At 71.0% G+C, this 100,210-nt stretch carries 86 protein-coding genes, 5 tRNA genes and 3 pseudogenes (1 of these 94 cut by a window edge); 30 read left to right on the top strand and 64 right to left on the bottom strand.

Features of this window, described 5'->3' with window-relative positions:
* The 4 genes from ACFYZ8_RS09935 to proS form a co-directional block, all read right to left on the bottom strand.
* Positions 1 to 204, bottom strand: the 5' portion of a protein-coding gene (locus ACFYZ8_RS09935) for an RNA-binding protein (protein ID WP_003973401.1). Its footprint begins 36 nt before the window's first position; only the first 204 of its 240 coding nucleotides appear in the window; it begins with the start codon at positions 202 to 204; its stop codon lies beyond the left edge, outside the window.
* 2 nt (positions 205 to 206) lie between these two features.
* On the bottom strand, positions 207 to 626 hold the full coding sequence (rpsP, locus tag ACFYZ8_RS09940; RefSeq protein ID WP_037708517.1) for a 30S ribosomal protein S16: 420 nt from the start codon (positions 624 to 626) through the stop codon (positions 207 to 209).
* A gap of 251 nt (positions 627 to 877) precedes the next feature.
* Entirely contained in the window at positions 878 to 1,477 is a 600-nt protein-coding gene (locus tag ACFYZ8_RS09945) for a hypothetical protein (RefSeq protein WP_355741128.1), read from the bottom strand.
* 261 nt (positions 1,478 to 1,738) lie between these two features.
* Positions 1,739 to 3,154 (bottom strand): proline--tRNA ligase, encoded by a 1,416-nt coding sequence (gene proS, locus ACFYZ8_RS09950; protein WP_359031020.1) that lies wholly within the window; start codon positions 3,152 to 3,154, stop codon positions 1,739 to 1,741.
* 200 nt (positions 3,155 to 3,354) lie between these two features.
* On the opposite strand from proS, the gene ACFYZ8_RS09955 reads away from it, so the two are divergent.
* Positions 3,355 to 4,212: an SAM-dependent methyltransferase gene (locus ACFYZ8_RS09955; RefSeq protein ID WP_388534073.1), complete on the top strand. Its 858-nt coding sequence runs from the start codon at positions 3,355 to 3,357 to the stop codon at positions 4,210 to 4,212.
* Between the two features lie 43 nt (positions 4,213 to 4,255).
* Here the strand turns inward: ACFYZ8_RS09955 and ffh are convergent, their stop codons facing one another.
* From ffh to ACFYZ8_RS09985, 6 genes are all read right to left on the bottom strand, one after another.
* The gene (gene ffh / locus ACFYZ8_RS09960; protein ID WP_359031018.1) at positions 4,256 to 5,803 is read right to left on the bottom strand and encodes a signal recognition particle protein; all 1,548 of its coding nucleotides are present in this window, start codon (positions 5,801 to 5,803) and stop codon (positions 4,256 to 4,258) included.
* Positions 5,804 to 5,887: 84 nt separating this feature from the next.
* Positions 5,888 to 8,335 (bottom strand): [protein-PII] uridylyltransferase, encoded by a 2,448-nt coding sequence (locus ACFYZ8_RS09965; protein ID WP_388534075.1) that lies wholly within the window; start codon positions 8,333 to 8,335, stop codon positions 5,888 to 5,890.
* A gap of 26 nt (positions 8,336 to 8,361) precedes the next feature.
* Positions 8,362 to 8,700: a P-II family nitrogen regulator gene (locus ACFYZ8_RS09970; RefSeq protein ID WP_003997576.1), complete on the bottom strand. Its 339-nt coding sequence runs from the start codon at positions 8,698 to 8,700 to the stop codon at positions 8,362 to 8,364.
* The gene (locus ACFYZ8_RS09975; protein ID WP_359031016.1) at positions 8,697 to 10,037 is read right to left on the bottom strand and encodes an ammonium transporter; all 1,341 of its coding nucleotides are present in this window, start codon (positions 10,035 to 10,037) and stop codon (positions 8,697 to 8,699) included. Before ACFYZ8_RS09975 ends, ACFYZ8_RS09970 begins: the two co-directional genes overlap by 4 nt.
* A 305-nt stretch (positions 10,038 to 10,342) precedes the next feature.
* On the bottom strand, positions 10,343 to 10,984 hold the full coding sequence (locus tag ACFYZ8_RS09980; RefSeq protein ID WP_359031015.1) for a hypothetical protein: 642 nt from the start codon (positions 10,982 to 10,984) through the stop codon (positions 10,343 to 10,345).
* Positions 10,985 to 11,234: 250 nt separating this feature from the next.
* Complete coding sequence (locus tag ACFYZ8_RS09985) at positions 11,235 to 12,740, bottom strand: hypothetical protein (protein WP_359031014.1); 1,506 nt, start codon at positions 12,738 to 12,740, stop codon at positions 11,235 to 11,237.
* Between the two features lie 434 nt (positions 12,741 to 13,174).
* Between ACFYZ8_RS09985 and ACFYZ8_RS09990 the strand changes: the two genes are divergently transcribed.
* Positions 13,175 to 13,831, top strand: a complete 657-nt coding sequence (locus tag ACFYZ8_RS09990) for a bifunctional DNA primase/polymerase (protein ID WP_359031013.1) — start codon at positions 13,175 to 13,177, stop codon at positions 13,829 to 13,831.
* Between the two features lie 97 nt (positions 13,832 to 13,928).
* Here the strand turns inward: ACFYZ8_RS09990 and ftsY are convergent, their stop codons facing one another.
* Positions 13,929 to 15,125, bottom strand: a complete 1,197-nt coding sequence (gene ftsY, locus ACFYZ8_RS09995) for a signal recognition particle-docking protein FtsY (protein ID WP_359031012.1) — start codon at positions 15,123 to 15,125, stop codon at positions 13,929 to 13,931.
* Between the two features lie 154 nt (positions 15,126 to 15,279).
* On the opposite strand from ftsY, the gene ACFYZ8_RS10000 reads away from it, so the two are divergent.
* Positions 15,280 to 16,251 (top strand): LLM class flavin-dependent oxidoreductase, encoded by a 972-nt coding sequence (locus ACFYZ8_RS10000; protein WP_388534080.1) that lies wholly within the window; start codon positions 15,280 to 15,282, stop codon positions 16,249 to 16,251.
* Between the two features lie 53 nt (positions 16,252 to 16,304).
* Positions 16,305 to 16,682, top strand: coding sequence for a hypothetical protein (locus ACFYZ8_RS10005; RefSeq protein WP_388534083.1), 378 nt, complete (start codon positions 16,305 to 16,307; stop codon positions 16,680 to 16,682).
* A 115-nt stretch (positions 16,683 to 16,797) separates the two neighbouring features.
* Here the strand turns inward: ACFYZ8_RS10005 and ACFYZ8_RS10010 are convergent, their stop codons facing one another.
* From ACFYZ8_RS10010 to ACFYZ8_RS10025, 4 genes are all read right to left on the bottom strand, one after another.
* The gene (locus ACFYZ8_RS10010; protein WP_359031009.1) at positions 16,798 to 18,216 is read right to left on the bottom strand and encodes a sugar porter family MFS transporter; all 1,419 of its coding nucleotides are present in this window, start codon (positions 18,214 to 18,216) and stop codon (positions 16,798 to 16,800) included.
* A gap of 181 nt (positions 18,217 to 18,397) precedes the next feature.
* Positions 18,398 to 21,985, bottom strand: a complete 3,588-nt coding sequence (smc, locus tag ACFYZ8_RS10015) for a chromosome segregation protein SMC (protein ID WP_388534085.1) — start codon at positions 21,983 to 21,985, stop codon at positions 18,398 to 18,400.
* Positions 21,986 to 22,225: 240 nt separating this feature from the next.
* Positions 22,226 to 22,429 (bottom strand): hypothetical protein, encoded by a 204-nt coding sequence (locus ACFYZ8_RS10020; RefSeq protein WP_016432419.1) that lies wholly within the window; start codon positions 22,427 to 22,429, stop codon positions 22,226 to 22,228.
* A 382-nt stretch (positions 22,430 to 22,811) separates the two neighbouring features.
* The gene (locus ACFYZ8_RS10025; RefSeq protein ID WP_057616505.1) at positions 22,812 to 23,093 is read right to left on the bottom strand and encodes an acylphosphatase; all 282 of its coding nucleotides are present in this window, start codon (positions 23,091 to 23,093) and stop codon (positions 22,812 to 22,814) included.
* A gap of 174 nt (positions 23,094 to 23,267) precedes the next feature.
* On the opposite strand from ACFYZ8_RS10025, the gene ACFYZ8_RS10030 reads away from it, so the two are divergent.
* Positions 23,268 to 24,371 (top strand): CAP domain-containing protein, encoded by a 1,104-nt coding sequence (locus tag ACFYZ8_RS10030; protein ID WP_388534089.1) that lies wholly within the window; start codon positions 23,268 to 23,270, stop codon positions 24,369 to 24,371.
* Positions 24,372 to 24,451: 80 nt separating this feature from the next.
* Positions 24,452 to 24,853 carry a helix-turn-helix domain-containing protein gene (locus ACFYZ8_RS10035; protein WP_359031006.1) on the top strand — a complete coding sequence of 134 codons (402 nt, stop codon included), beginning with the start codon at positions 24,452 to 24,454 and terminating at the stop codon, positions 24,851 to 24,853.
* Here ACFYZ8_RS10035 and mutM read toward each other — a convergent pair.
* The 8 genes from mutM to recG all read right to left on the bottom strand — a co-directional run bounded on the left by mutM (position 24,826) and on the right by recG (position 32,041).
* The gene (gene mutM / locus ACFYZ8_RS10040; protein WP_359031005.1) at positions 24,826 to 25,686 is read right to left on the bottom strand and encodes a bifunctional DNA-formamidopyrimidine glycosylase/DNA-(apurinic or apyrimidinic site) lyase; all 861 of its coding nucleotides are present in this window, start codon (positions 25,684 to 25,686) and stop codon (positions 24,826 to 24,828) included. The two genes, ACFYZ8_RS10035 and mutM, sit on opposite strands and share 28 nt — an antisense overlap.
* 107 nt (positions 25,687 to 25,793) lie before the next feature.
* Positions 25,794 to 26,603 (bottom strand): ribonuclease III, encoded by an 810-nt coding sequence (rnc, locus tag ACFYZ8_RS10045; protein WP_359031058.1) that lies wholly within the window; start codon positions 26,601 to 26,603, stop codon positions 25,794 to 25,796.
* 19 nt (positions 26,604 to 26,622) lie between these two features.
* A complete protein-coding gene (gene rpmF / locus ACFYZ8_RS10050) occupies positions 26,623 to 26,796 on the bottom strand; it encodes a 50S ribosomal protein L32 (RefSeq protein ID WP_006139588.1) in 174 nt (57 codons plus the stop codon).
* Between the two features lie 2 nt (positions 26,797 to 26,798).
* Positions 26,799 to 27,452, bottom strand: a complete 654-nt coding sequence (locus tag ACFYZ8_RS10055; protein ID WP_359031003.1) for a YceD family protein — start codon at positions 27,450 to 27,452, stop codon at positions 26,799 to 26,801.
* 132 nt (positions 27,453 to 27,584) lie between these two features.
* Entirely contained in the window at positions 27,585 to 28,640 is a 1,056-nt protein-coding gene (locus tag ACFYZ8_RS10060; protein ID WP_388534094.1) for an ATP synthase F0 subunit B, read from the bottom strand.
* A 57-nt stretch (positions 28,641 to 28,697) separates the two neighbouring features.
* Complete coding sequence (gene coaD, locus ACFYZ8_RS10065) at positions 28,698 to 29,177, bottom strand: pantetheine-phosphate adenylyltransferase (RefSeq protein ID WP_007384940.1); 480 nt, start codon at positions 29,175 to 29,177, stop codon at positions 28,698 to 28,700.
* Positions 29,178 to 29,203: 26 nt separating this feature from the next.
* Positions 29,204 to 29,791 (bottom strand): 16S rRNA (guanine(966)-N(2))-methyltransferase RsmD, encoded by a 588-nt coding sequence (gene rsmD, locus ACFYZ8_RS10070; RefSeq protein WP_359031000.1) that lies wholly within the window; start codon positions 29,789 to 29,791, stop codon positions 29,204 to 29,206.
* 39 nt (positions 29,792 to 29,830) lie between these two features.
* On the bottom strand, positions 29,831 to 32,041 hold the full coding sequence (gene recG, locus ACFYZ8_RS10075) for an ATP-dependent DNA helicase RecG (RefSeq protein ID WP_388534096.1): 2,211 nt from the start codon (positions 32,039 to 32,041) through the stop codon (positions 29,831 to 29,833).
* Between the two features lie 169 nt (positions 32,042 to 32,210).
* Between recG and ACFYZ8_RS10080 the strand changes: the two genes are divergently transcribed.
* On the top strand, positions 32,211 to 34,046 hold the full coding sequence (locus ACFYZ8_RS10080) for an HSP90 family protein (protein ID WP_388534099.1): 1,836 nt from the start codon (positions 32,211 to 32,213) through the stop codon (positions 34,044 to 34,046).
* On the top strand, positions 34,046 to 36,970 hold the full coding sequence (locus ACFYZ8_RS10085) for a tetratricopeptide repeat protein (protein ID WP_388534102.1): 2,925 nt from the start codon (positions 34,046 to 34,048) through the stop codon (positions 36,968 to 36,970). Before ACFYZ8_RS10080 ends, ACFYZ8_RS10085 begins: the two co-directional genes overlap by 1 nt.
* Before the next feature lie 11 nt (positions 36,971 to 36,981).
* Here ACFYZ8_RS10085 and ACFYZ8_RS10090 read toward each other — a convergent pair whose 3' ends face one another.
* The gene (locus ACFYZ8_RS10090) at positions 36,982 to 38,676 is read right to left on the bottom strand and encodes a DAK2 domain-containing protein (protein ID WP_388534104.1); all 1,695 of its coding nucleotides are present in this window, start codon (positions 38,674 to 38,676) and stop codon (positions 36,982 to 36,984) included.
* Between the two features lie 257 nt (positions 38,677 to 38,933).
* On the opposite strand from ACFYZ8_RS10090, the gene rpmB reads away from it, so the two are divergent.
* On the top strand, positions 38,934 to 39,119 hold the full coding sequence (rpmB, locus tag ACFYZ8_RS10095; RefSeq protein WP_003993230.1) for a 50S ribosomal protein L28: 186 nt from the start codon (positions 38,934 to 38,936) through the stop codon (positions 39,117 to 39,119).
* Between the two features lie 119 nt (positions 39,120 to 39,238).
* Here the strand turns inward: rpmB and thiD are convergent, their stop codons facing one another.
* A complete protein-coding gene (gene thiD, locus ACFYZ8_RS10100) occupies positions 39,239 to 40,039 on the bottom strand; it encodes a bifunctional hydroxymethylpyrimidine kinase/phosphomethylpyrimidine kinase (RefSeq protein WP_388534107.1) in 801 nt (266 codons plus the stop codon).
* Entirely contained in the window at positions 40,036 to 41,004 is a 969-nt protein-coding gene (locus ACFYZ8_RS10105) for a thiamine-phosphate kinase (RefSeq protein WP_359030994.1), read from the bottom strand. Before ACFYZ8_RS10105 ends, thiD begins: the two co-directional genes overlap by 4 nt.
* 205 nt (positions 41,005 to 41,209) lie before the next feature.
* On the opposite strand from ACFYZ8_RS10105, the gene ACFYZ8_RS10110 reads away from it, so the two are divergent.
* Complete coding sequence (locus ACFYZ8_RS10110) at positions 41,210 to 41,443, top strand: Lrp/AsnC family transcriptional regulator (RefSeq protein WP_003997603.1); 234 nt, start codon at positions 41,210 to 41,212, stop codon at positions 41,441 to 41,443.
* Positions 41,444 to 41,463: 20 nt separating this feature from the next.
* Entirely contained in the window at positions 41,464 to 41,946 is a 483-nt protein-coding gene (locus tag ACFYZ8_RS10115) for a DUF3515 domain-containing protein (RefSeq protein WP_359030993.1), read from the top strand.
* Between the two features lie 606 nt (positions 41,947 to 42,552).
* Here the strand turns inward: ACFYZ8_RS10115 and ACFYZ8_RS10120 are convergent.
* The 3 genes from ACFYZ8_RS10120 to ACFYZ8_RS10130 form a co-directional block, all read right to left on the bottom strand.
* On the bottom strand, positions 42,553 to 43,710 hold the full coding sequence (locus ACFYZ8_RS10120) for a D-alanine--D-alanine ligase family protein (protein ID WP_359030992.1): 1,158 nt from the start codon (positions 43,708 to 43,710) through the stop codon (positions 42,553 to 42,555).
* 82 nt (positions 43,711 to 43,792) lie between these two features.
* Complete coding sequence (locus ACFYZ8_RS10125; RefSeq protein ID WP_388534112.1) at positions 43,793 to 44,803, bottom strand: NAD(P)H-dependent glycerol-3-phosphate dehydrogenase; 1,011 nt, start codon at positions 44,801 to 44,803, stop codon at positions 43,793 to 43,795.
* Positions 44,800 to 45,564: a lysophospholipid acyltransferase family protein gene (locus tag ACFYZ8_RS10130; protein ID WP_359030990.1), complete on the bottom strand. Its 765-nt coding sequence runs from the start codon at positions 45,562 to 45,564 to the stop codon at positions 44,800 to 44,802. Before ACFYZ8_RS10130 ends, ACFYZ8_RS10125 begins: the two co-directional genes overlap by 4 nt.
* Before the next feature lie 155 nt (positions 45,565 to 45,719).
* On the opposite strand from ACFYZ8_RS10130, the gene cofC reads away from it, so the two are divergent.
* Together cofC and ACFYZ8_RS10140 are read left to right on the top strand one after the other, a co-directional pair.
* Positions 45,720 to 46,358: a 2-phospho-L-lactate guanylyltransferase gene (gene cofC / locus ACFYZ8_RS10135; RefSeq protein WP_388534114.1), complete on the top strand. Its 639-nt coding sequence runs from the start codon at positions 45,720 to 45,722 to the stop codon at positions 46,356 to 46,358.
* 9 nt (positions 46,359 to 46,367) lie between these two features.
* The gene (locus ACFYZ8_RS10140) at positions 46,368 to 46,559 is read left to right on the top strand and encodes a hypothetical protein (protein WP_356022956.1); all 192 of its coding nucleotides are present in this window, start codon (positions 46,368 to 46,370) and stop codon (positions 46,557 to 46,559) included.
* 71 nt (positions 46,560 to 46,630) lie between these two features.
* Here the strand turns inward: ACFYZ8_RS10140 and ACFYZ8_RS10145 are convergent, their stop codons facing one another.
* The 4 genes from ACFYZ8_RS10145 to leuC all read right to left on the bottom strand — a co-directional run bounded on the left by ACFYZ8_RS10145 (position 46,631) and on the right by leuC (position 49,946).
* A complete protein-coding gene (locus ACFYZ8_RS10145; RefSeq protein ID WP_359030988.1) occupies positions 46,631 to 47,278 on the bottom strand; it encodes an HU family DNA-binding protein in 648 nt (215 codons plus the stop codon).
* A gap of 137 nt (positions 47,279 to 47,415) precedes the next feature.
* Complete coding sequence (locus ACFYZ8_RS10150; RefSeq protein ID WP_388534117.1) at positions 47,416 to 47,646, bottom strand: hypothetical protein; 231 nt, start codon at positions 47,644 to 47,646, stop codon at positions 47,416 to 47,418.
* 276 nt (positions 47,647 to 47,922) lie between these two features.
* Positions 47,923 to 48,516, bottom strand: coding sequence for a 3-isopropylmalate dehydratase small subunit (gene leuD, locus ACFYZ8_RS10155; RefSeq protein ID WP_359030987.1), 594 nt, complete (start codon positions 48,514 to 48,516; stop codon positions 47,923 to 47,925).
* A gap of 5 nt (positions 48,517 to 48,521) precedes the next feature.
* Positions 48,522 to 49,946 (bottom strand): 3-isopropylmalate dehydratase large subunit, encoded by a 1,425-nt coding sequence (gene leuC / locus ACFYZ8_RS10160; protein WP_359030985.1) that lies wholly within the window; start codon positions 49,944 to 49,946, stop codon positions 48,522 to 48,524.
* 191 nt (positions 49,947 to 50,137) lie between these two features.
* Here leuC and ndgR point away from each other — a divergent pair, with 191 nt between their 5' ends.
* Positions 50,138 to 50,854: an IclR family transcriptional regulator NdgR gene (gene ndgR, locus ACFYZ8_RS10165; RefSeq protein WP_007384919.1), complete on the top strand. Its 717-nt coding sequence runs from the start codon at positions 50,138 to 50,140 to the stop codon at positions 50,852 to 50,854.
* 237 nt (positions 50,855 to 51,091) lie between these two features.
* Here the strand turns inward: ndgR and ACFYZ8_RS10170 are convergent.
* A pseudogene (locus ACFYZ8_RS10170) lies at positions 51,092 to 51,370 on the bottom strand (monooxygenase family protein); the annotation flags it as partial.
* A 76-nt stretch (positions 51,371 to 51,446) separates the two neighbouring features.
* On the opposite strand from ACFYZ8_RS10170, the pseudogene ACFYZ8_RS10175 reads away from it, so the two are divergent.
* Positions 51,447 to 51,947: pseudogene (locus tag ACFYZ8_RS10175) on the top strand (transcriptional regulator); the annotation flags it as partial.
* 59 nt (positions 51,948 to 52,006) lie between these two features.
* On the opposite strand, the gene ACFYZ8_RS10180 reads toward ACFYZ8_RS10175, so the two are convergent.
* The 10 genes from ACFYZ8_RS10180 to ACFYZ8_RS10225 all read right to left on the bottom strand — a co-directional run bounded on the left by ACFYZ8_RS10180 (position 52,007) and on the right by ACFYZ8_RS10225 (position 56,762).
* A tRNA-Glu gene (locus ACFYZ8_RS10180) sits at positions 52,007 to 52,082 on the bottom strand.
* Between the two features lie 44 nt (positions 52,083 to 52,126).
* Positions 52,127 to 52,198 (bottom strand) — tRNA-Gln (locus ACFYZ8_RS10185).
* Positions 52,199 to 52,218: 20 nt separating this feature from the next.
* Positions 52,219 to 52,291: transfer RNA gene (locus ACFYZ8_RS10190), tRNA-Glu, on the bottom strand.
* 62 nt (positions 52,292 to 52,353) lie between these two features.
* Positions 52,354 to 52,426 (bottom strand) — tRNA-Glu (locus tag ACFYZ8_RS10195).
* A gap of 40 nt (positions 52,427 to 52,466) precedes the next feature.
* A tRNA-Gln gene (locus tag ACFYZ8_RS10200) sits at positions 52,467 to 52,538 on the bottom strand.
* A 91-nt stretch (positions 52,539 to 52,629) separates the two neighbouring features.
* Positions 52,630 to 53,364, bottom strand: coding sequence for an HAD family hydrolase (locus ACFYZ8_RS10205; protein ID WP_359030984.1), 735 nt, complete (start codon positions 53,362 to 53,364; stop codon positions 52,630 to 52,632).
* Positions 53,365 to 53,414: 50 nt separating this feature from the next.
* Positions 53,415 to 54,077, bottom strand: a complete 663-nt coding sequence (locus tag ACFYZ8_RS10210; RefSeq protein WP_388534122.1) for a DUF4241 domain-containing protein — start codon at positions 54,075 to 54,077, stop codon at positions 53,415 to 53,417.
* Positions 54,078 to 54,196: 119 nt separating this feature from the next.
* Positions 54,197 to 55,681 carry a glutamate--tRNA ligase gene (gene gltX, locus ACFYZ8_RS10215; protein ID WP_359030982.1) on the bottom strand — a complete coding sequence of 495 codons (1,485 nt, stop codon included), beginning with the start codon at positions 55,679 to 55,681 and terminating at the stop codon, positions 54,197 to 54,199.
* Positions 55,665 to 56,450 carry a fumarylacetoacetate hydrolase family protein gene (locus tag ACFYZ8_RS10220; protein ID WP_359030981.1) on the bottom strand — a complete coding sequence of 262 codons (786 nt, stop codon included), beginning with the start codon at positions 56,448 to 56,450 and terminating at the stop codon, positions 55,665 to 55,667. The genes gltX and ACFYZ8_RS10220 overlap by 17 nt, the downstream gene beginning before the upstream one ends.
* 129 nt (positions 56,451 to 56,579) lie before the next feature.
* Positions 56,580 to 56,762, bottom strand: a complete 183-nt coding sequence (locus ACFYZ8_RS10225) for a hypothetical protein (protein ID WP_359030980.1) — start codon at positions 56,760 to 56,762, stop codon at positions 56,580 to 56,582.
* 565 nt (positions 56,763 to 57,327) lie between these two features.
* On the opposite strand from ACFYZ8_RS10225, the gene ACFYZ8_RS10230 reads away from it, so the two are divergent.
* The 8 genes from ACFYZ8_RS10230 (at position 57,328) to ACFYZ8_RS10265 (ending at position 67,992) form a co-directional block, all read left to right on the top strand.
* The gene (locus ACFYZ8_RS10230; protein WP_388534126.1) at positions 57,328 to 61,146 is read left to right on the top strand and encodes a nitrate- and nitrite sensing domain-containing protein; all 3,819 of its coding nucleotides are present in this window, start codon (positions 57,328 to 57,330) and stop codon (positions 61,144 to 61,146) included.
* 9 nt (positions 61,147 to 61,155) lie between these two features.
* Positions 61,156 to 61,569 carry a roadblock/LC7 domain-containing protein gene (locus ACFYZ8_RS10235; protein WP_003993189.1) on the top strand — a complete coding sequence of 138 codons (414 nt, stop codon included), beginning with the start codon at positions 61,156 to 61,158 and terminating at the stop codon, positions 61,567 to 61,569.
* Positions 61,570 to 61,679: 110 nt separating this feature from the next.
* Entirely contained in the window at positions 61,680 to 62,078 is a 399-nt protein-coding gene (locus tag ACFYZ8_RS10240) for a DUF742 domain-containing protein (RefSeq protein ID WP_003973454.1), read from the top strand.
* On the top strand, positions 62,059 to 62,634 hold the full coding sequence (locus tag ACFYZ8_RS10245; protein WP_007384912.1) for an ATP/GTP-binding protein: 576 nt from the start codon (positions 62,059 to 62,061) through the stop codon (positions 62,632 to 62,634). The genes ACFYZ8_RS10240 and ACFYZ8_RS10245 overlap by 20 nt, the downstream gene beginning before the upstream one ends.
* A 402-nt stretch (positions 62,635 to 63,036) precedes the next feature.
* Positions 63,037 to 66,327: a nitrate- and nitrite sensing domain-containing protein gene (locus tag ACFYZ8_RS10250; protein ID WP_388534129.1), complete on the top strand. Its 3,291-nt coding sequence runs from the start codon at positions 63,037 to 63,039 to the stop codon at positions 66,325 to 66,327.
* 10 nt (positions 66,328 to 66,337) lie between these two features.
* On the top strand, positions 66,338 to 66,751 hold the full coding sequence (locus tag ACFYZ8_RS10255; RefSeq protein ID WP_003993185.1) for a roadblock/LC7 domain-containing protein: 414 nt from the start codon (positions 66,338 to 66,340) through the stop codon (positions 66,749 to 66,751).
* Positions 66,752 to 66,851: 100 nt separating this feature from the next.
* Positions 66,852 to 67,430, top strand: coding sequence for a DUF742 domain-containing protein (locus ACFYZ8_RS10260; protein WP_359030977.1), 579 nt, complete (start codon positions 66,852 to 66,854; stop codon positions 67,428 to 67,430).
* Positions 67,411 to 67,992: an ATP/GTP-binding protein gene (locus tag ACFYZ8_RS10265; RefSeq protein ID WP_009314218.1), complete on the top strand. Its 582-nt coding sequence runs from the start codon at positions 67,411 to 67,413 to the stop codon at positions 67,990 to 67,992. Before ACFYZ8_RS10260 ends, ACFYZ8_RS10265 begins: the two co-directional genes overlap by 20 nt.
* Positions 67,993 to 68,139: 147 nt before the next feature.
* Here the strand turns inward: ACFYZ8_RS10265 and ACFYZ8_RS10270 are convergent, their stop codons facing one another.
* From ACFYZ8_RS10270 to ACFYZ8_RS10280, 3 genes are all read right to left on the bottom strand, one after another.
* The gene (locus tag ACFYZ8_RS10270; RefSeq protein ID WP_359030975.1) at positions 68,140 to 68,331 is read right to left on the bottom strand and encodes an acyl-CoA carboxylase subunit epsilon; all 192 of its coding nucleotides are present in this window, start codon (positions 68,329 to 68,331) and stop codon (positions 68,140 to 68,142) included.
* Between the two features lie 35 nt (positions 68,332 to 68,366).
* Positions 68,367 to 69,962 carry an acyl-CoA carboxylase subunit beta gene (locus tag ACFYZ8_RS10275; RefSeq protein ID WP_388534133.1) on the bottom strand — a complete coding sequence of 532 codons (1,596 nt, stop codon included), beginning with the start codon at positions 69,960 to 69,962 and terminating at the stop codon, positions 68,367 to 68,369.
* 151 nt (positions 69,963 to 70,113) lie between these two features.
* On the bottom strand, positions 70,114 to 72,453 hold the full coding sequence (locus ACFYZ8_RS10280; RefSeq protein ID WP_388534135.1) for a polysaccharide lyase 8 family protein: 2,340 nt from the start codon (positions 72,451 to 72,453) through the stop codon (positions 70,114 to 70,116).
* Positions 72,454 to 72,586: 133 nt separating this feature from the next.
* On the opposite strand from ACFYZ8_RS10280, the gene ACFYZ8_RS10285 reads away from it, so the two are divergent.
* Both ACFYZ8_RS10285 and ACFYZ8_RS10290 read left to right on the top strand, forming a co-directional pair.
* The gene (locus ACFYZ8_RS10285; protein WP_359030972.1) at positions 72,587 to 73,141 is read left to right on the top strand and encodes a YceI family protein; all 555 of its coding nucleotides are present in this window, start codon (positions 72,587 to 72,589) and stop codon (positions 73,139 to 73,141) included.
* Positions 73,142 to 73,213: 72 nt separating this feature from the next.
* Entirely contained in the window at positions 73,214 to 73,471 is a 258-nt protein-coding gene (locus tag ACFYZ8_RS10290; protein ID WP_359030970.1) for a hypothetical protein, read from the top strand.
* Here the strand turns inward: ACFYZ8_RS10290 and ACFYZ8_RS10295 are convergent.
* Positions 73,459 to 74,589: an FUSC family protein gene (locus ACFYZ8_RS10295; RefSeq protein ID WP_388534139.1), complete on the bottom strand. Its 1,131-nt coding sequence runs from the start codon at positions 74,587 to 74,589 to the stop codon at positions 73,459 to 73,461. The two genes, ACFYZ8_RS10290 and ACFYZ8_RS10295, sit on opposite strands and share 13 nt — an antisense overlap.
* Positions 74,590 to 74,649: 60 nt before the next feature.
* On the opposite strand from ACFYZ8_RS10295, the gene ACFYZ8_RS10300 reads away from it, so the two are divergent.
* Entirely contained in the window at positions 74,650 to 75,081 is a 432-nt protein-coding gene (locus ACFYZ8_RS10300) for a MarR family winged helix-turn-helix transcriptional regulator (RefSeq protein WP_389049786.1), read from the top strand.
* Between the two features lie 17 nt (positions 75,082 to 75,098).
* Here ACFYZ8_RS10300 and ACFYZ8_RS10305 read toward each other — a convergent pair whose 3' ends face one another.
* From ACFYZ8_RS10305 to ACFYZ8_RS10360, 12 genes and pseudogenes are all read right to left on the bottom strand, one after another.
* Positions 75,099 to 76,502 carry a hypothetical protein gene (locus tag ACFYZ8_RS10305; protein ID WP_388534145.1) on the bottom strand — a complete coding sequence of 468 codons (1,404 nt, stop codon included), beginning with the start codon at positions 76,500 to 76,502 and terminating at the stop codon, positions 75,099 to 75,101.
* A gap of 48 nt (positions 76,503 to 76,550) precedes the next feature.
* Positions 76,551 to 79,562: a glycoside hydrolase family 3 N-terminal domain-containing protein gene (locus tag ACFYZ8_RS10310; protein ID WP_388534148.1), complete on the bottom strand. Its 3,012-nt coding sequence runs from the start codon at positions 79,560 to 79,562 to the stop codon at positions 76,551 to 76,553.
* Positions 79,563 to 79,778: 216 nt separating this feature from the next.
* Positions 79,779 to 81,383 carry a citramalate synthase gene (gene cimA / locus ACFYZ8_RS10315; RefSeq protein WP_359030965.1) on the bottom strand — a complete coding sequence of 535 codons (1,605 nt, stop codon included), beginning with the start codon at positions 81,381 to 81,383 and terminating at the stop codon, positions 79,779 to 79,781.
* Positions 81,384 to 81,684: 301 nt separating this feature from the next.
* Positions 81,685 to 82,911 carry a TolB family protein gene (locus tag ACFYZ8_RS10320; protein ID WP_388534151.1) on the bottom strand — a complete coding sequence of 409 codons (1,227 nt, stop codon included), beginning with the start codon at positions 82,909 to 82,911 and terminating at the stop codon, positions 81,685 to 81,687.
* Between the two features lie 90 nt (positions 82,912 to 83,001).
* Entirely contained in the window at positions 83,002 to 85,032 is a 2,031-nt protein-coding gene (locus ACFYZ8_RS10325; protein ID WP_388534153.1) for a TolB family protein, read from the bottom strand.
* Between the two features lie 123 nt (positions 85,033 to 85,155).
* A complete protein-coding gene (locus tag ACFYZ8_RS10330) occupies positions 85,156 to 85,761 on the bottom strand; it encodes a TetR/AcrR family transcriptional regulator (protein WP_359030962.1) in 606 nt (201 codons plus the stop codon).
* Between the two features lie 15 nt (positions 85,762 to 85,776).
* Positions 85,777 to 86,793, bottom strand: coding sequence for an agmatine/peptidylarginine deiminase (locus tag ACFYZ8_RS10335; protein ID WP_388534157.1), 1,017 nt, complete (start codon positions 86,791 to 86,793; stop codon positions 85,777 to 85,779).
* Between the two features lie 17 nt (positions 86,794 to 86,810).
* Positions 86,811 to 88,520 carry an urease subunit alpha gene (locus ACFYZ8_RS10340; RefSeq protein ID WP_388534159.1) on the bottom strand — a complete coding sequence of 570 codons (1,710 nt, stop codon included), beginning with the start codon at positions 88,518 to 88,520 and terminating at the stop codon, positions 86,811 to 86,813.
* Positions 88,517 to 88,657: pseudogene (locus ACFYZ8_RS10345) on the bottom strand (urease subunit gamma); the annotation flags it as partial. The pseudogene ACFYZ8_RS10345 and the gene ACFYZ8_RS10340, both read right to left, overlap by 4 nt.
* A 53-nt stretch (positions 88,658 to 88,710) precedes the next feature.
* Positions 88,711 to 89,406, bottom strand: coding sequence for an urease subunit gamma (gene ureA / locus ACFYZ8_RS10350; protein ID WP_388534162.1), 696 nt, complete (start codon positions 89,404 to 89,406; stop codon positions 88,711 to 88,713).
* Between the two features lie 165 nt (positions 89,407 to 89,571).
* A complete protein-coding gene (locus ACFYZ8_RS10355; RefSeq protein WP_359030958.1) occupies positions 89,572 to 90,660 on the bottom strand; it encodes a branched-chain amino acid aminotransferase in 1,089 nt (362 codons plus the stop codon).
* A gap of 255 nt (positions 90,661 to 90,915) precedes the next feature.
* Positions 90,916 to 91,959, bottom strand: a complete 1,044-nt coding sequence (locus ACFYZ8_RS10360) for a 3-isopropylmalate dehydrogenase (protein ID WP_388534165.1) — start codon at positions 91,957 to 91,959, stop codon at positions 90,916 to 90,918.
* Between the two features lie 140 nt (positions 91,960 to 92,099).
* On the opposite strand from ACFYZ8_RS10360, the gene ACFYZ8_RS10365 reads away from it, so the two are divergent.
* Complete coding sequence (locus ACFYZ8_RS10365) at positions 92,100 to 93,650, top strand: purple acid phosphatase family protein (protein ID WP_388535050.1); 1,551 nt, start codon at positions 92,100 to 92,102, stop codon at positions 93,648 to 93,650.
* A gap of 73 nt (positions 93,651 to 93,723) precedes the next feature.
* Here the strand turns inward: ACFYZ8_RS10365 and ACFYZ8_RS10370 are convergent, their stop codons facing one another.
* Positions 93,724 to 93,855, bottom strand: a complete 132-nt coding sequence (locus ACFYZ8_RS10370; RefSeq protein WP_107056436.1) for a hypothetical protein — start codon at positions 93,853 to 93,855, stop codon at positions 93,724 to 93,726.
* A 211-nt stretch (positions 93,856 to 94,066) separates the two neighbouring features.
* Here ACFYZ8_RS10370 and ACFYZ8_RS10375 point away from each other — a divergent pair, with 211 nt between their 5' ends.
* The gene (locus ACFYZ8_RS10375) at positions 94,067 to 94,549 is read left to right on the top strand and encodes an alcohol dehydrogenase catalytic domain-containing protein (protein ID WP_388534168.1); all 483 of its coding nucleotides are present in this window, start codon (positions 94,067 to 94,069) and stop codon (positions 94,547 to 94,549) included.
* A gap of 119 nt (positions 94,550 to 94,668) precedes the next feature.
* On the opposite strand, the gene ACFYZ8_RS10380 is transcribed toward ACFYZ8_RS10375, so the two are convergent.
* The 3 genes from ACFYZ8_RS10380 to ACFYZ8_RS10390 all read right to left on the bottom strand — a co-directional run bounded on the left by ACFYZ8_RS10380 (position 94,669) and on the right by ACFYZ8_RS10390 (position 98,178).
* Complete coding sequence (locus ACFYZ8_RS10380; protein ID WP_388534171.1) at positions 94,669 to 95,514, bottom strand: alpha/beta fold hydrolase; 846 nt, start codon at positions 95,512 to 95,514, stop codon at positions 94,669 to 94,671.
* Between the two features lie 66 nt (positions 95,515 to 95,580).
* A complete protein-coding gene (gene pruA, locus ACFYZ8_RS10385; protein ID WP_388534173.1) occupies positions 95,581 to 97,212 on the bottom strand; it encodes an L-glutamate gamma-semialdehyde dehydrogenase in 1,632 nt (543 codons plus the stop codon).
* 39 nt (positions 97,213 to 97,251) lie between these two features.
* Complete coding sequence (locus tag ACFYZ8_RS10390; protein ID WP_388534176.1) at positions 97,252 to 98,178, bottom strand: proline dehydrogenase family protein; 927 nt, start codon at positions 98,176 to 98,178, stop codon at positions 97,252 to 97,254.
* 145 nt (positions 98,179 to 98,323) lie between these two features.
* Between ACFYZ8_RS10390 and ACFYZ8_RS10395 the strand changes: the two genes are divergently transcribed.
* Positions 98,324 to 99,649, top strand: coding sequence for a PucR family transcriptional regulator (locus ACFYZ8_RS10395; protein ID WP_388534178.1), 1,326 nt, complete (start codon positions 98,324 to 98,326; stop codon positions 99,647 to 99,649).
* A gap of 36 nt (positions 99,650 to 99,685) precedes the next feature.
* The coding region (locus ACFYZ8_RS10400) for an HAD family hydrolase (RefSeq protein ID WP_389049788.1) at positions 99,686 to 100,210 on the top strand (525 nt) is incomplete at its 3' end.

The raw sequence follows: 100,210 nt of genomic DNA on the forward strand, positions 1-100,210 counted from the left end.
GACACCGCGGCCGCCGATGGCGCCCACGACGGTACGCAGGGCGCGTGCGGTGCGGCCGTTGCGGCCGATCACCTTGCCGAGGTCGTCGGGGTGGACCCGGACCTCGAGCACCCGCCCGCGGCGCAGGTTGCGCGAGGCGACCTGCACATCGTCAGGGTTGTCGACGATGCCCTTCACGAGGTGCTCGAGAGCCTCCTCGAGCATGCTCAGGCCTCGGTCGACTCGGACTCAGCCGCAGCCTCGTCCTTCTTCTCGGCCTTCTTCTTCTGGGTGATGGCCTCACCCTTGCCCTCGTCGTCGCCACCGAGGGCCTCGAACGACGGACGCGCGGCCTTCTCGGCCGGCTGGAGCAGCGGAGCCGGGGCGGGCTCGCCCTTGAACTTCTGCCAGTCGCCGGTCTTCTTCAGGATGGCGAGCACGGGCTCGGTCGGCTGCGCGCCGACACCCAGCCAGTACTGCGCGCGCTCCGAGTCGACCTCGATGCGCGAGGGGTTCTGCACCGGGTGGTACAGGCCGATCTCCTCGATCGCACGACCGTCACGACGGGTACGGGAGTCGGCGACGACGATGCGGTAGTGAGGCGAACGGATCTTGCCCAGACGCTTCAGCTTGATCTTGACTGCCACGGGAGTGGGTTCTCCTGGATTTGACGTGGTTGGGCACGGCGAGACTGCCGCGTGGGGTTGCGGTACCCGAGTGCCCGATGGACGCGTCAGCCGGAGGCGAGAGGGTTCCTGTGCGGCTGTCGAGTACAGCTAGCCATTGTGCCACATCCCGCGGCTCCTCTCCGACCGAGGCCGCGCCCGAGCATGCCTGAGGGGCACCTGGCACTCCAGGTGCCCCAGCAGGACCGCGACTGCCACGAGCAGCCGCGATCTCAGCTCGCCGCGGCGACGATCTCGGGAATGCGGAACGGCTTCCCGCAGCCCCCGCAGACGATCGGTGCCTGGGCCAGGACGGAGGGGACGACCCTCACATTGCGGCCGCAGTCGCAGACCGCCTTGACCCGGACCCCGCCTCCGGAGGAGCCGTGCCGGGCCGCCGGGCCCCGGAAGGAGCGGGCGGTGTCGGCGGAGGTCGCCGCCGTGTGGGCCTTGAGGGCGCGCTGGAGCCGCTCGATGGTCGGGCGGTAGCGGCGCTTCGCCTCGGGGGTGAGCGTGACCAGGGAGAAGCCGCTGCTCGGATGCGGTTCCTCGGGGTGGTCCAGGCCCATCTCCTCGGCGATCGCGAGGAATCTGCGGTTGTGGTAGCGGCCGGCGCGGGAGGTGTCGCGGATGCCTCGCGCGGCGGCGATGCCGTGGACTGCCTCGTGAAGCAGTCGCTCGAAGGAGAGTTCGTGACCGCACGCGGACGACGACTCCCCGATCAGGGACTCTGGCGCGGCAAGGTCGGGCAGCTCGGGGTGGTACCGCTGAATGTCGGCCCACGCCTCTGCCAGCTCTGCGGCGAGAACAGGTGGTGTCTGTGTCGTGCTCACGTAATGACAACGAGCCAGGGTGCCCCTGTGTTCCTATTCCGGGGCATCCCAAATAATTTGCACGTACCCGTCAGTTGCCGCTGATACGTGGAGACGAGGGCGGGTGCGCTGATCTGCGGAGAAGCCTCACAGCTCATACCAAGCCGGTACGTAGTGTGAGGTACGCCCCGGCGCGTAGATCGTGTCCACGCGCCGGTGCGGTTGTGATCCGCAGGTGCGCAAGGGGCGTTTCGGTCGCTCTCGCACCGGAAGGGCGCTGACTCAGTAAGCGCGCGCGACGACTGCGACGTTACCGGGGGCGTCGTCGGTTCCCGGCACCGACCCGTCCGCCGCGACCAGACACCGTACGGTCACCCCGTGCGCGGCCAGCCTGGCCTCGCCTTCTTCGCCGAGAGTGGCCCACGGGATCCGCGCCCAGCCCCCGGCGACCGCGGCCTCGACGGCCTCGTCGAACGTCGACACCTCGGCCGTCCGGGACTCGCGGCGCGCGCGGGACTGGGCCAGCAGCAGCGCCTGGTCCTCTTCGAGGGCGGAGGGCAGCAGCCGTACGAGATCGTCGAGGGCGACCGCCTCCTTGCCGCCCGGGATCCGGCGGGCCACCATCGCGGTGCCGCTCTCCAGGTCACGGGGCCCGATCTCGACGCGGACCGGTACGCCCTTGAGCTCCCAGTCGACCGCGCGGCGGCCGAAGGGGGTGTCGGTGCGGTCGTCGACGTGGACGCGCAGCCCCGCCGCCTTCAGCCGGTCGCCGAGCTCGCGGACCTTGGCCAGAACCGGCTCGTCGCCCTTGATGGCGAGAACGACGACCTGGGTCTGGGCGAGCCTGGGCGGCACGCGCAGGCCGTTGTCGTCGCCGTGCATCATCACCAGGGCGCCGATCATGCGGGTGGTCGAGCCCCAGGAGGTCTGCCAGACGAGTTCCTGGGTGCCGTCCTTGGAGAGGTACGAGGTGTTGAAGGCCTTGGCGAAGTTCTGGCCCAGCTCGTGGCTGGTGGCCATCTGGAGGGCCTTGCCGTCGCCCATCATGCCTTCGAGCGTGAGGGTGTTGATCGCGCCGGCGAAGCGCTCCTTGGCGGTCTTGCGGCCCGGGACGACGTCCATGGCGAGGACGTCGGTGATGAAGTCCTCGTAGACCTCGCGGTGGATGCGGGAGGCGAAGTCGCGGGCGTCCTCGAAGGTCGCGTGCGCGGTGTGGCCCTCCTGCCACAGGAACTCCGTCGTCCGCAGGAAGAGCCGGGGCCGCAGTTCCCAACGCACCACGTTCGCCCACTGGTTGATCAGCAGCGGCAGGTCGCGGTAGCTCTGCACCCACTTCGAGAAGTAGTCGTTGATGATCATCTCGGAGGTGGGGCGGACGACCGCGGGCTCCTCCAGTTCCTTGCCGCCGCCGTGGGTGACGACCGCGAGTTCGGGCGCGAAGCCCTCGACGTGGTCGGCCTCACGGGTGAAGTAGGACTGCGGGATCAGCAGCGGGAAGTACGCGTTCTGGGTGCCCGTCTCCTTGATGCGGGCGTCCATCTCGGCCTGCATCCGCTCCCACAGCCCGTACCCGTACGGTCGGATGACCATGGTGCCGCGCACCGGACCGTTGTCGGCCAGTTCGGCCTTGGTGATCAGATCCTGGTACCAGCGCGGGAAGTCGTCCGCCCGGGGTGTGAGAACAGGTGCCTTTGCCATGGCGCGATGTTACGGGCGCACGTTGCCGGGATGTGAATTCTTTTCCCCGGCACATGCCAACCCGCAAGCGGGGCCCTTCTGCCTCTGGACGCGCGGTCGAGTGCGGAGTTACCTGGCATACGGGGGAAGTGCGAGCGCACGTCACGGGGGCCACGGAACCGGGCACCAAGTCAACTCTCGGCGGATTGGGGCGCTTATCCATGACACCTACGCTCGTGCGGCAGCACCTGCCTTCGACGGGAGAGACCTCCCGTGCGGACCTCGGTGCACGCGCGCGTGACTGGTCCGAGATCCAGGAGCGGATGCTGGTTCCGCTGTACGAGGCCGTCTACGAGCGACTGGAAGTGGGCCCCGCGACGCGGCTGCTGGGCCTTGGCTGCGGCAGCGGCCTCGCCCTGCTGATGGCGGCCTCCCGAGGCGCCGTGGTCGCCGGTGTCGAGCCCGCCTCCCCGGAACGGCTGGCGCTCGCGCGGGAGCGGTTGGAGCCGCAGACGTGGGGCACGCGCGCGCGTGCCGGCGCCCGGCTGGTCGAGGGAGCGCCGGAGGGCGCCGCCGACGCCGGCACTCCCTCGTACACCGTCGTGACCGCCTTCGAGCCGATCGGGGGCCTCGCGGGCGACGCGGAGGGACTGGGCGGACTCCTCGCCGCGGCGACACCGCTCGCCGAGCGGGGGGCGCCCGTGGCGCTCGTCGGCTGGGGTCCCCCGGAGCGGTGCGCGACGTCGTCCGTGCTGCGGGTGGCCACCAAGCTGGCGGATCCGCTGCGCGGCACGGGCAGTTGGCGGCCGGCCCGGCGCGACGACCTGGAGGAGGTGGCCCAGCGGGCCGGCCTGAGGCCGGACGGCTCGGGCCGGGTGTCCTGTCCCTTCGGGTACGTCGGCCTCGACAGCGCGCTCAAGGGGCTGCTGTCGACCGGGCTCTTCGACGCGGCCATCGAGGCGACCGACCGGGCGCAGGTGGACAAGGAGGTGACGGAAGCCCTGCATCCGTATCAGCGCCGGAACGGCACGGTGTGGATGCCGAACGTCTTCCGGTACCTGATCGCGAGGGTTCCCTAGGTCTCCGTGCACGGACCCGGCGTGGAGCCGTCCCCCGCGGCTGTCAGCCCATGAACTTCTTGAACTCGTCGGGCAACTCGAAGTCCTGCGGAGCCTGCTGGCCCGGCACACCGAAGGCGCTGCCGGCCTGGGCGGCCCTGCGCGCGGCCTCCTCCTGCTCCTGCTGCTTGCGCTTCATCGGGTTGCCGGAGCGCTGCTTGCCCTTGGCCTTCTTCGGCTGCTTCTTGGAGCGGCCGGGACCGCCGCCCATGCCCGGCATCCCCGGCATGCCCGGCATTCCGCCGCCCTGGGCCATGCGGGACATCATCTTGCGGGCCTCGAAGAACCGCTCGACGAGGTTCTTGACCGCGCTGACCTCGACGCCGGAGCCCTTGGCGATACGGGCGCGGCGCGAGCCGTTGATGATCGTGGCGTCGGCACGCTCGGCCGGGGTCATCGACTTGATGATCGCGGCGGTGCGGTCGACGTCCCGCTCGTCCAGGTTGTTGATCTGGTCCTTGATCTGGCCCATGCCCGGGAGCATGCCGAGCAGCTTGGAGATGCTGCCCATCTTGCGGACCTGCTCCATCTGGGCCAGGAAGTCGTCCAGGGTGAAGTCCTGGCCCTTCTTGGACGCCAGCTTGGAGGCCATCTTCTCGGCCTCTTCCTGACTGAACGTCTTCTCCGCCTGCTCGATCAGGGTGAGCAGGTCACCCATGTCGAGGATGCGGGAGGCCATCCGGTCGGGGTGGAAGGCGTCGAAGTCCTCCAGCTTCTCGCCGTTCGACGCGAACATGATCGGCTTGCCGGTGATCTGCCGGATCGACAGGGCCGCACCACCACGGGCGTCACCGTCGAGCTTGGAGAGCACCACGCCGTCGAAGCCGACGCCGTCGCGGAAGGCCTCGGCGGTGTTGACCGCGTCCTGACCGATCATCGCGTCGACGACGAAGAGGATCTCGTCCGGGGAGACGGCGTCGCGGATGTCCGCGGCCTGCCGCATCAGCTCGGCGTCGATACCGAGACGGCCGGCGGTGTCCACGATCACGATGTCGTGGACCTTCGCCTTGGCGTGCTCGATGGAGTCCTTGGCGACCTTGACGGGGTCACCGACGCCGTTGCCCGGCTCCGGGGCGTAGACCGCGACCCCGGCGCGCTCGGCGACGACGCTCAGCTGGTTGACGGCGTTGGGGCGCTGGAGGTCGGCGGCGACGAGCAGCGGCGAGTGGCCCTGCTCCTTCAGCCAGCGGCCCAGCTTGCCCGCGAGGGTGGTCTTACCGGCACCCTGGAGACCCGCGAGCATGATCACGGTGGGCGGGTTCTTGGCGAACCTGAGGCGCCGGGTCTCGCCGCCGAGGATCGTGACGAGCTCCTCGTTCACGATCTTCAGGACCTGCTGGGCGGGGTTCAGCGCCCGGGAGACGTCGGCACCGAGGGCGCGCTCCTTGACGTTCTTGATGAACGACCGGACGACCGGCAGGGCCACGTCCGCCTCGAGGAGCGCGATCCGGATCTCGCGCGCGGTGGCGTCGATGTCCGCCTCGGAGAGCCGTCCCTTGCCGCGCAGGTTCTTGAAAGTCGCTGAGAGGCGATCGGAAAGAGTATCGAACACGGCGCTCGCGGTCCTCGGGGTCGGTGGCAGCTGGGAATCGCCCTCCAGGGTATCCCGGCGACACACGTGGCCGGGATCCCCCGGTCAGCCCCGCAGGGTCTCCTCCAGCTTCCGGGCCACGGAAGCCGCTTCGCCGGCCCCGAGCGGGGCGCCCTTGGCGTCGGTGACGTAGAAGGCGTCCACCGCGTTGGCGCCCAGCGTCGACACATGGGCGCTGCGCATCAGCACCCCGGCGTCCTCCAGCGCGCGCCCGATGCGGAACAGCAGTCCGGGGGCGTCCTGGGCGCGCACCTCGATCACCGTGGCGTGCCGGGAGGCCGCGGGGGCGACCGTCACGCGCGCGGGGGGCGCTACGACACCCCGGCGCCTCGGATAGGCGGCGTCCCGCTCGGCGAGGCGCCCGGCGACGTCCAGCGAGCCGTCCAGGACCCGTACGAGATCGGCGCGCAGCCGGGCCGCCTGGGGCAGCGAGCCGTACTGGGCGGCGACCCGCCAGTTCAGCAGGAGCACGGAGCCCTCGACGCCGTCGGGCAGGTCCTGGGTGCTCAGCTCGGCGGTGCGGACGGTCAGCCGGTGCACGGCCAGCACGCCGGCGACCGCGGGCAGCACGCCCGGCTGGTCCGGTACGGCGATCACGAGTTCCACACCGAGCGGTTCCGGGTCGGCCGAGGGCTGGGCATCCACGGGCGCCTCGGTCTGCGCGCGCAGGGACAGCACCGGGCCGCCGGTCGCGACCGCCTCGATGGCGAGCCGCTCCTGCTCGGCGGTGGGCGCGGCGGCCTCGGGCTCGTCGAGGTCGTCCCCGGCGAGCACCGCGGCCACCCGCTTGACCAGGTCGGCGACGAGCGAGCCCCGCCAGGACGACCAGGCGGCGGGTCCGGTGGCCAGGGCGTCGGCCTCGGTCAGCGCGTGCAGCAGCTCCAGCGTGCCCTGCGACCCGACCGCGTCGGCGACCGAGCGCACGGTGGCCGGGTCCTCCAGGTCACGCCGGGTGGCGGTTTCCACGAGCAGCAGGTGGTGCCGTACGAGAGTGGAGAGCACGGCGACGTCGTCGCGGTCGAAGCCGATGCGCGCGGCGACGTCCTTGGCGATGATCTCGCCGGCCACCGAGTGGTCGCCGGGCCAGCCCTTGCCGATGTCGTGCAGCAGCGCGGCGACCAGCAGCAGGTCGGGACGGTGGACGCGCCGGGTGAACTCCGAGGCGCGCACGGCCGTCTCGATCAGGTGCCGGTCGACGGTCCAGATGTGCACGGCGTTGCGCTGCGGCCGGCAGCGCACCCGCTCCCAGTCGGGCAGCATCTGGGTGATCAGCCCCTCGGCCTCCAGGGCCTCCCACACCTCGATGGTGGGCTGGCCCGAGCCGAGCAGGGTGACGAGCTGTTCGCGGGCCTCGGCGGGCCAGGGCGTGGGCAGCGGGCGCACTCCGGCCGCCATGCGTCGCACAGCGTGCAGGGAGAGCGGGAGTCCGGCCTGGGCGGCGGCGGCCGCGGCGCGCAGCGGCAGCACGGGATCCCGGTCGGGGCGCGCGGCACGGGCGAGTACCACCTCGCCGTCCTGCTCGACGACCCCCTCCGCGAGCGGCGACCTCTCGGCCACCGGCTTGCCGCCCCCGAGCATGGCGCGCAGCCGGGGCCGCACGGCACGCGACCTGAGCACGCGGCCCACCTCGCGCCAGGTGACGTCACTGGCGTACGAGATGACCCTGGCGGCCTCGTAGACCTGCCGCAACAGGGTGTCGGCGTCGAGCAGACCGAGTTCGGCGGCGACCTGGTCCTGTTCCTGGAGCGCGAGCCGGTCGGTCGCGCGGCCGGTGGCGAGGTGCAGGGCGTCCCGGACGTCGAGCAGCCGGCGCCGGGCGTCGTCGAGGCCCTCGCGCGGGGCGTCGGCCAGCCAGGAGGCGGCGACGGCGCGCAGGGCGGTGGCGTCCCTGAGTCCGCCGCGGGCCTCCTTGAGGTCGGGTTCCAGGAGGTACTGGAGCTCACCTTGGCGCTCGGCGCGCTCGGCGCACAGCTCCTGGAGCTCGGGGAGGCGCTTGGGGGCCTGGTTGCGCCAGTCGGCGAGGACGGCCGTACGCAATCCGGCCGTCAGTCCCAGATCGCCGGCGATGTGGCGGGCGTCCAGGAGGCCGAGCTGGACCTTCAGATCCTCCGCGGCGGTCTTGCGGGCCTCGGCGGGGGTGCGCACGGAGTGGTCGAGGGCGAGGCCCAGGTCCCACACCGGGTACCAGATGCGGTCGGCCAGGGCGGCGACCGCGCCCGGGTCGCTGCCGTCGTGCAGCAGGACCAGGTCCAGGTCGCTGCGGGGCGACAGCTCGCCGCGGCCATAGCCGCCGACGGCGATCAGGGAGACCCCGCGCGGCTGCTCGGAGCCCGCGGCGAAGAGTCCCGAGAGCCAGTCGTCGGTCAGTTCGGCGAGGGCGGAACGGCGCGGCGGCCCGGACCGCGCCCCCTCCTGGAGGAGGCGCAGCCGGGCCGCCGCGTAGCCGCTGGGTCCCGAGTCCTCTACGTCTTTGTGCACGTTCGTGCTCGTCACCCAGCAGCTCCTGTTCTGTTCTTCCGTCAGAGCGCGTCCGGGCCGCGCTCGCCCGTCCGGACCCGTACGGCGGTCTCGACCGGCAGGGACCAGACCTTGCCGTCACCGATCTTGCCGGTGCGGGCCGCCTTGACGATGACGTCGATCAGCTGTTCGGCGTCGTCGTCCTCGGCGAGGACCTCGATACGGATCTTCGGGACCAGGTCGACCGTGTACTCGGCCCCACGGTAGACCTCGGTGTGGCCCCGCTGACGACCGTAGCCGCTCGCCTCCGTGACCGTCAGTCCGTGGACCCCGAAGGCCTGGAGGGCTTCCTTGATCTCGTCGAGCCGGTGCGGCTTGACGACGGCGGTGATGAGCTTCATGCGTCCACCTTCTTGCCCGAGGCCGGAGCCTCACTGCTGTCCGACGAGGAGGCGATGCGGGAGGCGCTGCCGACACCCGCGTAGTCGTACGCGGTCTCCGCGTGCTCGGCCTGGTCGATTCCGGCGACCTCGACGTCCTCGGACACCGTGAAGCCGATCGTCTTGTCGATGAGGAAGGCGAGGATCGCGGAGACCACCAGCGAGTAGCCGAGCACCGAGCCGACACCGACGAACTGCTTGCCGAGCTGGGACCAGCCGCCGCCGTAGAAGACACCCTTGGCGGTCTGGCCGACGCCGCCGGTGGCGAAGAAGCCGATCAGCAGCGAGCCGACGATGCCGCCGACGAGGTGGACTCCGACCACGTCGAGCGAGTCGTCGAAGTTGAACCTGTACTTCAGGCCGACGGCGGCGGCGCAGAGGACACCGGCGATGACGCCGACCGCGATGGCACCGAGCGGGCTGACCGAACCACAGGCCGGAGTGATGGCGACCAGACCCGCGACCGCGCCGGACGCGGCACCGAGGGTGGTGAAGGCGCCGTGCTTGATGCGCTCGTAGACGAGCCAGCCCAGCATGGCGGCGGCGGTGGCGACCTGCGTGTTGGTGAACGCGACGGCGGAGACACCGTCGGCACCGAGCCAGGATCCCGCGTTGAATCCGAACCAGCCGAACCACAGCAGACCGGCGCCGAGCATGACGAGCGGCAGGTTGTGCGGCCGGAACGGGTCCTTCTTGAAGCCCACACGCTTACGGATGACGAGGATGGCGCCGAGGGCCGCCGCACCGGCGTTGATGTGCACGGCGGTTCCACCGGCGAAGTCGATCACGCCGTACTTGAACAGCCAGCCGGTGGTCGGCTCCCAGACCCAGTGGGCGACCGGGAAGTAGACGAGGGTGGCCCACAGCGCGATGTAGACCGACCAGGACACGATCTTGACGCGGTCCGCCAGCGCGCCGCTGATCAGCGCCGGCGTGATGATGGCGAACATCAGCTGGAAGACGGCGAACGCGTAGATCGGGATGTTGTACGTGGCGAACGGCTCGGTCAGACCGATGTCGCGCATCCCCAGCCAGTCGAAGCCGCCCAGGAACCCGTTGCCGGTGTCGAAGGCGATGCTGAAGCCGTAGAGCGTCCAGAGGATGGTGATTATGGCGATGCTGATGAAGCTCATCATCAACATGTTCAGCACGCTCTTGACCCGGACCATGCCGCCGTAGAAGAAGGCGAGACCAGGGGTCATCAGCAGCACCAGCGCGGCACTCAGCAGCATGAAGGCGGTGTTGCCTGTGTCAATCTTGGGAGCGGCTGCGGCTACCGTCAGGATGCCTTCTGGCATCGGCGTCTCCTCGTCATTCGTACGGCCCGTGCGGGCAAGGTTTTGGGCCGGTTTTCGCCAAGAGGTTGTCCCAGCCGGGTTTCGATGGATACCGCACCACGTTTCCAGCGTGTGACGAAGGAGTCGCGCACGTTACGGCGGGGTGAATCCGCGCCCTGTCGCGGCTGCCGTGACCACTCCGTGACCGCCCGCAGGGCCTACCGAAGCTGTATACGGCCCGCGCGACCTGGCCAGTTCGAGCCCCGCACACACGAACGCGGGGGCGGACCCGCTCAGGGTCCGCCCCCGCGTCATCCGGGTCCGCGTCAGGGCTTGACGCAGGCCTTGAGGGTGTTGGTCCAGGAGTCGGACTTGTTGTTGATGTAGGCGGTCAGGGTGGGGCGCGCCGACAGGCAGAGCGAGGTCTGGTATTTGATGTGCACCTCGCCGGAGAAGCCGACCGGACGGCCGCTGTTGCTCTGGGTGTAGTTGTTCGCCTTGACGGAGTAGGTCGTGGACCGGGTGCCCGCCTTGTGGCGGCCGCACTCCACGGTGGGAGTGACGGCGACGGTCCACGGATAGCCCGCGGTGACCGTGGCGTTCAGCTTGCACTTCGTGCTCTCGTACCAGCGCTGGGTCATGGAGAGCTTGGTGAGGGTGGCGGACCTGCCCCCGGTGCACTTGGTCAGCACGGTGGTGTGCATCGTCGGGTTGATGAGCTTGACGCCCAGGAAGGCGTCCGCGATGGCGCCGTGCTGCTTGTAGAGGTAGTGCTTGAAGGTGACCTTGCCGGACAGTGTGGTCTTGACGCAGCGCTTGAGCGGCGCGGAGTAGAAGCTCGCGCTCTTGCTGTACGGCTTGGTGTACGTCTTGATGTCCACCGCCGACGCCTCGGTGGCGGTGATGGCGAGCAGTCCGGTGGACACGGCGCCCGTTGCGAGGGCAGCGGCGATCAGCCTCTTGGCCATAGGTGAATCCCCGTATGGGTCGAAGACGGCGGCTCCCTGCCGCCGCCAAGAACGCCGCGGCCCATGATCGGCCGCAGCGGAGCTCCAAGCTCTCAACGTCACGGCAATCAGGACAACCGACCAAGGGGAAAGCTTTCACCAAGATCGAGAACCCATACGAACCGGCCGCGGTCGGCCTTCCGATGACCTGGCATGGGGGAGCCGAGTCGGGCAGTTCGGGAGGGCCGGCCGCGGCCGGGGTTCCGGGGATTCAGACGGCTTCCGCGGTCTCCGGGAGTTCCTGGGCGAGCTTGTCGGTGAGATCCACTACCTCGGCGAGATCACCGAAATCACGTACGGCCGTGTCGACCGTCTTTCGAATACGAGTGTTGACGCGCTCGGAGCGCACCTTCTTGGCGATGTGCATGGCCTGTTCCACCAGGACGGTGCTCTGCGCCGGCTCGCGCCGCAGCAGGTGCACGGTGGCCATGCCGACGAGATTGAGTGCGTACGACCGCTGGTGCTCGCTGTCGTCGGAGAACAGCTCCACCGCCCGCTGCATGAGGGGCTCGGCCAGCGAGGCGTAGGTCGGGCTGCGACCGGCGACGTAGGCCAGGTCGCGGTAGGAGTGGGAGTTCTCGCCGTACAGCTCGGCCTCGGAGAAGAAGCGGATCCAGTCGGGGTCCGGCTCGTCCCACTCGTCCGCCTCGGCGAAGGTGTCCTCGGCCATCCGCACCGCCCGCTTGCACTTGCCGGGCTGGCCCATGTTGGCGTACGCGCGGGCCTCCATCGCATACAGCATCGACTGGGTGCGCGGGCTCGCGCAGTCCCGGCTGCCGTACTGCGCGAGGTGGATCAGCTCCAGGGCGTCCTCGGGCCGCCCGAGGTGGATCATCTGGCGGCTCATGCTGGACAGGATGTAGGAGCCGAGCGGCTTGTCGCCGGCCTCCTTGGCCGCGTGCAGGGCGAGGACGAAGTACTTCTGGGCGGTGGGCTGGAGTCCCACGTCGTACGACATCCAGCCCGCCAGCTCGGCCAGCTCGGCCGCGACCTTGAACAGCTTGCGGGTGGTGGTCTCGGGCTGGGGCTCCTGGAGGAGGTCCGTCACCTCGTGCAGCTGGCCGACGACCGCCTTGCGGCGCAGGCCGCCGCCGCACTGGGCGTCCCACTGGCGGAACATCGCGGTCGTCGACTCGAGGAGGTCGAGCTCCGGCCTGGAGAGCCGGCCGGCGCGACGGGCGGAGGCCGGGTCGGGCTCCCGGTGCGGGGTGCCGGCCGGGCCGGGGACCAGCCAGCGCTGCATGGGCTCGATGAGGGACGGGCCCGCGGACAGCACCAGCGAGGTCCCGAGGAAGCCGCGCCGCGCCAGCATGAGGTCGCTGCGCGAGAACTCGCTGAGCAGGGCCACGGTCTGCGGGCCCGTCCAGGGCAGGTCGACCCCGGTCGTGGACGGTGACTGGCGGGCGGCGCGCAGTCCCAGGTCCTCGACGGAGACGACGCATCCGAACCGCTCGGAGAACAGCTCGGACAGGATCTTGGGGATGGGTTCGCGGGGGTTCTCGCCGTCCAGCCAGCGGCGCACCCGCGAGGTGTCGGTGGAGATGTGGTTGGCGCCCAACTGGCGGGCCCTGCGGTTGACCTGGCGGGCGAGCTCGCCCTTCGACCAGCCGCTGCGCACGAACCAGGAGGTGAGCAGCTCGTTGGGGCGCTTGTCGGACTGAGAGGAGCCGTGCGCGGCACTCCCGGCGCCCGTCCCGCTTCCGCTGTTGCCGCCCACTGGAACGCCCCCATCCCTGAGACCACTTGTCGCCGAGTGCGCCAAGCCTTATCAGAATGCCGGTAAATACGGCCGTTCGTCCGGCAGTTGTCAGCCTTCGAACGGGGAACCGACTTGCCTCCGGCATACCCACAAGTGCATGTGCCCCCAGGACTCGTGCACTCAACGTAATCCTACGATCACGCGTCCAGCCATGGCGATCCCGGAAACGCCACCATTCGCCACCCCTTCGTATGAACTCTCGCCCACCTCCACACGATTCACTTGACATAGACCGAGCGGGGGTGGGCGGAGCGGTGCACTCAGGGGCGCGCATAACCCGGCGCACCACTCCAGGCACTTCCGAGCGCCCGGATCGCCCGGAAGAGGAAACGGAGAGTGACCGACCGCGTCCGTCTCGTAACCACCGGCGCGCTGGACCCGTTGGAGGGGGCATGGGCTTCACGATCGGCGGCATTCGGGAGATTCGTTCCGGTACGCGCAGGCGCGGCCGCTCCTCGGAGTGCACCGCCGTCGCCGAGTTCACCGGACTCTGGGGCTGGGACGTCGTCCCGGGCGCGCGGGCCTCGGCCGGCGCCTGCTCCTGCGGTCGCGCGGACTGCCGCCGGCCCGGCGCCCACCCCCTCGACTTCGCGCCCCCGGTCCCGGCCGGGGCCACCCTCGACGAGGTGACCAAGGCGTGGGCCGAGTTCCCCGGCGCCTCGTTGATGCTGCCGGTGGGCCGTGCCTTCGACGTCATCGAGGTCGCCGAGCCGGCCGGGCGCCGCGCCCTGGTCCGCCTGGAGCGCATGGGTCTCCCCCTCGGCCCGGTGACCGCGACCCCCGAGGGCCGCGCCCAGTTCTTCGTCGCCCCCGGCGCCGCCGCGGACCTGACCGAGCTCCTCTACCGCATGGGCTGGGACGACGTCGCCTCCCTCGACCTGCACGGCCTGGGGCCCGGCAGCCACATCACGGCTCCCCCCTCGGACCGCGGCGGCCTGGGCCCGGTGCAGTGGCTGCGCCCGCCCTCGCTGGACACGGCGACGAAACCGCCGGCGGCCCGACTGCTGCTGGGGACGCTGGCGTACGTGGCACACCGGTCGCGGGCGTAGCCGTAGGACGGACGGCTTGCACAGCGAAGCGCCCGTCCCCGACTGCACCTCGGGGGCGGGCGCTTCTTCGCGTACGTGCCGCGCGCGGGTACGGCGTCTAGTCGCCGATCAGCGCGTCCACGAACGCCTCGGGCTCGAACGGCGCCAGGTCGTCCGCGCCCTCCCCGAGGCCGATCAGCTTGACCGGTACGCCCAGTTCGCGCTGGACGGCGATCACGATGCCGCCCTTGGCGGTGCCGTCCAGCTTGGTCAGGACGATGCCGGTGATGTCGACGACCTCGGCGAAGACGCGGGCCTGCACCAGGCCGTTCTGCCCGGTGGTGGCGTCCAGGACCAGCAGCACCTCGTCGAGCGGGGCGTGCTTCTCGACGACCCGCTTGACCTTGCCGAGCTCGTCCATGAGGCCGGTCTTGGTGTGGAGGCGGCCCGCGGTGTCGATGAGGACCACGTCGACCCCCATCTCCTTGCCCTCCTTCACCGCGTCGAAGGCGACGGAGGCGGGGTCGCCGGCCTCGGGCCCGCGCACGGTGTGGGCGCCCACCCGCTCGCCCCAGGTCTGGAGCTGGTCGGCGGCGGCGGCCCGGAAGGTGTCGGCGGCGCCGAGAACCACGGTCCGTCCGTCGGCCACGAGCACGCGCGCGAGCTTGCCGGTGGTGGTGGTCTTGCCGGTGCCGTTGACCCCGACGACCATCACGATGCCCGGCTTGCGGTCCTCGGGCTCGGTCCGCACCGTGCGGTCGACCTCGGTGCCGACCAGCTTGAGCAGCTCCTCGCGCAGCAGTGCGCGCAGCTCGTCGGGGGTCCGGGTGCCGAGCACCTTCACCCGCTCACGCAGCCCGTCGACCAGCTCCTGGGTGGGGGCCACGCCGACGTCGGCGGTGAGGAGGATGTCCTCGATCTCCTCCCAGGTGTCGTCGTCGAGGTGCTCGCGCGACAGGAGGGTGAGCAGCCCCTTGCCGAGCGCGTTCTGCGAGCGGGAGAGCCGGGCGCGCAGCCGGACCAGGCGTCCGGCGGTGGGTTCCGGGATCTCGATCCCGGCCGCCGCCGGCAGCTCTTCGGTGACGGGCGGCGCCGAGCCGCCCGGGAGATCGACCTCCTCAATGGTCCGGCGCGGTTCGTCGCGCGGCGTCTCGGCCTCGTCGCCGACGTGCGGCTCGGCCGGAGGGGCGGTGATGTCGGGCGCGGCGGGAGGTGGCGGGGGCAGCGACTTCTTGCGCCGGCTGCCGACGACGAGCCCGCCGAGCACACCGAGCACGACCACGGCGATGACTACAGCAAGGATGACGGTTTCCATAACGGGTCCAGTATCCATCCCACCCCCGCCGAGGAGACGGCGCCGCCGCACGCGAGACCGTGCCGGGTCGTCACGGACGGTCCGCGGCCATGGCTATCTGACGAACCGTCAGCTACCGTCCCCCGCACCATCCGCCCGGTGAAGGGGGACCCCCATGCCCGTCACGGTCGTCCGTTTCAACCTCGTCGAGCCCGGCGCCACGCCCGCCTCCCTCAGCGCCCGCTACCGGGCCGCCCTGGACATGGCCGCGTACGCCGACGAGCACGGGATCACCACCGTGCAGACCGAGGAGCACCACGGCGTCGACAACAACTGGCTGCCGTCCCCCTTCGCCTTCGCGGGAGCGGTGTTCGGCGCGACCCGGCGGATCGCGGTGACCGTCTCCGCCGTGATCGGCCCGCTGCACGACCCGCTCCGCCTGGCCGAGGAGATCGCCGTACTGGACCTGCTGAGCGGCGGCCGGCTGGTGACGGTCGCCGGGATCGGCTACCGGCCCGAGGAGTACGCCCTGTTCGACGTGGAGTGGAGGCGGCGGGGCCGCCTGCAGGACGAGCTCCTGGAGACCCTCCTCAAGGCCTGGACCGGCGAGGAGTTCGAGTACCGCGGTCGTACGGTACGGATCACCCCGCGCCCCTTCACCGACCCGCACCCCCTCCTCCTGGTCGGCGGTTCCTCCAAGGCCGCCGCCCGCCGGGCCGCCCGCCTGGGTCTCCCCTTCTTCCCCAGCGCACATCTGCCGGAGCTGGAGGCGTACTACAAGGAGCGGCTCGTCGAGTACGGCACCGAGGGCTGGACCATGATGCCGACCGCCGAGACGCCGTTGCTGCACATCGCCGAGAACCCGGACGAGGTGTGGGCACGGCACGGGGAGCACTTCCTGCACGAGGCCCGGACGTACGCCTCCTGGCAGTCCGGCGACATCCGCTCGGCGGTGCGGTCGGCGGCCACGTCGGTGGAGGAGCTGCGCGCGGAGGGCGTGTACCGGATCCTCACGCCGGACGAGTGCGTGGAGCAGGGGCTCGACAACCTCGTCCTGCATCCGCTGGCGGGCGGGATGCCCTTGGAGGAGGGGTGGCGGAGCCTGCGGCTGTTCGCGGAACGGGTCCTTCCGGCGCTGGACGGCTGACCTGCGGCGATAACCGGTGGCCCGGTCGACGGCGACGGTGATCCACTGATCCCATGAGCCTGCTGGTGGAAGTCTTCGTCCGGGAGCCGGACGGCAAGCTGCGGATACTCGACGTGCCGGAGGGCGTGTACCAGTCCGGCGGCTTCGAGTCGTGGCGCAAGACGGTGTGGGGCTCGGAGTTCGTGCGCTCGCTCGGCGCCCGCTTCCTGCCGGTGCTGGCCGCCGACGACCTCTATGTCGAGGCCGAGGACGTGCCCGAGTTCCGGCGCGAGGTGGCGCTTCTGCGCTCCCGGCTCGACGAGGTCGCCGAGGGCACGCAGCGGCCGCGGACCCTCGAGGAGCACCGGGACCAGATGGAGACCCGGCTGCGGATCATCGAGGAGAGCATCCGCAAGGCCCTGGAGATCGGCGGCGGCGTCCTCATCTGGTGACCCGGCGCACAACACCGCCGCCCCCGGTCCTGGCGGTTGCCGGACCGGGGGCGACGGGTGGTACGGGGAGAGGGGCAGCGGGGTATGGGCCCATCCCCCCGGGACTGTGCGGGCCTCAGCCCATCTCCTCCAGCGCCTTGCCCTTCGTCTCCTTGACGTACTTGAGGACGAACGGGATGGAGAGCGCGGCGAAGACCGTGTAGATCACGTAGGTCGCCGAGAGGTTCCAGTCGGCCAGCGACGGGAAGCTCGCGGTGATGGCCCAGTTGGCGATCCACTGCGCGGACGCGGCCACACCGAGGGCGGCGGCGCGGATGCGGTTCGGGAACATCTCGCCGAGGAAGACCCAGACGACCACACCCCAGGACAGGGCGAAGAAGAGCACGAACACATGGGCGGCGATCAGCGCGGTCCAGCCCTGCGCGGCCGGCAGCTTGCCGTCGACCAGGTCGAAGGAGAACGCCCAGGCCTCCAGCGCGAGACCGATCACCATGCCGACCGAGCCGATCAGGGCGAGCGGGCGGCGGCCGACGCGGTCCACGAAGATCATCGCGATCACGGTGCCGACGATGTTGATGATCGACGTCGTGAAGGAGTAGAAGAACGAGTCCGTCGGGTCCACACCGACCGACTGCCACAGCGTCGAGGAGTAGTAGAACGCGACGTTGATGCCGACGAACTGCTGGAAGACCGACAGGCCGATGCCGACCCAGACGATCGGCTTGAAGAAGAAGGAGCCGCCGAGCAGGTCCTTGAAGCTCGACTTGTGCTCGCTCTTCATGGCGTTCTCGATCTCGGTCACGCGCGCGTCGAGGTCGATCCTGTCGCCCTCGACCTCCGCGAGGATCTCCCGGGCGCGCTCGTGCTTGCCGACCGAGATCAGGAACCGCGGGGACTCGGGGATGGCGAAGGAGAGCAGGCCGTAGAGGACGGCCGGGACCACCATGACGCCGAGCATGACCTGCCAGGCCTCGAGACCCATCAGCTTGCCGCGCTGGTCGCCGCCGGCCGCGTTCAGCAGGCCCCAGTTGACCAGCTGCGAGATGGCGATGCCGATGACGATCGCGGCCTGCTGGAAGGACCCGAGACGGCCGCGGTACGCCGGCGGGGCGACCTCGGCGATGTAGGCGGGGCCGATGACGGAGGCCATGCCGATGGCGAAGCCGCCGACGATCCGCCAGAACGCGAGGTCGTAGAGCGCGAAGGGCAGTGCCGAGCCGACGGCGCTGACCGTGAAGAGGACGGCCGAGATCTGCATGCAGCGGATACGGCCGATGCGGTCCGCGATGCGTCCGGCGGTCGCCGCGCCGATCGCACAGCCGATGAGGGCGATCGCGATGACCTGCGCCAGCGCCGCGGAGCCGACGTCGTAGCGGTCCCGGATGGCCTCCACCGCGCCGTTGATCACGGAGCTGTCGTAGCCGAAGAGGAACCCGCCCATCGCGGCCGCCGCCGCGATGAAGATGACGTGCCCGAGATGATCGGGGTGAGCCGTGCGGGCTCCTGGCTCGGATGCCTGTGCTGTGCTGGTCACGTTTACTCCTCGGGCCACCGGCAACGCTGTCGGTGTGGTCAGCCCCCCAGGTAGGTGGTACCTGAAGGTAAATCCAACGTTGCTGACCTTATGCCTTCAAGTCTCAAATTCAAACGCAGTGAATTGTGAGAACTTAGACAGACTCCCGCCACATGTGTTCACTTCTTGAAGTCATGGGGGGTCAGCGCAGCCGCTGACTGATCACCTTCGACACGCCGTCACCCTGCATCGACACGCCGTACAGCGCGTCGGCGACCTCCATCGTCCGCTTCTGGTGCGTGATCACGATGAGCTGCGAGGCCTCCTGCAGCTCCTGCATGATGCGGATCAGCCGCTGAAGGTTGGTGTCGTCGAGGGCGGCCTCGACCTCGTCCATGACGTAGAACGGGCTGGGCCGCGCCTTGAAGATCGACACCAGCAGCGCCACGGCCGTCAGCGACCGCTCTCCGCCGGACAGCAGGGAGAGCCGCTTGACCTTCTTGCCGGGCGGCCGCGCCTCCACGTCCACACCGGTGGTGAGCATGTTGTCGGGGTCGGTCAGGATCAGCCGGCCCTCGCCGCCCGGGAAGAGCCGGCTGAAGACACCCTCGAACTCCCGTGCGGTGTCACGGTAGGCCTCGGTGAAGACCTGCTCGACGCGCTCGTCGACCTCCTTCACCACCTGAAGCAGATCGGCCCGTGTCTTCTTCAGGTCCTCCAGCTGCTCACTGAGGAACTTGTGCCGCTCCTCCAGCGCCGCGAACTCCTCCAGCGCGAGCGGGTTGACCTTGCCGAGCTGCTGGAAGGCCCGCTCGGCCGCCTTGAGCCGCTTCTCCTGCTCGGCCCGGTGGAACTGCTTCGGCCGGTTGCGCGGATGCTCCGGGTCCTCGGGCAGCTCCTCGCCCTCGGCGGGCAAAGAGGGCGGGACGAGCTGGTGGGGGCCGTACTCCTCGATGAGCCCGGCCGGTTCGACGCCCAGCTCCTCCAGCGCCTTGGTCTCCAGCTGCTCGATCCGCATCCGCTTCTCGGCGCCGAGCACCTCGCCCCGGTGGACGGAGTCGGTCAGCTTGTCGAGCTCGGCCTTGAGATCGCGGCCGGTGGTCCGGGCGGCGGTCAGCTCCCGTTCCCTGAGCGCCTTGGCGGCGTCGGCGGCGGTCCGCTCCTCGTCCGCGCGCGCGAGGGACACCTCGACGTGCGCGAGCAGCTGCCGCGCGCCGGAGGCGACGGCCTGGGCCACGGCGGCCTCGTGCCGCAGCCGCGCCCGCCGCTGTTCGGCACGCGCGCGTGCCTCGCGCTCCGCACGGGCGGCCCGGTCGAGGGAGTCGGCGCGGCCGGCGAGCCCCTTGACCCGCTCCTCGTGGGTACGGACCTGGAGGCGGGCTTCCATCTCGGTCTGGCGGGCATTGGCGCCGTCGGCGGCGAGACGGTCCCGTACCGACGTGTCGGGCTCCTCCTCGACGGGCATCTCCTCGGCCACGGCGAGCCGTTCGGCCAGTTCCTCGACCTCTTCGAGCGCCTTCTCCAGCGCGTCCTGCGCGCGGGCGGCTGCCGCGGTGGAGCGCTCGGCCTCACCGGCGGCGCCCTTCGCCTGGCCGGCGAGACGGCCGAGCTGCTGGGCCACGGAGGACTTCTCACGGTCCGCGGCACGGCGGCGCTCGCCGAGCTCCTCGACCTGGGCAGCCGCTGCTTTTCGCTGCTCTACGGCGGTGTGCTGGGCCTCGGTGAGTTCCTCGCAGCGGATCGCGAGCTCTTCGAGTTCCGCTGCGGCCTCGTCCACCGAGGCCTGTACTTCGAGGAGGCTGGGGGCGCCTGCGGAGCCGCCGTGGGCGAAGTGGGCGCCCAGGAGGTCGCCTTCGGCGGTGACGGCGGTGAGGTGGGGGTTGGCGTAGACGAGGTCCTCGGCGTCTTCGAGGGTGCCGACGACGACGATGCCGTGGAGGAGGCGCCTGACTGCCGGCATGAGGTCCGAAGGGCCCCGAACGAGGTCTGCCGCGCGGCGCGGTGTGACGTCTGCGGGTTCGTCGTGGCTGGTCGCGCCGTTCCCCGCGCCCCTTTGGGGCGCGTCTTCGGGACCCCCCGCCAAGAGGAGTGACGCCCGGCCCGCGTCCTGCTTCCGCAGCAGCCTGATCGCGTCGGCTGCCGCCGACGGGGACGTCACCGCCAGGGCGTCCGCCGCCGCGCCGAAGGCCGCCGCCACGGCGACCTCATGGCCCGGCGTCACCGTCAACAGCTCGGCCGCCGGGCCCAGCAAGCCCGCGAGGCGGTCCTTCGCGCCCAGCAGTGCGCCGGTGCCGTCCTTCCTCCGCAGCCCCATCGCCAGCGCGTCATGGCGAGCCTGGGTCGCCGCCCGCCGGCGTTCCGCCGCCGTGGCCACCTCGCGGGCGGCGGTCAGTGCGGCCTCCGCCTCGGCGAGCTGCCGTTTGGCCGCCTCGTGCTGCTCCGCCAGCTCCGCGTCGTCCGCGTCCAGGCCCTCGACCTCGGCCTTGAGGGTCTCGTACTCCTCCTGTGCGGCGAACGCCCGCTCCTGGGCCTCGTCCCGCGCGGCGGCCAGGCGGTCGATCTCGGCCTGGGCGGAGGCGGCGCGGGAACGGGCCGCGTTGACCTGGCCGCTGAGCCGGGCGAGCCCCTCGCGGCGGTCGGCGATGGCGCGGGCGACGTCCTTCAGACGCCGTTCCTCCTGGGCGAGCGCGCCCTCCAGTTCGGCGCGGTGCGCGACCGTGTCCTCCAGGGCGCGCTCGGCCGCCTCCAGGGCGGCTTCCAGCTCGGCCTCCTGCTCGCGGACACGGGCCGCCTCGCGCTCCATGTCCTCGGGGTCACGGCCCCGCCGCTCCTCGGGCGGTGCCGAGGTGGCGCTCTTCACGCGCGCGTCGGCCAGCGAGATCGTGCCGCGCACCCGCTCGGCGAGCTGGGAGAGCTCGTACCAGGTCTGCTGGGCGCGCTGGAGCCGGGGCGTGAGCTGCCGTACCTCGTCCTCCAGAAGGGCCTCCCGCTGGAGGGCCTTCTTCAGTTCCAGCTCCGCCGCCTCCTTGCGCTCCTTCAGCGCCGCCTCGTCCGCGACCTCGGCCTGGAGCGCCTGCCGCAGTCGTACGAGATCGTCGGCGAGCAGGCGCAGGCGGGCGTCCCGCAGGTCGGCCTGGATGACGGCGGCCCGGCGGGCGACCGCGGCCTGTCTGCCGAGCGGCTTGAGCTGGCGCCGCAGTTCGTCGGTGAGGTCCTGCACGCGCGCGAGGTTGGCCTGCATCGCGTCCAGCTTGCGCAGCGCCTTCTCCTTGCGCTTGCGGTGCTTGAGGACGCCGGCGGCCTCCTCGATGAAGGCGCGGCGGCCCGTCGGGTCGGCGTGCAGGACGGAGTCGAGCTGGCCCTGGCCGACGATCACGTGCATCTCGCGGCCGATGCCGGAGTCGGAGAGGAGTTCCTGGATGTCCAGGAGGCGGCAGGTGTCGCCGTTGATCTGGTACTCGCTGCCGCCGTTGCGGAACATGATCCGCGTGATGGTGACCTCGGCGTACTCGATGGGCAGGGCACCGTCGGAGTTGTCGATGGTCAGGGACACCTCGGCGCGGCCCAGCGGCGGGCGCCCGGTGGTGCCGGCGAAGATGACGTCCTCCATCTTGCCGCCGCGCAGCGACTTGGCGCCCTGCTCGCCCATGACCCAGCTGAGCGCGTCCACGACATTGGACTTGCCCGAGCCGTTGGGCCCGACGACACACGTGATCCCCGGCTCGAACCGGAGTGTGGTCGCCGAGGCGAACGACTTGAACCCTCGGAGGGTCAGGGCCTTGAGGTGCACGGCGCTGGACTCTACCTTCCGGGGGTGTCTCACTCCATGAACGCGCTGTTGCCCGCGGTTTCACCGTTGAACGTGAAGGGCACACCAAACGTTAAGAGAGTGAAAGGGTGCACGGGGGCAAGAAAGAAGGGACGCCGAAGCGTCCCTTGCAAACTCTGACAACTTAGCGGTTGATACGGGCCAGCGGTTGTTTACAGGCCGCCCGACCACTGCGTGAGCTGTCGTGGAGCGATGCAGTGATCAGGTGAGCGCAGGCTCCGCCTGGTGTGCGTCGATGCTCTCCATGATCCTGTCGTGAGAAGCGGCAGCCGCGAGCGCGTCGTTCTCCGCCTGGATCCGTACGAGCTCGGATTCCAGGTCCTGGACGCGCTGCTGGAGCCGTCGCATCTCGGCGAGGAGTCGAGGGTCGGAGCCGCCGACGTAACCGAGAAGCGCCTTTGCCATGATGGATGGTCCTCCACACTGAGTGACCGACCGAAGCGGTGTGGGTCGTGAGGGATTCGCACCCGCGGTGCTTGACACTTTTGAGTTTGTGCTGCCGTTCTTCCATGCCAAACAGCTAAGGTGCGCGGGGTGCTTTCAGCGTCTCACCAAAAAGTTTGACGGTCAACACGATCACGCCCCGTATTGGTGGGCAACCCGCGCCGGCGCGGCCCGAGACGGCGGCGCTTCGGCTCCCTCGGGACCCCGGGGGCGTGACGATCACACTTAGCTGCGGAGCCTGCCACGGCGCGGGCTTCTTGGCAACCACCTGCGCCTTTCTGCTTCCGGCAGGTACCGGTGGCATGTCCCGGGGCTGCCGCCTGGGCCGTTTTACAGAAACGGCTCATCGGATGGCGAAGCCGTCGTAACCCCCGCGAGGTGTGTCCCAGATCTCGGTGACGCCGTCGACGCGGCCGGGCGTGTCGTCACCCAGGAGCCAGTCGAGGAGCCCTTGGCAGCCCTTACGGGGTCCCTCCGCGACCACTTGCACGCGCCCGTCGTCCAAATTGAGAGCAAAACCACTCAGGCCGCCGATCTCGAGGGCCTTGGCGCGCGTGAACCAGCGGAAACCCACACCTTGGACGCGTCCGCGCACCCAGGCGACCAGTCGTACATCCTCGCTCATGGCTGCAACCTAACCGGCCAAAGTCTCTCCGGGCACTCCCTCCTCTCGCGCCATGCGGTACTGTCCGCTGCCAATGAATCTCATACGAAACTCACTCGATGGTGTGGGTTTTGTGACTTTGGTTGACCGGGGGGACGCGTCGACCTCAAGAACGAGGACGAGGAAGGCAAGCACATGGGACGCCACCGACGCTCCGCCGCCGGCCGCGCCGCCACGGGCCGCGCCACGGGGGTCACACAGACATACAGCTCCTACGACGGGAGCGGACACGACCCGCAGGACTCGTACGACTTCGCCTCGGTGGGCACCGCGACCCGCCTGAGCCACGAGGACCCCGACCCCTACGCGCGCAGTGACGCCTACCTGTTCGCGTCGGAGGAGGAGTACGCGCTGTACCGGGGCGAGGGCTACACGCCCGCCGACGGTCCGCGCCGCGGCGGCTCGCACCGCCGACGCAGGAAGAACCTGGTGACGCCGGTGAAGACCGGCCTGCTCGGGGTCTCGGCCGCCGTCGCGATCGGCACGGTCGCGGTCGCCTCGGGCGTGGTGCCCGGCCTGGACAACTACAAGCTCGGTGGCGGCGGCAGCAGCAGCACCGGCGGTGGCGTGCAGGCGGCGGGCTCGCCGACCAACTCCCCGGCCGAGCAGGGCGGCACCTCCGGCAGCGCCGACGGCCGCGAGGACGGCTCGTCGACGAGCCGGGACGCCGACCGCGTCTCCTCCCCCTCGCCCGCCCCGTCGGCCTCGGCCTCGACCTCGCCGTCGACGTCCGCACCGACCGAGAAGCCGACGGAGAAGCCGGCGTCCCCGCCGAGCAAGAAGCCGGAGAAGACCACCCCCTCGCAGAAGGAGCGGGAACCGGCGAAGAAGGAGACCACCGCGCCGGTGGAGGTCTCCAACGAGGCCGCCGCCGAGGCCGAGGTGCTCAGGCTCGTCAACGTCGAGCGGGCGAAGGTGGGCTGCAGCCCCGTCGCCGCCAACAGCGCGCTGACCGGCCTTGCCCAGGCCTTCAGTAAGGCCATGGCCACCCAGGGCTTCTTCGACCACACCGACCCGAGCGGCGCCTCCCCGTGGGACCGCGCCGCACAGGCCGGGATCACCAGCCTCGGCGGCGAGAACATCGCCCGCGGGCAGGCCGACGCGGCCGCCGTCATGGAGGCCTGGATGAACAGCCCCGGCCACAAGGCCAACATCCTGAACTGCGACTTCAAGACGCTGGGCGTCGGTGTGCAGTTCGGTGCGGGCGGCCCCTGGTGGACGCAGGACTTCGGGTACTAGACGCGCCCGACACCACGGTCGCACTAACTTCTGGTTAGTGCGACCTGTCGGTTAGTGCTCTCTTCCAGTACCCTCGTGGTATGGACACCACTCAGCAGCCCTTGGAGGCGCGGGACCTCCCCTACGACGTGTTCGCCAAGGCCTGCCCCTCGCGCGGCACGCTGGAGCACGTGACGGGCCGCTGGGGCGGACTGACGCTCGGCGCCCTGCACGACGGTTCGCTGCGCTTCAACGAACTGCGCCGCCGGGTCGACGGCGTCAGCGAGAAGATGCTCTCCCAGACGCTCCAGGCGCTGGAGCGCGACGGACTGGTGCACCGCGAGGCCCAGCCCACCAACCCGCCCCGGGTCGACTACGAGCTGACCCCGCTGGGCCGCGAGGTCGCCGAGCGGCTGCTGGGCCTCATCCACTTCGTCGAGGGCCGCATGGACGACATCCTGGCCGCCCGCGAGCGTTACGACGTGACGCGCGGCGCCCGCTGACACCTCGGGCAGAAGTAGCTGGACCGGTTCATCCAGGGCCGCCGGCGCATGGGTGTACCGCACCGCTTGCACGGCAGCCCCTCACGGCCGTACGCGTCGAGGGACCGGTCGAAGTACCCGGACTCCCCGTTGACGTTGACGTACAGGCTGTCGAAGCTGGTGCCGCCGACCTCCAGAGCCGCGTTCATCACATCCCTTACGTGGCCCAGGAGTTCGGCCGTGCGCGGGCGGGTGAAGTTCGCGGTGGGGCGCTCGTAGTGGATGCGGGAGCGCCAAAGGGCCTCGTCCGCGTAGATGTTGCCGACTCCGCTGATCAACGACTGGTCCAGCAGGGCCCGTTTGATGGTGGAGCGCTTGCGGCGCAGGGCCTGGTGGAAGGCCTCGTCGTCGAAGAGCGGGTCGAGGGGGTCGCGGGCGATGTGCGCGATCACGTCGGGCAGGCCGTCGGGGGTGTTGTCGTGCAACGACAGCCCGCCGAAGGTGCGCTGGTCGACGAAGCGGAGCTCGGTGTCCACCTCGTCCGCGAACCTCACCCGGATCCTGAGGTGCTTCTCGTCGGGCGCCGTGTGCGGCTGGACCAGCAGCTGCCCGCTCATCCCGAGGTGGGCCAGGATCGACTGGTCCGTGTCCTCCAGCGGCAGCCAGAGGTACTTGCCGCGGCGGCTCGGCGTGCCGAGGCGGTGGCCCTTGAGGCGGTGCGCGAAGTCGTCGGCACCGGCGAGGTGACGGCGGACCGCGCGCGGGTGCAGCACCTCGGCCTCGGCGACCGTACGGTGGGCGACCCACCGCTCGAGGCCTCGCCGTACGACCTCGACCTCGGGCAACTCGGGCATGGGGCTCCCCCGTCACTGACCGGTGTATGAGCGAGCGCCCACCCCGGTCCTTCGGGGCGGGCGCTCGGCTGCGCTGTTCTTCCGGACGCGCTGGGTGCTCCCAGGCGTCAGGCGGAGACGGACGACGGACCTTCGTCGTCGTCCTGGGCGGCTTCGACGGCTTCGACAGCCTTCTCCGCCGCCGCCTTGGCGCGCTCGTCCGCGGCGGCCCTGATGGACCTCCAGGCGGACTCCGCGGCCTGCTGCTCCGCCTCCTTCTTGCTGCGGCCGGTGCCGGTGCCGTACGAGACGCCTCCGACGCGGGCGGCAGCAGTGAAGGTCTTCTCGTGATCCGGGCCGGTCTCCGTGACCAGGTACTCGGGCACGCCGAGTCCTTCGGTCGCGGTGAGCTCCTGGAGACTGGTCTTCCAGTCCAGGCCGGCACCGAGGTTCGAGGACTTCTCGATCAGTGGATCGAAGAGCCGGTGGACGAGCTCGCTCGCCGCCTCGAGACCCTGGTCGAGATAGACCGCGCCGATCACCGCTTCGAGGGTGTCGGCGAGGATGGATGCCTTGTCCCGGCCGCCTGTGCCCTCTTCACCACGGCCGAGCCGGATGAAGGAACCCAGGTCGAGCCCGCGGCCGACCTCCGCCAGCGCACGAGAGTTGACCACCGCGGCCCGCAACTTGGCCAGTTGGCCTTCGGGCAGGTCCGGGTGGGTGGTGTACAGCGTGTCCGTGACCACGAGACCGAGCACGGAGTCCCCGAGGAACTCCAGGCGCTCGTTGGTCGGCAGACCGCCGTTCTCGTACGCGTAGGAACGGTGGGTCAGCGCACGCACCAGAAGGGCGGACTCGAGCTTGTACCCGAGCCGCCCTTCCAACAGCGTGTGGGACGAGGCCTGGTTGTCGCCCGAGTTCTTCTTCGGCGTGGACACAGTGCCTCTCACCAGCCGCTCAGACCTCGAGGACCTGGCGCTTGTTGTAGGTGCCACAAGCGGGGCACGCGATGTGCTGCAGCTTGGGCTCGTGGCAGCGCTCGCACGCAACCAGGGTGGGGACCGCAGCCTTCCACTGCGACCGGCGGTGGCGCGTGTTGCTGCGCGACATCTTCCGCTTCGGAACAGCCACGGCTACTTCTCCTGCTTCTCGTTGGCGGGCGCCGATCGAGGCGCTTCGCCACTCATCTCGTCCTTCTCGCCGTCTTCGAGTGAACCGGCGAGTCCCTGCAGTGCCGCCCAACGGATGTCGACGGCGTCGTGGTGGTGGTCCGGGTCGTCCGCCAGCCGGGCTCCGCACTCGGAGCACAGACCGGGACAGTCGTCCTGGCACACCGGCTGCATCGGCAGTGCGAGCACCACCGCATCACGCAGCACGGGTTCGAGGTCGAACAGGCCGTCCTCGATGAAGAGCCTGTCCTCGTCTTCCTCGGCGTCGTCGGCCGGTTCCGCTTTCACGCGGCCCCGGTCGTCGGCGTCAGGGTACGAGAACATCTCCTGGAAGTCCGCTTCGAGCGCCAGCTCAAGCGGCTCCAGACACCTTACGCACTCCCCCTCGGCCTGTGCACGGGCGGTGCCTGTGACAAGCACCCCTTCCATGACCGACTCGAGTCGGAGTTCGAGCTCGACCGGGGCGCCTTCCGGCACTCCGATCACTCCCTGGATACCGAGATCCTTGGGAGCGTCGATCTCACGGGTCAGGCGCTGCAGCGCGCCAGGACGCCGCCCCAGCTCGTGTGTGTCGAACACGAGAGGGTTGCGGTGGTCGTGGCGGGCGTTCAGAGCCATTCCTGCTTTCGATCTTCGAGCTCAAGGGGACGCCGCCCTTCGGTGTTCCCGGGCAGCGTTGATCGCGGACGTGCACGCGACCGAAGAACCAGGGTACTGGACCTTTCGCTCACGGCCCAATCCGGTGGTCTCCTACTGGCCGCGGCCCTGTTCGTACGCCCTCAGCTGCTCCGGCGTGATCATGCCGGTGTCGAAGAGACTGGTCTCGTCGAGGGCGTAGTTCTGCTGTGGCTGCGCCTGCTGGGCCTGCTGCGCCTGGTGCTGGTCGTACCCGGCCTGCTGCTGGTCGTAGCCCTGGTAGGCGTAGGGATCGGCCTGCTGGTAGCCGTACGGGTCCTGCTGGGCGTAGGGATCGGGCTGCTGCTGATAACCGGCGTAGGCGTCGGTCTGCTGCTGGTAGCCGTACGCCGGCTGCTGGGCGTACTCCGGCTGCTCGGCCGCTGCCTGGGCCGCGGCCCGGCTGTCCTGCTCGGCGAGGGCGGTGAGGTCGGCCAGGTAGTCGGCGTCGCTGGAGTGCTGGACGGTGGAGGTGTCGCCGGCGAGGGCGCCGAGATCGTCGGCGGCGATACGGCCGTGCAGCTTCTGACGGCCGCGGCCGACGGCCTCCAGGGTCTTGGCGAGGACCGCCTCGAAGGCGCCGAGCTTGGCGTCGACGTAGGAGTCGGCGTCCTTGCGCAGCGTCTCGGGGTCGTGGCTGCGCTCGGGGGCGTCCTCGTCCTCGTAGCCGTGCTCGTCGAGGCCCGGGCCGGTGCCGAGGAGCTTCTCGCGGCCGCGGCCGACCGAGCCGAGGGTCTTGGTGAGGACGACCTCGAAGTTGGCGAGCTTGGAGTCGACGTAGTCGTCGGCCTCCGCGCGGACCTCCTCGGCCTCCTGGCGGGCCTCGTTCAGGATCCGGTCGGCCTCGGCCTGGGAGCGCCGGGCGATCTCGGTGTCGGAGATCAGGGAGCCGCGCTCGGCGTGCGCCTGCCCGATGATCCGCTCGGCCTCCTGGCGGGCCTGCTCGACCATCTGCTCACGGTCGCCGATCAGCTCCTGGGCCTGCGCGAGGGAGCCGGGCAGGGCCTGGCGCAGCTCTTCCAGCAGCGCGAGCAGTTCGGCGCGGTTGACCATCACCGAGGCCGACATGGGCATCGACCGGGCGCCGGAGACCGTGGCCACGATCTCGTCGAGCTTCTTCTGCACGTCCACCTGTGCTCGCCACTCTCTACCGCTGTGTTGGAGACGGACGAGACGACTGTAGTCCCATCAGCCCTTGTGGAGGCGCTCGTTCAGGGCTTCGAGAACCCTTGGGGGGACCAGGTGGGAGACGTCTCCGCCCCAGGTCGCGACCTCCTTGACGAGCGAGGAGGACAGGAAGCTGTAGGTGGGGTTGGTCGGTACGAAAAGGGTCTCGACACCGCTGAGGCCGTTGTTCATCTGGGCCATCTGGAGCTCGTAGTCGAAGTCGCTGACCGCGCGCAGGCCCTTGACGATGGCCGGGATGTCGCGCTCCTTGCAGTAGTCGACGAGCAGGCCGTGGAAGGCCTCCACGATCACGTTGCCGTACTCGGCGGTGACCTCGCGGATCAGGTCGATCCGCTCGTCGATCTCGAACAGGCCCTTCTTGGACTTGTTGATCATCACCGCGACGTAGACCTCGTCATACAGTCTGGAGGCGCGGGAGATGATGTCGAGGTGTCCGTTGGTGATCGGGTCGAACGACCCGGGACAGACGGCGCGGCGCACTTGAGATCCCTCGCTCTCCGGTCCGGTCATCGTGCGTCTTCGCACGTAGCGGCGGCGCGACCGTACCAAAACGTTCCCTCGCCGTAGCGACGGGCCTTGACCGCGTCGAAACCGGGCGGCCACTTGAATTCTCCACCTCTGGTGCTGCGCTCCACGGTGACGAGGGCCTCCGGCGCGAGCCAGTGTTCGGTGCGGAGTGTGAGGAGAATCTCCCGAAGATCGTGATCCGTGACACGGTACGGCGGGTCCAGGAAGACGAGGTCGTACGGCTGTGCCGGTGCCGGTTGCTGAACGATCTGTTCGGCTTTGCCCGCGCGGACCTCGGCGCCGGGGAGGCCCAGGTTCTTGACGTTCTCGCGGATCGTGCGGGCGGCTCGGGCGTCGGCCTCGACGAGGAGGGTGTGGCTCGCGCCGCGGGACAGGGCTTCGAGGCCTACGGCTCCTGAGCCGGCGTACAGGTCGAGGACGCGCTCGCCTTGGAGCGGGCCGCCGAGCAGCGACTGCCAGGTGGAGAAGAGACCTTCGCGGGCGCGGTCGGAGGTGGGACGGGTTCCGTTGCCCGGCGGGACGGCCAGGCGGCGTCCGCCGGCTCTGCCCGCGATCACGCGAGTCATCTTCGGTCCTTGTTCGGGGGTGGTGACGGATCCAGTTTCTCAGCCCTTCTCCAGGTACTGCTCCCTCTCCTCGTCAAGGAGGGCGTCCAGGGCTGTACGGAGGCCGGGCAGGCCGGTGAGCTCCGGGTCGGAGGCCACGAGTGCGGCCGCTTCCTCTCTCGCCTCCGCGATGATCTCCTCGTCCTCGATGACCGCGAGGACTCTCAGCGAGGTCCTGGCGCCCGACTGGGCCTGGCCGAGGACATCGCCCTCGCGGCGCTGTTCCAGGTCGATGCGGGAGAGCTCGAAGCCGTCCAGCGTCGAGGCGACCGCGTTCAGGCGCTGGCGGGCCGGGCTCGCCTCGGGCATCTCCGAGACCAGCAGGCACAGGCCCGCGGCCGAGCCGCGGCCCACCCGGCCGCGCAGCTGGTGGAGCTGGGAGACGCCGAAGCGGTCGGCGTCCATGATGACCATCGCGGTGGCGTTGGGGACGTTGACGCCGACCTCGATGACCGTGGTGGCCACCAGGACGTGGGTCTCGCCTGCGGCGAAGCGGCGCATGACGGCGTCCTTGTCGTCGGGGTGCATACGGCCGTGCAGCACCTCGACCCTCAGGCCGCTCAGGGGGCCCTTGGCGAGCTGGTCGGCGATGTCCAGGACGGCGAGCGGCGGGCGCTTCTCGGCCTCGTCCTCGGCGGATTTCCCGGCCTTCTTCGGGTCGTCCTCCTCGTCGCCGATACGGGGGCAGACGACGTATGCCTGATGGCCGTTCTCCACCTCCTCGCGGACGCGTTCCCAGGCCCGGGTGAGGAAGTGGGGCTTCTCCGCGGCGGGCACGACATGGCTGGCGATCGGGGAGCGGCCGGCCGGGAGCTGGTCGAGGACGGAGGTCTCCAGGTCGCCGAAGACCGTCATGGCGACCGTGCGCGGAATGGGGGTGGCCGTCATGACGAGGAGGTGGGGCGGCTGCTTCCCCTTGCCGCGCAGGGCGTCCCGCTGCTCGACCCCGAACCGGTGCTGTTCGTCGACCACGACCAGGGCCAGGTCGTGGAACTGCACCTTGTCCTCGATCAGCGCGTGGGTGCCGATCACCATGCCGGCCTCACCGGTGACCAGGTCCAGCATCGCCTGCCGGCGCGCGGCCGTCCCCATCGAACCGGTGAGCAGCACGACCTTGGTGGCCTGCTCGGCTCCGCCCAGCATTCCGCCCTCGGCGAGCTCGCCCATCATCTCCACGATCGAGCGGTGGTGCTGCTGGGCGAGCACCTCGGTGGGGGCCAGCATGGCGGCCTGCCCGCCGGCGTCGACGACGGCGAGCATGGCGCGCAGGGCGACCAGGGTCTTTCCCGATCCGACCTCGCCCTGGAGCAGCCGGTGCATCGGATGGTCCGTCGCCAGGTCGTCGAAGATCTCCTTGGAGACCTTCTGCTGGCCTTCCGTGAGGGTGAAGGGGAGGCGGTCGTCGAAGGCCGAGAGCAGGCCGTCCGGGGCCGGTCTGCGGGGGACCGCGGGGAGTTGGGCGTCCGCGTGGCGGCGGCGGGCGAGGGCCACCTGGAGGACGAAGGCCTCGTCCCACTTGAGGCGGGCGTGGGCGTCGGCGATGTCGGCCTTGGTGTGCGGGCGGTGGATCTTGAGGAGGGCCTCGGGGAGGGTGATCAGGCCGCGGCCCTCGCGGAGGGACTCCGGGAGGGGGTCGAGCGCCTCCTGCGCACTCGGCAGGACGGTCTGGATGGCCTTGCCGATCTTCCAGGACTCCAGCTTGGCGGTGGCGGGGTAGATGGGGATCAGGGCGCCCGCCCAGCTCTCCACCGTCTCCGCTGCCTCGTCGTCGGCGCCGCGCAGCAACTCGTAGGCCGGGTGTGCCAGTTGGAGGCGGCGGTTGAAGAGGGAGACCTTGCCGGCGAACAGCGCGCGGGTGCCCGGCAGGAGTTCCTTGTGGGGCTTGTGAACGCCGTTGCCGAAGAAGACCAGTTGGAGGCGGCCGCTGCCGTCCGTGATGGTGACCTCCAGCCGCTGGCCCTTGCCGCGCGGCGCCTTGGCGGAGGCGAAGGTGTGCAGCCGGGCGTCGGCGACCTGGGCGACCACGGTGACATGCTCGTCCATGGGCAGGTCCGCCAGGTGGGTCAGCTGCCCCCGCTCCTCGTATCTGCGCGGGTAGTGGTGCAGGAGGTCGCCTACGGAGTGCAGGCCGAGATGCTCGGCCATCACCTTCGCGGTGGCGGGGCCGAGCACCTTCTTCAACGGTTCTTCCAGTGCGGGCACGAGATCCATTGCACACCACCCCACTGACATTGCCGTATACGTCTCGGGAAACCCCTGGTCAGACGGCTGGTTGGGGCTTAGGATGGCGCGCTCCGGCCATCCCCGCGGACCCCCGCCCCACCCGGGACCGCCCGACCCCGCGCCGCGTGCACGATTCCCCCCGCCCGGCGCTGCGACGATGGATTCCCAGACCTCACAGTCATCACAGACGCCCCAGGTACCTCAGCAACCTCATACGTTCCAGGTCGACCTGCGCGGTCTGGTGGACCTCCTCTCCCATCACCTCTACTCCAGTCCCAAGGTCTACCTCCGCGAGCTCCTGCAGAACGCGGTGGACGCCATCACGGCCCGGCGGGCCGAGCAGCCGGACGCCCCTGCCCGCGTGCGGTTGTACACGGATGAGGGCGCCCTGCGGGTCGAGGACACCGGGGTCGGGCTCACCGAGGCGGACGTGCACAACCTGCTGGCCACCATCGGGCGCAGCTCCAAGCGGGCCGACGGACTTCAGGAGGTCCGCTCCGACTTCCTCGGGCAGTTCGGCATCGGTCTGCTCGCCTGTTTCGTGGTCGCCGAGCGGATCCGGGTGGTCAGCCGCAGCGCCCGTACGCCGGACGCGCCGCCGGTGGAGTGGACGGCGAGCGACGACGGTTCGTACCGGGTGCGGACCCTGCCCCACGAGGCCCGTCCGGAGCCGGGGACCACGGTGCATCTGGTGGCGCGGGCGGGCGCCGGCGAGTGGCTCGCGCCCGAGCGGGTCCTCCGGCTCGCCCGGGACTTCGGCTCGCTGCTGCCGTACGACGTCCGGGTCGGCGACGAGGCGGTCATCGATCTGCCCGCGCCCTGGGACCGGCCGTACCCCTCCCCCGCCACCCGCAGGGTGGCCCTCGCCCGGCACTGCCACGAGCTGTTCGGCTTCACCCCGCTGGACTCGATCGAGCTCAACGTGCCGCTGGCCGGGATCCGGGGCGTGGCGTACGTCCTTCCCTCGGCGGTCAGTCCCGCCCAGCGGGCCACCCATCGCGTGCACCTCAAGGGCATGCTGCTGACCGAGCGGGCCGAACAGCTGCTGCCGGACTGGGCGTTCTTCGTGCGCTGTGTCCTGGACACCGACAGCCTGCGGCCCACGGCCTCGCGCGAGTCGCTGTACGAGGACGAGACCCTGGCCGCCGTACGGGAGGCGCTCGGGGAGCGGATCCGGTCCTGGCTGACGGGCCTTGCCGCCGGGGACCCGGACCGGCTCGCGGCCTTCCTGTCCGTGCACCACCTGGGCGTGAAGTCGCTCGCGCGGCACGACAAGGACATGCTGCGCACGATGCTGCCCTGGCTGCCGTTCGAGACGACCGACGGGCGGCTGTCCCTGGAGGAGTTCGCCCAGCGGCACCCGGTGGTGCACTTCACGCGGACCGTCGAGGAGTACCGGCAGGTCGCCCCGATCGCCTCCGCGCAGGGCGTCGGGGTGGTCAACGGCGGTTACACCTACGACAGCGACCTGGTCGAGGCACTGCCGTCGGTGCGGCCGGGGACGGTCGTCGCCGAGCTGGACTCGGACACCGTCACCGCCCACATGGACCTGGTCGACCCGGCCGAGGAGCTGGCGCTGTCCGGCTTCCTGGCGGCCGCGCGGGCCAGGCTCGACCCGCTGGGCTGTGACGTCGTCCTGCGCGCCTTCCGGCCGCTGTCCGTGCCCGCGCTGCACCTGGACGACCGGGACGCCCGGCACGAGCAGGCGCGGGCGGAGGCCGAGCAAGGGGCCGACGACCTGTGGGCGGGCATCCTCGGCTCGCTGCGCGGCAGCGCCCCACGCGCGCGTCTCGTGCTGAACCATCTCAACCCGCTGGTACGGCGGATCGGTTCGCTGGGCGACCCGGAGCTGATCGGCACCGCCACCGAGTCCCTGTACGGGCAGGCGCTGCTGATGGCCCAGCGGCCGCTCAGGCCCGCGGACTCGGCGCTGCTGAACCGGGCCTTCATAGGGCTCCTGGAGTGGGCCACGAACGGCGAGGAGGGCCGCTGATGAGCGGGGTCGACGGGAGCGCGGCCTTCGACGCGCTGCGCCGGGCGATGGCGGAGAACGCCGAGCAGCCGGAGGGACCCGCCCGCAACGCGCGCGCGGAGCAGCTGCTCGCCGAGGCGGAGAAGCTGAACATCCCGCTCGCGGTGATCGAGGCGCTCGGACACCAGCTGAAGGTCTACAACTACAGCTCCGAGAAGGCCAAGATGTTCGTCCCCTTCGCGCGGCTGCTGCGCATGTGGGACGAGCGCCCCGAGGACTTCGACGAGTACGAGACGCACGCGCTGCACTGGGTCTTCAAGTGGATGACGGCCGGCATGCTCGACCAGCCGCACATCCCGCTCGCCGCCATGGAGAAGTGGCTCGGCGAGATGGAGCACCGCTACCGGCTGGCCGGGCACTCCGAGAGGGCCGTGCGCAGCGCCGAGTACAGCGTGGCCGCGCACGTCGGGGACCTGGAGCGGGCCGAGCGCGCGTACGCCGCGTGGCTGGCCGCCGACCGGGACAGCATGGCCGACTGCCACGCCTGCGAGCTGCACGAGCAGGGCTGGTGGCAGTCGCAGCGCGGACAGGACGAGGAGGCGCTCGAGCTGTGGGCGCCGGTCCTGGAGGGCGAGTTCACCTGCGCCCACGAGCCGCACGCGGTCCTCGCGTCCTCCCTCGTGCCGTTGCTGCGCCTGGGCCGCCTCGACGAGGCGCGCGCCAACCATCTGCGGGGCTTCCGGCTCGTACGGTCCATGGAGAGCATGCGCGGCGCCTACGCGGACCACGTCGAGTTCTGCGCGCTCAGCGGCAACGAGGCACGCGCCCTGGAGCTGCTCGCCGAGCGTCCCGCGTACTTCACGGACGACGGACAGCCGCGCAGCAGGCTGGACTTCACGGCCGTGGTGGCCCTGCTGATGGACCGGCTGACCGAGCTGGGCCTGGGCGACCGGCCGGTGCCGGGGCCCGCGGGCCGGTCGTGGACCGCGTCCGGACTCGCCGTCCACGCGCGCGAGGAGGCCCTCGCGCTGGCCGCCCGCTTCGACGAGCGCAACGGCACGGCCCACGTCGGCGAGCGGGCACGCGCGCGTATGGCGCAGCGGCCGCTGGTGGAGCGGCTGCCACTGGGGGTGCGGGCGGTGAGGACGGTCGCCGTTCCCGTGCCGGCGCCTCCGGTCGCCGCCACCGCTCAGGAACCCGGCCTGCCCGCGCTGGTCGCCGAGGCCCGGCGGCTGTCGGACACCCTGCGGCCGAACGCCGTGGAGGCGTGGACGGCGGTCGCACGGGCCGCCGAGGGGGTCGAGCTGGACCCGCGCGACCGTGCGGAGATCGCCGACCACCGGGCGATGGACCTGGGCCCCGAGGGCATCGAACTGTTCGAGCAGGCCGCCGAGTTGTACGCGGAGGCGGGCGACCCCGGTGAGGCGCTGGCCGCACACGCGCGTGCCGCGTACGTACGCGCGCTGGCGGGCGAGGTCGACGAGGCGCTCACGGCGGTCGCCGGGCTCTACGACGAGGTCCTCGCGCTCTACTCCGACGGCGGGACGGGCGTACTGCAGACGGCGTCGGTGGTGATGTCGCGGGCGCGGATCCTGATGCGGGCGGTGCTCGAGAGCGAGGACGGCGGTGTCCTCGGCGAGGCGGAACAGGCCGTACGGGAAGTCCTCGCGCTCGTCGACGGACGGGTCGGCGACGATGTGCGGCTCGCCGCGCGGGTCGCCGAGGCGCGGGCGATGCTGGCGGAGCTGGCCGCGCGGAGCGGGGACCTTCCGGCGGCGGCCGGGCTGTTCGCGCGGGCCGCGGCGGGGTTCGTGGAGGCCGGCGTGCCGTGGTTCGCGGTGGAGTACGAGGCCAGGCTCGCCGGGCTCAGGCACCACCTGGGCGACCTGGACGGGACGGAACGGGCGCTGCGGGCGGCCCTGGAGCACGGCGGGCCGCACCTGGAGCCGATCGGACGGGCCCAGCTGCATCTCCAGCTCGCCGAGGTCGTCGGCGGTCGGGGGCTCGCCGAGGAGGCCGCCGAGCACGCCCTGGAGGCCGCTCACTGGGCCGACGAGGCCGGGGAGGGGCCCACCCTGGGCGCCCTGGCCCGTCACCAGCTGGGCGGCTTCCTGCTGCGCCTCGGCCGGTGGGCGGAGGCCGCGGAGGTGCTGGAGTCGGCGCTGCCCGACCTGACCGCCGAACGGCACGGCGAGGGGACGGTCGTACAGACGCAGTGGTGGCTCGGTGACTGTCTGAGCGAGCTGGGCGAGCACCGGCAGGCGGCCGAACGGCGCCTTCAGGCCGCCGAGATCGCCCGGCACTGGCCCGAACAGCACGACCACGCCACCCTCGCCCACCTCGCCGCCGAGTCCCTCGGGGCCGCGGGGCTGGCCGCCGAGGCCGACCGGGCGTACGCGCGCGCGGGCGGTCTGTGGCGCGAGCTCGGCAACGTCCACGGCCTCGTCCGCTCGCTGCGCGCCCGCGCGTGGCTCGCGGTGCGTGCCGAGGACGGGGCGGACGCGGCACGGGAGTTGATGGCGCAGGCGGTCCGCACGTGCGAGGCCGCGCTGGGCGACGCGGCGGCCGACGAGGACGCACGGCAGCGGCTCGTGGGCGAACTCGGGCACACCCACCGGCAGTTCGGCGACCTGCTGGCCCGTTCCGTGACCGAGGACGCCGAGGACGACTCGATCCAGGCCGTGCTGGAGGAGGCGCTGTCCCAAGTGGTGGAGGCGATCGTCGTGTTCGCCTCGCTCGGGGAGGACGCCCTGGACGCCCGGACCGGTGCCGAGCTCGCGGCGGGCTGGCTGGCGGCCGACCTGAGCCGCCCGGCGGAAGCGGCGGCACGCGCGCGTGCGGTGCTCGACGCCTACGGCGACGCGGACGCCTCCGACGGGACGGCGCAGGCGCGGCGGGCCGAGGCGGAACAGCTGCTCGGGGTCATGGAGGGGCAGGACAGCTGATCACCAGGGGTCTATTCGACCCCGATGAGCAGGACGACCCCTTGGCGTCCGCCCCGGTACACCACCGTGTCCACGGCGAGGTACGACTCCCTGACGTGTGCCTCCAGGTGGTCGGCGACGGTCTCGGGGGCCTCGTCGCCGAGGACGAGGGTGACCAGCTCGCCGCCCGCCGAGAGCATGCGGTCCAGGACGGTCTCGGCGGTGACGGTGACGTCCGAGCCGATCACCGCCACGTCCCCGTCGATGAGCCCGAGGACGTCACCGGCCTGGCAGATGCCGGCCATGGTCCAGGACTGGCGTTCGGCGACGGCGACCTCGGCGTAGCGGGTCGCGCCGGCCGCCGAGGTCATCTGGACGACGTCCTCGTCGAACCGGCGTTCCGGTTCGTGCACGGCGAGCGCCGCGATGCCCTGGACCGCGGAGCGCGTCGGGATCAGCGCGACCCGGATGCCCTCGGCGCGGGCCTGCTCGGCCGCGGCGGCCGCGGTGTGGCGCAGGTCGGCGTCGTTGGGCAGCAGCACGACCTCGCGCGCGTGGGCCCGTCGTACGGCCTCCACCAGCTCCCCGCTCGCGGGCGGCTCCCCGGGACGGGCGAGCACGGTGGTCGCGCCGGCCTCGGTGTAAAGACCGGCCAGACCCTCGCCGGGCACGACCGCGACAACGGCCCGCTGGGCGCGCTCGCGGGGCGGCCGTCCGGCGCCCGTGGTGTGCACGTCCCCGAGACCGAAGTGGGTGATGCGGATCCGGTACGGCCGTCCGGCCTCGACGCCCGCCTCCACGGCGGCGCCCGCATCGTCGACGTGCACATGGACGTTCCACAGTCCGTCGCCGCCGACCACCACGAGGGAGTCCCCGAGCCCGTCGAGCCGCTGCCGCAGCCGCGCGACGGCGGTGTCGTCGGCCTCCAGGAGGTAGATCACCTCGAAGGCGGGGCCGCCGGCGTCCGGAGCGTCGGCGCACTCCTCGGGGGAGCCCGCGGTGGGGGTCACGGCCGTATCGCCGCCCACGCGCGCGTGCCCCGTGCCACTCCCCACCGGCACCGCCCTGGGCGCCTCCCCCGTGAACGTCTCCACCAGCGCTCCCAGCACCGCCACCAGCCCGCGCCCACCGGCGTCCACCACTCCGGCCCGCTCCAGGACGGCCAGCTGGCCGGGGGTCGCGGCGAGGGCGGCGCGTGCCCCGTCGTAGGCGGCCCGGGCGACCGTCCCGCAGTCGCCCTCCGCTGCTCCGGCCGCGTCGGCGGCGGCCGAGGCGACGGTGAGGACCGTGCCCTCGACGGGGTGGGCCACTGCCTGGCGGGCGGAGTCGGCGGCGTGCCGCAGGGCGAGCCGGAGCCCTTCGCCGTCCGTGTGAACCGTCTCACCGTCGGCGGCCAGCACCTGGGCCATGCCCCGCAGCAGCTGGGCGAGGATCGTGCCCGAGTTGCCGCGGGCGCCTATGAGGGCTCCGTGCGCCATCGCGCGCGCGGCGTCGGCGAGGGCCGGTTTCCCCGAGTCACGGGTGCCGTGGGCCTCGAAGACGGCCTCCACGGCCGCGGCCGCCGACTCCGCCGTCAGGTACAGGTTGGTGCCGGTGTCCCCGTCGGCGACGGGGTAGACGTTGATCGCGTCGATCTCCTCGCGCGCCCGGCCCAGCGCCCGCAGCGCGAGACCGCACCAGGTGCGCACCGCGAGAGCATCGAAGAATGTCTGCGGCACCTTCGGCACCTGCGCCTCCTCGGACTGCTGGACTGGACGCAGCGTAGACCCCGGGCGGGTGTCCGCCGGAAGAGGGCCGGGAGCGAGTGCCTGATCAGCCATGGTAGTTTCGTTCTACTGGCGCAGTCGTTGTATGCTGCTCCGGTTGCCCGATGCAGATCGGGCCAATCCCCCTGGCAGCGCCACTCAGATCTCTGATCCTACGATCTCGATCCCGGCCCGCCGGGATCCCACCGTAAGTGCATCTGAAGTCTTTGGAGTGACCCGTGGCTGCCAACTGCGACGTCTGCGGCAAGGGGCCGGGCTTCGGCAACAACATCTCGCACTCGCACCGCCGTACGTCCCGTCGCTGGAACCCGAACATCCAGCGCGTCCGTACCGTGGTGGGCGGGACGCCGAAGCGCGTGAACGCTTGCACCTCGTGCATCAAGGCCGGCAAGGTCTCGCGCTGACGCACAGCTAAGCGCGCGGCCACTGCTGGTTCGCTGCAATGAGCCGGTCCACCTCAGGGTGGACCGGCTTTTTGCCGTGCCCCAGCCGGCCGGTTCCGCGCGACGTCCGGGCGTGAACGTCAGGCTCGTGGAGCGCCCCGCGTGAGCGCCCAGCCGTGATCCACCGGCCCGATCCCCCCGCCGAGTGCGAACCCCGCGGCGATCGCCCCGGTGACGTACTCCTTGGCGGCCGTCACCGCCTCCGGCACGCTCTGCCCCTTCGCGAGCTGTGCGGCGATCGCGGAGGCGAGGGTGCAGCCGGTGCCGTGGGTGTGGCGGTTGTCGTGGCGGGGGGCGCGCAGCCAGTGCTCCTCCAAGCCGTCGGTGAGCAGGTCGACGGCGTCGCCGGTGAGATGGCCGCCCTTGATGAGCGCCCACTTCGGTCCGTACGACAGGACGGCGTCGGCGGCCTCGCGCAGCTGAGCCTCCGACTCGACCCGTACGCCGGTGAGGTGGGCCACCTCGTCGAGGTTCGGGGTGGCGACCGTGGCCACCGGGAGCAGCCGTCGCCGTACGGAGTCCAGGGCGGAGGAGGCCAGCAGGGAGTCGCCGTGCTTGGAGACCCCGACCGGGTCGATCACCGCCGGGGCGTCCGTGGCGCCGATCAACTCGGCCACCGCCTCGACGAGTTCGGCCGAGGCGAGCATTCCGGTCTTCACGGCCTGGACGCCGATGTCGTCCACGACACTGCGGTACTGGGCCCGCACCGCCTCCACGGGCAGCTCCCAAGCGCCCTGTACGCCGCGGGAGTTCTGCGCGGTGACCGCCGTGACCACACTCATGCCGTGCACGCCGAGCGCGAGCATGGTCTTCAGGTCGGCCTGGATTCCGGCCCCTCCGCCGGAGTCGGAGCCCGCGACCGTGAGCACCAGCGGCTTCACGACTCGATGTCCTCGCCGAAGTGGTCCCAGCCGCCCTTGCTGGTCCAGGGCGCCCCGTCGACCGTCACCTGGGGCAGCGCCGAGGGGTTGAGGACCTCGCCGATCACCTTCCAGCGGGCCGGGAGTTTCACGTCCGGCGAGAACGTCGCCACGATCGCGTGGTCCTCGCCCCCGCTCAGCACCCACTGCATCGGATCGACACCGACGGCCTGCCCGATGTCGTTCATCTGCGAGGGGATGTCGATCGCGCCCGAACGGATGTCGATGCGGACCTTGCTGGCCTCGGCGATGTGTCCGAGGTCGGCGATCAGCCCGTCGCTCACGTCGCACATGGCGGTCGCGCCGAGCGCGGCGGCGGCCGGGCCCGCGTGGTACGGCGGCTCGGGGCGCCGGTGCGCCTCGACGAACGCGCGCGGCGAGCGGAAGCCGCGGGAGAGCACCGCGTATCCGGCCGCCGACCAGCCGAGCCAGCCGGTGACCGCCACGAGGTCGCCGGGCTGGGCGCCGGCCCGGGTGACCGGCTCCTGGCCCCGCAGATCGCCGAGGGCGGTGATGGAGACCATGATCGTGTCTCCTCGTACGACGTCCCCGCCGACCACCGAGGCGCCCGCGACCTGGCACTCGTCGCGCAGGCCGTCCATGAGCTCCGAGGGCCAGGTCACGGGGAGTTCGGCGGGCACGACCAGGCCGAGCAGCAGGGCGGTCGGCACGGCGCCCATGGCGGCGATGTCCGCGAGGTTCTGGGCGGCCGCCTTGCGCCCGACGTCGTAGGCCGTGGACCAGTCGCGGCGGAAGTGCCGGCCCTCCAGCAGGATGTCGGTGCTCGCCACGACCCTGCGGTCGGGCGCGGCGACCACCGCGGCGTCGTCGCCGGGGCCCACCCGGACCGCCGGGGTGGTGGTGAGACGGGAGGTGAGCTCCCTGATGAGCCCGAACTCGCCGAGCTCACCAACAGTGCCCTTCATTGCCCTTACGCCCCTTCTGTGCCGTGCCGTGCCCGGTCGCGCGCCATCAGTGTCCTCGATACGGTCGAGGGGACCGTGAACTTCTGTCGTGTCCGCACCCCGGCACGGGCGTTCGCGCCCCGCGGGTCTCCCCGTGACGAGGGGCGACGCGATACCGTGGCGTTCCTTTTCCCCACATGATCCTCGTGGCCGCCCTGGAGGTTCCGTGGTACAGGCGTACATCCTGATCCAGACGGAGGTCGGCAAGGCGTCGACCGTCGCCGAGACGATCAGCAAGATTCCTGGAGTCATCCAGGCCGAGGACGTGACAGGACCGTATGACGTGATCGTCCGTGCCCAGGCCGACACCGTGGACGACCTCGGCCGCATGGTGGTCGCCAAGGTCCAGCAGGTGGACGGCATCACCCGCACCCTGACCTGCCCGGTCGTCCATCTGTAGCCCCCGTCTACCCTTGGCCGGTGAACTTCTTCCGTCACCGGCCTCTCGGCCTGCCCGCGCTCGCCCTGCTGATCACGGTCGCGGGCTGCTCCTCCGCAGACGACAGCGCGTCGGCGGCGGTTCCCTCGCCGGGGGCGGGCGTCACGAAGCTGTGCCGAGAGCTGGACCGGGTACTGCCGTCCAAGGTCGACGACCAGGACCGTCGGGATCCCGAGCCCGCGTCCGCGCTGACCGCGGGCTGGGGTGACCCGGCGATCATACTGCGGTGCGGTGTCGAGCGGCCCGCGAAGATGAACGATCCGGAGGCCGACGGGGTCGAGGCGAACGGGGTGGGCTGGCTCCTGGAGAAACAGGACGACGGCTCGTTCCGGTTCACCACGACGCTGCGCAAGGCATACGTCGAGGTCACGATCCCCGAGGCCCGCACCGCGGACGGCATGGCCCCGCTGGTGGACCTGGCGCCCGCGGTGAAGAAGGCGATCCCCGAGGGGATCGCCGACTAGGTCCTGTCCGGCGGATCGGGCCGGCCGCAAGGGACGGTGCCGCTCAGTGCGGGCGAGCAGGGCTGGGTGCGTCTGGCTGCGCGGAGCGTCGGCAACCGACGACAGCACGGCAGACGGGCGTGCCCGGCCCAGCGACGCCGGCCTCATCCGCCGGACAGGCCCAGGCCGCGCCCCCGGAGCCCGCACGACCAGCCTCAGGCGTCTGCCGACCAACAGCGGGAGTCCTAAAGCCCGGCGGCCGGAGTCTCAGCCACCGGCCACCGGCACGTCCGCCCCGCGGTGCAAACCGTACGGGCCGACTGCCGACGCCCTGCCGCCCCCCGCGGAAGCCGCACCGGACCGCCGCTGAGCAACGCCCGACCGACCACCGAAGCCCGACCCACCCACCGACGAAGGCCCGCCGACCAGCAACCGACGCACTCCCAACCCGCGGCGGAAACCCCGCTGACCGGCCCTCGAAGCCCTGCCGAGCCACTTCCGACCACCGCTGAGCCACACCCGGCCAACGGCCGCAGCACGACCTGCCCGTCACGAAAGCCCCGCCGACCAGCAACCGCAGTCCGAGCCACGCCGAGCCGCGGCCGAAGCCCTACCGACCCGCGCCCGCTACCGAAGCCCCGTCGACCTGCGCAGCGCCGCCTCGATCAGCCTGTCCACCAGCTCCGGGTAGCTGATCCCGCTCTTCTCCCACATCTGCGGGTACATCGAGATCGGTGTGAAGCCCGGGAGCGTGTTGATCTCGTTGATCACGAACTCGGCGTCCTCGGTGAGGAAGAAGTCCGCGCGGACCAGGCCCTCGCAGGAGGCCGCGTCGAAGGCGTCGACGGCGAGCTTCTGGACCTCGGCCGTCTCCTCGGGCGTGAGCGGCGCCGGCACGATGCCCGGGGTCGAGTCGATGTACTTCGCCTCGAAGTCGTAGTACGCGTGCTCCTGCGGCGGGGGGATCTCGGCCGGAACCGACGCGCGTGGGCCGTCCTCGAACTCCAGGACACCGCACTCGATCTCACGGCCCCGCAGCGCCGCCTCCACGAGGATCTTCGGGTCGTGGCGCTGCGCCTCGGCGATGGCCTCGTCCAGGCCGGACAGGTCGTCGACCTTGGTGATGCCGATCGACGAACCCGCGCGCGCGGGCTTCACGAAGAGCGGCCAGCCGTGCTCACCCGCGAAGTCGACGATCTTCTTGCGGGCCGCGGACTCGTCCCGCTCCCACTCGCGCGGCCGGATCACCACGTACGGGCCGACCTTGAGCCCGAAGGAGGTGAACACCCGCTTCATGTACTCCTTGTCCTGGCCGACGGCCGAGGCGAGCACACCCGAGCCGACGTACGGGACACCGGAGAGCTCCAGGAGGCCCTGGAGGGTGCCGTCCTCGCCGTAGGGGCCGTGCAGGACGGGGAAGACGACGTCGACCTCACCGAGCGCCTTGGGCACCGATCCGGGCTCGCTGTAGACGACTTCGCGGTTCGCGGGGTCCACGGGGAGCACCACGCCGCCCTCGCTGGATTCGGCGAGCTCCTCGACGCTGGGCGTACGGCGCTCGGTGATCGCCATACGGTCCGGTTCGTCGGCGGTGAGCGCCCAGCGGCCGTCCCGGGTGATGCCGATCGGCAGGACGTCGTACTTGGTCCGGTCGATGGCCCGCAGTACCGCGCCGGCGGTGACCACGGAGATCCCGTGTTCGGAGCTGCGCCCGCCGAACACGACGGCCACGCGCGGCTTGCGGGGCGGCTGCTCAGGGCTCTGGGGGAGGTTCTCGGTGCTCATATCGCGTTGAGAGTACCCGTTGGTAGTGCCCCGAGACAGCGTCCACCCCTACGGCGAACGAGGCAAAAAGCGACGTCGTAGCTCAGTGTCGCTCGGGCTTCGCGCTGCGCGACATCAGCTCCTTGACGGCGACCACCGGGGGCTTGCCCTCGTGCACGATGCCGACGACGGTCTCGGTGATCGGCATGTCGACGCCGTGCCTGCGGGCCAGATCCAGCACGGACTCACAGGACTTGACGCCCTCGGCGGTCTGGTTGGTGACCGCGATGGTCTCCTGGAGGGTCATGCCCTTGCCGAGGTTGGTGCCGAAGGTGTGGTTGCGCGACAGCGGCGAGGAGCAGGTCGCCACCAGGTCGCCGAGACCGGCGAGTCCGGAGAAGGTCAGCGGGTCGGCACCCATGGCCAGTCCGAGGCGGGTCGTCTCCGCGAGACCGCGCGTGATGAGCGAGCCCTTGGCGTTGTCACCCAGTCCCATGCCGTCCGCGATGCCGACGGCGAGGCCGATGACGTTCTTCACGGCACCGCCGAGTTCGCAGCCCACCACGTCGGTGTTGGTGTACGGGCGGAAGTACGGGGTGTGGCAGGAGGTCTGGAGGCGCCGGGCGACGGCCTCGTCGGTGCAGGCGACCACGGCGGCGGCCGGCATCCGGGCGGCGATCTCCCGCGCGAGGTTGGGTCCGGTGACCACGGCGACGCGGTCGGCGCCGACCTTCGCCACGTCCTCGATCACCTCGCTCATCCGCATGGCCGAGCCGAGTTCGACGCCCTTCATGAGGGAGACGAGGACGGTGTCGGGCGCGAGCAGCGGGGTCCACTCGGCGAGGTTGGCGCGCAGGGTCTGCGAGGGGATCGCGAGGACGGTCAACTCGGCGTCGCGGGCGGCCTCGGCGGCGTCCGCCGTCGCCCGCAGGTTCTCCGGAAGTTCGACACCCGGGAGGTAGTCCGGGTTCGTACGCGTGGAGTTGACCGCTTCCGCGAGTTCGGGACGGCGCGCCCACAGGGTGACCTCGCACCCCGCGTCGGCGAGCACCATGCCGAAGGCGGTGCCCCACGAACCGGTACCGAAGACGGCCGCCTTGACGGGCTTGCTCACTTGCTCTTCTCCCCCTCGTGGCCGCTCTGGGCCTGGGTCCGGCGCCGCTGCTCGATCCGCTCGCGACGCGGGTCGTACGGCGTCGCGGGTGCCTTTTCGCCGCGGAGCAGCTCCAGCTGCTCGGTGATGGCGGCCATGATGACCTCGGTGGCCTCCTTGAGGAGGTCCTGGGTCATCTCCTTGTCGTAGAAGCGCGACAGGTCCACGGGCGGGCCCGCGAGGACGTGCGAGGTCTTGCGCGGCAGGACGTGGAGCTTCTTGGCGTACGGCGGCAGCAGTTCGTTGACGCCCCACTGCGCAACGGGGATCACCGGGCACTTGGTCTGCAGGGCGACGCGCGCGGCGCCGGTCTTGCCGACCATGGGCCACTGGTCGGGGTCCCGGGTGATGGTGCCCTCGGGGTAGAAGGCGACGCACTCACCGCGCTCCACGGCGGCGATCGCGGCCCGGAAGGCGCTGAGCGCGTCCGTGGTCTCGCGATAGACGGGGATCTGACCGGTGCCCCGCATCATGGCGCCGACGAATCCCTTGTTGAAAAGACTGCTCTTTGCGAGGAATCGCGGAACGCGGCCGGTGTTGTACTGGAAGTGCGCGTACGCGAAGGGATCGATGTGCGAATTGTGGTTGACCGCGGCGATAAAACCACCGTCGGCCGGAATGTGCTCCGATCCACGCCAGTCCCGCTTGATCAGAACCACGAGCGGCGGTTTGGCGATCACCGCTGCCAAGCGGTACCAGAAGCCGATTCTGCGGCGGGGCACGCGGACACCTTCCTCTAGGGCCTGAGGGGCCGCACAAGTGTCGCCCCGGGCCGTCTGCCTGTCGAGAACACCGTACGCCCCACCACGGACACCGCCAGATGGGCCGCGTGACGACTGAGTGACAATGGCCGCGACAAGACAAGGACGGAACGCTCGTGCAGTGGACGTTGGTCATCCCGCTCAAACCCCTGGCGCGGGCCAAGAGCAGGCTCTCGGACACCGCCGGCGACGGGGTCCGCCCGGGGCTGGCCCTCGCGTTCGCCCAGGACACCGTGGCGGCGGCGCTGGCCAGCCCGGCGGTCGGTGATGTGGCGGTCGTCACGGACGACGCCCTGGCCGGCCGCGAACTGGCGGCCCTGGGCGCCCGCATCATCCGCGACGAGCCCCGAGGGGGCCTGAACGCGGCCCTGGCGCACGGGGCGGCCGTCGTACGGTCGACGCGCCCCGAAAGCGCCGTCGCGGCCCTGAACGCCGACCTTCCGGCGCTGCGGCCCCTGGAATTGGCCCGGGTCCTGGACGCCGCCGCGGAATTCCCGCGCGCTTTTCTCGCGGACGCGGGGGCAATCGGCACCACTGTGCTGACGGCCCGGGAAGGCGCGGAATTGCACCCCGCATTCGGCCCGGATTCGCGCGCGCGGCACCGCGCCACGGGAGCGTGGGAACTCCCCCTCACCGGCGTGCATTCCGTACGGCAGGACGTGGACACCGGCGAGGACCTGCGGGCCGCGCTGGCGCTCGGGGTGGGTCCCCGGACGGCCGCCGCCGCGGCGCGGTTGCTGATCCCCGGGCAGTAGGCTGCGGCCATGCAGGCGACCGCGTACACGTACGACCCCGAAAGCCGCAGCGGGCAGGTGCTTCTCGACGACGGCACCCCCGTGCCCTTCGACGCTCCGGCGTTCGACGCGGGCGGTCTGAGGCTGCTGCGTCCGGGCCAGCGCGTGCGCATCGAGATGGCCGGGGACAAGGTCACCCTGGTGACCCTCCAGACGTTCTGAACCCCCTCGCACACGCCGCGGGCCGGACTCCGACACGGAGTCCGGCCCGGCGCGTGAGTGCCCCTGTGCCCTTACCTCTTGCGGGCCGTGGCCTTCTTGGCGGTGGTGGTGCGGGCCGCGGACTTCTTGGCGGGCGCCTTCTTGGCGGTCGCCTTCTTCGCCGGGGCGCTCTTGGCCGTCGTCTTCTTGGCGGTGGTCTTGTTCGCCGCGGTGCTCTTGGCGGCGGTACCGGTCGCCTTCTTGGCGGGGGCCTTCTTGGCCGTGGTCTTCTTGGCGGTGGCCGTGGTCTTCCTGGCCGTCGTCTTCTGCGCGGTGGTCTTCTTGGCCGCGGCGGTCTTGGCGGTGGCCTTCTTCGCGGCCGCCTTCTTGACCGTGGCCGAAGATCCGCCGGTCAGGCTGCCCTTGGGCGCCTTCTTGACCGCGACGTCGTTCTTCGGGAGCTTCTTCGTGCCGCTCACCAGGTCCTTGAAGCCCTGGCCCGCGCGGAAGCGCGGAACGGAGGTCTTCTTGACCCGAACCCGCTCGCCCGTCTGGGGGTTGCGGGCGTAACGGGCCGGCCGGTCGACCTTCTCGAACGAACCGAAGCCGGTGACCGAGACACGGTCGCCCGCGACCGTCGCGCGGACGATGGCGTCCAGGACCGCGTCGACCGCGTCGGCGGCCTGCTGGCGGCCGCCCAGCTTGTCGGCAATCGCTTCTACGAGCTGCGCCTTGTTCACGTCTTCCCCTTCGGAGACATTGCCCGAACGAAACTGTTCAAGCCTTTTCGCACGTTAGGCAGATATATACCGCAAATCAAACACGAAACGGGCTTATCACCCTTGTGCCGCAACGAACTCGACTGCTCTGGACTTGTTCAGCGTTCCTCTTCCGGGATTCGCCCCGCGTCGAGGTCGGCCATGAACCCCTCCAGACGCCTTGTCGCTTCGACGACGTCGTGCTTGGCCGCGGCCGTAATGACCAGCAGCTTCCGGGTCAGCGCCATCCGTGCGCCCTCCGGGACTTGCAGTGCGCGCACTCTTGCGTGCGCTTCCTTGAGTTGGTCCGCGACTGCCGCATAGAGCTCGAGTTGGCCGTCGTGTTCCATGCACAGATTGTGCCATCTGGGGCGAGTTGTCGCCTGCTAGGGGTGCAACTGCCGCCTCAAACGGCCTTCCGGGCACATACGGAAGCCACGGCTACAAGGGACGCGTACCCAGACAACACCCGTCGTAACGTGGGAAGTTGAGCGGGCGTGTCGCGCGGTGCGCGGCCGTCCCGGGGCAGACACAGCCGTACCCCCGATCGGGCTGATCGGGGGTACGGCGGGGGTGTTGGGTGGCCGAATCTCGACCTGTTCAGTTGCTCCGGTGGAGGGGCGCGATCACGCCTGCAGCGTCCGCGGCTTGTACGACGGCCGCTTGGCCTCGTACGCGGCGATGTCCGCCTCGTTCTGGAGGGTGATCGAGATGTCGTCCAGGCCGTTCAGGAGCCGCCAGCGGGCGTTCTCGTCGAGCTCGAAGCTCGCGGTGATGCCCTCGGCGCGCACCTCGCGGGCCTCGAGGTCGACCGTGATCTCGGCCTCGGGGTCCTTCTCCGTGAGCTCCTGGAGCGCGTCCACGATCTTCTGGTCCAGAACGACCGTGAGCAGGCCGTTCTTGAGCGAGTTGCCGCGGAAGATGTCGGCGAAGCGGGAGGAGATCACGGCCTTGAAGCCGTAGTTCTGCAGTGCCCACACCGCGTGCTCACGGGAGGAGCCGGTGCCGAAGTCGGGGCCGGCGACCAGGACCGTGGCGCCCTTGCGCTCGGGCTGGTTGAGGATGAATTTCTCGTCCTTGCGCCAGGCCTCGAACAGTCCGTCCTCGAAACCGTCCCGGGTCACCTTCTTGAGCCAGTGAGCAGGGATGATCTGGTCGGTGTCGACGTTGGAGCGGCGCAGCGGGACGGCCCGGCCGGTGTGCGTGGTGAATGCTTCCATGACTCTCAGACTCCAGCGGCGACAGGGGCGTCGGACAGGTCGGCGGGCGAAGCCAGGTGGCCGAGGACCGCGGTGGCGGCCGCGACCTGCGGTGACACCAGGTGCGTACGACCGCCCTTGCCCTGCCGGCCCTCGAAGTTGCGGTTGGAGGTGGACGCGGAGCGCTCACCGGGAGCCAGCTGGTCCGGGTTCATGCCCAGACACATCGAGCAGCCCGCGTGCCGCCATTCGGCGCCGGCCTCCTTGAAGACGACGTCCAGGCCCTCGGAGACGGCCTGCAGGCCCACCCGCGCGGAGCCGGGGACGACCAGCATCCGTACGCCGTCGGCGACTTTGCGGCCCTTGACGAGCTCGGCGGCCGCGCGCAGGTCCTCGATGCGGCCGTTGGTGCACGAACCTACGAAGACGGTGTCCACCTTGATGGAGCGCAGCGGCTGGCCGGCCTCCAACCCCATGTATTCCAGGGCCTTTTCGGCGGCGTGGCGCTCCGATGCGTCTTCGTACGAAGCGGGATCGGGGACGTTCGCCGAAAGCGGCGCGCCCTGGCCCGGGTTGGTGCCCCAGGTGACGAACGGCGACAGTTCGGCGGCCTCGATGACGACCTCGGCGTCGAACTCGGCGTCCTCGTCCGTCTTCAGGGTCTTCCAGTACGCGACGGCCGCGTCCCAGTCCTCGCCCTTCGGCGCGTGCGGGCGGCCCTCGAGGTAGTCGAACGTGGTCTGGTCGGGGGCGATCATGCCCGCGCGGGCACCGGCCTCGATCGACATGTTGCAGATGGTCATGCGGGCTTCCATCGAGAGCTTCTCGATGGCGGAGCCGCGGTACTCCAGGACATAGCCCTGGCCGCCGCCGGTGCCGATCCGGGCGATGATCGCCAGGATCAGGTCCTTGGCGGTGACGCCGTCGGGCAGTTCGCCGTTGACGGTGATCGCCATGGTCTTCGGGCGGACCAGCGGCAGCGTCTGGGTGGCCAGCACGTGCTCGACCTGAGAGGTGCCGATTCCGAACGCCAGGCCGCCGAAGGCGCCGTGCGTGGAGGTGTGGGAGTCGCCGCAGACGACCGTCATACCGGGCTGGGTCAGACCCAGCTGCGGGCCGACCACGTGCACGACACCCTGCTCGACGTCGCCCAGCGGGTGCAGGCGCACCCCGAAGTCGGCGGCGTTCTTGCGCAGCGTCTCCAGCTGGACGCGGGAGACCGGGTCGGCGATCGGCTTGTCGATGTCGAGGGTCGGGGTGTTGTGGTCCTCGGTGGCGATGGTCAGGTCGAGCCGGCGGACCTGGCGACCGCTCTTGCGCAGACCGTCGAAGGCCTGCGGGCTGGTCACCTCGTGCAGCAGGTGCAGATCGATGTAGAGGAGGTCGGGCTCGCCCTCGGCGCGCCGGACGACATGGTCGTCCCAGACCTTCTCCGCGAGTGTCCTACCCATCGCTTTCCCTCCGGTCGGCCAGAGCCGCGCCGACCCAACTAGAAGCTCTTGTGGAGGCGACGCCCATGGCCCCTGTTCCCGGGCACCCGCCGCCGGGCCCGTTGGTCTGCGGGCCGCTGTGCCTACAAGGGTTGCGCGTCTCACGAAAAAAGGAACTTGCGTTTCACAGAGTGAGACGTGAGTATCGTTTCATGGACAACAGTAGCGGCGTCGGCGTCCTGGACAAGGCAGCCCTTGTCCTGAGCGCCCTGGAGTCCGGTCCGGCCACCCTCGCGGGCTTGGTCGCGGCGACCGGACTGGCACGACCCACGGCCCACCGGCTGGCCGTGGCTCTGGAACACCACCGCATGGTGGCACGCGACATGCAGGGCCGTTTCATTCTGGGCCCGCGCCTCGCCGAGCTGGCCGCGGCCGCCGGCGAGGACCGCCTCCTCGCGACGGCCGGCCCGGTGCTCACGCATCTGCGGGACATCACCGGCGAGAGCGCGCAGCTCTACCGCCGCCAGGGCGACATGCGCATCTGCGTCGCCGCGGCCGAGCGCCTGTCGGGTCTCAGGGACACGGTCCCGGTCGGCTCGACGCTCACCATGAAGGCGGGCTCCTCGGCCCAGATCCTGATGGCCTGGGAGGAGCCGGAGCGCCTGCACCGGGGCCTGCAGGGCGCCCGCTTCACGGCGACGGCCCTGTCGGGCGTACGGCGTCGCGGCTGGGCCCAGTCCATCGGTGAGCGCGAGCCGGGCGTCGCGTCCGTCTCCGCGCCGGTCCGCGGCCCCTCCAACCGTGTGGTGGCCGCCGTCTCGGTCTCCGGCCCCATCGAGCGCCTGACCCGCCACCCGGGCCGTATGCACGCACAGGCGGTCATCGACGCCGCGGCTCGCCTCTCTGAGGCGCTGCGCAGAACGGGCTGACTGTCGGGGCGAGACCGGCCTCAACGCCGCGGCAGGTCTTGAACCGACGTCCAGATGTCCCACCCAGGGGCGCGGGGAACTGCGCGATCAGCCACCTACGGCCCGCGCCCGCTCGGCACCCGAAGCCCCACGGCGCAGAATCCGCCACCACCGGCAGCCCGCCGTCCGACCCGCCGTCGTGGCCGGTCGTGCCCACGCGGCGGAGCCGCATATCGACACAGCCCCGCGCCCCTGGGGAGCCACAGTCCCGGACCTGTGAGCGAACCGTTCCCTCGCTGAACGCCCCCTGCGCTCCACCGGCACCTGTCCATGCGCCGCCGCCAACCCGAACGCCGGCATGTCGACGTAGATCGACTCGTGCGACGCCTCGGGCACCACGTACGCCTCGTGCCACAGCCCCACGTGCTGCCGTACCTTCCCCGCCTTCTCCTTGCGGTTGATGATCGACCAGGGCCTGTGGTGGAACGTCTCCGGCGAGTGCGCGTACGTCCGCGGCGAGGCCGTCAGCAGCACATGTGGTTGATGCGCATCCCGATCAGGAGGACGACCACGGCGAGCGGCACTATCCGACGGCGGATGTCAGGGCTGTTGCCGCCGGCTGCGGCTGGTGCGGGCGATGATCCAGGTCGGCAAGGTGCCGGTGGCCACGGTCAGGGAGGTCCTTGGACACGTCGACGACGAGTCGCTGCCCGGCGCGATGCGGCTGGGCGCCGCGGTCTGGGCGCTGCCGCAGGTGCCGGAGCCGGACGCGGACGACGAGTTCGTGCGGGACGCGAGGACCGCGATGGAGGAGCTGCTTGGGACACTGGGGTGGTCCAACGCGCAGGCGCTGACGGGCGTCTCCCCCTCGTTCCGCTCCCTGGCGGTGGCGGCGGCCGCGCTGCGCCGGCTCGGCTACGACTGGAGTCCCGACATCCTCGTGCCCTACGCGCGGTTGATGCGCCAAGTGGCCGAGCTGGACATGGCGTTCATGGAGTCGCACGGGTCGGAGGCCGAGAAGGCCGAGATCGCGGTGCTGGGCGTGGTGCACGCGGAACCGCTGCTCCAGGCGCTGCACCGGCTGGCCCAGGAGGAGGAGTCGACCCGCAGATAGGGTGGGGAATGAACCCGGAACGCAGCGAAGGCCCTCCGCCTGAGCGAAGAGCCTTCGTGTGGTACCCCCGACCGGATTCGAACCGGCGCTACCGCCTTGAGAGGGCGGCGTGCTAGGCCGCTACACAACGGGGGCCTAGAACCTGCAAGCGTGTACTACTACACGGCCGCAGGTCCGAGCTGGTCTACCTGGACTCGAACCAAGACTAACTGAACCAGAATCAGTCGTGCTGCCAATTACACCATAGACCAATGTGGTTTAGACCAGTGCGTACCCCCGACCGGATTCGAACCGGCGCTACCGCCTTGAGAGGGCGGCGTGCTAGGCCGCTACACAACGGGGGCCCTAGCGATCCTGCGTGAGAGTCAGCGGGTGCGACCCGGACTGACCCTCCGGGAAGGATCTGTACCCCCGACCGGATTCGAACCGGCGCTACTGCCTTGAGAGGGCAGCGTGCTAGGCCGCTACACAACGGGGGCTTCGCGGAGTTGATCTCCGCCTGCAGATGAGCTCTGCGAGCTGGCCTACCTGGACTCGAACCAAGACTAACTGAACCAGAATCAGTCGTGCTGCCAATTACACCATAGGCCACTGGAACGCAAGCCCCGAAGGGGATTTTGTTCTAGTTCGCTCCTCCGGTTTCCGGCCTTTCGGCCCGCTCCCCGGCGGCGCAGGAAGAACATTACCCGAAGGTGGACGGGGCTCCAAAACGGGTATCCGCGCCGAGGATCGCGGGGAGTTCGGCGAGCGAGGCGATCCGGTCCGCTCCGGCGGGCGTGGGGACATGGGCGTGCACACCGCCCTCGCGGTGGATCCACACCGACAGCAGTCCGGCCTCGGCGGCGCCCCGTCCGTCGATCTCCGGGTGGTCGCCGACGTACGCCACCTGGTGCGGGGCGAGCTCCAGGGCGTCGCAGGCCGCGAGGAAGGCGCCGGCCTCGGGCTTGGAGACGCCCAGTTCGGCTGCGCACAGGATGACCTCGAAGCGGTCGTGGACGCCGAGGACGCGCAGTTTGTGGTCCTGGACGTGGATGCTGGAGTTGGACAGCACCGCGTGCCGGTGACTGGCCGCGAGGGCGTCCAGGGCGGGCAGGACGTCCGGGAAGAGGGCCCAGGCGGTCTCGTAGTGCGCGATGTAGCGCTGGAACCAGGCGTCGGCCTCCGCGTCGGTCAGCTCCTGGCCCAGGAACACCCGCACCCGGTCCCGGCGCTGCCCCTGGAAGTCGACCTCGCCCGCCGAGAACCGCGCCCACTGGGCGTCGGTGACCGCCCGCCACCGCGCGATGGCCTGCTCGACGCTCTCGTACCCCGCCAGCAGCCCCTCGGCCGCCAGATGCAGCCCCATTCCGACGCGGTCGGCCCCCGTGTAGTCGAAGAGGGTGTCGTCGACGTCCCAGACCACGGCCCGAATACTCATGATCCGACGGTAACCCGGTGTCCGGGCCCGCGTCCGGCGCTTGCCGCCCCTCAGGACGGGTCGGACGCCACGAAGAAGTCCGTGAGGAAGCAGGTGACCTCGCCGGACGCGGAACGTCCGATCCAGGTGGGGTAGAAACCGTCTCCCCAGCCGGAGGTGGCGGCGACGAGGGTGTGGCCGGTGGAGGGGGAGGTGACCAGGTGCGGGCCACCGGACCAGTCGCTGTTCTCGAAGGCGTCCCACAGCGGGCCCTCGTCCTCCTGCGCCTCCGGGAAGGCCTCCTCGGCCGCGGCGTCGTAGAAGCAGCCGGTGCCGGCGTCCACGCCGTAGCCGAAGAACTCGTCGTCCTTGAGCTCCGCCGGGTCCTGGCCGGGGCACAGGGCCAACTCCCAGGCGGTGGTGGGCTCGTCGCGGATGACCAGGCGCAGGGCGGCCACCCTCAGGTGGGGCTTGTCGGCCGGGGGCTCGTCGGGCCGGCCGATGGTCGCGACGGCCGCCTCCACGCGGTAGCGGCCGGGGGGCACGGAGACCGTGAACGGCTCGACGTCCCCCGAGCCGAGGTAGACGAACGGATCGCAGGCGACGACCCGGCCCGTGGGCAGGTCGAGCTCCCCTCCCCCTGCCACGTGGATCACGCCGGTGGTCCCGGACTCGTAGGCGAAGGTGCTGCCCGGGGTGAACAGCCAGGTGTAGTCGCGGGGGGACATGGGCATGTCGGCGCCTTTCCGGATCTTGTGCGGGTGAGCCGGAACAGTAGTGCGCACCACTGACAGTCACGCGTGAGGGGCGGCCCCCGGAGACCCCCGGTTGCCGCCCCTCACGCGTGCGTGCCCTACGCGGCCAGCTTCGCCAGCGCCGCGTCGATGCGGGCCAGCGTCGTCTCCTTGCCCAGGATCTCCAGGGACTCGAAGAGCGGCAGGCCGACCGTGCGGCCGGTGACGGCGACCCGGACCGGGGCCTGGGCCTTGCCGAGCTTGAGGCCGTGGGTCTCGCCGGCGGCCAGGACGGCCTCCTTGAGGGACTCCGGCGAGGTCCAGTCCGCCGACTCCAGCTTCTCGCGGGCCGTGCGGAGCAGGGCGTCGGAGCCCTCCTTCATGGCCTTGGTCCAGCTCGGCTCGTCGAAGACGGGCTCGGGGAGGAAGAGGAAGTCGACGTTGTCCGTGATCTCCGACAGGACCTTGAGGCGGGTCTGGGCGTGCGGGGCGATCGCCTGCCACTTCGACTCGTCGAAGTCCTCCGGTGCCCAGGGGGCGAAGGGGGCCCTGAGCCACGGGGCGCAGCGCTCCGTGAAGTCCTTCGTGTCCAGGAGGCGGATGTGGTCGGCGTTGATCGCCTCGCACTTCTTCAGGTCGAAGCGGGCCGGGTTGGGGTTCACGTCCGCGATGTCGAAGGCCGCGATCAGCTCGTCGGTGCTGAAGATGTCCTTGTCCGCGGAGAGCGACCAGCCGAGCAGCGACAGGTAGTTGAGCAGGCCCTCGGGGAGGAAGCCGCGCTCCCGGTAGAGGTTGAGCGAGGCCTGCGGGTCGCGCTTGGAGAGCTTCTTGTTGCCCTCGCCCATCACGTACGGCAGGTGGCCGAAGGCCGGCACGTACTTGGCGACGCCCAGCTCGATCAGCGCCTTGTACAGGGCGATCTGGCGCGGGGTGGAGGACAGCAGGTCCTCGCCGCGCAGGACGTGCGTGATCTCCATCAGCGCGTCGTCGACCGGGTTCACGAGCGTGTAGAGGGGCGCGCCGTTCGCCCGTACGATCCCGTAGTCCGGGACGTTCTCCGGGGTGAAGGTCAGCTCGCCGCGGACCAGGTCCGTGAAGGTGATCGTCTCGTCGGGCATGCGGAAGCGGACGATCGGCGTACGGCCCTGGGCCTGGTACTCCTCGACCTGCGCGGCGCTGAGGTCGCGGCAGTGGCCGTCGTATCCGGACGGCCTGCCGGCCGCGCGGGCGGCCTCGCGGCGGGTGTCCAGCTCCTCCTGGGAGCAGTAGCAGTGGTACGCGTGACCGGCGTCCAGCAGCTTCGCGGCGACGTCCTTGTAGAGGTCCATGCGCTGCGACTGGCGGTACGGCGCGTGCGGGCCGCCGATCTCGGGGCCCTCGTCCCAGTCGAAGCCCAGCCAGCGCATCGAGTCCAGCAGCTGCTCGTAGGACTCCTCGGAGTCGCGGGCCGCGTCGGTGTCCTCGATGCGGAAGACGAGGGTGCCCTGGTGGTGCCGGGCGAACGCCCAGTTGAACAGGGCGGTGCGGACCAGGCCCACGTGGGGGTTACCGGTGGGCGAGGGGCAGAAACGTACGCGGACGGGTGCGCTAGCCACGCTTGACAACCTTGTTGGTGAGAGTGCCGATGCCTTCGATGGTGACGGCGACCTCGTCGCCGACGGTGAGCGGCCCGACGCCTGCCGGGGTGCCCGTGAGGATCACGTCGCCGGGGAGCAGCGTCATGGCCTCGGAGATGTTGACGATCAGATCCTCGATGCCGTGGATCATCTCGCTGGTGCGGCCGAGCTGGCGTTGTTCGCCGTTGACGGTGAGCTGGATCGTCAGGTCGGAGGCCGTCTCCAGGTCCAGGTCCGTCTCCACCCAGGGGCCGAGCGGGCAGGAGGTGTCGAAGCCCTTGGCCCGCGCCCACTGCTTCTCGCGCTTCTGGACGTCCCGCGCGGTGATGTCGTTCGCGCAGGTGTAGCCGAAGATCACGTCCTTGACGCGCTCGCGCGGGACCTCGCGGCACATCCGGCCGATGACGACGGCCAGTTCGGCCTCGTGGTGGACGTCCGCGGAGAAGGAGGGGTACTGGATCTCGTCGCCGGGGCCGATCACCGAGGTGGAGGGCTTGAAGAAGGCGAACGGGACGTCCGGGACGTCGTTGCCCAGTTCCTTCGCGTGGTCGGCGTAGTTGCGGCCGTACGCCACGACCTTGTTGGGGAGCACCGGCGGCAGCAGACGCACCTTGTTGACCGGGACCTTCGTACCGGAGAGCTCGAAGTCCGCGAACGGGATGCCCTTGATGATGTCGAGGACGAGCTCGTCCGGCCTGTCGCCCTCGACCGCGCCGAAGGCGACGTTCCCGTCGATGGAGAATCTGGCGATGCGCACGGGATCTGGGCGCCCCTCTACTCGGCCGGCTGGAGTCTGAGGCTCCAGGCTAACGCGGGGAGGGGTCGGCGCCTCGCGCAATACGCCCGGGTCACCTGCCCGCAGGGCGGTGATCCGGGCGCGCTACGGTTACTTGGCGGCGGAGGCCGGGATCTCCATCAGGACCGTGCGCCGGGGGTTGGCGGTCTGGGCGGGGAGGTCGAGCGGGTGCTCCGGCTGCTCCGGGATCCGCAGTGCGTCGGCGTCCTCGAGGTGCGCCAGCGTCGTGCGCCGCGGGTTGGCAATGTTGCGGAACATCATCGTCGTCTTCACGGTTGTACTCGACCTCGGATGTGGTGGGTTGGGCAGATGCGACCTTCTTGTAAAGCGTCAGGCTAAACATGCCATTCCCTTCGGAAGTCGCGAAGCACTCATGATCGGCATGTGAGTTTGCTCACTGACCTGTGGGCAAACCGGACAAATCCCAGCCGCAACTCACCCCAACGAAACGGACATTGACTCCCTGAAGCCATCATTCCGCTCCTGATCATGGCGACTGGGACACCCCCCTCCGTGGGGGGACTCGCGGACCTATGTCCGATATCGACGAGAACGCTTCCCACACCCGGTGACACGACCCTCACGTGGTGTCACGTAGGTCACGGTCTGACCCACGGACCTTGTTGGAGATCCTGCACTGTGCTGGAATTCCACGGACCGCCGCGGGATCGAACCGGCGCACAGGGGGCGCAGAGAAGCGCCGAGCGGCGGTGAGAAGGGGGAGCAGCGCCGGTCACCTACGACCACCCGGGGTGCGTATTCAGGGCGCTCCCCACAACGCCGACACCGTGCTCCGCCGTCCTGCGGAGGAGCGCCTGGTCCAGAGGTTGCGACGCTAGTGCAGGGACGTTTCAAGAGGGATGGCAGCGCTTCGGCAGAGCCGGAGCAGCACGGCGGGACCGGCCCCCATGTCGGCGGTTCCTCGGCCCAGCACGCCCAGAACCCGGGCTCGTCCGCGGACAGCGGCCCCGGGCGCCTCGGCACGTCGGCGTCCTCGGGCCCGGCGGCCCCGGCCACGCCGACGGTGAAGCCCCCGAAGGGCCCGAACGGCCCGGGATCGCGCATGGCCCTGCGCAACTGGCGCATCTCCACGCGCCTGGTGTCGCTGCTCGCGCTCCCCGTGGTGGCGGCCACCTCGCTGGGCGCGCTGCGCATCAACGACTCCATGGACGACATCCAGCAGCTCGACAACATGAAGCTGCTGACGGAGATGACCAAGCAGGCCACCGAGCTGGCGGCAGCGCTCCAGGAGGAGCGCGACCAGTCGGCCGGCCCGCTGGCGCACAACTCCACGGCGAGCAACATCACGGTCAAGGGCTACCGGGACAAGACGGACCGGGCCGCGACCAACTTCATCGCCGCCGCCGAGGACATCGACACCTCCAGCAAGGACGGCAACCTCCAGGGCGTCCGCGACAGCCTCGTCGGCCTGGTCCGCGACCTGGACACGCTCAGCAAGATCCGCAGCGACGCCTACGACACCAAGGGCAACGCCACCCAGACGGTGGAGTCCTACCACCGTCTGATCACCCACCTGCTGGACCTCTCCCAGGACATGGCCGAGGCCACCAGCAACCCGGACATGATCCAGCGCACGCGTGCGCTGGCGGCGTTCTCCTCCGCCAAGGAGTACGCGTCCATCCAGCGCGCGGTTCTCGCGGCGGCCCTGCCGCCCAACACCACGACCCTCGGCAACCTCACCGAGAACGACCGGCTGTACGCCCAGGGCGCCCTCGACAGCGAGGAGTCCGAACTCAGCAGCTTCCGGAGCATCTACGGCGACGACGGCGCCGAGGAACTCCTCAAGCCGGTCGAGGACGGCAACTCCACCATCGAGGCCGCCGACCAGTACGCCAGCCGTGCCTTCGGCCGCCCGGAGGGCCTCGCCGACCTGGACAGGCGCTCCTACAAGGACTGGGTCGACGACAGTTCGACCAAGATCCAGGAGATGGGGCGCATCGAGCACACGCTGCTCGAGGACATGGAGCAGAAGGCCCGCGAGCTGCGCAGCGCCACCGAGCGCGACGCGATCATCGCCGGTGCCCTGATCCTGATCGTGCTGGGTGTCTCCCTGGTCGGCGCCTTCGTCGTCGCCCGGTCCATGATCCGCTCGCTGCGCCGCCTCCAGGAGACGGCCACCAAGGTCGCCCAGGACCGCCTGCCCGAGCTGGTCAAGCAGCTGTCCGAGTCCGACCCGCAGGACGTCGACACGTCCGTGGAGTCGGTCGGTGTGCACTCCCGGGACGAGATCGGCCGGGTGGCCGCGGCCTTCGACGACGTGCACCGCGAGGCCGTCCGCCTCGCCGCCGAGCAGGCCCTGCTGCGGGGCAACGTCAACGCGATGTTCACCAACCTCTCGCGCCGCTCCCAGGGCCTCATCCAGCGCCAGCTCTCGCTCATCTCCGAACTGGAGTCCCGCGAGGCCGACCCGGACCAGCTGTCCTCGCTGTTCAAGCTCGACCACCTCGCGACCCGCATGCGCCGTAACGGTGAGAACCTCCTCGTCCTCGCGGGTGAGGAGCCCGGCCGCCGCTGGACCCGCCCGGTCCCGCTGGTCGACGTGCTGCGTGCCGCCGCGTCCGAGGTGGAGCAGTACGAGCGCATCGAGCTGGCCTCCGTGCCGACCACCGAAGTGGCCGGCCGCGTGGTCAACGACCTCGTGCACCTGCTGGCCGAGCTGCTGGAGAACGCCACCTCGTTCTCCTCTCCGCAGACCAAGGTCAAGGTCACCGGTCACGCGCTGCCCGACGGCCGCGTGCTGATCGAGATCCACGACACCGGCATCGGCCTCTCCCCCGAGGACCTCGCCGCGATCAACGAGCGGCTCGCCTCGCCGCCCACCGTGGACGTCTCCGTCTCCCGCCGCATGGGTCTGTTCGTGGTCGGCCGCCTGTCGCAGCGCCACGGCATCCGCATCCAGCTGCGCCCGTCCGACTCCGGTGGTACGACCGCGCTGGTCATGCTGCCGGTCGATGTCGCCCAGGGCGGCAAGAAGCCCCAGCCCAAGCCCGGTCAGGGCGTCCCCGGCGCCCCCGCCGGGGCGCAGACCGCCGCCGGTGTGGCCGCGGCCCGCCGTGGCGGCGGCAACGGCCAGGGCGGCGGTGCCCTCGGCGGTGCGCCCGGTGGTGCGGGCGGCGGCGCTCTCGGCGCCGGTGCCCCCTCGGGCGGACGGCTCAACGCGGGTCAGGGACCGCGGGCCGCGCTGCCCGGCAGTGGCCAGGGCGGCCGTCCCGGTGCTCCGGGCGGGCAGCGGGGACCGCAGGGTCCCGGTATGCCTCCGCAGGGCCGGCCCGCACCGGCCGGTGCGGGCGCCGGGTTCGGCGGCCAGGCCCCGGGTGCCCCGCAGGGCCTCCAGGCCGCGGGCACGGGCGGTCCGGGCCAGGACGCCTTCAGCGGTCAGGACGCCTTCGGTGGCGGCCAGGACGCCTTCGGCGGCCGGGGTTCGGTGCCCCCGCAGTCGCAGGCCCCGAACGCAGGACAGGCTCCCGAGCCGCAGGGCCGGCGCCGTCGGCCGCAGCTGCCGGGCCGCGGTGGTCCGCGGGCCGAGCTGCCGGGCGGCGACCAGCAGCCCCGCACCCCGAGCTGGAGCGACGAGAACGCCCAGCCGCCGGTGCCGCGCGCCTCGCTCGACGTCCCGCGCGGCCATGACGAGCAGGACCCGGCCGCCACGTCCCGCATGCCGCGGATCGAGAACCACCAGGGTCCGGCGAGCACCTCCGAGTTCCCCCGCCCGGACTTCGACGCCCCGCAGAACACCGGCCAGTTCCCGAGGCCGGGTGCGAACGGTCCGCAGCACACGGGGCAGTTCCCGCGCCCGGGCGCCCAGGACACCGGCGAGTTGCCGCGGCCCGGCGCGGCCGACCCGCAGAACACGGGCGGGTACGTCCGCCCGGACGTCTTCGGCACTCCGGCCGGGCAGAACAGCGGCTCGCAGACCGGGCAGTTCGCGACTCCGCAGGGGTACGACAACGGCTCGACCGGCCAGTTCGCGATGCCGGGCTACGACGGCGGCTCCACCGGGCAGCACTCCCTGCCGGGCCGTCAGGACCCCGCGAACACGGGCCAGTTCGAGCGCCCCCAGGCCAATGGCGCCGACTTCGGCGCCCCGCGGCCGCCCGTGCCCCCGCGGCCGCAGCAGCGGCCGGCCCGCCAGGAGCCGGAGGCGCTGCCGCCGGCGGGTCCCGGTGACGGCCGTACGCCGCTGTACGACACGCTGGAGACCAACTGGTTCCACGGCAGCCAGCAGCAGGGGCAGCCGGCCAACGGCAACGGCGCCTCCCCTGCGCAGGCCCCGCGCCAGCAGGCTCCGGCGGCCCCCCAGAGTTCTGCCGCCGCCCCACAACGGCCCGCGGCCTCCGCGGCCTGGCGCAGTTCACCCAATGACGACCTCGTCCGGCAGGCGGAGCGTGTCCGTCAGCCGGCCGCGGGCGGTGTCACCACCTCCGGTCTGCCGCGCCGGGTGCCCAGGGCGAACCTCGTCCCGGGTACGGCTCAGCAGCAACAGCACCAAAGCGGTCCTGCTGTCTCGCGTGCGCCTGACGACGTGCGCGGCCGGCTGACCAATCTCCGTCGGGGTATCGCGCAAGGTCGTCAGGTCGGCGGCAACAACGGCCAGACGGGCAGCTTCCCGAACCCCACTCACCAGCAGGAGCGTTAGTTGAGCCCGATGAGCCAGGCGGCACAGAACCTCAACTGGTTGATCACCAACTTCGTGGACAACACCCCTGGGGTGTCCCACACCGTCGTCGTGTCCGCCGACGGTCTCCTGCTGGCGATGTCCGAGGGTTTCCCGCGCGACCGTGCCGACCAGCTGGCGGCCGTCGCCTCCGGACTCACCTCGCTGACGGCGGGCGCCTCACGGATCTTCGAGGGCGGCAGCGTGGCCCAGACCGTGGTGGAGATGGAGCGGGGGTTCCTCTTCCTCATGTCCGTCTCCGACGGTTCCTCGCTCGCGGTCCTGGCGCACCCGGAATGCGACATCGGCCTCGTCGGCTACGAGATGGCACTGCTCGTCGACCGCGCGGGCGCAGTGCTCACGCCTGATCTGCGAGCCGAGCTGCAAGGCAGTCTGCTCCACTGACCGACCCGGTTCCACCCGTCTCACCAAATCACCGTCCGGCCGCCACAATCCCCCCACCGGCCTCACCAGACGGCTAGCCAGACCGACTTGCTGTCCCGCCCGGAGGATTCATGACCCCGCCCACCGCCTCTCATGATCCGTACGCGGAGCCGTACGAGGATGAGGGCGACCAGCCGCTGGTACGTCCGTACGCGATGACCGGCGGCCGGACCCGGCCGCGCTACCAGCTCGCCATCGAGGCCCTGATCAGCACCACGGCCGACCCGGCGGCGCTCATGGGACTGCTCCCCGAGCACCAGCGCATCTGCCACCTGTGCCGTGAGGTGAAGTCGGTCGCCGAGGTCTCGGCACTGCTCGCCATGCCGCTCGGTGTGGCCAGGATCCTCGTCGCGGACCTCGCCGAGGCCGGCCTGGTGGCCATCCACCAGCCGGGCGGCGACGAGAACAACGGCGGCGCTCCCGATGTGACGCTGCTCGAAAGGGTGCTCAGTGGACTTCGCAAGCTCTGACGCGGGGCGGGCCACCACGTCCGCGAAGATCGTGGTGGCCGGCGGCTTCGGCGTGGGCAAGACCACGTTCGTCGGCGCGGTCTCCGAGATCAACCCGCTGCGCACCGAGGCCGTGATGACGTCCGCGTCGGCCGGCATCGACGACCTCACCCACACCGGGGACAAGACGACCACCACGGTCGCCATGGACTTCGGCCGCATCACGCTCGACCAGGACCTGATCCTGTACCTCTTCGGTACGCCCGGTCAGGACCGCTTCTGGTTCATGTGGGACGACCTGGTCCGCGGCGCCATCGGCGCGGTGGTGCTGGTGGACACCCGGCGTCTCGCCGACTGCTTCCCCGCGGTCGACTACTTCGAGAACAGCGGTCTTCCGTTCGTCGTGGCCCTCAACGGCTTCGACGGGCACCAGCCGTACGCACCGGAGGAGGTGCGCGAGGCCCTGCAGATCGGGCCGGACGCACCGATCATCACGACGGACGCCCGGCACCGGTCGGATGCGAAGTCTGCGCTGATCACCCTCGTCGAGCACGCCCTCATGGCACGTCTGCGGTAACGCCCCAGGGACGTGTCGACCAGCTCCCAAATCAAAAGCGTCATACGGCAGTTGTCGTAGATGTCCCGGAGCCGGCTGTGGCCTTGGACACGGTCGGCCCCGGTGTTCATAACGTTTCGGCAGAGGAATCGGGTGGTACGGCCACGCGTGGTTGCCAGCCGGTCTCGCTGCGCTCACAACAGCCCCGTCTTTTGACGGGGCTCGTTCTTTATGACCGTTTTATCTGGGGCTTACATCACGCGGAATCCCCGCGTACCAATGTTTGGTGGTGCGCAGGCCGTCGTGCTGGAATGCCTGAACTGCCCAATAGTCAAAGACGTACTCACTAGTCGATGGCGTACTGGGCTCTGAGAGACTGCGGCACAACGTAGGTGCCGACCCCTCCGAGAGGTTGTTGGTCGAGTGAGGCGAAGCAAGAACGGTCCCGAGCCGTCGGCCCGGGGCAACTTCACCCCGCCGCCGCGCGGAGCGGCGCCCGCCCCTGTGTCCGGTCCCGAACCGAAGGCCGCGCCACCGTCCGGCGGCGGCCGGTTCTCCCCGCGCAACTGGCGGGTGCCCACCCGGCTGAACGCGATCCTGCTCATACCCGTGATCGTCGGCCTCGTCATGGGCGGCTTCCAGGTCAAGAGCTCGATCGACACCTGGCGTGAGGCAGAGGACGCGGAGAACACGGCGCGTCTGGTGCGGGCCGCCCTCAGCTACGCCGACGCCCTCTACAACGAGCGCGACAGCACCGCCGCTCCCCTGCTGAGCGGCCAGGGCCAGGACAACGCGACGGTCGTCGCCGCCCGCAAGAAGACCGACCAGGCCGCGGACGACTTCAACGAGGCCGCCCAGAACATGCCGCAGAAGGCGGGCCTCGAGCGCCGCCTCCAGCTGTTCAGGGACGGCGAGGGCGGGCTCCAGACGCTGCGCGCGGGCGCCTACACCTCCCCCAAGTTCACCGGTGTGAAGACCGAAGAGGGCTACACCCAGGTCGCGCACCCGCTGACGGAGTTCGCCAACGAGCTCGGCCTCGGCACCGGCAACATCACCAGCTACGGCCGTACCGTCTACGCCATCGAGCTCACCAAGGCGGCCCTGTCGCTGCAGCGCTCCATCGGCATGCACCTGCTGATCAAGCCGGGCCCGGGGCTGAGCAGCTTCGCCAGCCAGAAGGTCGCCCTGTCCTCGTACGCGTACCTGGAGGGCATCGCCGTCGAGGAGTACATCGGCGGCGGCACCGAGGCCGACGCGGCGAAGCTCGACACCGCGAAGAAGCAGATCCAGACGGAGGGCGCGGCGCTGGCCAAGGAGGCCGCCGCCAAGAACCCGAACTACGTCCCGCCGCCGTCGGAACCCACCCAGATGGTCTCCGCCATCGCCACCCTGCCGTCGATGGACGACAGCGCCCGTGAGGCGCTGGGCAAGGACGGCATCACCGCCGAGAACTGGTGGGCGGTCAACACCCTCAAGTACAACGCCTACCGCCAGATCGAGACCGACCTGGCCGACACCGCGGTGAACGAGGCCGCGAGCATCGCCGACGAGGCCAAGCGGGACGCGTTCATCGTGGGTGCCGCCGTCGTGGTCGCCCTGCTCCTCGCGTTCATCCTGGCCGGCGCCGTCGCCCGGCAGATGTCCCGCTCGATGCGCCAGCTGCGCAACGCCGCCTTCGGCATAGCCGAGCAGCGCCTGCCGATGCTCGTCGACCAGCTCTCGCGCACCGACCCCGGGCGCGTGGACACCCGGGTCCAGCCGATCCCCATCAACACCAAGGACGAGATCGGCGAGGTCGCCCGCGCCTTCGACCAGGTGCACCGCGAGGCCGTACGACTCGCCTCCGAGCAGGCTCTGCTGCGGGGCAACATCAACGCGATCTTCACCAACCTGTCCCGGCGCAACCAGTCGCTGATCGAGGGCCAGCTGACCCTGATCACCGACCTGGAGAACAACGAGGCCGACCCGGACCAGCTGGAGAACCTCTTCCGCCTGGACCACCTGGCGACCCGTATGCGCCGCAACGGCGAGAACCTCCTGGTCCTCGCCGGCGAGGAGCCCGGCCGCCGCTGGGACCAGCCGGTCCCCCTGGTCGACGTCCTGCGTGCCGCCTCCTCCGAGGTGGAGCAGTACGAGCGCATCGAGCTGTCCGGCGTCCCGGAGGCCGAGATCCACGGCCGCGCGGTCACCGACCTCGTGCACCTGCTGGCCGAGCTCCTGGAGAACGCCACCACGTTCTCCTCGCCGCAGACCAAGGTCCGCGTCACCGCGACCCGGCTGCCCGACGGCCGCATCATGATCGAGATCCACGACAAGGGCATCGGCCTGACCGCCGAGGACTTCGCGGACATCAACCACAAGCTGGCCAACCCGCCGACCGTGGACGCCGCGATCTCCCAGCGCATGGGCCTGTTCGTGGTCGGCCGGCTGTCCGACCGGCACGGCATCCGCGTCCAGCTGCGCCCCTCGGGCGAGCAGGCCGGCACGACCTCGCTGGTCATGCTGCCCGACGCGATCACCCACGGTGGTGGCGGCGAGCACCAGCCGGCCTCCGACGAGTTCACCGTCTCGCAGATCATGCCGGAGCAGCAGCAGTACCAGGGCGAGGACTTCAACGGCGGTCTGCCGATGCGTACGGCCGCGGAGCTCGGCTTCGACGACAGCCGCTACTCCGAGGTCCCGGACGACATACGCGAGCTGGACCCGGTCGGCCGCTCCCTGATGCGTGAGGAGCGCCGCGCGGCTCTGGAGTCCCAGAGCAACGACCAGCCCGCCGCCCTGACGGGCCCGGACCCGTCGTACACCGACGCCTTCGACGCTCCCCAGAACGCCCCGCAGAACGGCTACGGCAGCGGCCACAACGGCTATCCGGAGCAGCAGCCCGCCTCCTACGACCAGCAGACGTCGTACGAGGAGGCGCAGCAGGCGCCGTACGAGGAGCAGCGGCAGACGCCGTACGAGGAGCCCAAGCGGCCGTCGTACGAGGAGCCGTACTTCGGGCAGAACGGCGGTCTGCCGCAGAACGACACCTTCTCGTCGGGCGGCGGTTACCCGGAGCCCTCCTATGCGGAGCCGGCCCAGGAGGAGCCCGCGGCGGTGCACGCGGCTGCCCCGGAGACCTTCTCGGGCTTCGAGGAGCGCCGCTACCAGGATGACTGGCCGCAGTCGGACGGTTACGGGGGCGGTTACCCGGACCAGTACGCTCCGGAAGCGGAATCTGCGCAGGCCGCTGACGTGAGTGAGCGTGAGCGCGTAGGCTTCGAACGTCCGGGGCCGGCCCCCGCCACCGTGGGTCATGAGCTGACCGACGCCGGGCTCCCCCGCCGTGGCTCCCCCGGGAGCAGCGCGAACGGCTCGAACGGCACGCGGCACGCGAACCAGGAGCCGCCGGCCTCGGCGCCGGAGAGCAACGGCGGCGGCGACAGCTGGCGCTCGGCCAACGACGCGCGGTGGCAGCAGGCCTCCCAGCTCCGGAAGCCCAAGGCGGGCGGGGTCACCTCCTCCGGCCTGCCGCGGCGGGTACCCAAGGCCAACCTGGTCGAGGGAGCCGCCGAAGCCACCCCCCAGGGAGGCCCATCGGTCTCCCGCGCTCCCGAGGACGTCCGGGGCAGGCTCAGCAACCTGCGTCGCGGTGTACAGCGGGGCCGCAACGCAGGCAGTGAAACGAACGGTCAGGGCTTCGGTTCTGACAGCACCTACAACCAGGAGCGTTAGTGTGAGCCCGATGAGCCAGGCGGCGCAGAACCTGAACTGGTTGATCACCAACTTCGTGGACAACACCCCGGGGGTGTCCCACACCGTGGTGGTCTCCGCCGACGGACTCCTTCTGGCGATGTCCGAAGGCTTTCCCCGCGACCGAGCCGACCAGCTTGCGGCCGTCGCCTCCGGTCTGACCTCGCTGACCGCGGGTGCCTCGCGCATCTTCGAGGGCGGCGCGGTGAACCAGACGGTTGTGGAGATGGAGCGGGGATTCCTCTTCATCATGTCCGTGTCCGACGGTTCGTCCCTCGCGGTGCTCGCACATCCGGAGGCGGACATCGGTCTCATCGGGTACGAGATGGCTCTTCTGGTGGACCGTGCCGGTACGGTCCTGACGCCCGATCTGCGTGCCGAGCTCCAGGGCAGCCTGCTCAACTGACAGACAGACGGTGCGGTTTGGCGTCCCGGGGCCGTAAGGTTTCGGGACGCGGCTCCACACAGCGTGATGGGTGCCCGGCACAGTCGGAGGAGGAGAGAAAGTGGCAACACCCCCAGGTGGTTCATCTGGCAACTGGTCGTACGGTCCTGGCCAGGGCCAGAACGACGGTTCCCAGAACCCGAACCGCTACAACTTCCCCTCCACCCAGAGCCAGCGGCACCAGCAGCCGTACGCGCCCCAGGGCCCCGGTCCTTCGCCGTACGACCAGCCGCCGGCCCCGCGCATCCAGCCCGTGCAGCCGCAGCGACGTTCTGAGCCGGCGCCCGCCGGGGCGTCCAACAACCCCCTGGTGCGTCCGTACGCCATGACCGGCGGCCGGACTCGCCCGCGCTACCAGCTCGCCATCGAGGCGCTGGTGCACACCACCGCACAGCCGCACCAGATGCAGGGCCAGTTGCCCGAGCATCAGCGGATCTGCAATCTCTGCCGAGAGATCAAGTCGGTAGCCGAGATCTCGGCGTTGCTGACCATTCCCCTCGGCGTGGCCAGGATCCTCGTCGCCGACTTGGCGGAGGCGGGCCTGGTCGCCATCCATCAGCCCGGCGGCGACGAGAGCGCCGGCGGCCAGCCAGACGTGACACTGCTCGAAAGGGTGCTCAGTGGACTTCGCAAGCTCTAGCGGAGGGCCTTCCCGCTCCACCACGTCCGCGAAGATCGTGGTGGCCGGCGGCTTCGGCGTGGGCAAGACCACGTTCGTCGGCGCCGTCTCGGAGATCAACCCGCTGCGCACCGAGGCCGTGATGACGTCCGCGTCGGCCGGCATCGACGACCTCACCCACACCGGGGACAAGACGACCACCACGGTCGCCATGGACTTCGGCCGCATCACGCTCGACCAGGACCTGATCCTGTACCTCTTCGGTACGCCGGGCCAGGACCGCTTCTGGTTCATGTGGGACGACCTGGTCCGCGGCGCCATCGGCGCGATCGTCCTCGTCGACACGAGGCGCCTCGCCGACTGCTTCCCCGCGGTCGACTACTTCGAGAACTCGGGGCTTCCTTTTGTGATCGCCCTGAACGGCTTCGACGGCCAGCAGCCGTACAACCCGGACGAGGTCCGGGAGGCGCTGCAGATCGGCCCGGACACGCCGATCATCACGACGGACGCGCGACACCGGGCGGATGCGAAGTCTGCGCTCATCACCTTGGTCGAGCATGCGTTGATGGCCCGGCTGCGGTAGTAGGCGGTCCTTGCGGCCACTGGGCTGCCACGGACGGTTGTACGCCGTCTGCGGGTGCTCGGTGGCCGTTCGCGCAGTTCCCCGTGCCCCCAAAAGCCTGAGGGCCCCCTCTCGAAAGAGAGGGGGCCCTCAGGCTTTGGTGCAGACTCAGTGCCAGCTGTGCGGGGCCCTGAAGCCGCCCTCGCGCTCCAGGCGGCGCCAGCCGGCCTTGGGGTGGCCTCGGTGGGCCGGGGTCTCGGAGGGCTGGGCGGCGGCGCGGGCCAGGAGGATCGCCGTGATGGCGGCGACTTCCTCGGGCTCGGCGTGGCCCTTCTCGACGCGGATGTCAGGGGTGTTCATAGGTCACAGTCTCCGTGAGAGAGGTTTCCGCCGGATTACTGCGGAGGGTTGCCGTGCTTACGGGAAGGCAGGTCGGCGTGCTTCGACTGGAGCATCGCCAGGGACCGGATCAGCACCTCGCGGGTTTCCGCCGGGTCGATCACGTCGTCCACCAGGCCGCGCTCGGCCGCGTAGTACGGGTGCATGAGCTCGGACTTGTACTCCTTGACCATGCGGGCACGCATGGCCTCGGGGTCCTCGGCCTCGGCGATCTGGCGTCGGAAGATGACGCCCGCGGCACCTTCGGCGCCCATCACGGCGATCTCGTTCGTCGGCCAGGCGTAGGTGAGGTCCGCGCCGATGGACTGGCTGTCCATGACGATGTAGGCACCGCCGTACGCCTTGCGCAGGATCAGGGAGATCCGTGGCACGGTGGCGTTGCAGTAGGCGTACAGCAGCTTGGCGCCGTGCCGGATGATGCCGCCGTGCTCCTGGTCGACACCCGGAAGGAATCCGGGGACGTCGAGGAGAGTGACGATCGGGATGTTGAACGCGTCGCACATCTGGACGAAACGCGCCGCCTTCTCGCTCGCCTCGATGTCCAGGACACCGGCGAGGGTGGAGGGCTGGTTCGCGACGATGCCGACGACCTGTCCGTCCAGGCGGGCCAGCGCGCAGATGATGTTGCGGGCCCAGCGCTCGTGGACCTCCAGGTACTCGCCGTCGTCGACGATCTCCTCGATGACCTTGGCCATGTCGTAGGGGCGGTTGCCGTCCGCCGGGACCAGGTCGAGCAGGACGTCGCCGCGCCGGTCGGCCGCGTCGGTGGACTCCACCCGCGGCGGGTTCTCCCGGTTGTTCTGCGGGAGCATCGACAGCAGGTAGCGCACCTCGGCGAGGCACGTCTCCTCGTCGTCGTAGGCGAAGTGGCAGACGCCGGAGGTCTCGGCGTGCACGTCCGCGCCGCCGAGGCCGTTCTGGGTGATCTCCTCGCCGGTGACCGCCTTGACGACGTCCGGTCCGGTGATGAACATCTGCGAGGTCTCGCGGACCATGAAGACGAAGTCGGTGAGGGCGGGGCTGTAGGCCGCGCCGCCCGCGCACGGGCCGAGCATGACGCTGATCTGCGGGATGACGCCGGAGGCCTTGGTGTTGCGCTGGAAGATGCCGCCGTAGCCCGCGAGGGCGCTGACGCCTTCCTGGATGCGGGCCCCGGCGCCGTCGTTCAGCGACACCAGGGGCGCTCCGGCCGCGATGGCCATGTCCATGATCTTGTGGATCTTCGTGGCGTGGGCCTCGCCCAGCGCGCCGCCGAAGATGCGGAAGTCGTGGGCGTAGACGAAGACCGTCCGGCCCTCCACCGTGCCCCAGCCGGTGATGACACCGTCGGTGTACGGCTTCTTGGCCTCCAGGCCGAACCCGGTCGCCCGGTGCCGCCGCAGCTGCTCGACCTCCTGGAAGGAACCCGCGTCCAGGAGCAGCTCGATGCGCTCCCGGGCGGTCAGCTTGCCCTTGGCGTGCTGCGCCTCGGTCGCCTTCTCGCTGGGGCCGGCCAGGGCCGCGGCACGGATCTCGTGCAGCTCGGCCACCCGTCCGCGCGCGTCCGCCGGCTCGCCCGTCGACTCACTCGGCGCCTCATCCAAAACGGTCATGTAACGACCTTACGAAGACCCGCGAGGAAAGCGAGCCGTCGACACCTCACAGTCTCCGGCCCGTTTTCCTGGTGCCACCTGACAGAACCCTGGAGGCATGCAGGCGTTCCGACTGCTCAGAGGGGCTCCCCCTTGTAGGGGTCTCACAAAGTCAGGGCGTGAGAGCCACCTCACATCCGTGCGTGCCGCACGCCGTCCCCGGAGTGACGCGCAGGTGCAGAAGACGGCCCGTGGCGCGTACCTCGACCGTGTCGTCGGCGTGTACGACCGAGCGGACGGGCCGGTTCCAGACGATCTCCAGCGGTTGACCCGAACGAGTGGGCTCGGCCACGCGGAGGGTAGCGGTACGGCCGCTGCGGCGGACCAGCACGCTCGCCGCCGCCGACGCGGTGAGCGGACCCGCGGTGCCGGCCGTCCAGAAGTTCGCCGCGGTCAGGCCCAGGGGGGCGACGTGGACCGCCTGGCACGCGCTGTCGTTGGCGAGGACCGACAGCCAGTGGCGGTCGGCGGCGCGGGCGGCGACGGCGTGGCGGGAGGCCCCGGGCATCAGGACATAGGCGTAGGAGGCGTCCACCGGGTCGGTGCCGTGGTCGAGCCAGAGGGTCTGCCAGCGCCGGGTGCGCCGTTCGGTCGTGCTGGAGGTGTTGATGTCGGACCAGGCGCCGGTGCGGTCCTCTCGCAGGGCGTGCAGCCCCTCGGGGACGAGCCAGCCTCCGTGTCCCTCCAGATGTGCCCAGCCCGGCCCCCGCACGAAGGGCCGGGTGCCGCCCTCCCCCAGGTTGCGGTTGTCGACGACCGTCTCGACCGGGACGCCGTCGGCGCAGGTGATGCCCGCGCCGAGGCAGATCACGGCGTCCGCGGCGCAGAACCACGACTTGCGGGCCTGGAGCGTCGACCCCAGCCCCTTCAGGTGCTGGCCGATCGCCGCGTACTCGCCGTCGGTCGTGCCGCCGACCCAGCGGACGTCCGGCTTGGGCTCGCCCCACTCGCCGCCGGCCCGGTCGGGCAGGCGCTTGGTGGACACGGTCGTGCCGGGGAGGCGGTACCAGTCGACGGTGGGCCAGTACCAGTCGGTGTACTGATCACCGCCGCCGTCGACCCACCAGGAGAGCATGCCGGCGCCGGTGTGCCAGCCGCGCGGGTTCTCGCCGTTGCCGCATTCGTAGGCGGCGATCCGGTCGCTCGCCATGGCGATGTTCGCGACGAATCCGGGGCGGCGGTGGACGGCTCTGTCCATGGCGGCGAAGAGCCGGTGCCCGACGGGCTCGGGGGCGGCCGGCACGGATGAGGCGGCCACCGCGTGCAGCCGGGCGAGATCGGCCACGTCGAACTGGCGTGCCGTCAGGATCGGTGCGACGGTGTCCCGTTCGATCCAGCCCTTCACCAGACCGTGCCAGCGTGACCGTTCCTCCTGGCTCGCGCCGCCCGCGAGCAGGGCGATGGCGGCGATGATCCCCTGGCCGTGGAAGTGGTCGCCGCGCATGACGTGGCGGTCGTCGCTCTTCAGGTAACCCCGGCTGATCGCACGGCCGTTGACGCTGTCCATGACCAACCCGTCGTGGATGAGCGGGGCGTAGGCGTGCTCGACGCTGTCGAGGACGGTCTGCCGGTGCGGGTCGCTCACCTCCCACGCGGAACCGGCGAGGAGGACGAAGAGGCGGCCGAGGCCGTCGAGCATGACCTGGCCGTAGGTGCCGGAGTAGGCGACCCAGGTGTGCTGGACGAAGGAGCCGTCGGCGTAGAGGCCGTCGCCCTTCGTGACGTACGGGAAGACCGGCGAGAGGGCGTCCCGGGCCAGGGCGATGCGGTCGGGGGCCCTGCCGAGGATGCCGCGCAGGGCGACGGAGCGGCACAGGTCGACGCGGTTGGCGCCGGTGGAGGTGCCGGAGTAGTCGGTGAGCATCGTGTCGGGGATGAAGTGGTCGACGGCGGCACAGGCCGCGGCCTTCTGGGCGTCCGTGAGGTGGTCGTGGAGGGCGGCCGTGATGTCCATGAGGAGGCGGGGGCTGCCGATCTGCCATTCCCACCAGTTGCCGTAGCGGGTGGTGGAGGGGTTGTAGACGGTGGCGGAGAGGTGGTCGAGGCCGCGGAGGGCGTCCGCGAGGAGGGTCTCGTCGCCGGTCGAGCCGGTGCCCTGCTGGACATAGGCCTGGGCCATGGTCCACAGGCGGCTGTAGCTCTGGGTGATGCCGGTCGGGGGGTCGTAGGGGTGACCGGGCCAGAGGGAGGTCGGGGCCGGGGCCATGGTGGCGCGGAAACCGCGGGCGAGTTCGCCGGTCTCGGCGAGGCGGGAGACGTACGGCTCCACGGCCGGGTCGTAACCGGTGCCGAGGGCGATGTCGAGCCAGCGCCGGCGGAGGGTGTCGTAGGGGTCGGCCTCCGCTGCCGCGGCGGCGGCGCGGGCGGGCGGGGCGGCGGCCGCGAGGAGCGCCGCCGCGAGTAAGACGGCTCTGCGGGTGGGCCGTACGTGAACGCTGCGCTGCGGGTTCATACCGGGCATCTACCACCGCGGGGCGATCACGCCAACACTTCGCGGATGACGTTGAAACCTGTACGGAATAGGTCTACGGTCGTTCGCGTTGAGTGGTTCAACGTTCAACATCCTCACTTCAGGGAGCTCTGCCATGGCGAACACCGACCTGACCGCACTGACCGGCGACTACACGATCGACACCGCCCACTCCACCATCGGCTTCACCGTCCGGCACGCGATGGTCACCAACGTCAAGGGCAAGTTCAACGACTTCAGCGGCTCGCTGCACCTGGACGGCGGCGACCCGTCCGCGTCGACGGCCTCGATCGACGTCAAGATGGACAGCATCGACACCGGTTCCGAGGACCGTGACGGGCACCTCAAGAGCGCGGACTTCTTCAAGATCGACGAGTTCCCGACGATGACCTTCCGCTCCACCGAGGCGGAGGCGCTCGGCGGCGAGGACTACCGGATCACCGGCGACCTGACCATCCTCGGCACCACCAAGCCGCTCACCATCGACCTCGAGTTCAACGGCGCCGCCAAGGACCCCTTCGGCAACGAGCGGGTGGGCTTCGAGGGCAAGGCCGAGATCAAGCGCTCCGAGTGGGGCCTGACCTGGAACGCGGCCCTGGAGACCGGCGGCGTCCTGATCTCCGACAAGATCAAGCTGACCTTCGACATCTCCGCGGTCAAGAACGCCTGAACCAACGCTCCCGGCTGGATCACCGTCGCGTCGTACGAGAACCTCCCCGGCCGCCCGAGCCCCCTGGCCGCCGTGCGGGCTTGGCTGCGGGACCGCGGGATCGACTGGATGCCCTTCGCCGCCGAGCGCGAGGTGCGGTTCGGCCTCGCCTGCGGGCCCGGGGAGGACGGGCGGTGGCGGGGCTGGTTCACGGTGGAGGTGGCAGCGGAGGCGTTGTGGCGGCTCGGGTTGCACCCGGACCAGCCGTCCTCCGTGGTCGACGGGCCCGCACCCCCGGGGTGGTGGCATGCCGCCGGGGAGCGGTACGCCCTCGTCCGTCAGCCGTCCTGAGCCGCGCCGGACCTCAGGGCACCCGGGGCCTGCCGGGGCTCCCGTGCCCGGCCCGCTTCATCAGGCCGTACGTTGCCAGGCGTCGCCGACCGCCGTTCCGGGACCGGCAGCAGCCACCACGCCGATGCCACCGTCAGCGCCGCGCCGACCGCGATCGCCGCGAGACGGACGGGCAGCAGGCTCGTCGCGTCCTGGCCGAACCAGCCGAGGAGGAGGGAGAGGGCGGTGGTCATGCCGGCCGCCCAGTAGGCGTAGCTGAAGGGGCGCAGCCACAGGGCGATCGCCAGGACCGTGAACATCAGGGCCACCGAGACCGGGCCGGTGATCCCGGCCGCGGCGACACCGGCCGCCAGCACAGTGCCCGCGCAGGCCCCCGCGAGGCGCTCGACGCCCTTGCGTACGACCTCCGTGCGGCCGCGGTTGCCGCTCGCGGCGACGTACGCCGTCAGGACCGCCCAGGGCCAGTGGTCGTCGAACAGGACCCGGCCGGCGACGAAGGCAGCGGCGATCGCGGCCGCCAGCTGCAACGCCATGCGGGTGCTCGGGCGCGGACGGAGCCGGGACGGGCGGCGCTGCGCGCGGTTCGGCGGCTCGGGATCGGGGCGCCAGGGGCCGTAGCGGTCTCCCAGCCCCTGCACCAACCACACGCAGCACACCGCGAGCACCCCGGTCAGTGCCGCCCAGGCCCAACTCACCAGCGCCCCCTGCGCCTCGGGCGGCAGCGCCGGCCCGGGGACGACCAGGAGGGCGACCAGCGGGAGGGTCATCAGGGTGCCCGCCTTCGTGGCGGTGGTGCCGTAGCGGCGGATCCAGACGGGGGCCGAGATCGCGGCCGTGAAGACCGCCGCGCCGACGACGTAGTGGGCGGCGATGAGCCGGCCGAGCGGGATCGAGACCGCCGCCGTCGCGGGCAGCAGGGCGAGCGCGATGAGCCGGCGGCGGGTGTCGGCGGTGCGCTGGGTTCTTGCCAGGGTGAGGGTCAGGGCGACCGCCAGGACGAGGATGTCGGTGTGCAGTCCGGCGAACGCCTCCAGGCAGAGGGCGAGGGCCCAGCACAGCAGCACGGACGTCATGGTCAGAGCGGCTTCGTACGCGTTGCGTATGAGTGTCACCGTCACTCGAGCGAGAATACGGCGTCTAGCGGTCCCAGGTAGTAAGAGTCCGCGTACGATTTTCCCATGGACCCCCTCTCCTCCACCGCCCGCATCCGCCTGGGCGTCGTCCGACTGAACCGGCGGCTTCGGCAGGAGCGCGGTGACGGCAGCCTTCCCCCCGGGCCGCTGGAAGTGCTCGGGCATCTGCACCGGCACGGGCCCGCCACCCCCGGTGAGGTCGCGGCGGCGCTGCGGCAGCGGCCGCAGTCACTCACCCGGGCCTTCGCCGACCTGGAGGCGGAGGGGCTGCTGGCGCGCGAGGCCGGGACCGTGGACCGGCGTCGGTCCGTGCTGTCCCTCACGGAGTCGGGGCGGCTGGCCCTGGAGCGGGACATGGCCGAGCGGGACGCCTGGCTGGCAAAGGCGCTGTCGTCCTTGAACCCGACCGAGCGCGGGGTGCTGGAGCTGGCCGCGGAGTTGATGGAGCGGGTCGCCGACGCCGAGACACCCGGCTGAAGCCGGCGGACCTCCGCTCAGAACCCGCCGCCCCCGAAGTCCCCTCCCCCGCCGCCGAAGTCGCCGCCCCCTCCGAAGTCCCCGCCGCCCCCGAAGTCACCGAAGTCCCCCGAGTCGAAGTCCGACCCGGACAGGTCGCCGCCCTCGTAGCCTCCGCCGCCGAAGTCGCCGTAACCGGAGCCGTAGTCGGCCGCGTAGGCGGGGGTGGCCATCATGCTGCCGAGGACCGTGCCGACCAGGAGTCCGGGCAGGAGGCCGCCGCCGAAGTAGCCGCCGGCCCAGGGGCCGTAGGCCGGGCCCGCGTCCCAGTAGGGGCGGCGGCCCTGGTCGGTGTCGACCTCACGCATCACCGGGTCGCGGCCGTCGGCCAGGCGGGTGGCGTCCGCGGCGCAGACCGGGACCTCGCGCGGGGCACCGCCCGGCGGCGTCCAGGTGGCGTCGCTGACGGACGGGCCGTGGCGGGGGTCGAAGAAGCAGGGGACCCGGCGCTCGGGCAGCGGCCGGTGTTCGCGGCGGGCCGCGAGCTGGGCCAGCGAGAAGCGCCCGTCCTCCACGGCCTGGGTGACCGCCCGCACGTCCTCGGGCCTGGTGGCCGCCGCCATGAGGGACTTCGCCTGCTCGTAGGCGTCCAGCGCCCGCTCGTAGTCCGCGCGCATCGCGTCGTCGGCGCCCGCCTCGGCGGGGTGGAAGTCCAGCCGGTCCAGTTCCTCGCCGAACGCCGTGATGTCCTCGTCCACGACCACCCGCAGCTTCTCCAGCGCGGCCCGCTGCTCCTCCGCGTGCCGGCGCCGGTTGCGCCGCACCAGCGTGTACGCGCCCGCGCCGCCGGCCACGAGCACCGCGCCGACCGTGATCAGCGCCGTGGAGGAGACGCCGCCCGCGTCGTCCGCGGAATGCCAGGTCGAGGGGGCCGAGCCGCCCATGTTGGTGAGCGCGGCGGCGGTGAAGTCGGTCAGCTGGGCGCGGGTGTCCTCGCCCTGGACGGTCGTCACCAGGTTCCGTACGGCCGTTTTCGGCAGCACCGAGGAGTCGGCTCGGGCGTCGAAGGCGTCGCCGAGCCGGACCGCGTAGACGCCGGAGATGCCGGTCGCGGTGCGCAGCTTGGTGAACAGGTCCTGCTTCGGGTAGTCGGCGGGCAGCACCGCGACGAACAGCGGCTTGTCCGCCCTGGCGATCCGGTCCGCCAGGGCGTCCGCGTCCTTGGCGGACAGCTGGGCCGCGGCGGCCGGATCGACATAGACCGGATTCTTGCGGAGGGCCTGGCCGATCTCCGAGACGCTCGTGACGGCCGTGGCCCGCGTCGTCGTGGCGGCGGCGGGCGGGGCGGCCGCCGCCAGGGCGGCCAGGGCCGCGAGCACCAGGGCGAACAGCAGCCCCGGAAGGCTTCGGGTCCGTACTACGGCCTGCGCGGTGGCCTTCATACTCCGACGCTACCCGAAGCCCTCCGAAAGGGACCTCTCCGACCGCCCTCAGGCGGCCCGGTACGCCTGCGTCAGTTTCCGCACCGCCTCTCCGTAGCGGCCGGTCAGCAGGAGGTGGTCGGCGTCGGCGAAGGGCGCGGCGACGACGGCCGTCATGTGCCCGTCCGCCTTCCGCTGGACGATCAGGCGGGCCTTGTCGACGAGCGCGCGGCCCGTGTCGTCTGCACCGGCCCGCTCCGCCGCCGCGGCCGCGATCCCGAGTGCCTTCAGCGTGGCCGCCCCGCCGTCCGGGACCTTGGTGAGGGTGGTCAGGCCCCAGCCGTACGGGAACTGCGGGTCGTACGCCGGGTCGCCGACGTTGATCGGGAGCTGTGCCTGGGACTTCGGCCAGGTGACGGGGAGCCTGCCGGTGAAGGGCCGCCTGCCGTAGAGGACGTCGGCCACGCCGTCGCCCTCGGTGCCCGGCAGCCAGGAGGCGACCAGGGCGTCGATCCCGCCTAGCCGGTCGCCGATGAGCTGCGGCCGCCCGGAGACGATCAGCACCGCGCACTTCATGGCCGCGCACACCTTGTCGACGGCTGCCCGGTCGGCGGCGGACAGCTCCAGGTCGTGGCCGTTGCCGACGTCTCCGACGCCCTCGGCGTACGGGGTCTCGCCGACGACGACCACGCCGACGTCGTAGCCGCCGGTCGGGGCGGACGCGTCCTTGGAGTACGTCAGGGTCGGGGAGTTCGCGCGCATCGCCTCCAGGATCGTCGTGCCGGGGGTGATGTCTCCGGAGGAGCCCTGCCAGGTGACGGTCCAGCCGCCGCTCTGGTTGCCGATGTCGTCGGCGTCGGACCCGGCGACGTACACCTTCTGCGACGTCCTGAGCGGCAGCAGCCCGCCGCTGTTCTTCAGCAGCACCTGCGACTCGGCGGCCGCCTCGCGGGCCACGGCCCGGTGCCCGGCGGAGCCGATCCTCGAGGCGCCGCTCGTGTCGGCGTACGGCTTCTCGAAGAGCCCCAGCCTGAACTTCTGCGTGAGGATGCGGGACACGGCGTCGTCGATCCGCCGCTCGCTGACGCGCCCGGCCCGCACCTCCGCCATGAGGGCGGTGTGGAAGTCCTTGTAGGCGTAGGGGGCCATGACCATGTCGACGCCCGCGTTGACGGAGGTCCGGACGTCGGAGGCGTAGTCCCCGGGGATCTGGTCGATGCCGTTCCAGTCGCTGATGACGAAGCCGTCGAAGCCGAGCCTGTTCTTCAGGACCCCGTTGATCATGTCGGCGCGGGCGTGCATCTTCACCGGCCCGAGGCCGTCGCCGACGATGTCGAGCGAGGAGTACGACGGCATGACCGTGCCGACGCCACGGTCCACGGCGGTCTTGTACGGCGCCAGGTGGACGGCGTCGAGCTGCTGCCGGGTGACCGTGGTGACGCCCTGGTCGATGGTGTAGGTGCCGGTGGTGGAGGAGCCGTACGCGGTGCCGCCGTCGCCGACGAAGTGCTTGGCGGTGGCGAGGACCTTGTCGCCGTCCTTCAAGTCCCTTCCGTCGCGGGCGCCTTGGAGGCCCTGGATGACGGTCTCCATGGACTCGACGAGGGCCGGGTCCTCACCGAAGGACTCGTAGGAACGGCCCCAGCGCTCGTCCCGGGTGACGCAGAGACAGGGCGCGAAGTCCCAGGGGATGCCGGTGGCCCGGACCTCGGCGGCGGTCACGGCGCCCGTCCGCCGGGCGAGCCCGGGGTCGCGGGTCGCCCCGATGCCGATGTTGTGCGGCATGACCGTGGCGCCGACCAGGTTGTTGTGCCCGTGGACGGCGTCGACGCCGTAGACGAGGGGGATCTGGAACCTGGTGGCCCGCGTGCGGAGCTGGAAGGAGTCGATCATCTGCGCCCAGGCCGCGGCGGTGTTGGGCGTGGGGGTCGAGCCGCCGCCGGAGAGCAGCGAGCCGAGGTCCTCGGCGGTGATGTCGGCGCCGGTCCCGACGGCTCCGCGCTCGGCCTGGGTCATCTGGCCGGCCTTCTCCGCGAGGGACATGCGGGAGAGCAGGTCGGCGACGCGCTTCTTCACGGGGAGCCTGCTGTCGAGATACGGCAGCCCGTGCGCGTCGATGACGACCTGCGGGGTCTCGGCGGGGGCCTTGGCGCCGGTCACGGTGAGCCTGAGCGGGATGGTCTCGGCGGTCTCGGAGGCCGCCCTGTCCTTGAGGGTGGGCACCTGGATGGTCCGTGTGGTGCCGGAGGGGGTGCCCGCGGGGAAGGTGAACTCGCCCTTGCGGGCGGTGTAGTCGGTGTCCGAGGCCGTGCCGCCCGTGGTCTCGTAGGCGACCGTCACGGGTTCGTCGATCGGGGTCGAGCCGGTGGTGGCGACGGTGACCTTCACGTGGGCCGTGCCGCCCTCGCGCACGGGGTACACCGCGGCGTCGGTGAGCACCGAGGCGCGCAGCGACTGGTCGGCCCTGCCGTACAACTCGACGCCGTCCAGGGCGAATCGGCCCGGTGCGCCGGCGGGGAGGGTGACGGCGTAGCCCCACATCTCGGTCAGTCCGAGGATGTGGTCGATGCCGCCGACGGGCTGGTAGTCGGTCCGGTAGGCGAAGTCCGAGAAGGGGATCTCGATCTGCTTCCAGCCGGTGAAGTCGTCGGTGAAGGAGGTCGTCCACAGCTCGGACGCCTCGCCGTTGGCGCCGCCGTCCTTGAGCTCGAAGGCGACCTTCTTGCCGTTGTCCTGTCCCTCCCACCAGAAGCGGATGCCCTTGCGGGCGGACCAGTCGTGGGCGGGTTCGGCGGCGGCGAAGTCGTGCGTGAAGCCGCCGTAGCCGCTGATGTCGTAGGTGCCGGAGAGGACCTTGTCGCCCTCAGGGGCGTCAACTCGGGCGTTCAGCTGGAGAGTTGGCGGGTCGTCGGTGTCGCTGCCCCAGGTGAAGATGCCGTTCGCGGGCGGGCTCGCGAAGGGGACCTCGCCCTCGAAGCGGTCGACGGGCACCGGGGGCGGGTCGTCGGCGGCGCGGGCGACGGCCACGGGCAGCAGGGAGGTGAGCAGGGCGGCGGAGACGAGCAGGGCGGTTCTTCGCATGGACCTTCCCTCGGCTCTCAGGGGTCACACAGGACTTACCTCACGGCGTGAGTGAACTGAGAGCACGCAGATCCGTCAAGACACCCCGTCGGCCATTGCGCCTCAGGCGGGCCGCGGCACCGCCGCGCTTCTTCGACCTGGTGGACGCGTGGCGGATCCCGGCGTTCGGACCGGCCCCGGCGAGTCCGAGAACTCGCCGGGGCTCCTGCTGAAGGGTTACTCCGCCGGCTCGACGCCCGCGCGCAGCAGACCGTAGGTGTACGCGTCCTCCAGGGCCTGCCAGGACGCGGCGATCACGTTCTCCGCGACGCCCACCGTCGACCACTCGCCGGTGCCGTCCGAGGTGGAGATCAGGACGCGGGTGGTGGACTGGGTGCCGTGGACGCCTTCGAGGATGCGGACCTTGTAGTCCACGAGGTCGAGCTTGGCGAGCTGGGGGTAGATCCTCTCCAGGGCCACGCGCAGGGCGCGGTCGAGGGCGTTGACCGGCCCGTTGCCCTCCGCCGTGGCGACGATGCGCTCGCCCTTGGCGAAGAGCTTGACGGTGGCCTCGTTGGCGTGGCTGCCGTCGGGGCGGTCCTCGACGATCGCCCGCCAGGACTCGACGGAGAAGTACGTGAGGGGCCGGCCCTGGACCTCGGTGCGCAGGAGGAGTTCGAAGGAGGCGTCCGCCGCCTCGTACGTGTAGCCCTTGAGCTCGCGCTCCTTGACTCGTTCGACGACCCGGCCGACCAGCTCGCGGTCGCCGCCGAGGTCGATGCCGAGTTCCTTGCCCTTGAGCTCGATCGAGGCGCGGCCCGCCATGTCGGAGACCAGCATCCGCATGGTGTTGCCGACCTGCTCGGGGTCGATGTGCTGGTAGAGGTCCGGGTCGACCTTGATCGCCGAGGCGTGCAGGCCGGCCTTGTGGGCGAAGGCCGAGACGCCGACGTAGGGCTGGTGGGTGGAGGGGGTGAGGTTGACGACCTCGGCGATGGCGTGGGAGATGCGGGTCATCTCGCGCAACTTGCCGTCGGGGAGGACCTTCTTGCCGTACTTGAGCTCCAGGGCGGCGACGACCGGGAAGAGGTTGGCGTTGCCGACGCGCTCGCCGTAGCCGTTCGCCGTGCACTGGACGTGGGTCGCGCCCGCGTCCACGGCGGCGAGGGTGTTGGCGACCGCGCAGCCGGTGTCGTCCTGGGTGTGGATGCCGAGGCGGGCGCCGGTGTCGGCGAGGACGGTGGACACCACGGCCTGGATCTGCGCCGGGAGCATGCCGCCGTTGGTGTCGCAGAGGATGACGACGGAGGCGCCGGCCTCGGAGGCGGCCCGTACGACGGCCTTCGCGTACTCGGGGTTGGCGCGGTAGCCGTCGAAGAAGTGCTCGCAGTCGACGAAGACCCGGCGGCCCTGCTCCTTCAGGAAGGAGACCGTGTCGCGGACCATCTCCAGGTTCTCGTCGAGGGTCGTGCGCAGCGCCAGCTCGACGTGCCGGTCGTGCGACTTGGCGACCAGGGTGATCACGTCGGCGCCGGAGTCCAGGAGGGCCTTGACCTGCGGGTCCTCGGAGGCCTTGGCGCCCGCGCGGCGGGTCGCGCCGAAGGCGACGAGCTGCGCGTGCTTGAAGTCGATCTCCTGGCGGGCGCGGGCGAAGAACTCGGTGTCCCGCGGGTTGGCGCCGGGCCAGCCGCCCTCGATGAAGCCCACGCCGAAGTCGTCCAGGTGCCGTGCGATGGCCAGCTTGTCCGCGACGGTGAGGTTGATGCCCTCCCGCTGGGCGCCGTCGCGCAGGGTGGTGTCGAAGACGTGGAACTGATCGTCGAGCTCGCTGGTTGCGGTCATGGTCTCAAGGCTCCTGAGGATTTGGTCTCGGTCGTACCGGAATGACCGGCTCCACCGCCCCCACATACTCCCTCGCGCTCTCGCCTCCGGCTGCGGGTGGGCCAGAAATGCGAAAAACCCCTCGCGGGTGCGAGAGGTCTGCGCGCGGGTCGAGGACGACGGTGTCCACCCGTACCTGGTCGTACGTGGCGGTCACTGCGGACCGGCGCGCCTGCTGCCAATAATCATGGCGAACGAGAGCACGGGGGAAGTCTGGCACAACCCCCGTGCCCCGCTCACGCCTGTCTCAGGATGCGGTCGGTCACTTCAGGTGACGGACATAGATGTGGGTGGTGAAGTCGGTCTGTCCGGCGTCCTCGGGCACCAGGTCGTTGGACCAGCTGCTGAAGGCGACCGTACGGCCGTGCCGGTCGATCACCGGGAAGTTCACCCCGTAGTTGCCGGCCGGGCCGCCCTGCACCGAGGGGCTGGCAAGCACGGTGCGTCCGGTGCGCAGGTCGCGGACGTACGCCTGACGGGTGTGGTCCGGGTCCGCGTCGGCGACGTAGACGAGGTGCCTGCTGTCCGCGCTGAGCTGCGGGAACGCCGTGTATCCGGCGGGGTCGGCGGCGTCGATCCGGCGCACCTGCCCCGTCCTCAGGTCGCGGACGAAGACGTTGTGCCCCCGGTTGGTGTCGTCCGGCGTCAGCTGCGAGTCGAGCGAGTTGAAGACCATGTACCGGCCGTCGGCGCTGACCTGCGGGAACTCGGTCTGAGCGTCGGAAACCCGGCCGTCGGGCGCCTTGTCGGCCTGGATCAGTTCACCGCTCGGCACGTCCCGGACGTAGGCGTCGCTCCAGTCGCCCGAGGTGGGGTGCGGGACGAAGAACTGGTAGCCGACCCGGTTGCCGTCCGCGCTGATGGTCGGGTGGGTGGCCGAGGACTTCCAGGCACCCTCGCCGGGCACCTGGCTGACGCGGACCCGCTTCCCCGTGTGGAGGTCGAGCCGGTAGATCCGGGTCCAGCGGTCACCCTCCGGCCCCTCCCAGCCGGTGTGTCCGGCGGCGAAGGCGAGGTAACGGCCGTCGGCACTGAGAGCGGGCTGGCCGGCGACCGTGTAACCCGCTTCCGGGTCGACGGCGTCGTCGACCCGCCGGACGCCTCCGGTCTTCAGGTTCTTGATCCGGATGTGGCCGTCGGCGGTGTACGCCAGATACCGGCCGTTCCCACTCAGGGAGACGCTCGCGACGCCGCTGTCCGCGTCGGTGCTCGCCAGCCGGGTGGTGCCGGTCCTGAGGTCGCGGACGAAGGCGTCGGCGGTGCCGTCGGTGTCGTTCGCGACCAGGTTGTCCGCGCTGGAGACGAAGGCCACATAGCGGCCGTCCGCGCTCAGGGACTGGTCACTCGAGGAGGCGTCGGCCTCCGTGCCGTCCGGAGCCACGCTCACCTTCTCGGTGTACGGGGCCCGGGGCGCGGCGCTCGCCGTGGGTGCGGCGAGCGCGGCGGCGGCGACGGCGGCGATCGCCGTCAGGTACGTCTTGCGGTGCATGGTTCATTCCCCCGTGATCGTCGTTGCCCTTGCGCTTGCCCTTGCCCTTGCCGTGTCGGCAGGGATGTCATCGCACTGTCGGCAGGGATGTCATTGCACTGTCCGCAGGAACACGTCCGACACCCCGTTGGTGTCCCCCGCCACCAGATCGGGTGACGCCGACTCGAACGCGACGACCGTGCCGTCGGCGTTGACGGAGGGGTGCCCGGCCGGGAGGTCGTTGCGGCCGCCCCAGCGGTCGACGCTGATCAACTGCTTCTTTCCGGTGGCGAGTTGGAGCCAGTACACGGAGCGGCCCGAGGTGTACGCCAGAGCCGTGCCGTTTCCGGCGAGTGAGGGCTGGGTGCCCTTGACGCGGACCGTGGTGCCGGTGTCCAGGTCGCGGACGACCGCGTGAGAGCCCTGCCGGAAAGCGAGCTTGCGCCCGTCCGCGCTGATCGACGGGGCCGAGGCGTTCCGGGCGACGGTCGACAGGTCGCCGGTGTCCAGGTCCCGGACGTACAGGTCGCCGCCCTGCTCGAAGGCGATGTACCGGCCGTCGTAGGAGAGGGCCGGGTTGCCGGCCGGCTCGTTCGTCGGGGCACTGACCACGACGGTGTCGCCGCCGTTGAACTTGAAGCGGTAGACGCGCGGTTGCGGGTGCGGGTCGGCGTCGGTCGCCGGCAGGGTCGCCGCGTAGGTGAGCCACTGGCAGGTGGGGTCGACCACGGGCTGTCCCATCCAGCTGAAGCGGACGCCCTGGTAGGAGCCGAGGCTGGTGAGCTTGCCGACCGCGCGGTTGCGGACGTGGACGCCCGGGCCGCCGTCGGCCAAGGGGGCCACATAGCCGACCATGCGGCCGCTGTAGCAGGGCGTGCCCTCGGACGACGGCTTCTGGTTGTCCGAGTTGACCTGCGAGAACCAGCCGGGGGTGCTCACGAACACGTCACCCTCCGACGTGAAGGAGACCACCTTGTTCTCCCCCATCACCGGGTCGTGGGACGCCCCGGCCGACGTGCCGACCCGTTCGGTGACGGACGGCATCGGCGCCGGGTTCCTGCCCAGCGGGCCGGAGAAGACGAACACGTCGGACTCCGCGTTGGTGTCGCCCGGCACCAGATGGGAGGCCGACGAACTGAACACCACCGCACGGCCCTTCGCGGCCAGCCCGTTGTCCAGCACCTGCGCGTCCCACGGGAGAGCGGCCCCGCGTGCCCCGGTGCGCAGGTCACGCACGCGCCGGCCGTCCTCGCCGTCCACGACGGCGTACCGGCCGTCCGCCGTGGCCGGGCCGGGGTTCCCGTCGGCCACCCGCCGCAACTGGCCCGTGCGCAGGTCATGGACGTACAGGCCGCTATCGGCTTGGAGGAGGACCCGGCGGCCGTCCGCGGTGATGCGGACCAGGTAGGCGGCTCCGAGGCCGGTGTCCACCTGGGTCCGCTCCCCCGTCGTCCGGTCCTTGACGTAGACGTCGGCGGGATCCTGCTCGCTGTCGACGCGGAGACCGTACGCGACCCGCCGGCCGTCGCCGCTCACCGAGGCGCCGTTCTTCTGGCCCTCCTCGGCCGGCGAGATCAGTGCGTCGGTGCCGGTGGCCGTGTCGCGGACGTACAGCAGGCGGGTGCCCTCGTCGCCGCGGCGGTTGCCGAGGGTGTACGCGACGTGCGTGCCGTCGGGACTGATGGACTCCGCGCGGCCCAACTCGTTGGAGCCGGGCGGGTCCTGGGGCCACAGCTTCTCCGCGCGGCCGGTGGCGCGGTCGTACAGGTAGGGGGCGAGGAAGCGGGTGCCCGCGGAGAAGGCGACCCGACCGCCGTCGGCGCTCGGCGCCGGTGAGCCGTACCGGAAGCCGTCCCCGAGGTCGATCCTGGTGACCCCGCCCCCGGTCAGGTCCTTCACCAGCAGGCACGGGGTGGCGTGCGCACAGCCGAAGCTCGCCGCGGTGGAGACGAACGCGACGGTACGGCCGTCGGCGCTGATCGCGGAGTCGCCCGAGGACCCGTCGGCCTGAGTGCCGTCGGCAGCCGTGCTGACCCGGTCGACATGCGGTGCGTGCGATACCGGCGGTGCGGCGGCCGCGGTGGTTCCGGTGAGCGTGACGAGCAGGGCCGCGCCTAAGAGGCGTACGGCGGCTCTGGACATGTTCCCCCCTGTGATCCCCGTTGACGCATTACCCCCGGCCCCGCGCCGAGGGCTCCCCACGAGGCAAACGCACCACCGGCCACAGGGTCAATCGGCCTTATTGCGTACAACCCGGGCGGAAGGTCACGCGTCCGCGAGAAGGCTTTCCTCGAGGAACTCCCGGACGTGGCCGAGAATCGTCCCCCGGTCCGTCCCGCGCAGCCCGATCGCCACGTGGATGGAGAAGCCGTCCAGGAGGGCCCGCAGCCGGGCGGCGAAACGGTCCGGGTCGACGGCCCGGAACTCCCCCCGCGACACCCCTTCCGCGAGCAGGGCGACCAGGTCCCGGTGCCAGGCGCCCTCGATCGCGGCCTGGCGGTCGCGGGCGGCCGCGTCGACGGCAGCGCTCTGCGAGCGGTTCCAGACCTCCAGCCACAGCGTCCAGTGCGGGTCGCGGTGGCCGTCGGGGACGTACAGGTCGACGTACGCGTCGAGCCGGTCACGGGCGGTCGCCGTGCGGGTGAGCAGCCGGGCGCGCTCGGCGCCGAGCCGGCCCTCGCTCCACTCCAGGGTCTGGAGCAGCAGTTCGTCCTTGGAGCGGAAGTAGTAGAGGAGGTGGCCGCTGCTCATGCCGACCTCGCGGCCGAGCGCGGCCATGGTGAGCTGCTCCAGGCCCCGCTCGGCGATCATCTCCATGGCCGCGGCGAGGACCTCCTCGCGGGGCGGGGCCTGTCTGCGCCCACCGGCCATGTGCCACTCCTCGAACTAGATCCTCGGCTGCTGCTGGGTGATGCAGTGGACGCCGCCACCGCCCGCGAAGATCGTACGGGCGTCGACCAGCGTCACCGTGCGCTCGGGGAACAGCCGCCGGAAGATACCGGCCGCGAGCTCGTCGCGCGGGTCGTCGAAGCCGCAGAGCACGACACCGCCGTTGCAGAGGTAGTGGTTGATGTAGGAGTGGTCGACCCAGTGGCCGTCGACCTCCAGAACGGTCGGCGCGGGCACCTCGACGACCTCCAGGCGCCGCCCACGCGCGTCCTTCGCGGACCTCAGCAGGCCTACGACCTCCCTGGTCACCTCGTGGTCCGGGTGGGCCGGGTCCGGCTGGACGTGGGCCACGACCACGCCCGGGCGGGCGAAGGCGGCGACGATGTCGACGTGGCCCTGGGTGCCGTACGTGCCGTAGTCGCCGGTCAGGCCGCGCGGGAGCCAGATGGCCCTGGTGGTGCCGAGCCTGGCGTGGATCTCCGCCTCGACCTGTTCCCGGGTCCAGCCGGGGTTGCGGCCGGCGCCGAGCTGGACGGTGTCGGTGAGCAGCACGGTGCCCTCGCCGTCGACGTGGATCGCGCCGCCCTCGTTGACCAGCGGGCTGCTCAGCACGGGCACCCCGGCGAGGTCGGCGACGTGGCGGGCGATCTTCGAGTCGTGCTCCCAGCGGGCCCAGTCCTGGCCGCCCCAGCCGTTGAACACCCAGTCCACGGCGGCCAGGCGGCCCTGCTCGTCGTGGACGAACGTGGGGCCGATGTCGCGCATCCACGCGTCGTCGAGCTCACGCTCCACGAGGTCGACGTCCGGGCCGAGCAGGGCGCGTGCGGACTCGGCGTGGCCGGGGCCGTGCACCATCGTCACCGGCTCGAAGCGGCGCACCGCGCGGGCCACGGACGCCCAGGCGGCGCGGGCGGCGGCCAGTTCCCCTTCGTCGGTGAAGGTGGGGTTGGGGCCGGGCCAGGCCATCCAGGTGCGTTCGTGCGGGGCCCACTCGGGCGGCATGCGGTAGGTCATCGGGGGTCCTGGAAGTCCTAGAGGAAGTAGAGGCGGTTGAGGGAGACGGACTCGGCCGGTGCGGAGGTGAGCGGTTCGCCGTCCAGCGTCACCAGGCCGGTGTGCCGGTCCACGTCCACCGCTCCGGTACGGGAGTTGAGGCGCAGGTCGGCCGGTCCGATGCCGCGGGTGCCGTGCACGGCGACCCTTCTCCTGCGGGTCGGCAGCCGGTCGTTGCCCTGGTCGAGGGCGGCCCGGGCCACGAAGGCGACCGAGATCTCGGCGGGGGTGGCGCCGTGCGCGCCGAACTGCGGTCCGAGGACGAGGGGTTCGCAGGTGTCGGTGGCCGCGCCGGGGTCGCCGACCACGCCGTAGGCAGGGAAGCCGGACTTCAGGACGAGTTGCGGTTTGGCGCCGAAGTACTCCGGCCGCCACAGCACCAGGTCGGCCAGCTTGCCGACCTCGATCGAGCCGACCTCGTGCGAAAGTCCGTGGGCGATGGCCGGGTTGATGGTGAGCTTGGCGATGTAGCGCAGGACGCGCTCGTTGTCGTGGTCGTCGGGCGCTCCGAACTCGGCCTTCATCTTGCCGGCCATCGCGAAGGTACGGCGGACCGTCTCCCCCGCCCGCCCCATGCCCTGCGCGTCGGACGAGGTGATGCCGATCGCCCCCAGGTCGTGCAGCACGTCCTCGGCACCCATGGTCCCGGCGCGGATGCGGTCACGGGCCATGGCGGCGTCGCCGGGCAGGTCGGGCTTGAGGTCGTGGACGGAGACGATCATGCTGTAGTGCTCGGCGACGGCGTCCCGGCCGAACGGCAGGGTGGGGTTGGTGGAGGAGCCGATGACGTTCGGGACCCCGGCCATCTTCAGCACGTTGGGGACGTGGCCGCCGCCGCAGCCCTCGATGTGGAAGGCGTGGATGGTACGGCCCTCCAGCACCCTCAGGGTGTCCTCGACGGACAGGCACTCGTTCAACCCGTCGCTGTGCAGGGCGACTTGGACGTCGTGTTCCTCGGCGACGCGCAGGGCGGTGTCCAGCGCGCGGGTGTGGGCGCCCATGTCCTCGTGGACCTTGAAACCGGAGGCGCCCCCTTCGGCCAGCGCCTCGACCAGGGGTGCCGGCTCCGATGACGAACCCCGGCCCAGGAAGCCGATGTTGACCGGCCAGGCGTCGAAGGCGGCGAACGCGTGCCGGAGCGCCCAGGGCGAGTTGACCCCGACACCCCACACCGGCCCGAACTCCTGCCCGATGATCGTGGTCACCCCGGACGCCAGCGAGGCCTCCATGATCCGCGGCGACAGCAGATGGACATGGGTGTCGACGGCCCCTGCGGTGGCGATCAGCCCCTCGCCGGACACGATGGAGGTACCGGTGCCGACGACGACGTCGACCCCGTCGAGGGTGTCGGGGTTCCCGGCCCGCCCGATGGCGTGGATCCGCCCTTCCCTGATCCCGATGGAGACCTTCCGGATCCCCTGCACGGCGTCGATCACGACGACATTGCTGACGACCACGTCACAGGTCTCGCGCACGGCGGCGGCCCTGAGGTGCAGCCCGTCACGGGCGGTCTTGCCGAACCCCGCAAGGAACTCGTCGCCGTAGCGCTGGGAGTCCTCCTCGACCCGGATCACCAGCCCGGAGTCACCGAGCCGGACGCGGTCGCCCGCGCGGGGGCCGTGGGTGGCGGCGTACTCGTACGGGGTGAGCCGGCGGGCCTCGGCGGGGTGGCCCCCGGGGCGACTCATCGGACGACCTCCTCGCCGGGGTCCCCGTCCGACACACCCAGATACCCGCACGCCACAGCCCGCCGCAACGCCTCCTCGCGCGCCCCGGGCACATCCAGCGGCCCATCGACCAGCCCCGCGAACCCGACCGCCACGCGAGCACCCCCGTCCGGCACCAAACCCACCCCGCCCGACTCCGCCCCGAGCCGATTCATCCGACGGCCTCCCCACCCGACACACCCAGATACCCGCATGCCGCCGCCCGCCGCAACGCCTCCTCGCGCGCCCCGGGCACATCCAGCGGCCCATCGACCAGCCCCGCGAACCCGACCGCCACGCGAGCACCCCCGATCGGCACCAGGCCGACCTCGCCCGACTCGCCCGGTCCGAACCGCACCGATGAGCCGGCGGGCACCGCGAGCCGCATGCCGTAGGCCTCGGCCCGCGGGAAGTCCAGGCGCGGGTTGGCCTCGAAGAAGTGGAAGTGGGAGGTGACGGAGACGGGCACGGTGGCGGTGTTGGTGACCGTCAGTCGCACGACCGGCTCGGGCTCGGCGTGCGCGGGCCCCGGCAGCAGCGCGCCGGGCGCCCGCTCGCCGAGCCCGCCGCCGATCGGGTCGCTGACGACCGCGAGCCGTGAACCGTCGTCGAAGACCGCCTCGACGTGCACCTCGGTGACGACGTCCGCGACGCCGGGCAGGACGTCGTCGGGCCCGAGCACCGACCGGGCGCGCTCGACGGCCTCGGCCAGCCGCGCCCCGTCCCGGGCGGCCTCGCACACGGTGTCCGCGATGAGCGCGGTCGCCTCCGGGACGTTCAGCCGCAGCCCGCGGGCCCGCCGCGCCCGGGCCAGCTCGGCGGCTCCGAAGAGCAGCAGTCGGTCGCGTTCGGTGGGGGTCAGCCGCATGTCACTCCCTCCTTTAGAGCGGCACTCTAAATGGTGGGGTCGAGTGAGTACAAGGTGACATCGACCATGAGGCGGGCAGGGGTTCCCTCGTCATCGAGCGTTACTCAAAACACGCGGGCCCGCCCGGACAACGTCCGAGCGGGCCCGTGAAGGACCTGGGGGGGGTCAGCCCAGCTTGTGCATCCAGCCGTGCTTGTCCTCGGCCGTGCCGCGCTGGATGTCCAGGAGGGCCTGGCGGAGCTTCAGCGTGACCTCGCCGGGCTCGCCGCCGGACTGGCGCCACTCGGCGCCCTGGCGCTTGACCGTGCCGACCGGGGTGATCACCGCGGCCGTGCCGCAGGCGAAGACCTCGGTCAGGGTGCCGTTCTCGGAGTCGCGCTGCCACTGGTCGACGGAGACGCGGCCCTCCTCGGACGTGTAGCCGAGGTCGCGGGCGACGGCGAGCAGGGAGTCGCGGGTGACACCCTCCAGGATCGAGCCGGTGAGGGTGGGCGTGACGATCCGGTCGCCGTACACGAAGTACAGGTTCATGCCGCCGAGTTCCTCGACCCACGTGTGCTCGACCGCGTCGAGGTAGCAGACCTGGTCGCAGCCCTTGGCGGCGGCCTCGGCCTGGGCGAGGAGGGAGGCCGCGTAGTTGCCGCCGGTCTTGGCGTCACCCATGCCGCCGGGGACGGCCCGGACGCGGTCCTCCGAGAGCCAGATGGAGACCGGCTTGACGCCGCCGGGGAAGTAGGCGCCGGCCGGGGAGGCGATGACCAGGAAGAGGTACTCGTTGGCCGGCTTGACGCCCAGCCCGACCTCGGTGGCGATCATGAAGGGGCGCAGGTAGAGGGACTCCTCGCCGCCGTGCGCCGGAACCCACGCCTCGTCCTGCTGAACCAGCACGTCACAGGCCTCGATGAAGGTCTCGACGGGCAACTCCGGCATGCCGAGCCGGTGCGCGGAGCGCTGGAAGCGCTCGGCGTTCTTCTCGGGCCGGAAGGTGGCGACGGTCCCGTCGGGCTGGCGGTACGCCTTGAGGCCCTCGAAGATCTCCTGCGCGTAGTGCAGGACCATGGTCGCCGGATCGAGGGAGATCGGCGCGTACGGGACGAGCTGGCCGTCGTGCCAGCCGCGCCCCTCGGTCCACTTGATGACCACCATGTGGTCGGTGAAGTGGCGGCCGAACCCGGGGTTGGCCAGGATCGCCTCGCGTTCCGCGTCGGAAAGTGGCGAGGCCGAGGGCTTGAGCTCGATCGTGGGCGTCGTCATGAGTGGTTGTCCTTCACCGGTTGTGTAGTGACGGGCCGCGCTCACGCCCTTTTACTGTCAGTGACCAGTGCTAGGACGTCCGAGCATTCCCTCATTCCGCGGCTCCGCGTTCGATTATCGCAAGCGGGGAGCCGAGGAAGAAACGGCGTGAAATGCGACCCAGGGGATGATGGTGACACCCGGCGGGGGACATGCGAAAGCCGCCGGGTGCGAGTGACCCGGCGGCTTCGAATGCTTTTCGAGTGGCCCGCCCGGTCAGCCGGCTACTCGTACGGCCAGCGCGTCGCCGATCTCGGCGGTGCTGCGGGCGGGCTTGCCGGTGCGCTCGGCGAGGTCGGCGGTGACCGCCTCCTCGATGCGGGCGGCCTCGGCCTCGTAGCCGAGGTGGCGCAGGAGCAGGGCGACGGACAGGACCGTGGCGGTGGGGTCGGCCTTGCCCTGGCCGGCGATGTCCGGGGCCGAGCCGTGGACCGGCTCGAACATGGACGGGAACTCGCCGCTCGGGTTGATGTTCCCGGAGGCGGCGACGCCGATGCCGCCGGAGACGGCCGCGGCGAGGTCGGTGATGATGTCGCCGAAGAGGTTGTCGGTGACGATCACGTCGAACCGGGCCGGGTCGGTGACCAGGTAGATCGTGGCCGCGTCGACGTGGATGTAGTCGGTGGTGACGTCCGGGAACTCCGCGGCCACCTTGTTGAAGATGTTCGTCCACAGGTGGCCCGCGAAGGTCAGCACGTTGTTCTTGTGGACCAGCGTGAGCTTCTTGCGGGGCCGGGCCTGGGCACGGGCGAACGCGTCGCGCACCACACGCTCGACACCGAAGGCCGTGTTCACGGAGACCTCGGTGGCGACCTCGTGCTCGGTGCCCTTGCGGATGGTGCCGCCGTTGCCGGTGTACGGGCCCTCGGTGCCCTCGCGGACGACGACGAAGTCGATGGCCGGCTCGCCCTTGAGAGGCGTGTCCACACCGGGGAGCAGCTTCGACGGACGCAGGTTCACGTGGTGGTCGAAGGCGAAGCGGAGCTTGAGCAGGAAGCCGCGCTCCAGCACGCCGGAGGGGACCGACGGGTCGCCGATGGCGCCCAGCAGGATCGCGTCGTGCTTCTTCAGCGCGGCGAGGTCGGCGTCGGTGAGGGTCTCACCGGTGGCGTGGTAGCGCTTGGCGCCGAAGTCGAAGTCCTTGGTCTCCAGCTTCACATCCTGCGGAAGGACGGCGGAGAGGACCTTCAGACCTTCGGCCACGACCTCCTGGCCGATGCCGTCACCGGGAATCACTGCGAGATTGATGCTGCGAGACATGCGGGAACCCTACTCCTCGTCCCATGGGATGACACTGTCTGTCCGCGATACGGACACGGGCGTGGTCCAGTGTCAGCCCTTCGGCTGGCGTTCACCCGTAGGTGGGACGGTTGTCGGTGTCCGCTGGGAAGTTCACCACCATGGACCTTCCCGACTTCGGCATTCCGCCCCGGCTCGCGCGCCGGATGAGCATGGCCGAGCAGCACGAGTACCTGCGTACGAAGCTGTCCCGGCGCCGGACACTCGTGACCGCGGGCGCCGTGGCGGGCGGCCTGCTGACGGGCTGCTCCAGGGAAGGCACCCCCACCGCCTCCCCCGCCCCCACGAGCACGGTGCACGGCTCCGCCGTCTCCCCCTTCGGCCGCCACCTCGCCTTCGGCGCCGACCCGAAGACCCAGATGCGGATCTCGTGGCAGGTCCCCCTGGCGGTGCGGAAGCCGTACGTCCGCGTCGGCCTGACCCCCGACGACCTGAGCCGCAGGATCGAGGCCGAGCTCCGCGACCTGCACACCCCGGGCCAGACCGGCGTACGCCTCGCGCTCGACCAGTACTACCTGCACGCGGCCCTGGACGGCCTGCGTCCCGGCACGACGTACTACTACGGCGTCGGCCACGACGGCTTCGACCCGGCGGACGCCGGCCACCGCTCGACCATCACCAGCTTCCGTACGGCGCCGGCGAGCCCGGAGAAGTTCGTCTTCACGGCCTTCGGGGACCAGGGGGTCGGTACGGCCGCGGCCGCCAACGACAACCTCCTGCTGCGCCAGAAGCCCGCCTTCCACCTGCACGCCGGTGACATCTGCTACGCCGACAGCAACGGCCAGGGCGTGACGTCCGACGGCTACGACCCGGGCTTCTGGGACCTGTTCCTCAAGCAGAACGAGGAGGTCGCCCGGAGCGTGCCCTGGATGGTGACGACCGGCAACCACGACATGGAGGCCTGGTACTCCCCCGACGGCTACGGCGGCCAGCTCGCCCGCTGGACCCTGCCGGACAGCGGCTTCGACCCGCGCTCGGCGCCGGGCGTGTACTCCTTCACGTACGGCAACGTCGGCGTCGTGGCACTGGACGCGAACGACGTGTCGTACGAGATCCAGGCCAACTTCGGCTACACGGGCGGGAAGCAGACGACGTGGCTGGAGCGGAGGCTCGGTGAGCTGCGCGCGGCGAAGGGGATCGACTTCGTCGTCGTCTACTTCCACCACTGTGCCTACTCGACGTCCTCGCACGCCTCCGACGGCGGGGTGCGCGCAGAGTGGCTGCCGCTGTTCGAGAAGCACCAGGTGGATCTGGTGATCAACGGGCACAACCACGTGTACGAGCGCACGGACGCGATCCGCGGCGGCGAGGTCGGCCGGCCGGTGCCGGTCGGCGGCGCCACGGATCCGACACGGGACGGGATCGTCTACGTCACGGCGGGCGGGGGCGGCCGGGATCTGTACGGCTTCCCGCCGGGCGTGAAGGAGAGCTACGAGGGGCACGTGCACGACCACGAGTCCGTCGAGACCTTCCAGTGGACGAAGTCGAAGGAGTCCCGGAAGGAGACGGTGGAGTGGTCGCGGGTGCGCTACCGCGGGTTCTCGCTGCTCTCGGTGGAGGCGGAGAGCGGGGCGCGACCTCGGCTGACGGTGTCGGCGCTCGCGCAGAGCGGGGAGCGCATCGACCGTTTCGAGGTGCGGCGCGGGGCCTGAGGGGCCCGCGCCACACCTCGTGCGGGTGCGGCTCCCGGCTTGTGAACGGTTGTCTCAGGGATCGGTACGTCGGTCAGTGACCGGTCGAGCCGCCGTTGTCACGGCGGTCGAGGGCGCGCTGCAGGGCCGCTGCGGCGTTCTTGCGGTCGGACTCGCTCGTACGGGAGATGTGACGGACTCGACGGCGGGCGGTCGTCTCGGCCATGAGAAATCGACTCCTTCGAATTCCAGGGAAGGGGACAACGAGACGCCGGAAGGGGCGGGGAGCGGCGGGCCGCAGGGGTTGCCTGCGCGGGGCCCGGCTCACGACCGCCATTCGCTTGATCGAGCGAGACGTTCGGCTCCTACAAAGCTAAGGGAGGAGAGCCGGTCTGTCTCCACAATTACTCGGACTTCCTACTATCTGAGACGGTGGAGTGGATCACACGGGCCTGACCTGCGGTTTCGCCAAGCTGGGTGCCGGAGCGAGCCGCGGCCCGTCCCGGCGACGGCGAGATCCTGCTGCGCGGGCGGGCGTCGACGCGGCGGACCGGCTGGCCCGCTCGGGCGCGGCCCCGCTGTGCGGCGAGCCGCCGTTCAGCCTCGGGCGGGACGTGTCCGGGGTGGTGGCGGAGACGGGCGCCGGGGTGACCCTGTTCCGGCCCGGCGACGAGGTCTTCGGCATGGTCGGGTCAGGCGGTCACGCCGTCCATGTCACCGCGCCCGCCGGGCACTTCGCCGTGAAGCCGGCCGGCCTCGACCACGTCCACGCGGCGGCCGGCGCCGTCGGGCATGTGGCGGTGCGGCTCGCCGAGGCGGAGGGCGCGTACGTCATCGGCACGGCCGACTTCACCGAGAGTGTGCACAGCATCGACGCCGCGCTCGACCTGGTCGGGGCGACCACGGTCTGCTGTCGTTGAACACCCTGCCGTTCGGGGAGGCGGCCAAGGCACACGAGTGGAGGGACGCGGGACACGGCAGGGGCGTACTGGTGCTGGTGATGCCCGACTGACCTGTCGACGCGGATCAGAACTCGACTTCACAGAGCGCCGCCGCCGGGCGGCACCGCTCCGAGGGCGTCCACGAAGCCCCCGGGGTCCTCCACCCACGGCAGATGCCCGGCCCGCGGCAGCACCACCCGCCGTACGCGCGGCAGCGCCTCCTCCAGTGAGTCCACCGCCCAACGCGGGCGGATGTCCTCGGCACCGTCGATGATCAGGACGGGCACGTCCAGGGACGCGCAGGCGGTCCGCAGGTCCGGGGTGCCCCAGGTGCGTCGGGTCTCGGCATTGAGGGCCTTGTTGCCCTCGTGGTTGATCTCGAACCAGGGGTCCGCCAGCCGGCGGGCCTGTTCCAGGGCGTGCTCGCGGTCCGCGAAGTCGGCCGTCCACTGGAGGATCGCGCGCTCCGGGTCCCGCCGCGGCAACTCCCGCCATCGGGCGAGCCGTTCGGGATCCTCACCGAGGCGCGCGGTGAGGCTCTCCAGGTAGGAGTCGTGCCAGTGCGACACCGGGTCGATGCCCGTCCCGCTGACGTAGACCAGCGCGCTCACCCGCTCCGGGCGGGCGAGGGTGTAGCCCAACGCCAGTTGCGCGCCCCAGGAGTGGCCGAGCAGCGCCATCCGGTCCAGGCCGAAGTGGCGTCGTACGGCGTCCAGGTCGTTCACGAACCGGTCGGCCGTCCACGGCCCGGCGCACCGCTGCGAGCGGCCGCCACCGCGCTGGTCCCAACGGATCACCGTGGCCCGGCCGTCGAGCAGCGCGGCCACGTCCTCGAACATGTCCCACAGGCCCGGACCGCCGTGACACAGGACCAGCGGATCCCCTTCACCCGCTCCCGAACGTGAAGCCCACAGCCGTACGCCGTCCTCGGTGATCACCGCCATCCCCGCATTGTGCGCGCACGAAGGGGCCGGACAACAGCCCGGCCCCTTGCGGTGACTGACGTGGTGTCAGCCCATGTGCGGGTATCCGTAGTCGGTCGGCGGGACCAGCGTCTCCTTGATGGCGCGGGTCAGGGTCCAGCGCTGGAGGTTCTGCGGGGCGCCGGCCTTGTCGTTGGTGCCGGAGGCGCGGCCGCCGCCGAAGGGCTGCTGGCCGACGACGGCGCCGGTGGACTTGTCGTTGATGTAGAAGTTGCCGGCCGCGTAGCGGAGCTTGTCCATCGTGTACGCCGCCGCCGCGCGGTCGTTCGCGATGACCGAGCCGGTCAGGGCGTAGTCGGAGGCCGACTCCATCTGGGTCAGCATGTCGTCGTACTGGTCGTCCTCGTAGACGTACACGGCGAGGAAGGGGCCGAAGTACTCGGTGGTGAAGACCTCGTTCGCCGGGTCCGTGCACTCGACGACGGTCGGGCGGACGAAATAGCCGACCGAGTCGTCGTAGGAGCCGCCCGCGACGATCGTGCAGGTGGCGTCCGACTTCGCGCGGTCGATGGCGGCCTTGTTCTTGGCGAAGGCCCGCTCGTCGATGACCGCGCCGATGAAGTTCGAGAGGTCGGTGACGTCGCCCATGGCGATGCCGTCGACCTCGGCCGCGAACTCCTCGCGGAAACCGCTGTTCCAGATCGACGCCGGGATGTACGCCCGGGAGGTCGCCGAGCACTTCTGGCCCTGGTACTCGAAGGCACCGCGGGTCAGGGCGGTCTTGAGGATCGCGCGGTCCGCGCTCGGGTGGGCGACGACGAAGTCCTTGCCGCCGGTCTCGCCGACCAGGCGCGGGTAGGTGCGGTACTTCTCGATGTTGGCGCCGACCGTCTTCCACAGGTGCTGGAAGGTCTTGGTGGACCCGGTGAAGTGGATGCCCGCGAGGTCCCGGTGCTCCAGGGCGACCTTGGAGACCTCGATGCCGTCGCCGGTGACGAGGTTGATGACGCCCTTGGGCAGTCCCGCCTCCTCCAGCAGCTGCATGAGGAGGACGGCCGCGTGGGTCTGCGTGGGGGACGGCTTCCACACGACCACGTTGCCCATGAGGGCGGGCGCGGTGGGCAGGTTGCCCGCGATCGCCGTGAAGTTGAACGGCGTGATCGCGTAGACGAAGCCCTCAAGGGGGCGGTGGTCGAGACGGTTCCAGACGCCGGGGGCGTTGGCCGGGGGCTGCTCGGCGAGCAGGTCACGGGCGTACTTGACGTTGAAGCGCCAGAAGTCGACCAGCTCGCAGGGGGTGTCGATCTCGGCCTGCTGGGCGGTCTTGGACTGGCCGAGCATGGTGGACGCGGCGAGGGTCTCGCGCCAGGGTCCTGCGAGCAGTTCGGCGGCGCGCAGGATGATCGCGGCACGGTCGTCGAAGGACATCGCGCGCCAGGCGGGCGCGGCGGCGAGGGCCGCGTCGATGGCGTCCCGGGCGTCCTGCTGGGTGGCGTGGCGGAGGGTGCCGAGGACGGCCTTGTGGTTGTGCGGCTGCACGACCTGGAAGGGCTCGCCGCCGCCCATCCGCTTCTCGCCGCCGATGGTCATCGGCAGGTCGACCGGGTTGCCGGCCAGCTCCTTGAGCTTCGCCTCCAGCCGGGCCCGCTCGGGCGAACCGGGGGCATAGCCGTGCACCGGCTCGTTGACGGGGGTGGGGACCTGGGTCACAGCGTCCATGGGTTCCGTAACTCCTTGTGCTTGAGCGGGTGTTCGGGCTCAGCCCTTGCTGATCATGCTGCGGACGAAGAACCGCAGGTTCGCCGGCTTCTCCGCGAGCCGCCTCATGAAGTAGCCGTACCAGTCGGTGCCGTAGGCCGTGTAGACGCGCATGCGGTGACCTTGGGCGGCGAGCCGGAGATGCTCGTCGCCCCTGATCCCGTACAGCATCTGGAACTCGTACTCGTCGGGCTTGCGGCCCGCCTGCCGGGCGAGTTCCTGGGCGATGGAGATCAGGCGCGGGTCGTGGGAGCCGACCATCGGGTAGCCCTCACCCTCCATGAGGATGCGCAGGACCCGGACGTACGCCTTGTCGATCTCGTGTTTCTGCTGGTAGGCGACCTCGGCGGGCTCCTTGTACGCGCCCTTCACGAGCCGCACCCGGCTGCCCGCCGCGGCGAGCCGACGGGCGTCGGCCTCGGTGCGGAAGAGGTAGGCCTGGATCACACAGCCGGTCTGCGGGAAATCCTTCCGCAGTTCCTCGTGGATGGCGAACATCGAGTCGAGGGTGGTGTGGTCCTCGGCGTCGAGGGTGACGGTCGTACCGATGGCGGCGGCGGCCTCGACGACGGGCCGGACGTTGGCGAGGGCCAGCTCGTGACCGCCCTCCAGCGCCTGACCGAACATCGACAGCTTCACGGACATCTCGGCCCGCGTGCCCAGCTCAAGGCCTTTGAGCCGGTCGACGAGCTCCAGATAGGCGTCCCGGGCGGCCTCCGCCTGCTCGGGAGTGGTGATGTCCTCGCCGACCACGTCCATGGTCAGCTCCAGGCCCTTCGAGGTGAGTTCCTGGACGATCGGCACGATCTCGTCGACCGTCTCGCCGGGGATGAAGCGGTCGACGACCCCCTTGGTCACCGGGGCCGCCGAGATCAGGCGTCGCATCCGGTCGCTGCGCGACGCGGCAAGAATCACGGGACCCAGCACGGGGCACCTCCACAGACCAGCAGATAGAACCACCGTGAAACCTAAGGATCCCTCCGATCGTCGACCATCGACAGCTGTCACGCATCCGTGCCGCAGATCTCAGACAGATGTATGAAGCGCGGTGTTTTTGCGCGAGAATGACCGGGTGAGCGGGGACTACAAGGGTGACTACCAGGAGCTGGTCGACGAGATCTCGGAGCTCCTCGGCGTACCGGCGACCCTGGAGAACCGAGACTTCGAGCTGATCGCCTTCGGCGCGTACGACAGTGAGGGCGACCTCGACCCGTCGGCCCTCGACCCCGTCCGCACCCGCTCGATCCTCACCCGGCGCTCCACGGCCGCGGTCCGGACCTGGTTCGAGGGCTTCGGCATCACGCGCGCGACCGGCCCGGTGCGGATTCCGCCGACCCCGGAGGCAGGGGTCTACCGGGGCCGGATCTGTCTTCCCGTACGGCATCGGGGAGTCGTCCTCGGTTACGTCTGGCTCCTGGACTCCGAGCCCGGCCCGACCGACCCGCAGCTGGAGGCGGCCATGCGGGTGACGGCCCGTCTCGGCGCGCTGCTCGCGGACGAGGCGCAGCACGGGGCCGACCTCAGCCGTGAACTGCGGGCGGTGCTGACCGCGGAGCGCGGCTGGCAGGCCGACATGGCGGTGGCCGCCCTGCGCACGGCCCTGGGCTCCCGCGGCGACGGGCCGTACGCGGTGGTGTGCGTGGCCCCCTGGCCGTCGGCCGACCCCGACGACGCCCCCTCGCCCCGTACGATCCCCCACGCGACGGCCCTGTGCACGGTCCCGTGCGGCCCCTCGGCCCAGTCCCTGGCGGTCCTGGTACGTCTGCGGGCGACGGACACCCTGACCCCGGCGAGCACTGCGGCGGGGCGGCTGCTGGAGCGGGCGCGGGGTGTGGAGGGGGGCGACGACGCCGGGGGACGCGATGGCTCCGGGGCGCGTCTCGGCGGCGGCCCGGGCGCGGTGCGCGATGCGGCGGGGCCGGACGCGGTGCGCGGTACGGCGGTCCCGGGCGCGGTGCGCGGTACGACGGTCCCGGGCGCCGCGGCCGCTGCGGCCGCCGGAGTGGCCGCCGCGCGGGTGGGACTCGCCGAGCTGGCCCCCGCCTGGCAGGAGGCGTCGGCCGCGGCCCGGGCGGCCCTCGCGGAACCCCGGCTCGGCCCGGTCGCGGAGTGGTCCCGCGTCGGCCCGTACCGCCTGCTGACCTCGCTTCCCCCAGGGACGGCCCACGACCCCGCCGTACGCCCCCTCCTCTCCCCCGCCCACCGCGAACTGGCCCGGACCGCCGAGACCTACCTCGACTGCGCGGGCCAGGCGGGCCGCACCGCCACCGAACTCGGTATCCACCGCCAGACCCTCTACTACCGCCTGTCCCGCGTCGAACAGCTCACGGGCCTGGATCTGGACGACGGGGAGGACCGGCTGTTGCTGCACATGGCGCTCAAGGCGGCGCGGTTGTAGGGGTCGGCGTGCGGCCGCCGTGGGGAGACTGCCCCCATGCCCCTGATGATGATCGACCTCGACAACACCCTCGTCGACCGGGACGCCGCCTTCCGCGCGGCCGCGACCGCGTTCCTCGCCGAACACGGGCTGCCCGAGGCGGACTTGGACTGGCTGATGACCCTCGACGCGAGCGGCCTCACGCCCCGTCGACAGGTCGCGGCGGCGCTGTCCGAACGGTACGGCGGCATCGATGCCGAGGACTTCCTCGACCGCGGCGCGGCCGGCCTGATCACCCTGTCGGACCCGGTCCGCGAGGCGCTGGTCGAGGCCCGCTCCGAGGGCTGGTCGTGCGTGATCGTGACCAACGGACGGACCGTCCAGCAGGAGACGAAGATCCGCAACACCGGTCTCGACCGGCTCGTGACCGGCTGGGTGATCTCCGAGGCGTTGGGGCACTGGAAGCCCGAACCGGAGATCTTCCACGCGGCGGCCGCCGTCGCCGACGCGCCGCTCGACGGCTCCTGGATGATCGGCGACTCGGCCCCCGCGGACATCCGTGGCGCGCAGGGGGTCGGGGCG

Origin of the sequence: Streptomyces sp. NPDC001668, from assembly GCF_042893155.1 — a bacterium.
Taxonomy (GTDB): Bacteria; Actinomycetota; Actinomycetes; order Streptomycetales; family Streptomycetaceae; genus Streptomyces.

Excerpts from the sequence above, each read along its gene's own strand:
- ACFYZ8_RS09990 (WP_359031013.1), top strand. The coding sequence starts at position 13,175 with ATGGGCTTCACGATCGGCGGCATTCGGGAGATTCGTTCCGGTACGCGC.
- ACFYZ8_RS10300 (WP_389049786.1), top strand. The coding sequence starts at position 74,650 with ATGGACCCCCTCTCCTCCACCGCCCGCATCCGCCTGGGCGTCGTCCGA.
- ACFYZ8_RS10270 (WP_359030975.1), bottom strand. The coding sequence starts at position 68,331 with ATGAACACCCCTGACATCCGCGTCGAGAAGGGCCACGCCGAGCCCGAG.
- ACFYZ8_RS10035 (WP_359031006.1), top strand. The coding sequence starts at position 24,452 with ATGGACACCACTCAGCAGCCCTTGGAGGCGCGGGACCTCCCCTACGAC.
- ACFYZ8_RS10360 (WP_388534165.1), bottom strand. The coding sequence starts at position 91,959 with ATGTCTCGCAGCATCAATCTCGCAGTGATTCCCGGTGACGGCATCGGC.
- ACFYZ8_RS10330 (WP_359030962.1), bottom strand. The coding sequence starts at position 85,761 with ATGGCCGGTGGGCGCAGACAGGCCCCGCCCCGCGAGGAGGTCCTCGCC.
- ftsY (WP_359031012.1), bottom strand. The coding sequence starts at position 15,125 with ATGGAAACCGTCATCCTTGCTGTAGTCATCGCCGTGGTCGTGCTCGGT.
- recG (WP_388534096.1), bottom strand. The coding sequence starts at position 32,041 with ATGGATCTCGTGCCCGCACTGGAAGAACCGTTGAAGAAGGTGCTCGGC.
- ACFYZ8_RS10380 (WP_388534171.1), bottom strand. The coding sequence starts at position 95,514 with ATGGCGGTGATCACCGAGGACGGCGTACGGCTGTGGGCTTCACGTTCG.
- ACFYZ8_RS10080 (WP_388534099.1), top strand. The coding sequence starts at position 32,211 with ATGGATTCCCAGACCTCACAGTCATCACAGACGCCCCAGGTACCTCAG.
- ACFYZ8_RS10340 (WP_388534159.1), bottom strand. The coding sequence starts at position 88,520 with ATGAGTCGCCCCGGGGGCCACCCCGCCGAGGCCCGCCGGCTCACCCCG.
- ACFYZ8_RS10370 (WP_107056436.1), bottom strand. The coding sequence starts at position 93,855 with ATGGCCGAGACGACCGCCCGCCGTCGAGTCCGTCACATCTCCCGTACG.
- ACFYZ8_RS10240 (WP_003973454.1), top strand. The coding sequence starts at position 61,680 with ATGACCCCGCCCACCGCCTCTCATGATCCGTACGCGGAGCCGTACGAG.
- ACFYZ8_RS10305 (WP_388534145.1), bottom strand. The coding sequence starts at position 76,502 with ATGAAGGCCACCGCGCAGGCCGTAGTACGGACCCGAAGCCTTCCGGGG.
- ACFYZ8_RS10205 (WP_359030984.1), bottom strand. The coding sequence starts at position 53,364 with ATGAGTATTCGGGCCGTGGTCTGGGACGTCGACGACACCCTCTTCGAC.
- pruA (WP_388534173.1), bottom strand. The coding sequence starts at position 97,212 with ATGGACGCTGTGACCCAGGTCCCCACCCCCGTCAACGAGCCGGTGCAC.
- ACFYZ8_RS10085 (WP_388534102.1), top strand. The coding sequence starts at position 34,046 with ATGAGCGGGGTCGACGGGAGCGCGGCCTTCGACGCGCTGCGCCGGGCG.
- rsmD (WP_359031000.1), bottom strand. The coding sequence starts at position 29,791 with ATGACTCGCGTGATCGCGGGCAGAGCCGGCGGACGCCGCCTGGCCGTC.
- ACFYZ8_RS10365 (WP_388535050.1), top strand. The coding sequence starts at position 92,100 with ATGGACCTTCCCGACTTCGGCATTCCGCCCCGGCTCGCGCGCCGGATG.
- ACFYZ8_RS09980 (WP_359031015.1), bottom strand. The coding sequence starts at position 10,984 with ATGGCCAAGAGGCTGATCGCCGCTGCCCTCGCAACGGGCGCCGTGTCC.
- ACFYZ8_RS10355 (WP_359030958.1), bottom strand. The coding sequence starts at position 90,660 with ATGACGACGCCCACGATCGAGCTCAAGCCCTCGGCCTCGCCACTTTCC.
- mutM (WP_359031005.1), bottom strand. The coding sequence starts at position 25,686 with ATGCCCGAGTTGCCCGAGGTCGAGGTCGTACGGCGAGGCCTCGAGCGG.
- ACFYZ8_RS10285 (WP_359030972.1), top strand. The coding sequence starts at position 72,587 with ATGGCGAACACCGACCTGACCGCACTGACCGGCGACTACACGATCGAC.
- ACFYZ8_RS10280 (WP_388534135.1), bottom strand. The coding sequence starts at position 72,453 with ATGAACCCGCAGCGCAGCGTTCACGTACGGCCCACCCGCAGAGCCGTC.
- proS (WP_359031020.1), bottom strand. The coding sequence starts at position 3,154 with ATGGCAAAGGCACCTGTTCTCACACCCCGGGCGGACGACTTCCCGCGC.
- ACFYZ8_RS09975 (WP_359031016.1), bottom strand. The coding sequence starts at position 10,037 with ATGCCAGAAGGCATCCTGACGGTAGCCGCAGCCGCTCCCAAGATTGAC.
- ACFYZ8_RS10335 (WP_388534157.1), bottom strand. The coding sequence starts at position 86,793 with ATGACCTACCGCATGCCGCCCGAGTGGGCCCCGCACGAACGCACCTGG.
- ACFYZ8_RS10055 (WP_359031003.1), bottom strand. The coding sequence starts at position 27,452 with ATGGCTCTGAACGCCCGCCACGACCACCGCAACCCTCTCGTGTTCGAC.
- ACFYZ8_RS10255 (WP_003993185.1), top strand. The coding sequence starts at position 66,338 with ATGAGCCAGGCGGCGCAGAACCTGAACTGGTTGATCACCAACTTCGTG.
- ACFYZ8_RS09970 (WP_003997576.1), bottom strand. The coding sequence starts at position 8,700 with ATGAAGCTCATCACCGCCGTCGTCAAGCCGCACCGGCTCGACGAGATC.
- ACFYZ8_RS10030 (WP_388534089.1), top strand. The coding sequence starts at position 23,268 with ATGGGACGCCACCGACGCTCCGCCGCCGGCCGCGCCGCCACGGGCCGC.
- ACFYZ8_RS10105 (WP_359030994.1), bottom strand. The coding sequence starts at position 41,004 with ATGAAGGGCACTGTTGGTGAGCTCGGCGAGTTCGGGCTCATCAGGGAG.
- ACFYZ8_RS10140 (WP_356022956.1), top strand. The coding sequence starts at position 46,368 with ATGCAGGCGACCGCGTACACGTACGACCCCGAAAGCCGCAGCGGGCAG.
- ACFYZ8_RS10325 (WP_388534153.1), bottom strand. The coding sequence starts at position 85,032 with ATGTCCAGAGCCGCCGTACGCCTCTTAGGCGCGGCCCTGCTCGTCACG.
- ACFYZ8_RS10235 (WP_003993189.1), top strand. The coding sequence starts at position 61,156 with ATGAGCCAGGCGGCACAGAACCTCAACTGGTTGATCACCAACTTCGTG.
- ACFYZ8_RS10310 (WP_388534148.1), bottom strand. The coding sequence starts at position 79,562 with ATGCGAAGAACCGCCCTGCTCGTCTCCGCCGCCCTGCTCACCTCCCTG.
- ACFYZ8_RS10150 (WP_388534117.1), bottom strand. The coding sequence starts at position 47,646 with ATGGAACACGACGGCCAACTCGAGCTCTATGCGGCAGTCGCGGACCAA.
- ndgR (WP_007384919.1), top strand. The coding sequence starts at position 50,138 with ATGGACAACAGTAGCGGCGTCGGCGTCCTGGACAAGGCAGCCCTTGTC.
- ACFYZ8_RS10005 (WP_388534083.1), top strand. The coding sequence starts at position 16,305 with ATGAGCCTGCTGGTGGAAGTCTTCGTCCGGGAGCCGGACGGCAAGCTG.
- ACFYZ8_RS09955 (WP_388534073.1), top strand. The coding sequence starts at position 3,355 with ATGACACCTACGCTCGTGCGGCAGCACCTGCCTTCGACGGGAGAGACC.
- leuC (WP_359030985.1), bottom strand. The coding sequence starts at position 49,946 with ATGGGTAGGACACTCGCGGAGAAGGTCTGGGACGACCATGTCGTCCGG.
- ACFYZ8_RS10120 (WP_359030992.1), bottom strand. The coding sequence starts at position 43,710 with ATGAGCACCGAGAACCTCCCCCAGAGCCCTGAGCAGCCGCCCCGCAAG.
- ureA (WP_388534162.1), bottom strand. The coding sequence starts at position 89,406 with ATGCGGCTGACCCCCACCGAACGCGACCGACTGCTGCTCTTCGGAGCC.
- ACFYZ8_RS10025 (WP_057616505.1), bottom strand. The coding sequence starts at position 23,093 with ATGAGCGAGGATGTACGACTGGTCGCCTGGGTGCGCGGACGCGTCCAA.
- ACFYZ8_RS10000 (WP_388534080.1), top strand. The coding sequence starts at position 15,280 with ATGCCCGTCACGGTCGTCCGTTTCAACCTCGTCGAGCCCGGCGCCACG.
- ACFYZ8_RS10320 (WP_388534151.1), bottom strand. The coding sequence starts at position 82,911 with ATGCACCGCAAGACGTACCTGACGGCGATCGCCGCCGTCGCCGCCGCC.
- ACFYZ8_RS10210 (WP_388534122.1), bottom strand. The coding sequence starts at position 54,077 with ATGCCCATGTCCCCCCGCGACTACACCTGGCTGTTCACCCCGGGCAGC.
- ACFYZ8_RS10275 (WP_388534133.1), bottom strand. The coding sequence starts at position 69,962 with ATGACCGTTTTGGATGAGGCGCCGAGTGAGTCGACGGGCGAGCCGGCG.
- leuD (WP_359030987.1), bottom strand. The coding sequence starts at position 48,516 with ATGGAAGCATTCACCACGCACACCGGCCGGGCCGTCCCGCTGCGCCGC.
- cimA (WP_359030965.1), bottom strand. The coding sequence starts at position 81,383 with ATGACCGCAACCAGCGAGCTCGACGATCAGTTCCACGTCTTCGACACC.
- ACFYZ8_RS10020 (WP_016432419.1), bottom strand. The coding sequence starts at position 22,429 with ATGGCAAAGGCGCTTCTCGGTTACGTCGGCGGCTCCGACCCTCGACTC.